Origin of the sequence: Tenacibaculum sp. Mcav3-52, from assembly GCF_022347665.1 — a bacterium.
Taxonomy (GTDB): Bacteria; Bacteroidota; Bacteroidia; order Flavobacteriales; family Flavobacteriaceae; genus Polaribacter; species Polaribacter mesophilus.
Map to the genome: position 1 here is coordinate 230,686 of NZ_JAKRGE010000003.1, position 115,343 is coordinate 346,028.

Here is a 115,343-nt window from a genome sequence, read left to right on the forward strand (position 1 = left end):
TTGCTTTCTTTTATTTTATTGGCAATATCTCTATACACATCAGGTTCTGTGTATTTTAAGCCAAGATCTTCAAGTTCAGTTTTAATATTATAAAGTCCTAAACGATGTGCAAGAGGAGCATAAATATATAAGGTTTCAGAGGCTATCTTTACCTGTTTATGAGGCGGCATAGAATCCATAGTTTGCATATTATGTAACCTATCAGCAATTTTAATAAGTATTACCCTAACGTCATCATGTAATGTGAGTAACATTTTTCTAAAATTCTCTGCTTGGATAGAGTAGTCTTGCTCTTGTTTTAAGTTTGATATTTTAGTTAATCCGCTTACAATACGAGCAATGTTTTCTCCAAATAAGCGCTCCATATCATCCAAAGTATAATGCGTGTCCTCAACAACATCATGTAGTAGAGCAGCAGCAATAGATGTTGCACCTAAACCAATTTCATCTGCAACTATTTTTGCTACAGCTATAGGGTGATAAATATAAGGTTCTCCTGATTTTCTACGTTGTTCAGAATGTGCTTCTACAGCAATATCAAAAGCTTTGCGTATCAGTTTTTTATCGTCTTCTGATAATGTTTGATATGTACCTTTTAACAAATTTTTATATCTACTGGCTATTTCTTTATTTTCTTCTTCTATCGTCACATTATAACTCATACAATAAAACTCTTTTACTTAACTGGATTAAAATAAAAATAATATAAAGAATTATATTGAGCAAGTTTTATATACAAATGTTTTATATAAGCTCGTTACTTTTATATAAATTATAAAAACGAAAGAAATAGTGATAATTCACTGGTTAAAAAAATAACGACTAACCAAGTAGTCATAGAGGTGTCTGATGGTTTTTCTAATAGCTTTCTTTTTCAAACCCTTATGATAATAATCTGGAAAGAGGCGGAGCAGATGTTAACATATAATAGACTGACATAGCCTAAAAATATTTAGGGTTTTTCCTGTAAAAACATATAGATTTATAACATAACTTTATACTTTATTTAAAATTAAGTAACTACATAACAAGTCCCCCCGAAATATCATTATAAGATGATATTTGACCTCCGGTTAATAAAGTTCGGAGGTTTTTTTATTCTTCGGGCAACCTTTTTTCAAATCAGGTAGTCTTTATATTTGTAAGGCTACAAAAAAGTAACTATTGATTTGAAAATTATTTCATTACATAACAAAGAAGCTTCGCTTATAAAACAAGCAAAAAAACAAAGCAGAGAAGCTCAACAACAAATATTTGAGCAGTATTCTCCAAAAATGTTAGGAGTTTGTAGACAGTATGTTAAAGATTTACATCATGCGGAAGATTTAATGCTACAAGGTTTTTTTAAAGTTTTTACAAATATTGAAAAATTTAAAGGAGAGGGAAGTTTTGAAGGTTGGATTCGTAGAATTATGGTAAATACTAGTATTAGTTATTTACGAAAAAAGAATCCAGTTCAAGTATCAGATGAAGACTTTGTTTTTAATGATGCTGCAACGGAAAGCCTTGAAAACACATCGGCAGAAGATATACAAAAGTTAATAGATGAGTTACCTGAAGGGTATAAGTTAGTTTTTAACTTATATGCTATTGAAGGATATAAGCATTCAGAAATAGCAGAAAAATTACAAATTTCTGAAAGTACCTCTAAGTCACAATTATTTAAAGCTCGTAAATATTTACAAGCTAGTTACGAGAAAATTAATCAAGTAAGAAATGTCAAGCAATAATATTGATAAACATATAGCAGAAAAGCTAAAGAACAGAGAGCTTAAGCCATCCAACTCAGCATGGGAAAGGTTAGAGACTCGTTTAGATAATCAGGAGGCAACAAAGAAAAGAAACTGGTTTTTATATATAGGTTATGCAGCTGGTTTAGCTTTATTAATAAGCTTTGTAGCTCTCTACTTTACAGGTTCAGATTCAAAAACGCTAATAGAAGAAGTTATAGTTAATACTTCAATAGATACACTAAAAATTAATAATAAAGGTATAGAGAAATTTATTAAGAACACAGATGAAGCTGTGGTGGAGTTAGAAGAAAAGAAGCAAGAGAAACAGATAAGAAAGAAGAAAAAGATTACAGTAATTAGGAGTTCTACCTTAAGAGAAGAAGAAAAAGTCTTTAAAAACATCCAAAATCAAGAATTACCAAGAGAAGAGGAGGTAGTAGCAAAGATGGATAAACCAATAGTAACAAAAAAGAAAGAATTTAATTCAAGAGTTAAAGTAAATAGTGATGATTTATTATTTTCAGTAACACATACTCCAAATGAAGTTAAAGAATATTATGCAAAGCATAAGTTGAAAAGAGAAGATGTGTTAAAAGCTATTGAAGATGAATTAAAAGAATCAAACTTAAAAATAGATCCTAGCATCATTTTAGCAGAAGTTGAAAGAACGATTGATGATGAAGAGTTTAAGGGAGACTTTATGCAAAAACTAAAATCAAGAATATCCGACATTGCGGTAGCGATTGTTGATAGAAATAAATAAAGCGCTTATTAATTATCGATAATTAACCATTCAAAATTATTATCAGTTTAATTTAAAATTACAGAAATGAAAAGAATACTATTATTAGTGTTGTTTGTAACGACTATTGCCCAATCTCAAGAAAAAGTATTTGAAAAAGAAGTAAAGAAAATATCAATGAGCATTGATAGTATTACTAAGCAGCAAAAAGACTCTTTAAAGATGAGAGTAAAAGAGATTAACACAAAATTAGAAAAGAATACAATATCGTTTGATGAAGCAACAGCATTAAAAAAAGAAGCAGCGGCTTATCACGCAGCTCAAATAGAGAAAAAAGTTAGTTTTGAAGAACAAAAACTACAACAACTTGTCCAAGACAAAATTGATGGTAAAATATTTAGTAGTGAAGAAAATTCAACCGAAAGTACTTTTAGTATAGCAGGAACTAAGTTTAAATTAGATTTTTCTAAAGAAGACATAGAAAAAGAAAAGAAAAGAAGAAAAAAAAGAACTACAACACAGTTTGTTTTTGCCTTAGGTGTAAATAATGCATTAACAAATAACAAGTTAAGTTCTTTAGACGATTCAGACTATAAATTTTGGCAATCACATTTTTACGAGTTAGGGTTTACTTGGAAAACACGTTTGTCAAAAGAACCTTCAAAAGCATATTTTAAATATGGTTTCTCTTTTCTATGGAATAATTTAAGAGCTAAAAGCAATCAATATCATATTGTAAATGGAAATGAAACAAACTTAAGTATTCATCCAGAGCAACTTTCAGAAAGTAGGTTACGACATGTACAAATGACATTTCCAATGCACTTAGAGTTTGATTTTTCAAAAAACAAAAAATATTCTGATGGAGAAATTGTAGATAGAACACATCAAAGCTTTCAGATAGGAGTAGGTGGTTTCTTGGGTTTTAAACTAGGAACTCGTCAATATTTAGAGTATAAAAATGCACAAGGAGTTACAGTTGAAGAAGTTCAGAAGAATAATTTTAATATGAATAAATATAACTATGGGTTAAGTGCTTATGTTGCTTACCAAGGAATTGGATTATATGCTAAATATGACTTAAATCCACTATTTAAAAATACTGACACTAGGAATATCTCATTAGGTCTTCGATTTGATATTAATTAATTTGATTAATAAAAAAGGAGAAGTTTAAACTTCTCTTTTTTTATTTTCTTCCCATTCTTTACGTAAATCCATTGAAAGTTTTCCAGTACCATCATGTTTCCAACCAGGAGGTTTAAAAAGATATAGAAACCTTTTACCAAATGTAGTTTTACTAGTAAAAACATCGGTAAACATATTATACCATTCAATAAAAGCTACTTTAATAGGATTGTAAGTGTTTATATTGCTAACCAAACCATATACTGGTTTTTCAACTTCAGGTTCAAAAGTGCCAAAAAGCTTATCCCAAATAATAAAAATCCCAGCATGGTTTCTATCTAGATATTGAGGGTTGGTTGCATGATGAACTCTATGATGACTTGGAGTGTTAAAAACAGCTTCAAACCACTTAGGCATTTTGTTAATAAGTTCGGTATGAATCCAGTATTGATATAACAAACTAATACTCATTTGGGTCACGATCATTAGTGGATGAAAACCTATAATTGCTAACGGTGCCCAAAATATAAACGTATAAAAGCTTCCTGACCAAGTTTGACGTAAAGCAGTACTTAAATTGTATTTTGTAGAAGAATGATGCACCACATGGCTAGCCCAAAATAATCTACTTTCGTGTGCAATCCTATGATTCCAGTAATAGGCAAAATCTTCAGCAAATAACAAAATCAACCAGGCCCACCAAGTAAAAGGAATAGTAAACAGGCGATATTGATATAGAAATAAAAAAACTCCGAATATTAACCCTTTTGTAAACAGCCCTATAAAAACATTACCTAATCCCATAGTAATAGATGTAGCTGCGTCTTTAAATTCATAGTCTTCTAATTTTACTTTAACAGTTAATATTACCTCTATAAAAACTGTTAAAACAAAAAAAGGAATAGCGTAATGGACTAGATTAGGTATTTCAGGGGTTTGCATAAAAAAGAGTGTTTAGTTACAAACTTACACAAAATCATTAAATTATTTAAGTAGTAAAATTTGTTTATGGCTTAAAAAGCAGTATATTTGCAGGCTTAAAATAAATTTTAAACAATTTAATTATGAATCATTACGAAACTGTTTTCATTTTGAATCCCGTTTTATCTGAAACTCAGATAAAGGAAACAGTAAAGAAGTTTGAGGACTATTTACTTTCTAAAGGTGCAGAAATGATTTCTAAAGAAGATTGGGGCTTAAAAAAATTAGCGTATCCAATCGAAAAGAAAAAAAGTGGATTTTACCACTTATTTGAGTACAAGGTAGCAGGTGAAGCAATTGCTCCGTTTGAATTAGAGTTTAGACGTGACGATAGCGTTATGCGTTATTTAACTGTAAAGTTAGACAAGCATGCTGCAGCTTGGGCTGAAAAGAGAAGAAACCGTGTTAAATCTGCAAAAAAGTAAGAAATGGCATCTATAGAACAACAAGCAAAAGGAAATAAGCAAGGGGAAGTACGTTATTTAACTCCGCTTGATATTGAAACTAAAAAAGAAGCTAAATACTGTCGTTTCAAGAAAAACGGTATCAAGTACATCGATTACAAAGATGCAGACTTCTTAATGTATTTAGTAAACGAGCAAGGTAAAATCTTACCAAGACGTTTAACAGGAACATCATTAAAATATCAACGTAAAGTGGCTCAAGCTATTAAAAGAGCTCGTCACTTAGCTTTAATGCCTTACGTTGGAGATATGTTAAAATAATAAAGAAGTAGAAACATGGAATTGATATTAAAACAAGACGTAGAAAACTTAGGTTTTAAAGACGATGTTGTAACCGTTAAGAATGGTTACGGACGTAACTACCTAATACCTCAAGGATATGCAATTTTAGCTACTTCTTCAGCTAAAAAAGTATTAGCAGAAAACTTAAAGCAACGTGCTTTTAAAGAGGCTAAATTAATAGAAGATGCTAATAAAGTAGCAGAAACTATTAAAGGTTATGAAATCAAAATAGCTTCTAAAGTAGGTTCGGGAGATAAATTATTTGGTTCGGTAAACAACATCGATGTTGCTGCAGCTTTAGCTAAAGCTGGTACTGAAGTAGATAAGAAATTTATCAAAGTTACTGGAGGTAACGTAAAAAGATTAGGAAAATACAACGCTGCTGTACGTTTACACAGAACTGTTGTAGCTGACATCGTATTTGAAGTAGTTGCTGAATAGTAACTAAATTGTTAAATACATGTTAATAAAGTATAAATCCGCTCTGTCGAGCGGATTTTTTTTATGCTTAAATTTGGGTTATAACATAAACAAAATCAGAACTATTATGAAGAAATTAATAATTTTTTCTTTTGTTTTTTTGAGTTTATCCATCTATTCCCAGGTAACCACATCAAAAATAAAAGGAACTGTAACAGACAACCAGGGTGAACCTTTGTTTGGTGCTAATATTGTTGTTTTACACGAGCCAACAGGTACCATATCTGGAGCCGTAGCTCAAGACAACGGAAGATATACCATACCTAACTTAAGAGTAGGAGGACCTTATAAAGTAACATTTAGTTATATTGGGTTTCAATCACAAGAAGTAACCAATATCTACTTAACTTTAGGAAAGACAACCAATATTGATGGTGTTTTGTCTGAGGATGGTGAACAATTAGAAGAAGTAGTTATATCAACAACCAGAAGTAAAGTTTTTAATAATGACAGAACAGGAGCACAAACTAGTGTAAGTGCTGTTCAGCTAAAAACCTTACCAACCATTTCACGTTCCGCTGCAGATTTTACTCGTTTAGAACCAACTGCAAGTGGAAACTCTTTTGGAGGGAGAAATGACCAGTTCAACAATTTTTCTTTAGACGGATCTATTTTCAATAACCCTTTTGGTTTAGATTCACCAACACCAGGAGGTCAAACAGGTTCGCAGCCAATTTCGTTAGATGCAATTGAACAAATTTCGGTTTCTACTGCACCATACGATGTAACTTTGTCTGGGTTTACAGGAGCTTCGGTTGATGCCGTAACCAAAAGTGGTACAAACGAATTTACAGGTACAGTTTATGGGTTTTATCGAAACCAAGACATGACTGGAGGCAAAATTAAAGGTCAAGAAGTTGTAAAACCTAAGTTAAGTCAAAGCCAATACGGAGCAAGCTTAGGAGGTCCAATTATTAAGGATAAATTATTCTTTTTTGCAAATTTTGAAAAAGATGATAGAGAAGATTTAGGAACAGCAGGTTGGATACCAAACACAGGTAGTGGAGCTGTTAATGAATCAAGAGTACTAGAATCGGATATGATAGCTGTTCGTGATGCTTTAGCAGCCTTAGGGTATGATACAGGAGCTTATGAGGGGTTCACTTATGGTTCGGAATCTACTAAAGGAATTTTTAAATTAGATTGGAATATTAATGATAAAAATAGATTAGCGTTAATTTATAATTTCTTAAGAGCTTCCAAAGAAACACCAGCACATCCAACAGCTCTAGGTATTAGAGGACCAAGTTTTTCTACATTACAGTTTGAAAATTCTGGGTATGAAATTAATAATAACTTAAATTCATTTCAGTTAGAATTAAACTCTAATTTATCAGAAACAACTACTAACAAGTTACAAATAGGTTATACACATTTTGATGATTTTAGAAATCCGTTATCTGCACCAGCACCGGTAATTACCATACAAGATGGTAATGGTAGTAATTATATTATAGCAGGTCATGAACCGTTTTCTATCAATAACAAGCTAGATCAACGAGTTTTTCAGTTAACAAATAATATGAACTTTTATAAGGGAGATCATACGTATACCGTTGGTTTTTCATTTGAACAATTTGAGTTTGAAAACTCATTTAATTTAACAAATTATGAATCTTTCAATTTTGGAATTTTCCCTTATTACGGATTATTTAACCCATACCCAGATGTAGCAACTTTTTTATCAGCAGCACAACCAGGTGGAGTAGTGGAGCAGTATTTAGCAGCTACTCAAAATGCTTACAATTCATTTAATGCTAATGGAGATGGTAATGATGGTGGTTGGAAACTATCTGAGTTAAATGTAGGTCAGCTGGCTTTTTATGTCCAAGATGAGTGGGAAATGAATGACAATTTTAAGTTAACTTATGGAGTTCGTTTTGATAAGCCGCTGTATTTCAATACATCCAGTTTAATTCAGAAGTTTATAGATACTGATAATGGAGCAACCAGAGATAACTCAGTACTGTACTACAACCCAAATACAGGAGAAGAACAACAGTTACTTTCAACTAAAATGCCTACAAACCAATGGTTAATTTCACCAAGAGTAGGTTTTAACTGGGATGTAAAAGGAAATAATACAATGCAACTTCGTGGAGGTTCAGGGGTTTTTACTGGACGTTTACCTTTTGTATGGATTGGAAACCAAGTAAGTGGAGCTGATGATGGTTTCTTCCAATTGGTTGATCCAGATTTTAAGTTTCCTCAAGTATGGAGAACAAACTTAGGTTTAGACTGGAAATTTGAAAATGGAATTATAGCTACTACAGATATTTCTTATACAAAAGATATTAATGGTGCCCATGTACAAAACTGGGGGCTAAGAGAGCCTACTGCTACTTTAAATACACCATTTGATAATAGAGAAATATACAACGGAAATGATAAAGGAAATAATGCTTATGTGTTTACCAATTCTGACAAAGGTCGTGTATGGAATGCTTCTTTAAAGCTTCAAAAAACTTTTGATAACGGATTATATACAAGTGTTGCATATAATTACTTAAATGCTAAAGATGTAAACTCTATTGAGGCAGAAATTACTGGAGATGCTTTTGCTTTTAATCCAGTGGTAGGAAATGCTAATAATGATGTTTTATCATATTCTAAATATGGAGATACACATAGAATTATTGGTGTAGCGTCTAAGAAGTTTACTTATGGAGGAGATAAGTTTGCTACTACTATTTCTACATTTTTTGAGTATGCCCAAGGAGGAAGGTTTAATTATACTTATGGAGGAGACATTAATAATGATGGGTCTGCTGTAAATGATTTATTATATGTTCCGACTAGTTCAGAGCTTAATCAAATGCAATTTAGTGATCCAGCTCATGCAACAGCCTTTGAAAGTTATATACAACAAGATGATTATTTAAATGAAAGAAGAGGGCAGTATGTAGAGCGTTATGGAGCTTTAGCACCATGGAGAGGCAAATGGGATTTAAAAATATTACAAGATTTTAATTTTAACGTTTCTGAAGAAAAACAAAATACAATACAATTAAGTCTTGATATCTTAAATGTAGGAAATTTACTAAATTCTGACTGGGGAGTAGTGCAACAACCAAATAACGTACAACCTTTAGGTGTAAGGTTTCCTGATGTAAATCCAGCTAACACCAATCCATCTAATTATGTGCCAGATTATTCTAAAGAACCTACTTATACATTTAGTACCAATCAGGAACAGACATTTGGATTCGATTCTAGTTTACTTTCTCGTTGGCAAATGCAAATAGGTTTACGTTATATATTTTAATAAAAAATAACATAAAAAAATAATAATACCACTCATTTTTTGAGTGGTATTTGTTTTTTAGTTAAAATTATTTGTAATAAAGGGTGCTTTTCCTGTGAAAAATTTGAAATAAATAAGTGATATTTGTAGATGTAAATAAAGATAGGGGACTTTAATTACAACGTTTTAAAATATAGTCTTTGAGGGGTTGATTATATTTTAAAAAAACTCTGGCCTTATTAAGACCAGAGTTTTTAAGTGTTTATTTATAATGTAATGTTTTCTTGATTTTTAATAATATCTTCCATAGTTTCCCGCTTCCTAATCAAATAATCTTTTCCTTTGTAAATCATAACTTCTGCAGGTCTAAATCTTGAATTATAATTAGAAGCCATAGAGAAACAATAAGCACCTGCATTATGGAAACATAATATATCGTCTTCAGATATTTCATTGATTCTTCTATTAGATCCAAAGGTGTCATTTTCACAAATATATCCAACAATACTATAAAAACGCTCTCTTCCTTTAGGATTAGATAAGTTTTCTATATAGTGATAAGAGTTGTAAAACATAGGACGAATTAAGTGATTTAAACCACTATCAATACCTGCAAAAACAGTTGAAGTTGTTTGTTTAATAACATTTACTTTTGCTAAAAAATATCCAGCTTCACTAACTAAAAACTTTCCAGGCTCAAACATTAAGGTAACTTCCTTTCCGTAGTTTTTACAAAATTCATTAAATCGGTTAGATAGCTTTTTACCTAGTTCATTTATATCAGTTGAAATATCGTCTTTTTTGTAAGGAACCTTAAATCCACTACCAAAATCAATAAAATCAATATCTTTAAATTGTTTTGCCGTATCAAATAAAATTTCGGTAGCTCTTAAAAAAGTATCAATATCTAAAATATCAGAACCAGTATGCATATGTATTCCATTAATGTGCATTCCAGTATTTTCAACAACTCTTTTTATATGAGGTACTTGATGAATTGAAATTCCAAACTTAGAATCAATATGTCCTACTGATATTTTGCTATTACCACCAGCCATTACATGCGGATTGATACGAATACAAACCGGGATTTTAGGATGCTTTTGCCCAAATAATTCTAATATTGATAAGTTATCAATATTAATTTGAACACCTAATTTAGCAACTTCTTCTATTTCCTGTAAAGAAACTCCGTTAGGTGTATATATAATTTCATGAGGCTCAAAACCTGCTAATAAACCAAGTTTTACCTCTTGAATAGAAACCGTATCCAAACCACTGTTAAGCTTATTAAAAACCTTTAAAATATTAATGTTTGATAATGCTTTAACAGCGTAATTAATTTTTACATTTTTAACTTTAGAAAAAGCAGATGTTATTTTTTTATACTGAGATATAATTTTTTCAGTGTCGTAAACATACAAAGGTGACTGATATTTGTCAGCTAGCTTTAAAAGGTCTTGTCTATTCATTTACTTTAATATTTACAGGCAAAAGTATAGAGGTGAATGATTACAAAAAATAAAATGAAAGAAATTCACAAATTTGTGTTTTTTTGTGAAATTAGGGGTTTTACGTCTAGGCAAAAGGGTATTTTCCTATAATATAATCTTTTAAAAAGAATCATATTTGCCATGAAATAAAATTAAGGGGATTTATTTCAAACAGAATGATATTTTTTAAGGGGTAAAAATATCATAAAAAAACTCTAGCTTTTGCTAGAGTTTTTGATTTTATAAAAGATAGTATAAGATTACTTAAATTTTACCGCAACTTTTTGTGCAATTCCAACAATTACTTCACTAGCTTTTACTATACTTTCAGCAGGAACATATTCATAACGTCCATGGAAGTTATGTCCGCCAGCAAAAATGTTAGGACATGGTAATCCTTTATATGATAATTGAGAACCATCAGTACCACCACGAATAGGCTTAATTAATGGAGTAATTCCCATATCTTTCATCACCTCTTCAGCAATATCAACAATGTGCATTACAGGAGTAACTTTTTCTTTCATGTTAAAATATTGATCTTTAATTTCAACAGAAACTAATTTTTGTCCACGCTTAGCGTTTAAAACTTCAGCTAAATCAAGCATTGCTTTTTTACGGTTGTTGAATTGATCCATATCATGATCTCTAATAATATAGCTCAATGTTGTTTGCTCAACTTTACCTTCCATATGATGTAGGTGGAAGAAACCTTCATAACCTGTTGTTTTTTCAGGAACTTCATCTTCAGGCAATGCATTGATAAATTCACTAGCAATAAGCATTGAGTTAATCATTTTACCTTTTGCATACCCAGGATGTACAATTTTACCTTGAATAGTAACTGTAGCGCTAGCAGCATTAAAGTTTTCGTATTCTAACTCACCAATTTGACTTCCATCCATGGTGTAAGCCCACTCAGCTCCAAATTTCTCAACATCAAACATATGAGCACCTTTACCAACCTCTTCATCAGGAGTAAAGCAAATACGAATTTTACCATGTTTAATTTCTGGGTGTTGAATTAAGTATTCCATTGCAGAAACAATTTCAGTAACCCCAGCTTTATCATCAGCACCTAATAATGTAGTACCGTCAGTAGTAATAATAGTTTGACCTTTATATTGTAATAAATCTTCAAAATAATCAGGAGATAAAACGATATTCTCTTCTTTGTTTAATAAGATATCTTTTCCGTCGTAATTCTCATGAATTTGAGGTTTTACATTAGCTCCAGTAAAATCTGGACTTGTATCAATATGAGCAACAAACCCAATAGTAGGTACTTCATAATCTAAATTACTAGGTAAAGTTGCCATTAAATAACAATTCTCATCTAATTCAACATCTGCCATTCCTATTTCCTTTAGTTCTTTTTCAAGAACTTTAGCTAAATTCCATTGTTTTTCAGTACTAGGAAATGCTGGGTTATTAGGATCACTTTCAGTATCAATAGTTACATACTTTACAAATCGGTCGATTATATGTTGTTTGTTCATCGTAGTATTTTTAAAGCATCAAAAATAGCCATTTCAAATGTATTTTGTCAATTGAAATAGGATGAAATTTTTAAGAACTTTTCTTTTTAAAATAGGCAATCAATAAATCGACAACATAACTATATGATTGAATCCCTTTTGATTGATTATTAGCTTTGAGGTAAGAGCTGTATCCCTTCTTTAAATAAGGTTCAATAGGGTTTTTAAACTGTTTCCAATGTAAATAAGTAGCCTTGTAGTCTTTATAAACACCTTTGTTTACTGTCTTAGCAATTTCTTTACCTAATGCTTTATCTCTTTTGTAAACTTGACCAATACAATAGTTATAAGCCATACGGTATCCAGAGTACTTAAAATACAAGTCTTTATTAGCTATGGAGGCTAAAAAACTCACAAAATTGGCATCATTTTCAGCTGCCCAACCAATTTGATGTGCCATTTCATGACAGGTAGTTGCTGGATAACCCGTTTTAGGAATCATATTATTTACTTGTGCTTCTCCTGTTATTGGATTTAAGTACCCTGATGTTCCATTGTATGATTGAAATAAACTAACTAATGAGCTTTTAATTGAGGAAGTTTGATAAGTAAGTTGGGGATATGTTTTCGAAAGTTCCTGAAACCCGTTAGGAGCTAACTTATAAATTTCTCTTTGAGAATATGGAACTATTACAGGGACTGAATCATTTTTTGTTATTTGTAAATGGATTTTGTTTAGCTCTGTTACAATCTGTTTAGTTGTTGAAATTAGTTCTTCAGTAGTGTAGGAGGATTGTTTTAGCTCAAGATTTTTAGCTAACGGCTCTCTAAAATAATTTAATCCCCAAAAAGCATAAAAACAAAAATAAATAATAGATAAAATTGCAATAAATTTTACTAACTTAGGAAGGAAGTTTTGAAACCTTTTTTTAATTAAAAAATAGATAGATTTTAATAAAAGATACAATAAAACAAAACCAATTATATCCCCAACAGAAAAAGGAATCCAACCTAGAATAATTCGAAAGAATTGTGAAATATACGGGTAAATTCCATTACTATAATAAAATTCAATCCATTGTGGTTTTTGGCTTATAAAAAGCACAAAAATTACTTGAATAGGCAGAAATAAAGCAACAAAAAAATATTTTTTTAGGTTATGCATGCCACCAAAAATAAGAAAGTTGTAACGTTATCAACAAGTTAATAACAGTTTATTTACAAAAAATGTGCATAAAGAAAATTGAATAATGTCTCTACTAATATCATCTTAAAAATTTACTTTTGCTATTATGGAAAGAACCCAATCTCTCAAAGGAACAAAAATAGATAAAGCTAGAATTATAAGCTTAGAAAAAGGAAAGTTACCACCGCAGGCTTTAGAGTTAGAAGAGGCTGTTTTGGGGGCTATGATGATTGATAAAAAAGGGATTGATGAAGTAATTGATATTTTACATCCTGATGCTTTTTATGATAAAAGGCACCAAGAAATTTATGCCGCTATTTACGAGCTTTTCCAAAACTCAGAGCCAATTGATTTACTTTCTGTATCAAATCAATTAAAGAAAAATGGAAAGTTAGATTTAGCAGGGGGAGATTTTTACTTAATTGGGTTAACTCAAAAAGTAGCCTCATCTGCACATATTGAATTTCACTCTAGAATTATTCTAGAAAAATTCATTCAACGTAAACTAATTACCATTTCTTCTGAAATTATTGAAAACGCATACGATGAAACTGTTGATGTTTTTGATTTACTAGATGATGCCGAAGGAAAATTATTTGAAGTAACACAAGGAAACCTTAAAAAGGGAGCGGAAAGAGCTGACTCTTTAGTTCAGCAATCGATTAATAAGATTCAAGAAATTTCAACCAAAGAAGGGATGAGTGGTTTGGCAACCGGATTTACCAAACTAGATGCATTAACCTCAGGTTGGCAACCTACCGATTTAATAATTATTGCAGCACGTCCTGGTATGGGTAAAACGGCTTTCGTAATATCGATGGCGAAAAATATGGCAATCGATTTCGGACACCCAGTAGCATTATTCTCGCTGGAGATGTCATCAGTACAGTTAATTACTCGTATGATTTCTTCAGAAACAGGGTTGACTTCTGAAAAATTACGTAAAGGAAACTTAGAACCTCATGAATGGGAGCAATTGAATGTAAAAGTAAAAAAGCTTTCAGATGCCCCTATTTTTATTGATGATACACCAGCACTATCTATTTTTGATTTACGTGCAAAAGCACGTCGTTTAGTGTCACAACACGGAGTTAAAATATTAATTATTGATTACTTACAGTTAATGACAGCCGGAGGAGCAGGAGGTAACCGTGAACAAGAAATTTCGACAATTTCGCGTAACTTAAAAGCACTAGGTAAAGAATTGAATGTACCTGTAATTGCACTTTCACAGTTATCGCGTGCGGTTGAAACCCGTGGAGGAAGTAAACGTCCGTTACTATCCGATCTTCGTGAATCTGGAGCGATTGAGCAGGATGCCGATATTGTATCATTTATTTATCGTCCTGAATATTATGGTATGACAGAATGGGATGACGACGATCATTCGCCATGTGAAGGACAAGGAGAGTTTATTGTAGCAAAACACCGTAATGGTGGATTAGATAATATTCGCTTGAAGTTTACAGGACACTTAGCAAAATTCTCAGATTTAGAAGAAGGGTTTAGTAGTGAATTCCAATCGAGTATGAATTCAGGATTTAACGATGAAGTAGCATCAAGTAATTTTGCTTCACCAGAAGATGCTTTTGGACCGAGTGATGATGATGTTCCGTTTTAATCTTTAAATAAAACTTAAAATATTATAGAATACACAATTGCTAAAAAGTAATTGTGTATTTTAGTTTTTGATATGAAACAATTTCTCTACATACTAACATTTTTCCTTTTTTCAAACTCACTATGGGCATCCTTTATTTATGTACCTATGAGTAACGAAAATCAAAAGAATCATTTAAAAGCATATGGTATTGTGTATTATGCTTTGCAAAATGGTTTGAAAGCTAAATGGTTATTAAATTATGATGGAGGTGCTTTTTTAATTGAAAATAATGAAGCGGTAGAAAAAGAATGTAAAATACGAGGTGTTTCCTATCAAATAATTTCAGATGCTAAATCAGCATTAATCTTAGAAGAAATTTCTTCGCCTTCTAAAAATCAAGAAGCAGTTACGTTAGAAAAAGCACCTAAAATAGCAGTATATTCTCCAAAAGATAAAATGCCTTGGGATGATGCAGTAACCATGGTACTGACATATGCTGAAATTCCGTTTGATGTAGTATATGATGAAGAAGTATTAAATGATAAACTATTGTTGTACGAATGGTTACACTTACACCATGAAGATTTTACAGGACAATATGGACGTTTTTATGGAGCTTTTAGAACAGCGCCTTGGTACATTCAACAAAAGAAAGATGCAGAAGCTTTAGCCAAGAAACTAGGATACAATAAAGTGTCAGAAGAAAAAGGAGCTGTAGCCAAGAAAATACGTGATTATGTAGTTGGTGGTGGATTTATGTTTGCGATGTGTTCTGCGACCGATAGTTTTGATATTGCGCTGGCTGCTGATGGCGTAGATATTTGTGAAGGAATGTTTGATGGAGATGCCTCAGAACCTAATTATCAATCAAAAATAAACTTTAATAAAACCTTTGCTTTTAAAGATTTTGAATTGATTCGTAACCCTACTACGTATGAGTTTTCTTCAATAGATATGACTCGTAAACGAAGAATAAGAAAAGAAGTAGATTACTTTGTTTTAAAAGAGTTTTCTGCAAAATGGGATCAAGTACCGACCATGTTAACCCAAAATCATACCATGTTAGTGAAAGGTTTTATGGGACAAACAACATCGTTTGATCCTAATACTATAAAATCTACAGTTATTGTTTTAGGAGGAAATAAAACCAATGGAGAAGGACGCTATATTCACGGAACTAAAGGAAAAGGAATGTTTACCTTTTACGGAGGCCACGATCCTGAAGATTATCAGCATAGAGTAGGAGATCCTAAAACAGAATTAGATTTACACCCAACCTCACCAGGATATCGTTTAATATTAAACAATGTACTGTTTCCTGCAGCTAAGAAGAAAAAGCAAAAAACGTAAGCATTATTTAGAGATGAAATTCTAAATTAGGTAGAATCTTTAGTTAATATCAATACTTAGATTACATTTCAGGTAATGTGAAATTTTTCCAAAAATTAGTATTTATTTCGGTATCATTTAAAACAGTGTTTATTTTTTCATTTTCATAATTCTCGTAAGAAATTTCTTTAACATCATTTAATTCAAAATCAAATAAATAACTTTTAGAATTAAAGCTAGAGTTTATTGTTTTTTTACTGTTAAAAGTGACTTCACTATAATTTTTATAATCAAAATTACTAACATAGTACTTATTCTCAATTTTTTTATTGAAAACAGCTATGCTTTGTTCTTTTAATTTTATATCAATAATGTTCCTATGTTTAGTCTTATTAAGATAATAATCTAAATCATTATTTTTAAGAATACCTTCCCATTTTTCAATAATTTTGGCTATCGAAAAATCATTTTTTCTTATGTAAATTGATCCAAAATAGGCTGTAGGATAAGATTTATTAGTGAAATTCCAGTCATCTTTTTCGGTTTTAAATGAAATAATATAATATTGTTCCTCTTCTTTTTTGTTGGTTGTAGCAAAATTTAAAGTAAATTTTTTATGCTTTCTTTTATGCAAAATGTTGGCATATTGTATTGGATTTTCTCTATAGGCAAAAAGTTGAGAAGTATATTTTAAGGTATTGGTTGTGTCTTTTGTTATCCAATTAACACGTTCTAACCCTAAAGTAGTTATGTATTCTTGTCTATACCCAAAACTAAACTCTTTGGCTACAAGTTCTAACTCAAAAATATTAATATCATTTTTATTAGAAAGTATTTTGCTGTAGCGTTTATAATTATGTGGATGCGTAGGGTGGTTTTCTTCTAGTTTTGAAATTACTTCTTTCAGTATAGATTCGGGCGATCTTTTAGTTGTTATAATAACTTCATTTAAAATATCAAAAGAGTTTTCTAACAAAACTTTAGGGGCAATATTCTTTAAAACAATTTTCTTTGTTTCAATACCAATTCCACTAAAAACAATTGTATCATTTAAGTGACTGGTTAGATACGGAAATTCTATTTCACCATTTTCATTAGAAATTCTGTAAATCTGTCTTTTAACATTAGAAATATTTACAAAGGGTATAATTTCTTTATTCTTTTCATCTATCGTAATAGTTGATACGTATTGGTAATCTTCTGTTTTAGTGGTGTTTTGAGCATTTACATTTATAAAATGCAAGAGTAAAAGGAGTAATAATTTTTTCATAGTAAAATGTTTCGTTGTTAATTAAAACAATAGTATAATTTTGAAAATGTGTTTTTGTTAATAAAAACCAAATTAACAATACTTTATAAACTTCAAGTTTTTTTCAAATCTCTAAGTTGATTTTGTACATTTGTGGGTATAAAACAAAACAATAATGCCAACAACACAACAATTACAAGATTTTACACAACAAGTTCGTAGAGATATTGTACGAATGGTACATGCTGTAAATTCAGGTCATCCAGGAGGTTCTTTAGGGTGTGCTGAATTTTTAACCTGTTTGTATCAGGAAATTATGGATTATTCTACCGATTTTTCTATGGACGGTAAAAATGAAGATTTATTTTTCTTGTCAAACGGACATATTTCACCAGTATATTACAGTGTACTAGCTCACAGTGGGTTTTTCCCTGTAGCTGAGTTGGCAACCTTTAGAAAGTTAGACTCTCGTTTGCAAGGTCACCCAACTACGCATGAAAATTTACCAGGTATTCGTATTGCTTCAGGTTCTTTAGGACAAGGTATGAGTGTTGCTATTGGTACTGCTGAAGCAAAAAAGTTAAATGGAGATGATAAAATTGTATATTCATTACATGGTGATGGAGAGTTACAAGAAGGTCAGATTTGGGAAGCAGCTATGTATGCTTCTGCTAAAAAGATTGATAACTTAATTTCTACCGTAGATGTAAATGAAAAGCAAATTGATGGATCTACTGATGAAGTTTTAGCCATGGGAAGCTTAAAAGCTAAATTTGAAGCTTTTGGTTGGGATGTTGTAGAAATTGCAGAAGGAAATAATGTAGAAGCTATTTTAGCAGGAATGGCAGAAGCAAAATCACGTACAGGAAACGGAAAGCCAGTTTGTGTATTATTACGTACTGAAATGGGGAATGGAGTTGATTTTATGATGCATACCCACGCGTGGCATGGTAAAGCACCTAATGATGAACAGTTAGAAGTTGCTTTAGCTCAAAACCCAGAAACTTTAGGAGATTACTAAAATAAAGAGTAGTTAAATATTTTAAGCGCCATTACAACTTTGTAATGGCGTTTTTATTTTATGAAAAACTTTACAAAAAGAAGTAAGTAAAACCGTAAATTTACGTCTGTAATCATATAAAATAACCAAATAGATACAGATGAAAATAGGAATTGTATGTTATCCTACCTTTGGAGGAAGTGGAGTAGTAGCAACCGAATTAGGAATGGCATTAGCAGATAAGGGGCACGAGGTACATTTTATAACGTACAATCAGCCTGTTCGATTAGATTTCTTTTCTCATCGTTTGCATTTCCACGAAGTTGTTTTAGAAGAGTACCCTTTATTTCAATATCAACCTTATGAATTAGCTTTATCAAGTAAAATGGTGGAAGTAGTTCAAAAATATGAACTTGAAGTGTTACACGTACATTATGCTATTCCGCATGCCTATGCTGCTTACATGGCAAAAAAAATGCTTGAAGATAAAGGAATTGACATAAAAGTAGTAACAACATTGCATGGTACAGATATTACTTTGGTAGGAAGCCATCCAACCTACAAAACCGCAGTAGAATTTAGTATAAATAAATCAGATGAAGTTACCGCAGTGTCTAAAAGTTTAAAGGAAGATACTCTTAGGTTATTTAATATTGATAAAGATATTAAAGTGGTGTACAATTTTATTGATGGAGAAAAATATGATAGAGCTCATGAGGGAGAGTGTAAAAGAGAAGCGCTAGCTAAACCGGAGGAAAAAATCCTAACACATATAAGTAACTTTAGGCCTGTAAAGCGTACTGATGATGTAATTCGAATTTTTAATAGGGTTCAAGAAGAAGTTCCATCAAAATTATTAATGGTTGGTGATGGCCCTGAGCGTTTAAAAGCTGAGAACTTAGCTAAAGAGTTAGAAATCGAAGACAAAGTGCTTTTTATGGGGAATAGTACAGAAGTAGCAAAAATATTATGTTATACCGATGTGTTTTTATTACCATCTGAAACGGAAAGCTTCGGGTTAGCAGCTTTAGAAGCCATGGCTGCAAGCACAGTAGTTATATCCACAAATACAGGAGGTTTGCCAGAAGTTAATATTCATGGTGTAACAGGCTTTTTAAGTAAATTAGGTGATATTGAAGGTATGGCTAATAATGCTATTAATATTTTAAAAGAAGATAAAGTTTTGAATGAGTTTAAAGAAAATGCAAAAGAACATATTAAGCTATTTTCACTAAATAATATTCTCCCAGCTTATGAGAGACTTTATAAAAAATGTTCAGTAGAAGCATAAAAAAAGGAGAGTTATCAACTCTCCTTTTTTTAATTAAAAACTATCACTATTTAATTTTTTCTAGTTCTTTTACTAATATAGCATCATTTAATATAATGTCTCTTTGAGATTTTAATAAATTAGTTGTAGAGTTTGGTAAATGTTCTTCAGAGTTAATTACTTCATTATATTCTTCAAGTGAAGCTTTTTCACCTCTTAAAGCCTCTTCTAATATAGCTTCTTCACTTTCATTTGAGAAAAAAGCTTTGGTATTCATCCAAGCCCTGTGTGCTGTTCCCGTTAAACTACCTCCTTTTTCAGGAGACTGACCAAAAGATTTTATTTCTGATTTTAACTGTTTACCAAACATTTCACGTTCATTGGCTTTACGAACAAAAAGATTTGTTAATGTTTCACTATTTACATTTTCTGCAGCTGTTTTATACCCTTTTGCAGCATCATAATTTTTTTCTAATAATCCGTTTAACTTATTTGATACTTCTTCTGTGTAACTATACATATATTTTAAGTTTTTTAAATTAATGAGTAATTTTTTATTGATGTTTACCCAAATACCATCAAGTTAGAACACCGCCCTCTTTTTTGAGAAAAAGAACCAATTAAAATAATGGTACTAATTCCTAAGCTTACATAAGTATTGTTATTATTTTGAGAGTTAAACTCAAAAATGTTAAATAATATGTAATCTAAAGTGTTAAGATTTTTTATAAAAATCCTAGCTTATTAATATGATATCAGTAAGAATAAACAGTGTTTATCATTATTTTATTCATAATATTTTAAGTCATAAATGTGTAAATAAAAACGCTTAATATTTTTATGACTAATTAATTACATTATAAAATTAATATTTACTTGAAATGCTGTTTAGCTCATATCTTTTCTTTTTTTGCTCATATACAAAACTCTTGTTAAAATCAAATGTTTGTAGAAAAGATAGAATACATTAAGCAAAAAAATGTAATTTTATATCATTAAAAGAATGTGTTATTGGTATAGCGTCTTAAACATATTAGAAATAGTTTAGCAAGAACAAAAAGATTATAGATATTATGATTAACTCGATGAAAAGAAGTAAAAAATAAGTTTTAAGTATTGATAGCAGTTTTGTAGAAAAAATTAAAATTATCCAAAATAAAATTTTAAAAAAATAGATAAGTAAAACTAAAAAAGAGCTAAAAAAATGATTAAAGAAAAATATAAATGTTCTTTTGAAAAAATAAAAAACCTGGACACAAAAGTGCCTATAAATTTAGTATTAAGTGGAGGAGCCGAAAAAGGTGTAGCTCATATTGCTTTATTAGAAAAGTTAGAAGAGTTAAATATTAAAATTAATTCAATTTCAGCTTGTAGCGCTGGTTCATTGGTAGGAGCAATGTATACTTCTGGAATGAAACCAAAAGAAATATTAAACTTTTTTAAAAATACTGAAATATTTCAGTTTTCTTGGATAACAATTGCTAAACCAGGAATTTTTAATTCATCCAATTATGCAAGATTAATTGACGATAAAATAAAACCAACCTTTGAAGATCTAGAAATACCTTTAATAGTTTCTACAACTAATTTAAATAAAGGAACTACAGAGTACTTTAATGAAGGAAGTTTACTAAAACCTGTTTTAGCATCATGTGCATTACCAGGTTTATTCAATCCTGTAAAAATTGGAGATGCACTTTATTCTGATGGTGGAATTATAGATAACTTTCCTACAACTCCCTTTAAACAGTCAGAATATCCAATAGTGGGAAGTTATGTAGTATATCCTTCTGAAAAAACAAGTGAGGAACTAAATACCACTTTGAAAGTTTTAGCACATACATCTAAACTTTTAATGCTATCATCTGAAGAATATAAGTTTTTTGAAACTTATGCTACTATTTGTTTTCCTTTAGGTGAGTTTAGCGGTTTTAGCACTAAAGAAGTAGATTCAATATATGAAACAGCAAAAAAGTACATAAATAAAAAACTAGAAGAAAGAATAAATTAATTTCAAACATTTTCTTTTTTAGAAGCTATTCTCTGTACCTTTAAATTTGTAATGTAAGGTGTACTCATAAGGTAATTTATATCTATAATTTCTGATTTTTTATTTAACCACATATTTTTAAAAATTTCAGGAATTTGTATGGGCATTACCTGATAAAGATTATTAAAGTCATTAAGTTTTCCAATTAGTTTGGTGTTAATAACTGAACATGTATAAAAGCCATCGTTGGTAATGTTATATAAACCCGCTAAATAAAAGGGTTCTTGATTGTCTTTTTCTACTAAATAATTCTCTACAACTCCATTAATAACTTTATGGATATAAAAACCAGTTACGATAAATAAACACCTTCGTAAATAAAGAGCTTCTTTAAAAAGTATATTATTTTTAATACCTTCCTTATTTATATGTAGTGTTTGTTTTATATGTTGAAACTTATTCCAATTATCTCCATAATTTTGAGGAAGTAGCCCCCAAATGGCTTGCATAATTTGATTAGGATTTTCCATATTAATTATACAAACTGTTTGTTCTTTTAAACCATTAATTTTTCTTTTAGGTTTATGTAAATAAGGATACTTAAAAGGGAGTTTTGTAAAGGTTTCAATACGTTCTATACTTGCTATGTTTGATAGCTTATAAATCATAAAGCTACTGTTGGTTATTAAAAATAAAAATGAGAGTAATACCTATTAATAAACAAGAAAGTATAATATAAAAGGCTATTCTAGTTATTTTATTGTTTTGAAAAATATAATTTTTATGCTTAGAGTCAGGATTCTCTTTAATTATTTTAAAATCTTCATTACTTTTTTTCATACTTATTATTTATATTTTGTTTGTTGCAAAACTATATTGTTAAAAGAGTCAATCTTTGTTCTTTAGAAATAGATATTGACTCATTTCATATTAAGTTAAGTGTAACAATTAACAAGAGATTATATTTTAGTTTGTTAACTAATAAAGTTAGTTTGAAGTCTGTTAAATTTAATGAGTATATTTTTATATGAGTTAAGAACAAAACTAAATGAGTAAATATAAAACAAGCTATCTAGTTAATTTTGTAACTGTACAAAAGATGTACTTTATAAACACTAATTTAAAATTTTAATAATATGTTACGTTGGACAGTCACTTTTATAATAATAGCAATCATAGCCGGTATTTTAGGATTTGGAGGAATAGCAGGAGCAGCCGCAGGGTTTGCTAAAATAGCATTCTTTATTTTTATAATTTTATTTATTATATCCTTATTTACAGGTAAAAGAAAAGTTTAAAAAAATAAAGAATAGAGTATTAAAAAGCGTGAGTTTTCACGCTTTTTTTTTATTTATAAATAAGTTTTATTTATTAAGTGAGCAAAAAACAAAATTAAATGAGCAAAACACGTAAGTAAACCTACGTTAATTTTGTAATAGATATTACAAATCGTTGTTTCATAGCGAAAATGTATAGGAATATATAAAATATATTTCAGGTGTTAAAAAGTACACATCTCAAATAAAGTTACTTGTAATTTTAAAATAGATTAAAATGAAAAAAATAATAATGGGATTATTGCTTACAGGAAGTATTACCTCTTTAAACGCGCAAACGGAAGTAATAAAAACGACTGAAGTAAAAAAAGCAAAAAAGATTAATGAAAAAGGTTTGATTTATGATACAAAAGTAAAAGTAGTAACAAAAAAAGAAAAACAAACTAAGTTTAATCCCAATCAAAAGAATAAACTTAATCAAGATGTAGTAGAGTCTCCAATCACAGTAGATAAAACCATTATGGTAGATAATGATTCTGATATTTTTTATGACTCAAAAGCAAAAGTAAAATATTTTAAGTATAAAGGTAATAAGTATGACTTTTTAATTGATCAAAATAATTTACTAATCACATATGAGCTTAATAATGAGGATATAACATCAGCAAGAGCTATAAAATCTATTAATAATAACTTTTATGTAGTAGAAGGTAAGGATTTTAATGGCGTAGGTTATTTTAATAAATATGGTGATTTTATTATTGAATATAAAAATCAAGAATCTAATAACTTGGAACAAGCCATTTTTGAAACCTTTAAAATGTAATTTATAAAACTAATAAGTGATAATTTCATCCTTTTTTTATTACTAAAAGGTTAAAATTAAATGAGCAAAGATTCGTATTAAATAAGCAAACTTAGGCTTAAGTTCTTAAGTAGTTTTGTAACATAATTAATTATTAACAAAAAACACACACAGTAAAATGAATTATTTAAACATACAAACAGAAAAAGTATTACCAGTAGCAAAAGAATTAAACCAATTATTGGCTGAATATCACATATACTATCAAAAGTTAAGAAATTTTCATTGGAATATTGTGGGGAAAAACTTTTTTGAACTACATGAAAAATTTGAAGAAATGTATAGTGATGCTAGAGTTAAAATAGATGAGATCGCAGAACGTATTTTAACTTTACAATATCATCCAATTAGTAGATATAGTAAGTATTTAAAAATAGCAAATATATCAGAAGAAAGTCCTTTTCAAACAGATAGTGATATGATTTATATTTTATTAGATGATCATAAAACATTATTAAAGCAAATGGCAAATGTGATAAAAAAAGCGGAAGAAGCAGAAGATGAGGGAACGATAGATTTAATGGGAGGATATATTGCTTCTTTAGAAAAAACAAGTTGGATGTTGAACGCTTGGAGCAAAAGTACCGTAGAGCAATTAAATGAAGATATTGTATTGTCATAAAATTATTGTTGAATTTATCTAATAACTAAAAACAAAAACTACTTTCTCCTACATGAATTTTAGCAGCACCATAGCCAAATTAAAAGAATCTGTTCAATTATACTGGAATGAGTTTATAAACCAAATTCCAAAAATAATTATAGCTATTCTTATAGTGGCTGTAGGTATTATTATTGCTAATCTTATATCAAATTTTTTTAGAAAAACAATTTCTAAGAAAACAAATGATCCTTTAATGACTAATTTTTTAGCCAAAACAATAAAAATTAGTTTTAGTATTTTGGTAATCATGCTTGCTTTAAAGATAGCAGGTTTAGGAGGCATTGCTGCTGGATTGTTAACTGCAGCTGGAGCCTCAGCTATAATTTTTGGATTTGCTTTTAAAGATGTAGGAGAGAATTTTATCTCAGGAGTAATACTATCCTTTAATCGCCCTTTCGATGTTAATGATACAGTAATGATTGGAGATATTTTTGGTAAAGTAAAAATGATGGAATTTAGATTTACCAAATTAAAAACATTCGATGGAAGAGATGTATACATTCCCAATAGTGACATTGTAAAGAAAGCTGTATATAACTATACTGAAGATGGTTTTTACCGTTCAGACTTTGTGGTTGGGATTGATTATGATGATGACATAGATACAGCAAAAAAAGTAATCATAAATGCGGTAGTTAATACTTTAGGAGTTATTGATACAGATAAACATCAATGTTTTGTTACGGTAGACGGTTTAGGAGTAAGTACTGTAAATTTAAAAGTTATTTTTTGGACCAAAACTAAAGAATACAAACGAGGCGCACTCGAAGTTAAAAGTGATGTAATTAAAAACGTAAAAAACGTGATAATAAAAAACGGGCTAAACATGCCTGCAGATATTACAGAAATAAAACTATACGGTTCACAAGACAGTATTCCAATTACAGTAACAAAATAAAAAAAGCAACCCACGGGGTTGCTTTTTTTTTATGAGTTATAATAACTAAGACTCTCCCTAATTAAATCATCAGAAGCTTTACTGTTTATTTTAAAATCTTCATAATCGTTAAGAAGCACAAAGTTAATTTCTCCTCCTATATTCTTTTTATCATGTTTCATCAATTTAAGAATAGGCTGAAAGTCTTCTTCTACCAATGCTACTTTACCATAAATTTTAATAATAGCATCTTTTATTTCAGAGACTTTATCTTCAGGAAAATCTAATACTTTTGATGATAAGTAAGCTTCACAAACCATTCCAATGGCAATAGCTTCACCATGTGTTAGAGCTTCCTTTTTCGGGTTCTCTAAAAAATAAGACTCTACACCATGCCCAATAGTATGTCCCCAGTTTAAAACCTTACGAACACCTTGTTCTTTAGGGTCTTCTAAAACAACTTCATTCTTAATTTCTATAGAACGATGAATCAAATCAACAATATTAAGTTTATCGTTATCTTTAATTTCATTAAATAACTTGATGTCGTGGGTCATTCCATACTTAATAATTTCCGCAGTACCAGAACGAATTTCTCTGGGAGTTACGGTGTGTAAGTATTCAGGATCAATAATAATTAACTCTGGATTAGCAAATACACCAATCTGGTTTTTTAATACACCTAAATCAACACCTGTTTTTCCGCCAACAGAAGCATCTACCATGCTTAATAAGGTTGTAGGAATATTCACAAAATCAATTCCACGTTTAAATGTAGATGCAACAAAACCACCTAAATCAGTAATCACACCACCACCTAAGGTAATTAATAAGCTTTTTCTATCAGCTCCTAATTCAGTCATTACATTCCAAACTCCCATACAAGTTTCTATGTTTTTATGAACTTCACCAGCATCAATTTGAATGACTTCAATAGGTTTATCTGTAGCAAATAACTGAATAAATCGAGGATAGCAACAATCTAAAGTGTTGTCATCCACTAAAATAAAAACTGAAGAATAGTTTCTTTCAGAAACTAAATAGGTTAATTCATTATAGCCTTTTTCTTCAAAATGAATAGGGTATGTTGCTGCATTAATTGTGGTCATAATAACAAAAAAATATAAGGCGAAATTAAATAGAAAAAATTAAAATATATCAGTCTACTCAATTATATTTGTCTCAATAAATAAAGAAATAATATTACCTCGATAATGAGACTTTTTGATAATACAGAAACTGCTTTTAAATTAAAATCTGACTCAGAGTTAGAACGTGCATATTTTTTGTTTAAAATGATTCAGAGCCAACCGATGGTTCGAATAGGTACAGCGGTAACAAACTTTGCTTTAAAAGCACACTTACCAGTTGAAGGATTAATCCGTTCAACAGTTTTTGATCATTTTTGTGGAGGAGTAAGTGAAGATGATTGCTTACCTAATATCGAAAAAATGTACGAACAAGGTAATGTACACAGTGTTTTAGATTATTCAGTAGAAGGGAAGGAAGATGAAGCCCAGTTTGATGATGCTTTAAAAATGACGTTGAAAACAATCAATTTTGCTGAAGAAAAGCAATCTATTCCTTATGCAGTTTTTAAACCTACAGGTTTCGGACGTTTCGCTTTATATCAAAAATTAACTGAAGGAAAAGAGTTTACTTCAGAAGAAAAAGTAGAGTGGGATAGAGTTGTAGAGCGTTTTCATACCGTGTGTAAGGCTGCAAAAGAAAAAGATGTTCCATTACTAATTGATGCAGAAGAAAGCTGGATGCAAGATGCTGCAGATGATTTAATTGAGGAGTTAATGGAAATTTACAATAAAGAAAAAGCCATTGTTTTCAATACACTACAAATGTATCGTCATGATCGTATGGAATATCTACGAAAGCTACACCAAAGAGCTCACCAAAAGGGATATCATATTGGAATGAAAGTTGTTCGTGGAGCTTATATGGAAAAAGAGCGTGAAAGAGCTAAAGAAAATGGTTACGAGTCTCCTATCTGTGTGGACAAACAAGCAACAGATGACAATTATAATGAAGCAGTTCGTTATATGATGGACCATAAAAATATGGCAATTTTTGCAGGAACTCACAATGAAGAAAGTTCATATTTATTAATGGATTTAGCTAAAGAACATAATATTGCTAAAGATGATAAACGCATGTGGTTTGGTCAATTATATGGTATGAGTGATCATATTAGTTTCAATTTAGCCAAAGAAGGATATAATGTAGCGAAGTATGTTCCATTCGGACCTGTTCGTGATGTGATGCCATACCTAATTCGAAGAGCAGAAGAAAACACTTCAGTAGCTGGGCAAACTTCCAGAGAATTGAATTTACTTAAAACTGAAAAAGCACGTAGAAAGCTTTAATGAATACAGTTGATGAAATAAAAGAAGCTATCTATAAAAATAAAAAAAGATTAGCAAAAGAGTTTCAAGAAAGTAGAGAGCTTATATTTCTTGTTAGAAAATCACTAACAACTTCATTAACAGACGAAGAAAAGGCAAAAGTAAAAGAACAAACACTTGATATTTGTAAAGCAATTCCTGCCTTTACAGTGTTTATGCTACCAGGAGGAGCATTACTTTTGCCTTTACTTATAAAATTAATTCCTGATATTTTACCTAGTGCTTTTAGAGAAGATGATGAAGAGCTAGAAAATAGAAAGTTAAAATAGTACAAAAATTATCTATTATTCCCTTTTTAGGCATTAATTAAAGCTACAAAATTCCTTTAAATGAAAGTAGAAATAGTAGTATATTGTTATAAAAAAGTACTTTTTGTAAAGCTTTAAATAAAATATTACGAATTCATAAATAAAATTTCGTAAATCGTAAGCAATAAAACACTACTTTTGCAGCTTCAAAATAAGCACGAATGCAATCAATAAGAAACATTGCTATTATAGCACACGTTGACCACGGAAAGACAACCTTGGTAGACAAAATTATAGATCAAGCTAAAATTTTAGATGAACGTAAAGAGCGTACTGATTTATTATTAGATAATAACGACTTAGAACGTGAACGTGGTATTACCATTTTATCTAAAAATGTATCCGTAAACTACAAAGGGGTGAAGATTAATGTAATTGATACTCCTGGTCACGCTGATTTTGGTGGAGAAGTAGAACGTGTACTAAAAATGGCAGACGGAGTTTTATTATTGGTTGATGCTTTTGAAGGACCAATGCCTCAAACACGTTTCGTATTAGGAAAAGCTATTGAATTAGGGTTAACTCCTATTGTAGTAGTAAACAAAGTAGATAAAGAAAACTGTACACCAGACTTAGTACACGAAAAAGTATTTGATTTAATGTTTGCTTTAGAAGCAAATGAAGATCAATTAGACTTTACAACTATTTACGGTTCAGCTAAAAATGGTTGGATGAGTACAGATTGGCAAAAACCAACTGAAGATATTGTTCCTTTGTTAGATGCTGTTTTAGAAACAATTCCAGAAGCACCATATCGTGAAGGATCTCCTCAAATGCAAATTACATCGTTAGATTATTCTTCATTTAAAGGAAGAATAGCTATTGGACGTGTTTACCGTGGAGATTTAGAAAAGAACAAAGACTACATGCTTTGTAAAGCAGATGGAAGTACGAAAAAAGTCCGTATTAAAGAATTACACGTTTTTGAAGGAATGGGTAAGGCTGAAGCAGAAAAAGTTCGTAGTGGAGATATTTGTGCAGTAACAGGTTTAGATGATTTTGAAATTGGAGATACTATTGCTGATGTAGATAATCCAGAAGCTTTACCAAGAATTGAAGTAGATCAACCTACTATGAGTATGTTATTTACTATTAATAACTCTCCATTCTTTGGTAAAGAAGGTAAGTTTGTAACGTCTCGTCACTTACGTGATCGCTTATTTAAAGAGATGGAGAAAAACTTAGCGTTACGTGTTGATGAAACAGATACAGAGGATAAGTTTAACGTTTTCGGACGTGGAGTATTACACTTATCAGTATTAATTGAAACGATGCGTCGTGAAGGATACGAATTACAAGTAGGTCGTCCTCAAGTAATTTTAAAAGAGATTGACGGAGTTAAGTGTGAACCATACGAAACATTATCAATTGATGTTCCTGAAGATGTAGCTTCTAAAGCAATTAACTTAGTTTCTTTACGTAAAGGAGACTTATTAGTAATGGAGCCAAAAGGAGATTTACAACATTTAGAATTTACCATTCCATCAAGAGGATTAATTGGTTTACGTAATAAAATATTAACAGCAACAGCTGGTCAAGCAATTATAAACCACCGATTCAGCGAATATGGACCTTATAAAGGAGAGTTTGCAGAAGAGTTAAAAGGTGCTATTGTTTCTTCTGAAACAGGAAAAGCAACTGCTTATGCAATTGACCGTTTACAAGATAGAGGACGTTTCTTTATTGATCCAAACCAAGAGATTTACAAAGGTCAGGTGGTAGGTGAAAATGCCAAGGCAGATGATATGGCAGTTAACTTAATTAAAGGAAAGAAGTTAACTAACGTACGTGCTTCAGGTTCAGATGACGGCGTGAAAATTGCTCCAAAAATTGATTTCTCATTAGAAGAATGTATGGAGTATATTAGACCAGATGAGTATTTAGAAGTTACCCCAGAAAGTTTACGTATGCGTAAAATTAATTTTAGATAAAAGTTATTTTAGACTAAAATAAATAAAGAGTCACCTATAGGTGGCTCTTTATTTTTTACGCTATTCTACTGTATAAAAGTAAGATTTTTGAAGTAGAATAAAATCAGGGGAAGAACAGAAGTTCTTTAACACTAAATTAAAAGCTATCAAAACGAAAAAAATATAATACTTTAAGAGGAAACATTATGTTTTGATAGCTTAAAATTAAATCTATTTAAAATAGCAAACAACAAATTTACTTCAACAAAAATAGTAGTTAGACAACTGTTAAATCCTGATGTAGTAGCATTGTAGTGCTTTTCTTTTTAGAAAAATAAATTAATTATGAATAAAGAGAGTTAAAAATAAACATGTAGTATAATTGAAGGATAATATGATGCTTTTGATAATATTAAAAAACTACTTTGAAATATTCATTAAACTATCTTTTGTTATTATTGCAATTAATAATTTTATAAAGCATATTATTATGATGAATAAAATATTAATTTACAGTTTGTTTTTATGTTTAGGGGGTAATGTTACACCAATACTTACATTAAAGTATCATACTTATCATCATGATGATAAAAACTATAAAGAAAAAATTACTCAGGCATTTTATTTATATCAAAACAAAGAAAGTGCACGATTACTTGATAGCACTTTACAACTGATAAAATTAAATAAAAAAAATATAGAAGAAGAATCTATAAATAGTAAAGTCCTCTACTTTAAAGGGATTAATAATTTTTATTTACATAGATATAAAAAAGCAGAAAAATATTTTTTAGAATCATTTGAGTTAGCAGAAAAAACTAATGATTATTTTCTAAAAGCAGTTTTATATAATCTAAGAGGAATTATGTATTCTCAAGAGAAAAAATATTTAGAAGCTCATCAATTTTATAAGAAAGCAATTGATATATATTCTAAAATAAAAGAATCAAAGAATAAGACTTTTTCATGTAAAAACCAATTAATCCATTCATATTATAACCTTGTAGTTAATGCTAGAAAAATGAAGAAATGGAAAGAATCTTCAAAGTATGCTAATATTTGTTTGGAATTATTAAAAAATAATAAGAAAAAAGGAATTGGGCGTTTATACTATTTTATCGCAGATAATAGTCTAGAACTTAAAGACAATAAAACAGCTCTTTTTAATTTAAAAAAAGCTAGTAATAGCTTTTTAAAAAATGATTTTTACGCCAACGCTTTAATTAATAAAGCCTATGGTAAACTTTATGAGTCAAAAAAAAAGTATGTTAAAGCAATAAATAGTTATAAAAAGGCTAATACAAGTTTACAAAAAGATAATGTAATTAGAGAAAAAAAATTAGAAAAATCTTTTATTAAAGAATTAAATTTAGAAAATAAATTAAAACAAGAAAAAGATATTGTGATTGTAGAACAAAACGAAAAGATTTTTCTAAGTTTTTTAATTATTGTATTGATGTTAATTTTAACATTCTTTTTTTATAATTCATGGATAATAAATAAAAAAAAGAATATTGAAATTAAGAAGCTCAATGAAGAATTAAAGATTTTAGTATCTAACCTTAAAACAAAAAATAAAGATCTTTTAGTTTCAAAAAAAGAAATAGAAAGTTTATTAAAATTAAATGAACAATCTTTATTTTCCAGAGTTTTAAAAATATCAACCTATAATGATGCTATAAATAAAATTATTAATGAGATTGATATTTATATGGATAATAATTCTAAGGCATCAAAATATTTAATGACTATTAGGAGGAAATTAAAAACATTAATTTCTGAAGAAGAATTATGGGAAGATTTTAAAATACAGTTTGAGAAAATTAGACCTGAATTTTTTAATAAGTTAAAAAAAGTAGCACCAATACTTTCTGTTAATGATCTTAAACACTGTACTTATATTGTTTTAAATTTAAAGAATAAGGAAGTAGCACAACTTATAAATGTATCTCCAAGAAGTGTTGAAACAGCAAGGTATAGAATAAAGAAAAAAATGGGGTTAGAGAAGGAAGAAAATTTGTATGATTTACTAAGTAGTTTGTAAAAAGTTAATTAATAAAACTATTCTATGTTACTTTTTTATTTAAAAGTTTAAAAATAACTTGCATAATTCAATTTTTATTTCAAATATTTGTAACAACAAAAACGAAGAAATGAATTTTATTCAATTACATCATCATCATTTTCATACTTGCACTCAGGCGAGCTGAAAATGTATTGAATAAAATCAAGATATATTTTAAACCCGTTTGAGTAAATCAAACGGGTTTTTATTTTCAACAAGGCGCCACGAAAATACTTCTCAAAAGATTTGCTCAAACCCATTCAAAACTAAAATGAGTAAATTAAAAATAGCCATACAAAAATCAGGAAGACTCAACCAAGATTCCTTACAAATTTTAAAAGATTGTGGAGTTTCTATTGATAACGGTAAAGATCAATTAAAAGCTTCTGCAAACAATTTTCCTTTAGAGGTTTTTTATCTAAGAAATGGTGATATTCCGCAATATTTAAAAGATGGAGTTGTAGATATAGCCATCATTGGCGAGAATTTATTAATAGAAAAAGGAGAGGAGATTCAATTTATAGAAAAATTAGGTTTTTCAAAATGTAAAGTATCCTTAGCAATTCCTAAAAATGAGAAATATACAGGAATAAACTATTTTCAGAATAAAAAAATAGCAACCTCATACCCGAATACAGTTTTAAAATTTCTAGAAAAAGAGAACATAAAATCACAATTACATATTATTAATGGTTCAGTAGAAATAGCTCCAAATATTGGATTAGCCGATGGTATTTGTGATATTGTTTCTAGTGGTTCAACTTTATTTAAAAACAATTTAAAGGAGGTAGAAGTTTTATTAAAATCAGAAGCAGTATTAGCAGTTTCTCCTCAAATAAAAGAGCAACAACAAGTAATACTTAACAAATTACAGTTTAGAATTCAATCAGTATTAAAAGCAAGACAATCAAGGTATGTGCTATTAAACGCTCCGAACGAAAAACTAGAAACAATTATTAATATTTTACCAGGAATGCGTAGTCCAACGGTACTTCCTTTGGCTGAAGAAGGATGGAGTTCTGTGCACTCTGTATTGAATAAAAATCAATTTTGGGAAATTATAGACGAATTAAAAAGTAATGGAGCAGAAGGTATTTTGGTGTGTCCAATAGAAAAAATGGTTGTTTAATAACAGAAAAGTAGCCAATAATTATAGCTAAAAACAATAAAAATAAACAGATGAAAATTATAAAAAATCCAGGAAAAAAAACTTGGGAGTTACTGTGTAAAAGAGTTACTTTAAGTGAAAACAGTTTACAGGAAACAGTACAAACAATATTAAATGATGTAAAGCTTAATAAAGATAGAGCTTTAAAAAAATATACACAGTTATTTGATGGAGTATTATTAACCGAGTTAGAAGTTTCTAAAAAAGAGTTAAAAGAAGCACAAAACTTAGTTTCAGAAGAATTAAAATTAGCTATACAATTAGCAAAAAATAATATTGAAGCTTTTCACAACAGCCAAAAAGAAACACCTAAAAAAATAACAACAACAAAAGGAGTAACTTGTTGGAGAAAAAGTGTAGCAGTAGAAAAAGTAGGCTTGTATATTCCTGGAGGTTCTGCACCATTATTTTCTACGATTTTAATGTTAGGAGTTCCAGCAAAAATAGCAGGTTGTAAAGAAATAGTATTGTGTACTCCAACGAATAAAGAAGGTAAGATTAACCCAGCTATTCTATACACTGCTTATTTGGTAGGAGTAACTAAAATTTTTAAAGTTGGAGGAGCTCAGGCTATTGGAGCGATGGCGTACGGAACAGAAACCGTTCCTCAAGTATATAAAATATTAGGACCAGGGAATCAGTTTGTGACTAAAGCCAAAGAATTGGTACAACAACAAGGGGTAGCTATTGATATGCCTGCAGGCCCTAGTGAAGTACTTGTAATTGCAGATGAAACTAGCAATCCTGTGTTTGTAGCAGCAGATTTGTTGTCGCAAGCAGAACATGGAGCAGATAGTCAAGCTATTTTAGCCACTACTTCTGAAAAAATTGCTCAAAATGTTATAACAGAACTAAACAAACAAATAGAAGAATTACCTAGAAAAGAATTAGCTAAAAAAGCAATAGGGAATAGTTTTGCAGTTGTTTTAAATTCTTCTGAAGAATGTATTCAGTTTAGTAATGAATATGCTCCAGAGCACTTAATTATAGCATCAGAAAAAGCTTCTGAATATATCGAAGGAATTGTAAATGCTGGTTCAGTATTCTTAGGAAATTACAGTTGTGAAAGTGCAGGTGATTATGCTAGTGGCACCAATCACACCTTGCCAACTAACGGTTATGCAAAAAACTATAGCGGAGTTTCGTTAGACGGTTTTGTAAAGAAAATTACTTTTCAAGAAGTAACTAAAGAAGGAATTGAAAATATTGGTGAAGCCATAGAATTAATGGCAGAAGCAGAAGGCTTACAAGCGCACAAAAATGCCATTACAGTTAGATTAAAAGAGTTAAATGGCTAAGCGTCATTTCGAATGAATATGGAGAAATCTTAACCTTATTGAGTAACACCTCAAAATAGTTAACAATGAAAAAAATAAACTTAAACAAGATAGTACGCACAAACATTCAGCAATTAAAAGCTTATTCTTCTGCTAGAGATGAATTTAAAGGCGTTGCTGAAGTGTATTTAGACGCTAATGAGAATCCGTTTGGTACTTTGAATCGCTATCCAGATCCGCAACAAATAGCAATTAAAAAACGATTGTCTGAGATTAAAGATGTAAATGAGAATCAAATTTTTATAGGAAATGGAAGTGATGAAGTAATCGATTTAGCATTTAGAATATTTTGTAATCCGGGGAAAGACAAAGCCTTAACTTTTACACCCTCTTATGGAATGTATAATGTTTCCGCAGCTATTAATGATGTTGAATTGATTGAATTAGCTTTAAATCAAGAATTTCAGATAAATACAGATGTTTTAGAATGTTATTTAGAAGATGAAAATTTAAAAATAATATTCATTTGTTCACCAAATAACCCAACAGGTAACTGTTTTGAAGATGAAACAATTGAGTTTATTCTTAGTAAATTTAAAGGAATTGTAATTATTGATGAAGCTTATATTGATTTTAGTTCTAAAGAATCTTTTATAAATCAATTAAAAAATTACCCTAATTTAATTATAAGTCAAACCTTTAGTAAAGCATGGGGATTGGCAGGTGTTAGAGTAGGAGCAGCCTATGCTAGTAAAGAAATCATTGATATATACAACAAGGTGAAGCCTCCTTATAATATCAGTGCTTTAAATCAAGAAGCTGTACTTAATAAGTTAGATAACTTAGCACAGTTTGAGATTGAGAAAAATATCATTCTCAATGAAAAGGAAAAACTAGAAAAACAGCTACAAGAAATTGAATTGGTAAAAAAGATATATCTTTCTGAAGCTAATTTTATACTAATTGAAGTTACAAACGCTAATGAATTGTATAACTCATTAGTAGCTCAAAAAATTATAACTAGAAACAGGAATAGTTTAGTAAATAATTGCATACGAATTACGGTAGGAAGCGAGAAAGAAAACAAGAAATTAATGACTGCATTAAAGGAATTGAGTGTTACACCTGATGAAGTTGAAAATTCATTTTAAATTTTAAAAAAACGATGAAAAAAATATTATTTATAGATAGAGATGGTACCTTAATTAAAGAACCAGCAGATGAACAAACAGATTCGTTTGAGAAATTACAATTCTATCCAAAGGTTTTTCAAGGATTGAGTAAAATAGCCAAAGAGCTTGACTTTGAATTAGTGTTAGTTACTAATCAAGACGGATTAGGAACAGAAGCATATCCAGAAAATACGTTTTGGCCAGTACATAACTTTGTGATGAACACCTTAAAAGAAGAAGGTATTGAGTTCGTAGAAGAAATCATTGACAGAACCTTTGCTAAAGACAACCAACCTACAAGAAAACCAAACACAGGCTTATTAACAAAATATTTCTCTAAAGAATATGATTTGAAAAACTCTTTTGTGATTGGTGACCGTTTAACCGATATAGAACTTGCTAAAAACTTGGGAGCTCAAGGAATTTACATAAATGATGAAACAAATTTAGGAACTGATGAAATTACTGTAAAAAGAGAGGAACTAGATGATTTTATAGCTTTAGAGAGTAACGATTGGAACACTATTTATGAGTTTTTAAAATTAGAAGAACGTTCAGCAACTATTGAACGTAATACAAATGAAACTCAAATTAAAATTGATTTGAATTTAGATGGAACGGGAAAAAGTACAATAAATACTGGTATTGCTTTTTTCGATCATATGTTAGATCAAATAGCGCGTCACGGTCAAATGGATTTGAACATCCAAGTAACAGGTGATTTAGACGTAGATGAACACCACACCATTGAAGATACTGCAATTGCTTTAGGAGAAGTATTTTATAAAGCATTGGGAAATAAACTAGGGATTGAACGTTACGGATTTTGTTTACCAATGGATGATTGCTTAGCTCAAGTAGCCATTGACTTTGGTGGAAGAAACTGGTTGGTTTGGGAAGCAGACTTTAAACGAGAAATGATAGGAAAAATGCCTACGGAAATGTTTTATCACTTCTTTAAGTCGTTTACCGATGGTGCTAAGTGTAATTTGAACATCAAAGCAGAAGGAACGAACGAACATCATAAAATAGAAGCCATTTTTAAAGCTTTTGCTAAGGCTATAAAAGTAGCAGTAAAAAGAGATGTAGATAAGATGATTTTACCATCAACAAAAGGAGTTTTATAACAATGAACAATAATCAATTATCGGTAGACAATGGTTAAAGATAATAATAGGTAACTGATGATTGATAAATGATAATTGAAAAATATGATAGCTATTATAAAATATAATGCTGGAAATATACGATCGGTACAAAATGCGCTAACTCGCTTGGGGCACGAAAGTATTATAACTGATAATCCAGAAGAAATACAATTAGCAGATAAAGTAATATTTCCTGGGGTTGGAGAAGCAAGTTCAGCAATGCAATACTTAAAAGAAAGAAATCTTGATGAGTTAATTGTTTCTCTAAAACAACCTGTACTAGGAATTTGTCTAGGATTACAGTTAATGTGCACATACTCAGAAGAAGGGGATACCAAATGTTTGGGCATTTTTGATGCGTGCACAAAACAGTTTCCACCAAAAGAAAAAGTCCCACATATGGGGTGGAATAACTTTTCTGAATTAAAATCATCTAAACTGCTTACAAACATAGCTTTAGAAGACGATGTATACTATGTTCATGGGTATTATGCAGAAGTATCTAAAAACACACTGGCAATCTGCGATTATATTCTTCCGTTCAGTACCGTTATGCAGCAAGATAATTTTTATGCGATGCAGTTTCATCCAGAAAAATCAGCTGATGTTGGAGAGCAGTTGTTGAAGAATTTTTTAGAGTTATAAAAAGAAATTAAAATGAGAATTATACCCGCAATAGATATTATAGAAGGAAAATGTGTCCGCTTGACTAAGGGCGATTATGATACCAAAAAAATATATAATGAAAGTCCGTTAGAAGTAGCAAAAGAATTTGAGGCAAACGGAATAGAATACTTACATGTTGTTGATTTAGATGGCGCAAAATCTAGTCGAATTATAAACCACAAAGTATTAGAGCAAATAGCAACGAAAACGAATTTAAAAATTGATTTTGGAGGAGGTCTAAAGTCAGATGAAGATGCTCGAACTGCATTTGAAAGTGGTGCAAACCAAATAACAGGAGGAAGCATAGCGGTAAAAAATCCAGATACATTTATTGGATGGCTTACTAAATACGGAAAGGATAAAATAATTTTGGGAGCTGATTGTAAAGATAGAAAAATTGCGACTAATGGTTGGTTACAAACCTCAGAAGTTGATGTTGTTGAATTTATAAGTGAATATCAAGAAATAGGTGTTGTAAACACAATTTGTACCGATGTAGCTAAAGACGGAATGTTACAAGGAGCTTCTTTAGATTTATATTTAGAAATTTTGAGTAAAACCTCAGTCAACTTAATAGCGAGTGGAGGAGTAGCCAATATCAATGACTTACATCGATTAAAAGAAATTGGTTGTGAAGGAGCCATTGTAGGAAAAGCCATTTATGAAGGAAATATAAGTTTAAAAGAATTACAAGAATTTATAAGCTAATTATGTTAAAAAAAAGAATTATTCCATGTTTGGATATAAAAAATGGAAGAACGGTTAAAGGGGTCAATTTTATAGATATCAAAGATGCTGGAGATCCAGTAGAATTAGCAAAACAATATGTAAAACAAGGAGCGGATGAATTAGTATTTTTAGATATTACAGCTACTTTAGAAAATAGAAAAACCTTAGTTACATTAGTAAAAACAATTGCACGAGAGATTAATATTCCTTTTACTGTTGGTGGAGGTATTAGTACTGTTGAAGATGCAGTGGCGTTAATACAAGCTGGAGCAGATAAAGTGAGCATCAATTCTTCCGCAGTAAAAAATCCACAATTAATTACGGATTTAAAAAATCGGTTTGGGAGTCAGTTTGTAGCTGTAGCTATTGATACGAAAAATGTAAATGGGGAATGGAAAGTGTTCACCAAAGGAGGTACTTTTGAAACCGAATTAGAAACTTTGAGTTGGGCTACAAGGGTTGAAAAATTAGGCGCTGGTGAAATTCTATTAACTTCTATGAATAGTGATGGTACTAAAAACGGATTTGACATTGAAGTAACCAATGCAGTGAGTAAAGCTGTTAATATTCCTGTGATTGCTTCTGGTGGTGCTGGAAAAGTAGAGCACTTTACTGAAGTCTTTACCAAAACCCAAGCTAGTGCAGGATTAGCTGCTAGTATCTTTCACTTTGGTGAAATACCAGTACCCGTACTAAAAAACGAATTAAAAAAACAAAACATAGCTATACGATGAATATAGATTTTTCAAAAGGAAACGGGTTAGTTCCTGTTGTTATTCAAAACAATACTACTTTGCAGGTGTTAATGCTAGGTTATATGAACAAAGAAGCCTTTACCAAAACACAAAAAGAAGGAAAAGTTACTTTTTATAGCCGAAGTAAAAATAGACTTTGGACAAAAGGTGAAGAATCAGGAAACTTTTTATGGGTAAAAGACATTCAATTAGACTGTGACAATGACACTTTGTTAATTAAAGTAACTCCAAAAGGACCTACATGCCACAAAGGAACTACTTCTTGCTTTGCAGAAGAGACCTCTAAAGGTTTTTTATACTCGTTAGAGAGCATTATTGCTGATCGAATAGATAATGATGTAGAAACCTCTTACACTAATAAACTTTTTAAAAGAGGTATTAATAAAGTAGCTCAAAAAGTAGGAGAGGAGGCTGTAGAAGTAGTCATCGAAGCAAAAGATAATAACGATGAACTATTTAAAAATGAGGCTGCTGATTTACTATACCACTATTTGATTTTACTAAAAGCCAAAGGTTTTACGATTACTGATATAGAAGAAGTTTTAAAAAACAGAAATTAACAAGTAGTTAATTATGTAACAATCCAAATAGAAAGTTTATAAAGCTTTCTATTTGGTCTGTAATACTATATATCGTTAATTATAGAGTTATAAATTCTTTCTATTTTTCCATTGATATTTTTCTTTATGAGCATCATTCCATTTGGCTACTTTTAGAAGCATAGTATCAATTTTAGTTTTATCAAGCCATTTTCCGTTGACAAAAACTCCTGAAATTGAACGTGTGTTTCCAATTTTTTCTAAAGGATTTTTATCTAACAAAATTAAATCAGCAAATTTCCCTGTTTCAATAGTCCCTATTTTATCGTCGATTTCTAGCCATTCAGCAGGTAACCTAGTTGCAGAAGCTAAAACTTCTTCAGTTGTTAATCCAGCTTCAACCAATAACTCCAATTCATCGTGAAGAGAAAATCCCCAAACAATTCCAGAAATACCAGCATCTGTTCCTGCGAGCATAGGCACACCTTCTTCTTTAAAAGCTTTTACAATCTGTGTATGAAAATCTTTTTGTTTATTATAGAATTCAATTAATTTGGGAGAAGCTCCATAATAACGATTCGAGTTTAACCACTTACTTTTCATAAGAGGATGCACATACTTTAAACTTGATAAGTTTTGAATACTTTCTAATGATTCAGCCTGTTTTGAAATCCAGTCCATGTTTGATAAATTAGGAATTAACCAAGTATTATTTTCTTTGGCTAAGCGAGCAAATTCTTGCGCTTTTTCATAACTATAATCATTCGTCTGTTTCGATAATTCTTCGGCATGTGCTATGAGGCCAAAATGTGGTACAAATAAATCTTCAGTAGGTTTTCCTTCAAAAGTTGTAGGAATGTGTCCAACAACTTTCATATTTTGTTTCTCAGCTTCATCAATAACAGCTTTAAAGGTTTCTTCGTTTAACCAAGTGTAAACCTTTATAAATCTATATCTTAAACCTTTAGCATTTCTGACTGATTGTCGTCCTTCTAAAGCAGTCGTAGCTTTTATTTCATTGCCTTTACCATCAATTACAGCAGCTATTGCCATACGTGGACCAATGACACTTTTTTCCATTATTTTATCTCTTTGTGAAAAGTGTCCAAGTCTTCCACTTAACTCAAATACTGTAGTAACTCCATTTGCAATATATGGAGTCATTAAGTTTTGAGTGTTAAAATTTACTGTAGAACCTCTAGTTGCATATCCTCGAGAGAAACTACCACTACTTAGTGTATGTACATGCATGTCAATAAGCCCAGGAATAAGCCACTTACCTTTACCGTCGATAATTGTTGCTTCAGAAGGAACGGAATCATTTATGGATTTTATATTGTTATTATGAATTACCACAGTGGCATTTTCAATGACATTGTTATTCTTTGTCATTGGTATTACATTGACGTTTTTTATAACATAGGTATTGCTTTCTTTTTCAATTTTAGTTTTGTTATTTTTTATACAATTAATTAGGAAAAAAGATACTGTTAGGAGTAATAATAAATTTCTGATTTTTAGATGTTTCATGCAGTTTAGTTTTCTTAAAGACGTTTTAGAATAAAAAATGTTACAGAAAACCAATTTTTAAAAGAAATGACTGAATTTCCACCACGAAATTTAGTCATTATTCTTTTTACATGTTTATTGTTTGCTTTTCAACTCAGCTATTTTATTTTTCATTTGTTCATTGTAATTCCATTGATTGTCTTTATTTAATAGAATTGCTTTATTATAGTTTTCAATAGCTTTAAGGCTGTCTTTCTTCATTTCATAAACTTCAGCTAAACTCGCTTTTGAAATCCACCAATTTGAATTTACTTCTGCATTAAACTTAAATACATCTAGAGCATTTTCAATGTTGTTTTTACTGTATGCATAAGAATTACCGATACTATTAATATTCCATTTTAAATTATCAAAGCTAGAATTAGGGTTTTCTTTTTTTAATTTCTTAAAAGATTGATTTGCTTTATTAAATTTACGGTAAGTAATAAAACGCATAATATCCTCTTCTTTTGTTAGCTTTTGTGCCTTTAATTTAGGGATTGATATTCGTGCTATATCATTAATAATAATGTCATAAGCAGGTATTTCATACCCATTTGATAATAAAATTATTGTAGTGTTGCTATCGACGAATTTTCTGAAAGCAGCTAAATTTCCACCAGAAAACCCATAAGAATTTAATCCGTTTACTTTTATACTGCTCCAACCATGTAAAAAAACATCTTTTTGATTGGTGAAATTGAAGGGTTTCCACATCTCTGATTTTATTTTGTTACTCAATAAAATGTTATCATCTAGTTTTTTATTCCATTCAATAAACTTTTTGAGAGTGATGTTCAATCCGTTACCAGAATGCCCTCTTTTACCATTATTATTAGTGTCTTTTTCAAACTCTTTTTTATTTTCATTGTAAAAATATCTAGTAGCACGATTTGGAATAACTTCTTGTGAGTTCGAAGAAAATAGAACTTCATTAAAAGGTGTGTCAAATTGATTTTTAAGAATATAATCTTCAAATGATCTTCCTGTAATTTTTTCTATAATTTGAGTGAGTAACCAATAGTTTGTTTGATTATATCGAAATTGATTCCCAGTGATAAAATCCATTTTGTCATTGAATAGTTTTTTCATTAACTCTCCATCAGTTAATGTACTTTTATATCTGATAATATCGGGTAACCCTGAAGAATGACTTAGTAAATTTTTAACCTTAATTTCTTGCCATTGTTGTGGTAAATCATCTATGTATTTTGATATTTTGTCTTCTAAAGACAGTTTTTCATTTTGTATAAGTTGAAATATTGCTGTAGAAGTTATAAGTTTTGTAGCTGAAAAAATTCTGAATAATGTATTCTCATCAACAGGGTTATTTTTATCCAATGAAGATTTACCAAAATAATTTTCATAAACTATTTCATTATCCTTAATTACAGCTAAAGCTAATCCAGGAATATTATGTAGGATCATTGCTTTTTTTACGTAGATGTCAATTTCATCTTTAGTAAAAGGAATGTTATTTTGTTTCTTTTTATCAGAACAAGAAAAACTAAATAATAATAAAATAAAAGGAAATAGAATCCATTTTTTCATAGTGTTTCGTATTTGTTAAAATAGAGACGATAACTTTTTGTTGGTGTTGCAATTTTTTAATAAAAAGGTAAGTCTTTTTAATTGTTATTAAACAAATTCGATTGACTATTTTTGTAGTATGAAAGAAGACTTACACCAACTATTTACTGAGTTCCAAAATAGCATACAAAAAAACGATTTTGTAAAATTGACTTTAAGTAAACCAATTCGTAAAAGTGATGACTTGTCGAATGTATACGTTCGTCAAATAACGCTAAAAGGAGACGTGTGTTTTCAGTTTTTATATCGATATAAAACAAACGACCAAGCAAAAAATTATTCATTTGAAGAGAGTATAGAAGAATTAACTCTTTTACTTTCAGAAAAGTTTAGAGCGGCGACATTATTTACGTTGGAAAATGATTTATTAGTCTTTCTTTCTAAGAAGAAGAAAGTAAGCTATAAAACTACACAACCTAGTTTTAAAAATAAGTTACCAGAAACACATGACAAACCCAAAGAGAAAAGAGCCAAAAACAGCGAGTATTTATATCATTTAGGAGTAACGGATAAAGGAGGGAAAGTAATTCCTAAAATGGCGGATAAATACCGTCAGATAAATAAGTATTTAGAGATTATTGAAGCCCAAATACAATCAGTTAAATTACCTAATCATATCAATATTGTTGACATGGGGTCAGGAAAGGGGTATTTAACCTTTGCTTTATATGATTATTTGGTCAATCAAAAAGGGTATACAGCTAGTGTTACAGGTATTGAATTACGTGAAAATTTGGTAAATTATTGTAATGATATTGCTAAAAAATGTGGGTTCAAAGGTTTATTATTTGTAGCACAACCTATTCAGGAGTATGATAATGATAAAATAGATATTTTAATTGCTTTACATGCTTGTGATACAGCTACAGATGATGCTATATACAAAGGATTGGTTTCTAAAGCAGAATTAATCATTTGTGCACCGTGCTGTCATAAACAAATCCGTCAACAAGTAAAAGGAAAAGAGCAGGAGAGCCCTTTATTAAAATATGGTATTTTTAAAGAACGTCAGTTTGAAATGGTTACTGATACTATTAGAGCGTTGATTTTAGAAAAACACCAATACAATACTAAAGTTTTTGAATTCATAAGTAATGAGCACACACGTAAGAATGTAATGTTGATTGGTGCTAAATCTTCAAAAAAAGTAGATTCAGAACGTATTGGTGCAAAAATATCAGAATTAAAAAGCGCTTATCAAATAGATCAACATTATTTAGAAAGCTTGCTATAATGTTTTACAATGAGCACATTTGTTAGTAATATATTTAAAGAACTTCAGCTAGAAAATAAAGAATTAAATGTAGTTGAGGATATTTTTTCGGAAGTTACTTATAAAAAAGGGGATACTATATTGCATGCTAAAGAGAAAGTCTATTATCAATATTATGTAGTAAAAGGTTGTTTACGAACTTTTTTCATGGATGCTAAAGGAAAAGAGCATACCATACAATTTGCAATTCACGATTGGTGGATTAGTGATTATATAGGTTACTTTTCTGAATCAGAATCGATACTTGCCATTGAATGTATTACCGATGCTGTTGTGTTAAAAGTAGCTAAGAGTAATTTGGATAGTATTTATGAAAAAGTTCCTAAAATAGAACATTTTTTTAGAAAAAAGTTAGAGCGTTCAACAGTGCGATTTCAAAAAAGAATCTTAAATAATTTGGTGTTATCAGCTAAAGAGAGGTATCATTTGTTTTTACAAACCTATCCAAACATAGAGCAACAAATTAAAAACTATCATTTAGCATCTTATTTAGGAATAACAACCGAAAGTTTAAGTAGAATACGAAAAGATACATTATAAGCCTCTTTATTACCATACATCAATTTTTTTTTAACTTTCATGTTCTAATTTTGGAGTAACTTAAAAATATAAATAACATGAAAAAAGTAGTATTTGTACTAACTAGTCATGAAGAGCTAGGAAATACAGGAGAAAAAACAGGTTTTTGGATTGAAGAATTTGCAGCGCCTTATTATCTATTAAAAGATAAAGGAGTGGAAGTGATTCTAGCATCTCCAAAAGGAGGACAACCACCAATTGATCCTAAAAGTAATGAACCAGATTTTCAAACACCAGCAACACTTCGTTTTAATAAAGATGAAGAACTTCAAAATGTCATAGCGAACACTACAAAGTTAAGTGATATTAGTGAGGCTGATTATGATGCTATTTTTTATCCAGGAGGACATGGACCTTTATGGGATTTAGCTGAAGATAAACATTCTATAGCTTTAATAGAAGCTTTTTATACAAACGATAAGCCAGTTGGTGCTGTTTGTCATGCGCCTATAGTATTAAAAGATGCACAAGTACATGGAGAGCCTTTAGTTAAAAATAAAAAAGTAACTGGTTTTTCTAATACAGAAGAAGAGATAATGCAATTAACTTCAATTGTGCCATTTTTAGTGGAAGATGAGCTAAAAAACAAAGGCGGAATTTATAGTAAAGCAGGAGATTGGCAAGAATATGTTATTGAAGACGGAAATTTAATTACAGGACAAAACCCAGCTTCATCAGAGTTAGTAGCTGAAAAATTACTGGCAAAATTATAGTTATTCTAAGGGAGAATATTAAAATAAAAATCGGTTAAAAATATTTTTAGCCGATTTTTATTTTTTAGGTATAAGTAAAAAGGTTTTATTGTACATTTAACGCCTAAGAATAAAAAAATGAAAGAATCTAAACCACTAATTATAGCGGCTTTTATTGCTATTTATGTCATTTGGGGATCCACTTATTTATTGAATAAAATTGTTGTTACAGAAGTATCTCCGTTATTATTAGCGGCCATTCGTTTTTCTATATCGGGAGCATTAATTATGTTAATAGCTAAGTTTTTAAAAGTACCTATTACAGTAACCAAAAAGCAACTTTTAAACTCTGCGATAGCAGGCTTCCTTTTTTTAGTATATGGAAATGGAATGTTTGTTTGGGCATTAAAGTTTGTTGATAGCGGTTTTGGAGCATTATTAGCGGCAACACAGCCATTATTTGTATTATTACTACTACGTTTAATTGATGGAAAAAAGATGCAACGACAATCAATTATAGGAGTAGTTTTAGGGATTATAGGAATGTATTTATTGGTTAGTCAAAATGAAATAACAACTTCAAAAGATATGCTAATAGGAATTTTTATGATTTTTTCTTGTGTTTTAAGTTGGAGTTATGGTAGTGTATTTGTTTCTAAAGCCAAACTTCCTAAAAACTTTTTTGTAAGTACAGGTTACCAAATGCTTTTTGCAGGTGGCTTACTTTTTACTGCATCTTTATTATTAGGTGAAAACTGGTCTTCTCCCTTGGATTGGTCTTTTAAAGCGCAAGGAGCTATGTTTTTATTAATAGTTTTTGGAAGTATTGTAGCTTTTACATCTTTTAACTACTTGTTAAAAATTGTTCCTACAGAAAAAGTATCAACATCAGCGTATGTAAATCCTGTCGTAGCCTTGTTTTTAGGATGGTATTTTTTAGATGAAACCTTAACAACACAATCGGTAATAGCGTCTATTGTATTATTATCAGGAGTTTATTTTATTACATCAAGAAAACGAATATCAAAACTTAAAGTAACTTCTAAACCACAAAAAGTATAAACTTCCATTAACAGGAGTATTTTAGTAGTGTTTTAAGCATAGTAATTATATTCCTTTACCTGATAAATACATAACTAGTTCTCCTGTATCATGTCTTATTATTACGATAGTTTTTCTTGTGCCAACTTTAGTTGGTGTAAATACTAGATTGAAATAAGTACCTTTTCTGCTAATACTTGTTCCTATGGACAATCCTTCAACCCTAAAATCTTTAGGATTATCTCCTTTAAGAAGTATTTCAGTTATCCTTGTATCTACATCACATACATTTGAAAGTTTAAATTCTGACTTTTTACTTGTGTGTATTTTAGATTCTAGTTGAAAATAGTCGAGAGAAACTTCATTAGCTTCAACACAAGTAATGGGCTCATCACCCTTAAAACAAGAAGAAAAAAAAGTTATGATGAAAAGTAGTAAGAGAAATATATTTGAATTTTTCATGATTTTTTAGCAGCAAATTTAATAAGTAATTTGAAATACACTAATTATTCCACCAAACTATAAAAAACTTAAAAAGTTCGCCGTTTGGTTTCTTTAGCCAACAAAGAGGAGTATTTTCTTCATTTAAAAATTGTTGAAGTTTATTTTGAAAGGTTTCAAAAGTTAACCAGTCAATATTTGAATGTGGATTTACTAACCAGTTATGTTTATTAGGAATATAGAATTTACAATCTGAGAATTGTGGTAATTCTTTCGGGTAAATATAAAAACCATAGATACACTCATTATTTAGCTGTTTGATTTTTTTTCCGAAATCCTTTAGAGGAACAAACAATTGTGCTTTAAAATATACTTGTTGTATTATTTCATCTATAACCAACTTTAATTTATCTAAATAAGTTTTAGTATGATTAGAATAGAGTAGTGGTAATTGTTTTTCTTGAAGTTTTGTTAGCTTTTGAATAAGAGAATCGCGTCGATTTGGGCCAATCCAATGTTCAATTTCAGAGTTTCCAACAGAAACATCATATAAGTAGAACTTATATATAATTTCTAAATGAATTGATTCTTTATCCTTTAACAATAAACAATCTAACTCTCCTACAGTAATTTTTTTATTTTGAATTTGAATGTTCTCAGCAAGGATTGATACAGAACTATTTTGATTTAATTCAAATGAAACAAAACGTTCAACCAATTTACCCAAACGTAGTTTTTGTTTGATTTCTTCATTAAACGAGATTGTTTTAATTTTTAATATGGAGAATTGTTCTAAATTAAAAACACCTTTTCCATGCCATAGAAAAGGTGTTTTTAAAAATCCTTCATATTGTAATTGTAAGTCTTTTTGTTTTAGGGACATAAAAGATTTACTCTTTAATTCCTAGTTTATCTAATACCAATTTAGTGATATCAAAACGTTCATCGATATAACCAAATTCGTTTCCAGTAGTAGTTAAAATTTGTGTATAACCATTAGCTTTTGCTACTTCAGCTATTACTTCGCTTAGTTTTTTATATAGTGGTCTTAAACTCTGCTCTCTTTGCACTTGCATCATAGCTGATCCATTCTGACGAAATTTACCCATTTCTTGTTCAAGAGTTCTTAATTCTTGAATTCTAGTTTTCTTATCATCATCGGTCATTAGTTTTTCTTCTGCTTTAAAAGAATCAACTTTTGTCTTATATTCTTTAGCTTTTATTTGAAAACTAGAATCTAGTTTTTTACCATAATTTTCTACTCGTTGTAAGACCCCTTTCATTTGAGGCATTTTACTAATGACTAATTCGCTATCTACCGTTCCTACTTTGGTTTGCGCATTTGAAAATCCTATAAAAAATAAAGTTAGTATAAAAGTGATTTTTAGTTTCATGTATTTCTGTTTTTTGACAAATATAAAAAAGTGATTTTTTTAGTGCTCTTAAAAAGCGTTAAAGTTTATTTTCAATAGTTTTTATGATATTTTGAAGATCTTCTTGGAAATCAAACCATAAAATGTTTGAATCTTTACGAAACCATGTTCCTTGTCGTTTGGCAAACCTTCTTGAGTTCTTCTTAATTTCCTCAATAGCAAATTCTTTAGTAAAGTTACCTTCAAAATATTCGAATAACTCTCTGTACCCTACTGTTTGCAATGCGTTTAGGTTTTTATAAGGATGTAGTTTTTTAGCTTCTTCTATCAAACCTTTTTCAATCATAATAGCTACACGACGATTAATACGATCATACATAATTTCTCTATCGGCTGTCAATCCAATTTTTATAGATTGAAAATTACGAGGTGCTTTAGGTTTATTTTTAAAAGAACTGTATGTTTCTCCAGTTCCTATACAAATCTCTAAAGAACGGATTAATCGATGTGGATTGTCAATAGCAATCGTATTGTAAGCTTCAATATCAAGTTTTTTTAATATTTTTTGAAGATGTTCTATACCTTTGTTTTCTAACTCAGTAGTTAAATCTATTCTTATTTGTGAGTCTACATCAGGAAAATAATCTAATCCTTTTAAAACAGCATCTACATACAAACCACTTCCACCTACCATTATTTGAATAGGGTTTTTAGTAAATAGTTCGTTTAGAGTTTTTAATGCATCTTTTTCAAACTGTCCTACTGAATAATTTTCAAAAACACTTCTGTTTTGAATAAAATGATGTGGAGCAGCATCCAGTTCTTCGGGGTCAGGAACCGCTGTTCCTATAGTCATTTCTTTATAAAACTGACGAGAGTCACACGAAATAATTTCACAATTAAAGTGCTGAGCTAGTTTAATGCTTAGTGCTGTTTTACCAATAGCAGTTGCACCAACAATCGTAATTAATGTGTTTTTTTGAGACATTTAGTTCAGTTTTGTTCCGCAATGATAACAAAATTCTGCATCATCTTTATGTCCTTCATAGGAGCAATTTGGGCAAGATTGAGTGTTTAGGTGTACCTTTTTTTTAGTCATTTCGGAACTTACAATTCCTGTAGGTATAGCAATAATAGCATAACCAATAATTACTGTAATACTTGCAATAAATTGTCCTAAAGCGGTTTGCGGAGCAATATCTCCATAACCAACGGTTGTAAGTGTTACTATTGACCAATAAATGCTTCTAGGAATACTTGTAAAGCCGTTTTCAGCCCCTTCAATAAAATACATTACGGAACCTAAAATGATACAGATAATCAACACAAAATAAAGAAAGACTCCAATTTTAGCTTTACTAGCATTTAAAGCTTTTATTAATTGATTTGACTCTCCAATATACCTAGAGACTTTTAAAATCCTAAAAACTCTTAATAGGCGTAATGCTCTCAAAGCTATTAAACTACTATGTGTACCTACAAAAAAGAACGTTAGGTACATAGGAATAGTAGAAAGTAAATCTATAATACCATAAAAGCTAAAAATGTATTTTGTTGGCTTGTTTATTGAAATAATTCTTAGGATATACTCAATGGAAAAAAAAATAGTAATAATCCATTCTGAAATATATAGGAAATTATGATGTTTGTTATCAAAACTTTCAATACTTTCAAGCATAACCAGTACAATACTTGCTAAGATTGCAAATAACAAGATGATGTCAAATAATCGTCCTACAGGAGTATCTGCTTCATAGATTACTTCATGTAATTTTTCTCTCCAATTAAGTTTTTTACTATCCAAAAGATTAGGTTTTTGAATGCTTTATAGCATATTATAAATTATTTTCAACTTGTAATCGTACTATTTTAGAGACTTTATTTTTTAGTAAGTAGTTTTTAATGATAGTTTTTGCTAACTCTTTGTATTCAATAGGAGTAAGCATTGATTTTAGAATAGATAACTGGTTTTCCTGAAAAGCAAGATTGGTATATGTATATCCTATAACTTCGTTTTTTTCGATTAAAATTACGGCGTGTTCTTCAGGAATTCTGCCTTTATCAACAATAAGCATATTATCGTGATTAAAGTTTTTATCTGTAATTTTTCTTTTTCTAATGATATTATACTTAGGTTTTAGCTTTTCAAGTTCTAAATGATATTTTAAACGGGTAAAAAGCATATTCCCAGTTTCTTCATAAGAAACTTTACTAACTCTTTTTATTACTTTTAATGCTTTTCTAGTTTCTTTTAAAAAGAGTTTATTAGTTTCTTGCTTTATATTTTTACCTCTCCCTACAAAAATGATTGTTCCTTCGTGGTTATGAACATAAAAAAGACCTTCTTTTTCAGGTAAACTATCTAATATTCTTTGAATATGAAACTTTTCATGTCTGTTGTCAAAATACTTTATAGATTGTTGAATAATACCTTTCTCAACATCTTTATCTATTAATAGTTTAAATAATTGTACCGTAGCTAATGCGTCACCTGTTGCTCTGTGACGATCAGACATAGGAATTCCTAAAAACTTACAGAGTTTTCCTAGACTATGAGATGGTGACTCTGGAATTAGTTTTTTGCTTAAACTAACTGTACATAGTGTATTTCGTTTGTATTTATAACCTAACCTGTCAAATTCGGTACGAAGAATACGATAATCAAAGTTAGCATTATGAGCCACAATAAAACAATCTTGAGTTATTTCAACAATTCTTTTCGCTATTTCATAAAACTTGGGCGCATTTCGTAGCATTTTATTATTAATACCAGTAAGTTTTACAACAAATTCCTGAATTTCCCTTTCTGGATTAACTAAACTAATGAATTGATCTACAATTTGATGTCCATCATATTTATAGATGGCAATTTCTGTAATCCCTTCTTCGTTATATTTCCCTCCAGTAGTTTCAATGTCTAAAATAGCGTACAAATCTCTCCCTTTTTTAAGCTAGTTTATGTAAATCTAAGCAATATAATTTCTAACTCCAAAAATTGAGCTTCCTATTCGTACCATTGTACTACCATTTTTTATGGCTAATTCATAATCTCCACTCATTCCCATAGATAATGTTTGTAAATTAGGATAGTTTTCTTTATTTCCATTAAAGAAATTAGCTAATGAAGAAAATTCTTCTTGTAATTGTTTTTGGTTATCTGTAAACGTAGCCATTCCCATTAAACCAACAATTTTTATATTTTCAAGTTCTTCTAACTCATCTGACGCTAAAATAGCTTCAATATCTTCAAAAGGTAACCCAAATTTAGTATCTTCTTTAGCAATTCGTGCTTGTAACAAACAATTAATAACTCTATTATGTTTTTTAGCCTGTTTGTTTATTTCTTTCAGTGTTTTAAAACTATCTACACCATGAATTAAATCAACAAAATGAGCCATATACTTTACCTTATTACGTTGTAAATGACCAATCATATGCCATTTTATGTCCTTAGGCAATTCATCATACTTAGCTACCATTTCTTGTATTTTATTCTCACCAAATATTCGCTGACCAGCATCGTAAGCTTCTTTTAAATCTGCAATAGGTTTGGTTTTAGAAACAGCAACTAACGTTACTTTTTCTGGTAGTGTTGATTTTATTTTTTGAAGATTTTCTTTAATTCCTGTAATCATAATAATTGTTTATCAGACTTTATACTAAAACTCGTAAATAGTTAAAGCACTTCTTAACTTAGGTTCTATGTAGGTTGTTTTCGGTGGCATCATTAAGCCAGTATCAACAATAGTTTTTAGTTCTTGAATATTGGTAGGTAACATTCCAAAAGAAACTTTAAACTCACCACTGTCAACCTTTGTTTTTAATTCTAACCCGTCAGATTTGTCTTGAGAATATACAATTTTAGAAGCGTTTCTAATATCCTCAATTCCTAAAATAGGTTCTAATACGGTTGTATATAAAATATAAGCATCTAATTCACTTAAACAATCAGTAAATTCATAAGCTGATTTACGTAAATACAAAGCATAAAATTCACCATTTAAATACATGCTAAAATGGTGTTTTTCTTTAGGTTTATATAATTCCTGTCCACGATTCTCAATTCTAAAATGAGTATCTAATTCTATTAAAAGCTCCTCTGGAGTTAACCCGTTTAAATCTCTTATAAATCTATTGAATTCATAAATTTTTACCTGACTTTCAGGTAATAGGTAACTCATGAAAAAATTATAGTCTTCTTTACCTGTATGTTTTGGATTATTCTCTGCTAAATTTTGTGCCAATAAACATGAAGATGTTGAACGATGATGTCCATCAGCAATATATAGGGTGTTAACTTCTTTAAAAGCTTTGGCTATTTGCTCTACATCTTTCTCTTCGTTTATTACCCATAAAAAATGTAAATCCCTATCAGATGTAGAAAACTCGTATTCGGCTCTTTCTTCCTGATATTTTTTTATAATAACATTAATTACATCATTGTCAGGGTAGGTGAGTAGTACTGGTTCTGCATTGAAACCTGTATTTTTTAAGTAGTTTTCAAATAGTAACTCACGTTCTTTTAAAGTGTCTTCGTGCTTTTTTATTACTTCATTATGATAATCTTCTACAGAGGTTGCTGCGATTATTCCACAGAAATTATCATTTGGAGTTATTTTTTGATATATGTAATAAGCAGGAGTTTCATCTTGCTTAAAAACTTCATTTTCTTTGAATTCTAAGTAACGATTGTGTACCAATTTAAAGCGTTGTTCTCCAGTTACATCTTGTTTATGGTATTTATATCCAGGATTAATTACATGCAAAAAAGTATATGGATTAAAATCGAGTTTAGCTCCAATTTCCGCAGGAGTATAAATTTCATACGATTTAGAAGATACTAAAGCAACTTTATCTCTGGTGGCTCTAACAGCTTTAAATGGTTTTACAATTGCCATAGATTATTCGCTTAGTAATTCGATGATTTTGTTAGCAAGTTCAATTCCAGCTCTATCTTCTGCTTCAACAGTTGAAGCACCAATATGAGGTGTCATCGATATTTCAGGGTTCATTAATAGTTGAATTTCAGGTCTTGGTTGGCTTTCAAAAACGTCTAATCCTGCATATTTAACCTTTCCACTATCAATAGCATTAACTAAATCAACTTCATTTAGAATACCTCCATGAGAAGTGTTTATAATTCCTACACCATTTTTCATTTTGTCAAACAAAGATGTTTCTATAACATATCCCTCTTGAGCAGGAAGATGTAGTGTAATAAAGTCTGATTTTGATAATAGGTTATCTATACTTTCCGTTTCAATAAAGAAGTCTACTGATTGACCATCGAAAAAAGGAATTGTGATAGTTGCATTATCTATTTCTACATCAGTTGCTATCACTTCCATACCTAAAGCTAGTGCAGTTTTTGCAACTTCTTGTCCTACAGTATCAAACCCAATAATACCTAATGTTTTACCTCTTAGCTCAGTTCCTTGCGAGTATTGCTTTTTTAAGGCGTTAAAGCGCATATCTCCTTCTAAAGGCATTTCACGGTTTGACTGGTGTAAAAAACGAACCATTCCAAATAAATGCGCAAATACTAGTTCTGCAATTGAAGTAGCTGAAGCATCTTCACTATTCACAATATGAACTCCATTATCAATAGCATAATCAACATCAATGTTGTCCATTTCGGTTCCTAAACAAGCAATAAGTTTAATGCTTGGGCAAGCATCAATTAACTCTTGTCGCACTTGTGTAGTATTACTTACTGTAATAGCATCAATAGCATGATCGTTTATGTAATTTTCTAATTGCTCTTGTGCAACTTTAGTGTTTATAACTTCAAAACCTTTGTTTTCTAAAGCTTGTATTCCACTAGTGGAAATTCCATCATTCACTAATATCTTCATCGTTCTTTATATTAAAATGTCATTGTGAAAAATGACGTTGTATCTAACTTATTCTTTCTAGTTCTTGCATTACATCTACTAAAGCCTGTACACTGTATAAAGGTAAAGCGTTGTACATACTTGCACGATAACCACCAACACTTCTATGGCCGCTTAATCCATTAATATTGGCTTCTTGCCACATTTTATCAAACTTAGTTTGTAAATTTTTATCAGCTAAGGTAAAAGTAGCGTTCATATGGCTGCGATCTTCTATGGCAGCGACTCCTTTAAATAAAGGGTTTCTATCTATTTCATTATACAACAGTGCTGATTTTTTCTCATTCACTTTTTCAATGAATTCGATACCTCCTAAGTTTTTTAACCACTCTAAGGTTAACATAGAGGTATATACTGCAAATACAGGTGGTGTATTAAACATACTTTCTTTGTTAAGAAACACTTGGTAATTTAACATTGAAGGAATTTGACGTTCAACTTTACCTAATATATCTTCTTTTACAACCACTAAAGTTGTACCTGCTGGTCCCATATTTTTTTGAGCTCCTGCGTAAATCAAATCAAATTTTGAAAAATCCAGTTGACGAGAAAAAATATCAGAACTCATATCACATATCATTGGAACAGAAGTCTTAGGAAAACTCTTCATTTGTGTTCCATAAATGGTATTATTACTTGTGCAATGAAAATAGTCTACATCTGTAGGAATTTCATATGTTTTGGGAATATAACTGAAGTTCTTATCTTTTGAGGAAGCTACTTCTACTAATTCGCCAAATAATTTAGCTTCTTTAATTGCTTTATCACTCCAAGTCCCTGTATTTAAGTAAGCTGCTTTTTTATTTAGTAAGTTATAAGCAACCATTAAAAACTGCATACTGGCTCCACCTTGCAAAAACAATGCTTTGTAGCCTTTATTTTCAAGACCTAATAATTCTAGTGCTAAGCTTCTTGCTTTTTCAATTACATCTACAAAGGGTTGACTTCTGTGTGAAATTTCGATTAAAGATAAATTGTCATTATTAAAGTCAATGACTGCTTCTGATGCTTTTTTTAGCACTTCTTCAGGTAAAATACAAGGCCCTGCACTAAAGTTATGTTTTTTCATTTGTGTTGTTGTGTTTTGCTACACAAAGGTGCAAATTTATATAGAGACTCTTTTAAATTTTAGCTAAAAATTCTAGTGTGTTTACACCGTCAGCATAGTCCCATAACTTTGGGTGTTGTGTCTGTCCGAATGCTATTTCATTTTCAATAAAATTATTAGCTACAACACATTGAATTTGCTCTCTGTCTTCCCACAGTTTAATCTTTAAATCATCAGTATTGTTATAATATTCATAAAAAACAGAAGCGATAGGTGAGGCGTAGCTTTCATCTTCTTTAATCATTAAAAACCCATTTTCTAAAATATCAAACTCACTCATTAAATACACTGCCTTATTGTAATCGTAATTATTAGCGTATTTAACATTGTTAATGATTTCATGTTGTTGATACATTCCATTGAAAAAAGCGTCGAAATTATAGTCTTTAGGAACAAATACTTTTGAAACAGAACGACAACCTAATCCGAAATAACGAAAAACATCTTTGCTTAAATTTTGCAGTTGTTCTTTCGATTCATTTCCTGTTAAAACCGCAACAGAGTTTCTGTTTTTTCTTATAATGCTAGGTTTATCTTTAAAGTAATATTCAAAATAACGTGCTGTATTATTACTACCAGTAGCTATTACCGCATCAAACCCTGTTAGTTTTTCTTCAGTAAACGTGATTTTTCTTTTTAATTCAGGATCAATATATTCTAAATATTTTGCTAAAAAAGGCAATAAATGTTTATCGTTAGAAGATTGTTTAACTAATACCGAGTGCCCAGAAATTAGAACTGATAAAAAGTCATGAAAGCCTACTAACGGAATGTTTCCTGCCATGATAACAGCGACTAATTTAGGTTTGTTGTCACCTAAGTTTTCGTTAGCAATCCATTGAGTTAAGTTTTCTGAAGTAAGTGCTTTTGCCCAATTTTCTATAGAGAATAATATGTTTTCTCTGGTAAACCAGGTGTTATTTTCTCCTGCTATTTTTAATTGATGCTTAAATCCATCAAAAAACAATTCGTTATGTTCTATATGTTCTTTTTTCTCTATTTTTTCTTGAGAAAATTGACTTAAAAATTCTCCTAGTTTATGAAAAGCGTTAATTCTACTTTTTATACTATCCATTTATTTTGGTTCTAAATTAAATTGGAACTATTTTTGCAAATGCAAAGTTACAAAACTGAAAGAGATTAATTATGGCAATTATAATAACTGATGAATGTATAAACTGTGGGGCTTGCGAACCTGAATGTCCTAATACAGCAATTTACGAAGGTGCAGATGACTGGAAATATGCTGACGGTACTGATTTAACAGGAAATATTGTTTTACCAAACGGTAAATCTGCCAATGCGGATGAAGATCAAGAGCCAATTTCGGATGAAATTTATTACATTGTTGTAGATAAATGTACAGAATGTAAAGGTTTTCATGAGGAGCCACAATGTGCTGCTGTTTGCCCTGTTGATTGTTGTGTTCCTGATGAAGATAATGTAGAAACAGAAGAAGAGTTATTAGCTAAACAACGTTTTATGCATAACGATTAATAAACTCCAAATTTTTGGAGATATGAAATAAAAAAATCCTGAGAATATTCTCAGGATTTTTTGTTTTATGAAAAACCTATTAAAGTTTAAATCCTAGTCTAGTAAAAAAGTAAGCACCGTCTGATCCCATTTGAACAGAATCTGCTAACCCACCTTGATCAGTCCATCCATCAAACTGTGGAGTAGGATATACATTGAAAATATTGTTTCCTCCAATCGTAAAGGTAATTTTATCTGTAAAAGCATAGCTTAGACTTAAATCGGTAGTAATTTTACTTTTATAAACATCAGTAGCCACAGGATATAAGGCATCAGCTTCTGCTTGGGTTGTTGCTGGTGTATCTACCCATTGAAAATCTTGCAACTGAACTTCGCTAAATTTAGTGAAGTTTAAAGCAACATCTAGTTTTTTATATCCATATCCAAGGTTTAAACCGAATTTGTGATCTGGAGCTGCCGCTTTTAAATAAGCTTCAGAAAAAGGACTAAAGAAAGTAAATCTGTTTAAGTTTCCGTTCTTTATCTTTTCAATTTTAGTATCGTTAAAGTTTCCTACCAATCCTACATCTATTCTATGATCTTCAAAAGACTTTTTATAGTTTAAAACAATATCTAATCCTTGCGTTTTTGTATCAACACCGTTAGCAAAGAACTGTGCTGCATCAACGCCTAAATTCAATCCAGAAGCATCAAAGTTATCTGTTAAAATAATGCGATCATCAACAGTAATAGAATATGCATCAATGGTAGCTGTAAATCCACCAATTTTATAAGTAAACCCTAAACTAGCATTGAATGCTGTCTCTTCTTTTAATTGTTCTATTCCGAAAGCTCTAGTTACAGTACTGTTATTTGCAGATAATAATGATGGTAAAGATTCCCCATTAACAATATTGGTAAATTTTAAATTATAATATAATTGAGCTAAAGATGGTGCTCTGAAACCTGAGGAAATAGAGCCTCTCAAGGTTAAGTTATCACTTGCTTTAAATCTTGAAGCTAACTTAAAGTTAAATGTACTACCAAAATCACTGTAATCTTCATAACGAACAGCTGCGCCTACTAAGAATTTTTCTGTAAAGTTAAATTCAGAATCAAAATAGATACCTACATTACTTCTTGAACGATTTACTTCATTATCAGGTCCATAGCCTGGAAAACCTTGAGAACCACCAGGTAGTTCATCTCCATTACTGTCAACAGCTACTGGTTGAACAGCAGGATTTGTCATTAATACTCCGTTATCATCATATAATCCATAAGAAGCTTCTTCACCAGCAAAAATGATAAAGTTTTCTGTTCTATACTCTAAACCGAAAGCAAGGTTAACTCCACTCATTAAATCTTCTAAGTACTTACTAAAATCTAATCCAGTAGTATTTTGTGATAAACTATGACCTCCTGCATTAAAATCGGTAGGTGAAGCATCTTTTAAAGAAGCGTTGTTTGAGTCTTTGATGAAATAATGAAACTTGTTTTCTCCATACGTATTATTAAAGTCAATTTCCCAACCATTTTCTAATTTATGTTTAATTCCTGCCGATACAGATATATCAGTGATGTTTGAAGTAATTCTAGGGGTAAATCCATTAGGGTGTATGCTAGGAACACTTCTATTATCGCCTTCATCAAAACTATCTCTTGAAAAAGCATACGCATCAGTATCTCTATAATTTCTGCCTCCAAAAGCATATACTTCGGTATTGTCATTTACAGGTAAACTAGCATTTACCATAAAATTGAATCCATCTATAGCAGCGCTACCATATCCTTTTCGCCAAGAAAAACCAGGTCTCAACGTCCTTTCTTTTGACAACAATTCGGTAGTAAAGTTTACAAAACCTCCTTTATCATTCAATTTAGCTCCGTAGTTTAAATCTAGTTTAAAAGTTCCACCATCAAAACTTTTGTCTTCTCCATCTAATCTGTTTTTTCCTTCAACATTGTATAAAGTTTCTCCTGTAGCTTCAGCCCATCCACTTCCTATAGCTGTGCTATAAACTCCATAGCCAATACTTCCTGAAACGCCGTCGGTATTATCTTTTAAAACAATATTAATAACTCCTGCAATAGCGTCAGAACCATACTGAGCAGATGCTCCATCTCTTAGAACTTCAATTCTTTTAATCGCAGCAGCAGGAATTGCATTTAAATCAGTTCCTGAATTTCCGCGTCCACGTGTTCCAAAAATATTAACCAGTGATGATTGATGGCGTCTTTTACCGTTGATAAGTACCAAAGTTTGGTCTGGACCTAAACCTCTTAAGGAAGCAGGTACGATATGGTCGGCACCATCTGACCCTGATTGCTTAGTAGCATTAAATGACGGAGCTGCATACTGTAATATATCATTTACTTCTACTTTACCATTTTTAGTTGCTAAATCTCCTACATCAATTATATCAACAGGTACAGGTGTGTCAATAGCTGTTCTTTTAGGATTTCTAGATCCTACGATAACAACTTCATCTAATTCTAAACCTTCTTTTAAAACAATATTAAAATTAGTTTTTCCATTAATAGGAATTTCTTGTGTTTCAAAACCTGAAAAACTAACTATTAAAGTTCCATCTGTATTAACATTAAGTGAAAACTCGCCGTTAAAATCTGTAGATGTACCATTAGAGGTTCCTTTTTCTACAATGTTAGCTCCTGGCAAAGGTTCGTTATTTATATCTTTTACTGTTCCTCTAATTAATGTTTGAGCATTTAACAAGTAAAGTCCACCAAAAAATAGGTAAATAATAAGAAGGGTACGTTTTTTCATGTGAAAATATTTTTTAAGTTAATTTCTTAAAAATAGTAAAAAATCAACCTAAGTCTTAAAAAAATGTTAAAACCATAAATTAAAGAGCTATAAACTAACTTAAATGAATCTTAAATAATTAGAAAATTTAGAAAGCAAAGCACTATATTTGCACTCGCAAAATTTCAATAAAACAATAGAATGAAAGCTGGAATTGTAGGATTACCAAACGTAGGGAAATCAACCTTATTTAACTGTTTATCTAACGCAAAAGCGCAGAGTGCAAACTTTCCGTTTTGTACCATTGAACCTAATTTAGGAGTAGTAAACGTGCCAGATACTCGTTTAGAAAAGCTAGAAGAATTAGTAAACCCTGAAAGAGTTTTACCTGCAACTGTAGAAATTGTAGATATTGCTGGTTTAGTAAAAGGAGCTAGTAAAGGAGAAGGTTTAGGTAACCAGTTCTTGGCAAACATTCGTGAAACAGATGCTATTTTACACGTATTGCGTTGTTTTGATAACGATAATATAGTACACGTAGATGGTTCTGTTGATCCTATAAGAGATAAGGAAACTATCGATATTGAACTTCAGTTAAAAGATTTAGAGACCGTTCAAAAACGTTTGGAGCGTGTAAAAAGAACAGCTAAAACAGGCAATAAGGAGGCGCAAGTAGAATTAGAAATTCTATTAAAGGTTGAAGAAACATTATTAGAAGGAAAATCTGTTCGCTCTATTGAATTTACAGAAAAAGAAGAGGAATTTGTAAAACCATTACAGTTCATTACTGCAAAACCAGTTTTATATGTGTGTAATGTTGATGAAGGTTCTGCTGTTTCAGGAAATGCTTATGTTGATAAGGTAAAAGAAGCGGTAGCACACGAAAATGCTGAAGTTATTGTATTGGCTGTAGGTACGGAAGCAGATATTACAGAGTTGGATGATTACGAAGAGCGTCAGATGTTCTTAGCTGATATAGGATTAGAAGAAGCGGGAGTTTCTCGTTTAGTTCGTTCGGCTTATAAGTTATTAAACTTACAAACTTATTTCACTGCAGGTGTAAAAGAGGTAAGAGCTTGGACAATTCCTGTAGGTGCTACTGCACCTCAAGCGGCAGGAGTTATTCACACTGATTTTGAAAAGGGGTTTATCCGCGCTGAGACTATTAGTTATGATGATTATGTATCATTTGGTAGTGAAGCTAAAGTGAAAGAAGCAGGAAAAATGAGAGTAGAAGGAAAGGAGTATATCGTTAAAGATGGTGATATTATGCACTTTAGATTTAACGTATAATCTTTTTGAAGAATAAAGTCTAAACTCCACTAAAATCTAGTGGAGTTTTTTTGTACCTTAGAAATTCTAAATCGCTTATTTACTATGCAAATAGAAAAACAAACATTTCAATTTTTAAAAGACTTAAAAGAAAACAACAATCGCGAATGGTTTACAGAACACAAACCTCGATTCACAGAAGCTCAAAATAACGCAAAAGCTGTATACAAAACCATTCAAGATAATTTAAACAAGCATGATGAGATAGATAAGTTTAAGTTATTTAGAATTTACAGAGATGTGCGTTTTTCAAAAGATAAAACACCATATAAAACACATTTTGGAGGTTCTTTTCATAGAAAGAAACCAGCATTAAGGGGAGGGTATTATTTACATATTTCCCCAGGCGATAGTTTTGTTGCTGGCGGATTCTGGGAGCCTAATAAAGAAGATCTTTTACGTATTCGAAAGGAATTTGAAGTAGATGCTTCTGAAATTAGAGAAATTTTAAAAGAAAAGAATTACGTACAACATTTTGGAGGTAAATTAGAAGGAGATGAGCTTAAAACAGCTCCTAAAGGATTTGATAAGCAACATCCAGATATCGATTTGATTCGCAAAAAAGGATATATAGCTATTCAACGTTTTACAGACAAAGAAGTATTAGCTCCCGATTTTCTAACAAAAGTAGATGACTCTTTTAAAGCACTTCGTCCTTTTTTTAATTATATGAGTGATGTGCTAACTACAAATTTAAACGGAGAGAGTATTTTAGATTAATTTAGGTGTAATCTCACTTCTCTTTTCAAATAAGCATAGGTAAGTGCAGTAGATAAAACATCTGCTATAGGAAAAGATATCCAAACACCATTTACGCCATAAAATTTAGGAAGTATATACACTAAAGGAATTAAAAAGAACCCTTGTTTTAAGAGTGTTAATAGTAGTGCAGGCAACGCTTTGCCTGCTGCTTGAAAGTAGGCAGATCCAATTAGTTGAGTGGTTATTACAGGTGTTGCCAAAAAAGCTACTATTAATGCATCTGGAGTAAGTTTTAATAGTTTTTCGTCTTCTGTAAAAACACCAACTAATTCAGTTGGAAATAGCATTATCAGAATAAAAATTAAAACAGCTATTCCCGTACCAAAAAGGATAGATTTATTTATAGTTTCCTTTACTCTTTCTGTATTATTGGCTCCATAATTATATCCTGCAATAGGTAAAAAACCTTGCGTAACTCCTAAAACAGGAAATAAAGCAAATAACATAACCCTATTAATAATACCATAGACTGCAATTGAAATTTCACCTCCATACTTAAAAAGAGAGTAGTTTAAAATAATAGTTAAAATACTTATGGTTCCTTGCCTTACTATAGTTACTCCTCCTAAAGACACAACCTCTTTTACAATAGAAAAATTCAATTTAAAATACTTCGGAATAATTTTTAATTCAGTCTTTTTTGAAATAAAAAACCAAAGAATAAATACTCCACTAACAGCATACGAAATAGAGGTAGCCAAACCTGCGCCGTACATTCCTAAATTCATAAACTTAATGAAAATAATATCTAAAAAAATATTAGCAATTGCAGGGAAGAGCATGGTAAGCATCGCATAATTAGGTTTCCCTACAGCTCTAACAACGGGGTTTCCCATCATAGCAAAAGCCAAAAACGGAACACCCCAAACAATTACATCAAAATATTCAGTAGCAGGAGTTATAATATCTCCATTAGCCCCAAAAAGTTGTAAAATAGGAATACTAAAAAATGTTCCTAAAAGAACAAATAAAACAGATAATACAATAGTTAATGAAATTTGATTTCCAAAAACTTCAAAGGCTTTATCCTCTTTATTAGCTCCTAAGGCTCTAGAAATTATAGAACTTCCTCCAATTCCAACTCCCATACCAATAGAAGAAATTAAAAAAGCAATAGGTAATACCACGGTAATTGCAGCAATAGCGAGTACGCCAATCCATCTTCCTACAAAAATGGTATCAACAATCATATTAATCGACATTACTAAAATTCCAATAGAAGCAGGGATAGCTTGTTTTAAAATGAGTTGACTAATACTTTTTGTACCTAAGTCGTTGGCGATTGTATTCATGCTGACTAAATTAACGCGAATTATCCATCGAAAATAAAAACAAGGTTAGATTTAAGTAATAATTAACATCAATCCTGTAAGTTTGTCTTATGAATTTATTTGAACAAAAACATATTGTAACTCCAGAAGAAATAGATGAATACAACCATGTAAACAATGTGGTGTATGTACAATGGATGCAAAACATTTCAGATGCTCATTGGAAAGAACTTTCTAAAAACGTTCAAAACATCGATTATGTGTGGTTTGTTATTAGACATGAAGTTGATTATAAAAATCAAGCCGTATTAGGAGATGAAGTTACGCTTAGAACATGGGTTGGAAAAACAGAAGGGATAAGATCCATACGTCATTTTGAAATGTATAAGGGAGAAACTTTATTAGTAAAATCTCAAACTACTTTTTGTTTGTTAGACGCTAACACAAAAAAGCCTAAAAGAATTATGAAAGAAGTAACAAACTTATTGTTACCGTAAAAGAAACAATATCTTTGCACTTATAAATTTATAGAATGACAACATTTACCGCATTAGGAGTACGAAAAGAATATGTTAAGGGATTGAAAGAGTTAGGAATAACAACTCCTACTGAAGTACAACAAGAAACTATACCTTATTTACTTGAAAATAATTCAGATTTTATAGGATTAGCACAAACAGGTACAGGGAAAACTGCTGCTTATGGTCTACCTATTTTACATAAAATAGATGCTTCAAAAGACAATGTACAAGCATTAATTTTATCGCCAACAAGAGAATTGGTACAACAGATAAAGAAACAACTATTTAAGTTTACAAAATATGTTGATGATAAAATTTTTGTAGAAGCAGTGTATGGTGGAGAAAAAATAGAGCGCCAAATCAACAATTTAAAAAGAACCACGCATATTATTGTAGCAACTCCAGGACGTTTGATTGATTTAATAGAAAGAGGTGATGTAGATTTAAAAAATATCAAAACCTTAGTACTTGATGAGGCAGATGAAATGCTTAGTATGGGGTTTAAATTAGAGTTAAATCGTATTTTAAAATATACTTCTGGTACTCGTAAAACATGGTTGTTTTCGGCAACAATGCCAGATGAAATTAGAAGTATTATAAAAAAATACATGAATGCTTCAGCAAAACAAGTTGAAGTAAACAAAAATGTATTGGTGAATGCCAACATTACGCATCAGTTTGTAACAACTACGATTCCTGAAAAAACCGATGTTATTGTTAAGTTTTTAGAAAAAAGACATGCTGAAAGAGGAATCATTTTCTCAAGAACCAAAGCAGGAGCTCAAAAACTAACGAAAGAATTACAAGAAGATGGGTTTTCGGTAGAAGCTCTTGAAGGGGACATGCAACAAAAAGAACGTGATAAGGTAATGCGTGCTTTTAAAAATGGAAACCTACAAGTATTGGTGTCAACAGATGTTTCAGCCAGAGGAATTGATGTTCAAAACTTAGCTTTTGTTATTCATCATCAATTACCAGAGCAGTTAGAATATTATACACACAGAAGCGGAAGAACAGCAAGAGCAGGAAAAAGAGGAGTTTCATTAGCATTAATTCTTCAAAATGAAAGAAATCGTTTAGCCGAAGTTGAAAGAACATTACAAATAAAATTCTCTGAAATATCAATATAAATGGATGTAATTTACGCCATAGACATTGCTGGAACTTTTGCCTTTGCTATTAGTGGAGCATTAGTTGCTATTAGAAAAAAGTTTGATGTTTTTGGAGTCATTATCATAGCTTTTGTGACTGCCGTTGGAGGTGGAATGACTAGAGATGTACTTATTAATGCACATCCTATAAACTGGATTGGAGATATTAACTATATCTGGACAATATTAATAGCTGTTGCTGCAACTTTTTTATTTCGAAGTAAAATAGCACCGTTAAGAAGAACAATGTTTTTGTTTGATACTATTGGTATAAGTGTGTTTACGTTATTAGGTGTTCAAAAAGGAATAAACTTTAATTTACATCCATTTGTAGCTTTAGTAATGGGGATGTCTTCCGCAGTAATGGGAGGAGTGATTAGAGATGTACTTACAAATGAAATTCCGTTAATTTTTCATAGAGAAATATATGCGTCAGCCTGTTTAGCAGGAGGAATTGTATACCTACTTTTATATCCTTTAAACATCAATGAAGATGTACTTTTTGTTATTTCAGCTGGAATAATTATTCTTGTAAGAACAATTGCTGTACAGTATAAATTGGAGCTTCCTCGAATAAAAAAAGATGTATTTGGTAAATAAAGGATATGAAAAAATTAGTTTTTTGAAAATTTAAAAGAATTTTCTAATATAGAAGGAAAACAGTTACCGGTAGGAGAGTGGTATACTGTAACTCAACAAATGATTAATGATTTTGCCAATGCTACATTAGATAAACAGTGGATTCACATCGATGAAGAAAAAGCTGCTAAATATTCTCCAACAAAAACAACAATTGCACACGGATTTATGTCTGTTTCTATGTTGTCGGAGTTAATTTCTAAACAATTTGAAGTAAAAAGTGTAACTATGGGGTTAAACTACGGATTGAATAAAGTTCGTTTTCCTAATCCTGTGCCTGTAAATAGCGAATTACGTTTAATCAGTGCTGTTAAACTAATAGAAGATTTTCAGAATGGTAAAAAACTAACCTTTGATTGCACAATAGAAATAAAAGGACAAGAAAAACCTGCTTGTGTTGCCGAATTTATTTTTGTTCTTTTTGAATAAAAAAAGCTGCCTTATGAAAGACAGCTTTTAAAGTTTTATATTGTCTTAGTATTATGACAACCAACCTTTCGCTATTGTTTTTTTAGAATACATCAATAAAAACACACCTATAACAATTACCATTATAGGCATTACAATACTTCCTGGTCCATATACTTCAGCCGCTCTACTCATAAATAAGTTATACGACATTTGAACTACGATAGCTATTAGTGAAAGTAAAAACATTGGTCTTGCTAACTTTTTTCTCATTAATAAAAAAGCACTACCAATTAATCCACCAAAAACGGCAATTGCAAAAGCAGCAGTAACCCAAGTAGGAATATTTTCGTATAAAGCCCTTTCCGCCTCAGGTAAAGCGGCTCTGACTTCATCGGTCATATATGCTTGACCAATGTAAGACATAACACCTAGTCCATTCCAAACTAAGGCTGCAACACCAATAATCCAAAAAAGTGTAGTGGGTTTGTTTGAATCTGTCATAAAATATAGTTTTTAGTTAGTTATTGTTAAATGTAGTTATAAATAACTCAAAATCCAAAACAGACTGTAAATCAAAGAGTAGTGCATAAGTAAAAAAAGAAAGTGATTAGCTTGTAAGTAGAAGGCTTTCATAAAATAATGTTAAAGACTAGTAATTAGTGTAACAACACTAGAAAATAGTCGTCACATAAACATATAATTACTTAACAAGTAATGTTTAGTGATTAGTTAGTTTTTAATAGTTGATTGAAAGGAAAGGCTCGAGATATTATCCCGAGCCTTTTTTAATATATTCTATTTATACAGCTTACTTTCTTTCTAGTAAGGCCATATAAAATCCGTCGTAACCAGATTTATGCGATAGTACTTTTTCGTCTTTTATAAATTTAAAATCTTTTCCTGCATCAGAAGCTAAAAAGAACTCAACTTGTTGTTGATTTTCTGAAGGTAATACTGAGCAAGTGGCATATACCATTTTCCCACCTGGCTTTACCATTTTAGAGTATTGTTGTAATACTTCTTGTTGTGTACCACGAATTTTATCTAAAAACTCAGGTTGTAATTTCCACTTACTATCAGGGTTTCTTCTAATTACTCCCAAACCAGAACATGGAGCATCAATTAATACCCTATCAGCTTTTCCTTGTAATTTTTTAATTACTTTGGTTGAATCAATAACACGAGTATCAATATTGTGAACCCCGTTTCTTCTAGCACGTACTTTTAGTTTTTTCAATTTACTCTCGTAAATATCCATTGCTATAACTTGTCCTTTATTTTTCATTAAAGAAGCTAAGTGTAACGTTTTACCACCAGCACCAGCACAAGTGTCAACAACCTTCATGCCTGGTTCTACATCTAAATAAGCAGCTACTAATTGTGAAGAAGCGTCTTGCACTTCAAAAAAGCCTTTTTTAAAGGCCTCTGTTTTAAAAACATTAGCTCTTTCTACTAATTTTAAAGCATCATCATATCCTTTAATAAATTCAGTGTCAATTCCTTCAGAAGCTAACTGTTTTTGTAAATGAGCTTTGGTTGTATTTAAAGTGTTTGTACGTAAAATAACCTCTGCTTGTTTGTTTAAAGCAGCTATTTCTTTGGTCCAAACCTCTTCACCTAATTCTTGTACACCAATTTCATCAATCCAGTCAGGAATAGACTCTCTAAACTTTCTTATTTTCAATAATTCATCAAATTTTCCTTTAATACGTCTAGTAGGAGTAGGTTCAATTTGATTCCAATCTGGTAACTGAATTCCTTTTAGTACACACCAAACAGCGAATAATCGCCATAAATCAGGACGAGAATACGGTGCTTTTACATTTGCTATTTCTGCATATAATCGTTTCCAACGAACCACATCATAAATAGTTTCAGCAACAAACTTTCTATCACGTGCTCCCCAGCGTTTATCTCTCTTTAAAGCTTTTTCAACAGCTTTGTCTGCATACACATCTTCATTAAAAATATCGCGTAAGCTATCAATAACCGCGAAAACTAAATTTCTATGTAATCTCATTTGATGAATTTAAGAGTGCAAAGATAGTTGATTTTAATGGCTTTTTGTATTTTCGTTCTTAATGAATTTAAACAACCCCGTAACATATATAAAAGGAATTAGTGTTGCCAGAGCAGAGTTACTATTTACCGAGTTAGGTATTAAAACTTGTAATGATTTATTACATCTTTTTCCGTTTAGATATATTGATAAAACACAGTTTTATACGATTAATCAGTTGCAACAAAACTCTGCTGAAGTACAAATAGTAGGTAAGATTACGGGCGTAAAAACCGTAAAGCAAAAAAGAGGAAGTAGGTTAGTGGCTACTTTTTCAGATGCTACAGGTACTATGGAGTTAGTTTGGTTTAAAGGTGTAAAATGGATTAAAGATAGTTTAAAAGTAAACGTTCCGTACGTTATTTATGGGAAATTAAACTGGTATAATGGTATTCCTAATATGCCACACCCAGAAATGGAGACAGTAAAAGAATACAAAAGCAAGCTACAAATGGCTATGCAACCGGTATATCCTTCTACTGAAAAATTAAGCACGAAAGGAATAAGTAACAAGGTTATGCGTACCATGATTCAAAACTTGTTTCAACAAGCATATAATGAAATTGAAGAAACTTTTCCAGCTTATTTTATTGAAGAACATCAGTTTTTAGGTAAAAAAGAATCACTATTAAATATTCATTTTCCTAAGAATCAAGAATTATTAACAAAGGCTCAATATCGATTGAAGTTTGAAGAGTTATTCTTTATTCAATTGCAATTATTACAAAAAAAACTCATCCGAAAATCAAAGTTAAAAGGCTTCGTTTTTGAGTATGTAGGAGAAGAGTTTACCAATTTTTACAACAATCATTTACCTTTTGATTTAACGGGAGCTCAAAAACGAGTACTGAAAGAAATTCGTAAAGATGCAGGGTCTGGAGCGCACATGAATCGATTATTACAAGGTGATGTAGGTTCTGGGAAAACGATTGTAGCATTATTAACTATGTTGTTAGCCATTGATAATGGCTATCAAGCCACAATTATGGCACCGACAGAGATACTTGCAACACAGCACTATAATGGGATAATAGAATTATTAGAGAAAACCGATATTAAAGTTGAATTATTAACAGGATCTACCAAAACAAAAAAACGTAGAGAAATTCATGAAAGCTTACTAGATGGTTCTTTGCATATTTTGATTGGCACTCACGCTATTTTAGAAGAAAAAGTACAGTTTAAAAATCTAGGAATTGCTATTATTGATGAGCAACATCGTTTTGGAGTAGCACAGAGAAGAAAGTTGTGGGAAAAAAGTTCATCTGATGGAAGAGCCATTCCTCCTCATATTTTGGTGATGACTGCGACACCTATACCAAGAACATTGGCTATGTCTGTGTATGGTGATTTAGATATTTCCGTAATTGATGAATTGCCTCCTGGACGTAAAGAAATTAAAACTGTACACCGTTATGATAGTAATCGTTTGGGTGTTTTTAAGTTCTTGAAAGATGAAATTGCTAAAGGGAGACAAGCTTATGTGGTATATCCTTTAATCCAAGAATCTGAAGCGATGGATTACAAAGACTTAATGGATGGATATGAAAGTATTTCTAGAGAATTTCCTTCTCCTAAATATCAAATTAGTATTGTTCATGGTCAAATGAAACCTGCTGATAAAGACTATGAAATGGAACGTTTCGCAAAAGGAGATACGCAAATTATGGTAGCAACTACGGTTATTGAAGTAGGAGTGAACGTACCAAATGCTTCAGTAATGGTTATAGAGAGTGCTGAACGTTTTGGATTAAGTCAGTTACATCAATTGCGAGGAAGAGTAGGACGTGGAGCTGAACAGAGTTACTGTATTTTATTATCGAGTTACAAATTATCTTCTGACGGAAAAACTCGATTACAAACTATGGTAGAAACTACAGATGGATTTAAAATTGCTGAAGTAGATTTAAAACTTCGTGGTCCGGGAAATATTATGGGAACACAGCAAAGTGGAGTGTTAAACCTTAAAATAGCAGATGTTGTTAAAGATAGTCCAATATTACATGTAGCACGTAAAGCTGCCATAAATTTACTTCATGAAGATCCTAATTTATCAGAAATAAAAAATTCCAGCTTGCTGAAAGCTTATGAAAAGCTTAGAAAAACAAGTGGAATTTGGAGTAATATAAGTTAGAATTAAGCACTATTAACTAGTACTTAATTCTTCTTTTTTGTTTTGATCGTTTTTATCAACATCACTTTCACTTTTATTGTATCTTAATATTAGGTATCCTATTATAGCAGATACAAGAGAACCTAGTAATACACCAATTTTAGCAGACCCTAGGAACTCTGGACTTTTAGCAAAAGCCAAACTAGCAATAAATATAGCCATAGTGAACCCAATTCCTGCTAAAAACGATACACCTATAATATGTCTATTATTTATATCTTTAGGAACCTCAATTATTTTAAGTTTTTTAACGGTAGTAATTATTGTAGTAATTCCAATACTATTTCCAAGAACTAAACATAGAGCGATGTTTATTATTAAGGAGGTGTCTAAGTTAGCATCACCATCTATTAAAACTCCTGCATTAGCTAAAGCAAAAATAGGGATAACTGCATATGCAACTATATCATGTAGTTTATGCTCTAACAATTGTAAAGGTGACTGATAATCTTCTATCCAATGATCTAAACTATCTATTTCTGCAACTTGTTCTTTCGATAATATAGGTTTAGAAGAAACTTTAGCCCCTTTGATATTATCCATTATTTGTGATAAGTGTGCTATAAACTCAGGAGTATGTACTTTTTGTCTAATAGGCACAGCAAAAGCCATTAATATACCTGCAACTGTTGGGTGTATACCTGCCTTAAGGAATAAAACCCAAATTACAGTACCAAACAAGAAAGTTATATATTTTGAGTAAAAACCTCTGTAAGCTATAAAATATAAAAAGGCTAACAAAGCTAACGCTATAGATATTAAAGTTATATTTATACTAGCACTATAAAATAAGGCAATAACTAAAACAGCTCCTATATCATCTACAATGGCAAAAGCTGTTAGGAATACTTTTAAACTAAGAGGTACTCTTTTACCTAGAGTATTTAATACCGCTAAAGAAAAAGCTATGTCTGTTGCCATAGGTACCCCCCAACCATGTGCTGTATCAGCACTTTTATTTAAGAAAACAAAAAATAAAATAGGAAACAACATTCCACCAAGAGCACCGAAGAGAGGAAAAGCTAATTTTTTGGTAGAATTTAACTCTCCAATTAAAAACTCTCGTTTAATTTCTAACCCTATTAAAAAGAAAAATACAGCCATTAATCCGTCATTAATCCAAAGAATTAAAGGTTTATACAATTCAAAATGTTCTGATTTAAAACCAATTTTGTATTCCCATAAAGCATTGTAACTATCTTTAAAAGGAGAATTTGCTAAAATAAGAGCAAGTAAGGTAGCTCCTAAGAGTAAAATACCACTTGCACTTTCAGTTTTCATGAAATTTTGGAGTGGAGATATAATTCTTTTTTTTATCATGTTTATGTATATAGATTGTTACTTACTTTTTTAGTAAAAAGTAAGGTTATTAATTTTTTTGTTTCAGAAAGCGAAGATAATTCATCAAACTTTAACGAAAAGTTAAATTTTAAAACTTTTTAACACTTAAGAAGGAGAAATTATATGAAATACCTAAATTTAGTTGGGTGCTACTTAAACTTCCACCTTTAGATTTTACATAACCTGCTCCTAATCTTAAATTTAACTTATTGGTAAGTTTTTGATTAACTCCAATACTAGGTTTAATAATTAACCCTTGTCCTGTGCTTATACCACCACCACCAGCTGCACCTCCTAGAATCTGTGCAAAAAATGTTGTTCTTTCTTTAAAAAAGCTATTAGTTTGCACTCCTAACCCTACTATACCTTCTGCATAAGCGCCAGCATTACCAAAATTAGCAAAAGAAGTTTGACCAGCAGCATATAAATATTTATTTAAGAAAAAATTTAACTGTAATGATATTTGATGCATGTTTTCATTATGTCCTTCATCTCTTGCTGCATTAACATATAAGTCTTGTTTAATAATAGCATCAAAACCTTTAAATTTTCCTCTTGAAAATTCTCTTTCGTCTGATAAAATTCCATCTCTATCTACATAGTATTTTAATCCTAGACCAAAAGTAGAAGAAACAAAATGAGAGTCGGGACTCATCATATATCCTTTATTGATTGAGGCATATACATTATCGAATAGTTTTTGTTCTAAAGAGATATCTGGATAAATTAAAAAACCGCCTTTAGTATCTACTCCACCACCACCACCGGCTCCTAATCCTAATTTAGCTAAAATATTTGTACGGTTTCTATTCATTGATAAATGATATCCGCCACCCAAAAATACATCCATATACCCAGCTTTTATTCCATGATATGCGCCATCAGCTTTAACAAAAAAGAAAAAATTATCTGTAAAATAAGAGTTTAATTCAAATCCTGCTAAACGTATTGTATTTCCTTCATAAGAACCTTTGGTTACCTTAGCGTTATTTAGGTGAACTAATAATGAAATTCGATTACTAAAGATATTCCAAGAACTTTGTCTTAAATTTTCTATAGAAAAATTACTTTCTCTATTTTTAAAACTTGTTGTTTCAAAAGAAAGAGGTACTTGTATTGCTACATTAAACTGGCTACTATTTATGGTGCCACCATCAAAAAAGTCAACATAACTGTATCCTGCAGTTGCAGAAAAGTGTTTAAAATCATATCCTAAATTAAGATGAGGAAGTATAAAAGCTCCTCCACCATCAGGGGCAGATGCACCACCACCACCACCAAAGTGAATTCCAGCATCAATAAAAAAGTTATCGGTTATTTTTTGTTGGATTCCAGCATTTACACCTAAAGTAAAAAAGCCTCCTCTAATACCTCCAATAGCACCATATAAACCAACTCCAGCATAACTCCAATCATTTAGTTTTAGATTGTAGTGAAGCCCTGTATAGTCCATATTTTGTTCTCCTTCAGGCATTTTAATTGATAAGAAATCAATTTGACCAAAACCAAACTGTGTTTTTCTTTCAGGAATGGTATTTGTTTGCGCGTAAAAAAAATGAACACTCATTAGTAAACTTACTACGAGTGCTCTTTTAAAAATAATGTTAAGCATTAAATTTTATTTAATTATGTATTTTTTGACGTTCACCGTTTATGTATGAAGCTACAAAAGCATCATTAAATCCTATTTTAATTAATTCTTTTTGTAAATCTTTAGCTTCATCTAAGGTAGTATATAAACCTAAAGAGTATTTAAAATAGCCATCATTAGTTGTAACTGTTGAAGGAATAACTTCTGAAGACAATAAAGGGTATTTGTTTTCAGAAAGTACTCCTATTTGTACAGAATAAATAGTTTTTCCATTTATGTTTTCTGTCACTTCGTTTGTAATAGTTTCAGTGTTTATATTTGATGATATGTCATTAATGTTATCTGAAGACTCTTCATTATTTCTAGCAGCTCTAGCTTGCGCTCTATTTATGCTGTCTAAAACTCTATAAGCTTCTTTCTTTTTTATAGACTCAACGTCTAAGTTGTTAATAGCGCTATCACCACCATTTACATAAAAATAATATGCTGCCCCTAAAGCAAGACCTAAAAGCAAACCTAAAAAAATAGGCAGAGTTTTAGAACTCTTTTTTAAAGCAGCCAATTCTTCTTGTGTAGTGCTTAATTCACTTTCTGCTTCTTCTCTTTTTAATTTAGCATTATCTAAGTCTTCTTGTATTAACTTAAACTTTTCTTCTTCTATAAAAGGCATAATATGGGTTGATTAATAATTATTAAAAGCACTAAAATACAAATCTTTTTTCATTCATAAGTTTTAAAGAGTATAATAGAGCTTCTAATTGATAACTTCTATAACTCGTGAGGGGTAGAATAAACAGTCATTTTATTATTTCTACTAAAACCAATAAGGAAAATTCCAAATTCTTTTGCAAAATCTACAGCTAAAGAAGAACAAGCAGAAACTGCTATTATTATTGGTATTTTAGCTAAAAAAGCTTTAGAAACTATTTCATAAGAAACTCTTCCGCTAACTAACATATAATTAGCTTCTTTTAGCTTGTTTTTATTGATTAAATCACCAACACATTTATCTACGGCATTATGGCGACCAATATCTTCTTTTATAGTTAATAATTTTTTATTGGTGTTAAAAATAGCACAAGCATGACTACCTCCTGTAGACCTGAATAAAAATTGCTTTTTATTCATTTCCAGAAACATAAAATATATTTCTTCAACTAAATCTTTAATATTTTTGGTAGAGTTTCTTTTTAAAGACTTTCCTTTAATTTTTAAATCTTTTAATTCCTTTTTTCCACAAATTCCGCATGAAGAAACTGATAAAAGAGTACGTTTATTTAAATATCCTTTTCCTAATTTATTTTTTAAAATTTCCAAGTTTATAACTGTAGAAAAGTCCTTCTCTGTTTTTATTATGTTTATTTTAACTCCATCTTTATTTTTGTAGATGTCTTCAGCATATAATAAGCCTCTTACTAATTCTTCATCGTTTCCAGGAGTTCTCATCACTACTGTGTATGGCTCTTTGTTAATGTTTATTTGTAATGGAGCTTCTATTACAAGAGTGTCATCAAATTTTTCTAAAGAATCAATAGAAAGTTTAATAGATTGGTAGCTTTGTGTCTGTTTCATGATGATAGCAAATGTATGTAAAAAAGTAAGTAAAAAGAAAAGCCCTGACATTAAGAATCAAGGCTTTTGGTATGTTTTATCGCCCCTAAACAATAAAACATACCTTTTGATAGGGGCTTTCTATCAATTAAATAAACGATAAATTACGAATAATAGTATTGGATACTAACCATTTTTCGTGCAGTCAATAACTATAAGTTCATTGTTTAGGTTTGTGGTAAAAAATAAATAAGTATTTCCACCGTCTTTTAATTTTGTTTCTTTTCTAATTTGAGCTACAGTTTTTGGGAAATTACGTGTTGTAATGTTTGCCTTAGATTCTGTTATTTGTTTCTTTATTCTTTTTTTATTGTAAGTAAATACATTGTTGATGTTAAAGATTCTTCCGGGGAAATCTTCAACTAAATTTTCTGAAGTATAAAGATGAGAATGTTGATGTAGTTTACCTATTTTTTGTTGATTTGCTACTTCGTTAAATCCTCCTGATTTTAAAATAGCGGCATTAGGTTCGTAAAGATATTTTAACGGTAGAGAATATTCAGGTTTTATTTTGTTTTTTAAACTGAAATTAAAAATTTGATAATTGTTTTTCAGTATATTACATGTTTTTATATCAACAGGTACTTTAATATCTTTTTTTAATAAAAAAAGTAACTCTTTTACCTCATTATTAACTGCTATAACATGAATTTCTTTTACAAATTTCAATTCATTTATAGTTGATGTAATGTCTAAAATTGGTGAGTTTTTAATAAGAATTGTGTTCGACTTTTCAAATAAAAAATCTAAATTTTCAGGTATATTTGGTATACAATCACTCAATAAAAAAACTTTTCCTTTTTTTTCGTTTCTTCGAGAAGGATCAATGTAAATACAATCGAATTTTTCAGAAGTATTTTCTAGATATTTTAATCCGTTTGTAGCTATAGTTTCAATGTTAGACACTTTCATTTGCTTATAATTGTATGAAACAATTTTTGAAAGTTTTTCATTTAGCTCGCAATGTATAACATTTTTAAATTGTTTTGAAAAAGCATAACAATCAACACCAAAGCCTCCAGTAATATCTATTATTGACTCTCCGTTAATTAATTTAGACTTGTAATGAGCAGTTATTTCAGAAGAAGTTTGTTCAATACTTAGTTTAGGAGGATAATAGATGTTTTTTGTTTGAAACCAAGTAGGTAGTTTTTTTTCAGATTTTTGTTTCGCAATGATTTGGTTGGCTAATTCTTGAATAGAGATTTTTTCAAAAGGGCTTCCTTTAAAAATTAATTGCTCTATATTGGATGTTAGGTTATGGTTAATATAATCCTGAACCTCAGTATTTAAAATGTTTTTATTCAAAAAAGAAGTGTTTTTTTAAATGCTTTTTACTACAATAATACTAATAATTTAACAGTTATAAAGTTTTGTTAATCCTATATTTTCATTAGGTTTGTTTACTTAATTATCAATTTAAAGTTAACAAATAATTTATTATGAAAAAAAGTATTTTAATGCTTGCTATGATTTTAGCAACAATGAGTGTAAGTGCTCAGTTTTATGTTTCTGCAGCAGGAGGGTATTCAATTTCTAGTGCTGGTGTACGTTTTGGTACTGAAACTACTGCAGCTGGAGTAGAGAACACTTACGGTAGTTATGGTGAAGGACTACATACTCAATTAAGAGGAGGGTATTTTTTTAACGACACTTTTGGTGTTGAAGTTGGTGTTGGATACTTAAATGGAGCAGATCAAACTTCTCTTTTAGTTGATTTACCTACACAAGCTCAATATATAAACATTGAAGCTAGAGGTAAAGCTTATGGGGCATCTGCTTCGTTAGTTTATAAATTTACTAATAATATCTATGGACGTTTTGGGGCCTTGATTAAGGTAGGAGGAAAAACTGAATCTGATGGGAAAATAAGAATGGCATTGTCTCAAACAGAAATGCTTAATGTAGATTATACTCAAGATTACAAGGGCCGTTTGCCATTAGGTTTTATAGGTGCTGTTGGATATAAGTATGACTTAAGTGATAAAGTATCTCTTTTTGCAGAATTAGAATACATGGGAATTAGTGTTACTAGAGATACTTCAGAAATTACTGAATTTTCAGCAAATGTTAATGGAGAAGCAAGATCTATAGAGCAAGTAAAAGCTATTTTTGCTAATCACCCTAATGCTCAGTACAATCCTTTAGCTGCTGTATTTAACAAAAATATAGAGTATGTTGATGAGTTACCTTTTGGTGCAAATCCAGCTGGAGAAAAGCAATTATCTCAAAAAGTTCCTTATTCTTCTTTTGGGATTAATATTGGTGCTACTTTCTATTTCGGAAAATAATTCCTGTATTATATAAAATAAAAAGAGCAGCAAAATTGCTGCTCTTTTTATTGTTTGTAAGTTTCAATAATGTTAATTATATGCTTTTACATCTCCCATATCTAGAGTACCAACTGGCATTTCATGTTTTGTTGGTAGTATTGCTCCAGATTCAGTTGTGACCCAATCACTCCATGTGGCTTCCATTCCGCCTGTTGGGATTATAGAAACCCACATTTTATAACTGGTAGGCCTGCTGTTTTCGTCTAAAATCCATAGATAAGAATCTCCCGGAGTTGATCCTCCCGTGGTATAAGTAATCAATAAAGCGTCTTTACCTTCATATTGTACAATTCTTCGCTCAATTCCGTTTTCAAATACTTTATAAGGAGCTACTAACCAAAAACTATCATTGTTAAAGTAGTCTATTGCTTTTTGAAGTATTTCATTGTTCTTAACTTCTTTTTCATTTACTAAAACAACACTTTTTTCGGGGCTTTTTGTATGCAAGATTACTTTATTGGTATCCCACGATACTTCGACAATATTTTCTTGTTTGTCCCATTTATAAAAATGCTTTCCTCTAAAACTCCACTCAATAAAACGAGTATCTTTATAAGCTTCATAACTCAATGCTTCAAGCATTTTAGTGGCTAAAGCATCTGCTTTAGGTCCTTGTTTGCCTGTAGGAAGGCTTTCGTTGTTTTTAAAGTAAAAAACAGCTAGTATAATAGCTCCAATTAGCAATAATATACCTAATGTTTTAAATAATTTCTTCATTTCTGTTTGTTAATGTTAATTGTTTAATTCCTTTAGCTAATTCATCTGCTGCTGCAGGGTTATTTCTAAACCAAAGTTCAGGCTCAATTAGCTCTAATTCAGCAATAGCTAATTTACCATTATTATCAGTAAAAACATCAACACGTGCATAAATAGGAGGTTCTATACAAGCTTTAACAGCATTTTCAGCAAATATAATTTCTTCTTTAGTAGGAGTGTAGTTATGAACTGAACCTCCGAAATCGTCTTGTACCCTGAAATCTCCTGGTTTTGCTATTTTTAAAATAGCATGTGTAAATTTACCGTTCATGACCATTAATGAAATTTCTCCTTTTTCAATTATGTTATACTGAAAAGGCTGAATAATCATAGCTTCTTCTATAATTAACGAAGAGAAAATCTTTTCATATTCGTTTATATTTTCTGAATTGATTTTGTAAGTGTGTCTTGCAGCACCAGAAATACAAGGTTTTAAAACAAAATCTTTTAAATCATACTTTAGAGAAAGTTTTTTTAATGTAGACTGTGTTCCTTTTTCAATGAAATAGGACTCACAAATATGAACTCCGTTTTGTTGTAAGTCTTGTAAATAATGTTTATCAATATTCCAACGAATAATTTTCTCTGAGTTTAACAATGTTGTTTGTTTACTTACAGTATTTAACCATTTTGAAAATTCAGAAAATCTATCAAAGTAATCCCAAGTGGTTCTAAATAAAACATATTTTGTTGTAGACCAATCAAAAGTAGTGTCATCCCATGAGAGACGAGCTACTTTTAAACCTTGATTTTCAAGGGCTATTTTGACATAATTGTCTTCGTCTAATACATTTTGTGTATAGCTGTCAAGATTTTTAGGGTTTACATATCTCTTATCAGTGAGAATAATAACATCGTATTTTTTCATAGATGCAATGTAGTGGTATTTTTAAAGTTGTAAAATGCTTATTTATACATTTTATAATATTTTATTACGTTATTTGGTGCTTTTACATCTTAATTCATAAGATAAAAAAGTTGTTTTTTTTGTAGAGATACTTATAGAGAGTAGCTTTAGAAGAGAGGGGATGTAGTATTTACTATACTTATTAAATCTAGGTACTTGGTGAGTATATTAACAGAGGTAAATAGTTTAGAAGTTATAATAATAGAGATAATCTTGTTATTATTAATGTTTAAAAACAAAAAAAGCGCTTTAAGCGCTTTTTAAAACATATCTTTTACTAAATCGTTCATACTATCATATTCTTTGAATAAAAATCCAAAAAAGTCACTGCCTTTTTTCTTGTCATATTTTAACTCTCCTTCAGAAAACCTATATTTTCTAAATTCTTTTATTTTTTTGTTAAGCTGTTTTTTTAAAGACTTATCAATAAGTAAATGATTTACGTTTTTCATAACTTTTTATAAAGCGTTATTTAGGTCTACTTTGTATTTATTTAATAAAGCTTTAGTTATTCCTAAGTTAGCGTCTTTAGAGTCTACAGCCAAATAAACAAAATAAGCACCACTAGGAGCAATGTTAATAATATGTATTTGACTAGATAAGGTTATGGTAATATCTTGAATTTCTTCATTTAAACCTAAAGCTTCAATAGCTTTTAATTTAGCTTTTACTACTTCTAAATTATAAGCTGAAGCTAAATTTGGGTCAAAGCTCTCATCTTTTGTAAATGAATCATAAGCTTCACCAGAACTAACATCGGTAACAGATACAGCAACAAACCCAGGAACATTACTTTTTAGGTTTTCGATAAAATCATTTAAAATTTCTTTCATTGTAAAAATGGTTGTTATAATAATTAATTAAAAAGTATTTATTGAAGGGCTATTTTTTTTAAGGTCAATTTAATCATAGCTAGTTTAGAAACATCATTAGTCAAAAGGCAAATAGTATGATTATCATATTTGTTGATAATAATAAGTCCGTCGTTTGATGTTAAAACTAATTGATTGAGACTTTTAGAGTTAAGAGTGTCTTGGAAAAATTCATCAGCCATGGTAAGAATAACATTAGCCATAGCTGCAATATTGTTTTCTTTAGAGATATTATAAAAATCAACCACGTGTCCTTCAGAGTCAAAAACAATTCCTTTATCTGCCTCTGATTCTTTTATTAACGTTTGTAAGTTTGCTTTCCCCATTTAAGTTTTTATAACTATTTTTTTGTTTTCCGTGTCTCTTCACTATACCTAAGACACTAATATTTTAAAAGGGTCACAAAAATAACATGTTATTTTCGTTTTTTTTTTTTTTAATTTTTTTTATGATTTTTTTAACAATTTTATAAGCGTAGAAAACAATTAGTTAACCAAAAACAAGTGTTAAGAGATGAATTGCTTTTTTTTAATAAAAAAATAATAAAATAATAACACTATAAAATAATAACACTTTTTAAAGTATGATATTTATCATATTTATAAAAAAAGATGCTTTTTATGTTTGTATCAAGCTGTGTTAAGGTTATCTGTGAAATTATTAAGATTACTTCTTTTCATAGTTGTGTATTTTTTTGATGCTCCCCCGCAATCTGTATAGTATTAAAACTTAAAAACAACGATTTATACCTTACAAACTCAAAAATCAATTAATAATATGACAACTAATAATTATCAAAAAAAATGGGATTCTCAAACAGGGGAGGATCAAAAAAGAAAACCAAAATTACCAAAACCAGTACCTATTGATACTGAAATTAAATTAAATGATAATGCTATACTTTTAAGTATAACTGATACTAGAGGTGTTATTGAATATTGTAATGAAGATTTTGTAAATTCATGCGGATACGAAGTTCATGAGTTAGCAGGATCGGGACATAACATTGTTAGACACCCAGATATGCCAAAAATTATATTTAAGCTAATGTGGCAAAGGCTAAAAGAAAAAAAGAATATGGTAGCCTTTGTTAAGAATTTAGCTAAATCAGGAAGGTATTATTGGGTTATGACAGACTTTATTGTTAAAGAAAATGAAAAAGGAGAAGTAACTCATTATAAAGGTATAAGAAAGGCTGCACCTAAAAAGGCTATAAATGAAATAACCCCCTTATACAAAAAGCTTTTAGAAATAGAAGGATTGAAAGATGTTGAGGCTTCTGAAAAGTTCTTAACTGGTTTTTTGGATGCAAAAAATACAGATTATGATACGTATGTAGAATATTTAATATCTGATTATAACGATTTAAATATGTTTATAAAAGATAATACAAAAAAAGGTTCGTTTTTTAAAAGATTTTTTGGTGTAAGTTAAACTCAATGAATAAGGGAAGTTATAAACTAGCTTTAATCATTCTATTATTACCAAATAAATCTTTTCTAAGTTCAACTTTAGTAAAACCTTTATCTTTTAACATTTCAACAGTCTCTTTACTTAGATATTGATTAATTTCAAAAAAAAGTAGTCCGGTTTTAGTTAAATTATTTTTAGCTAAATCGGCTATTTTTTTATAGAAAAGCAATGGATTGTCATTTTCTACAAACAAGGCTAAGTGTGGTTCGTTTTCTAGTACATTTTTTTTTATTTCATTTTTTTCTAATTCACGTACATAAGGAGGATTAGAAATAATAATATCAAACTTATTACTCAATTTCTTAGTTTTTAAAATGTCTTGATGTATGAATGATACTTCAACTTTATTTAAGATTGCATTTTTCTCTGCTACTTTTAAAGCTTCTTCAGAAATATCAATAGCGCTTACACTTGTTTTAGATACGTGCTTTTTTAAACTGATAGGAATACAGCCTGTTCCTGTTCCAATATCAAGAATAGACAAGAGTTCTTGTTTTTTATTTATTTCTTGAATAACCCATTCAACTAACTCTTCGGTTTCAGGACGTGGAATTAACGTGTTTTCATTCACCATAAAAGGAAATCCATAAAACTCTGTTTTACCTAATATATATTGAATAGGTTCTTCTTTTTTTAGTCGAAGTAGGGCTTCATTTAATAATGTTTTCTTGTTTGAAGGAATTTCAAAATTAGGTCGTAACGTGAGATCTATACGTTGTAAGTTTAAATATTCATCTATTAAAAAAAAGAAAAAAGTATCAATCTCCGTTTGTGGATAAACTGAAATCAATTGCTCAGAAAAGTATGTTTTATATTGTTTTAGTAGCATTTTATAAATCTTTTAGCATCCAAATATTACAAGAATAATGGCCTGTTTTTCCTAGTGGTTCTTCTAAATCTATAAAGCCATTTTTTCTATATAGTAATGTTGCAGTTTTCATATATGGCAAAGTTTCTAAATAACACTGTTTAAAACCTGCTTTTTTAGCTTTATTCAAACAGAAACCTATTAATTTTCTACCAATACCTTTTCCTCTCGCTATTGGTAAGAAATACATTTTTTGAAACTCACAAATACTCCCCTCAAAATTATCTAATTGAGCAAAACCAGCTCCTCCTACAACAACACCATTATGTTCTACAACAAAATATCCAGCCTTTTCTTTTTGGTAGGTCTCATACATTTCATCAGTAGCCTTATCTTCATAAGCGGTTCCTACTTTTGGAGCTCCAAGCTCGATTAATACATCACGAATAACTTTAGCTATTTGGGCATTATCTTGTGGTTTAATTTCTCTAATAATAAAATCAGATGGTGTCATAGGAATATAGTACTTTTGCAAGAGCAAAGTACCCAAAAAAACACGAGTTTTCATGAAGAAATTCATTTATTTTTTACCTTTTTTATTGCTAATTATTAGTTGTTCGGTAAAACAAAAACCGATTTTTTTAAAAGTTGATGATATAAAACTTTTATCCGTTTCTACAGACACGATTAGAGTTGGTGCCAATGCTTATTTTGAAAACCCTAACGATATAAGTGGTAAAATAGCTACTGATGAAATTAAAGTATTAATTGATGAAGTAGAAGTAGCACAGGTTTCTTCTGAAGAGTTTAAAGTTCCAGCTCGTAAAGAATTTTATATTCCACTAAAAGTGGTAATTCCTTCAAAACGAGTGTTTGAAAATAATAAAAACGGAATTTTAGGGGGTGTTTTAAACTCTTTAATAAACCAGCGTTTGAAAATTCATTTTAAAGGAGATTTAAAATATAAAGTTTTAGGTTTTTCACATGTATACCCTATTGATAAAGTAGAAAATATAGAAATTAAGTTCTAGCATTATGAATCATGAAGTCTACATATTACGCTGCTTAGAATTAGCTAAAAAAGGGATAGGAACTACAAGACCAAATCCATCCGTTGGAGCTGTAATCGTGCATAATAACAAAATAATAGGAGAGGGGTTTACATCTCCTTATGGAGGTCCTCATGCAGAAGTAAATGCTATAAACGCTGTTCAAAATCAAGAGTTACTCAAAGAAGCCACCATTTATGTTACGTTAGAACCATGTTCTCATCATGGAAAAACACCTCCTTGTGCAGATTTAATAATAGAGAAAGGAATACCTAACATTGTTATAGGATGTGTAGATACAAATAGTTTAGTAGCGGGTAAAGGCATAGAAAGACTTAAAAAAGCTGGTAGAAATGTAATTGTAGGTGTTTGTCAGAAAGATTGCATAGAACATCACAGACGTTTTTTTACCGTTCAAAATAAAAAACGTCCTTACATTATTTTAAAATGGGCTGAAACGAAAGACGGATTCATAGCTCCATTAAAAAAAGATGAGCAAAAACCAGTATGGATTTCCAACCAATATTCTCAACAGTTAGTCCATAAATGGCGTAGTGAAGAGCATGCTATTTTAGTTGGAACGAATACGGTAGTTGCAGACAATCCGTCACTGACAGCTCGTAATTGGAAAGGAAACAACCCTATAAGAATTGTTATTGATAAAAACTTACGAATTCCGTCAGAAGTAACTGTTTTTGATGGAAACGTACAAACAATAATTATAACAGAAGAAAAGAAAGAGGAAAATCAACATGTCATTTACGAACAAATCGATTTTTCTTTTCAAGTGGCGGAACAAATTTGTGAAGTGTTGCACAAACACCAAATACAGTCAGTGATAATTGAAGGTGGTGCTAAAACATTACAAACATTTATCGATGCAAATTTATGGGATGAAGCTAGAGTTTTTATTGGAGATGTAGTTTTTGGAGAAGGGGTGAAGCACCCAGTTTTTAGCACTAAGCTATCTTCTGAAGAAAAAATAGATAACGATATTTTAAGAATATATAGGAATGATTAAAAACATCATTTTTGATTTTGGTGATGTATTCATCAATTTAGACAAAGAAGCAACATATAAAGAATTAGCAAAATTAGGAGTTACTGAAATTTCTGACGAAATGATGCAACAATATTATCAGTATGAAATGGGATTGATATCCACTGATGAATTTGTTTCCTTTTTTCATGATAAATTCAATATTTCAAAAGAAGATTTAATCCGTTCGTGGAATGCTATTTTACGAGATTTTCCTAAACATCGTTTAGATTTCATAAAAGAACTTGCAGCAAGCAAACAATACCGGTTGTTCCTACTAAGTAATACAAATGACTTGCACATTTCTTGGATTCAAAAAGATTGGGGAGAAGAGTTGTATAACGAGTTTAAAAGTTGTTTTGAACAGTTTTACTTATCACACGAAGTTAATTTCAGAAAACCAAATACGGATATTTTTGAGTTTGTGTTACAAGAGAATAATCTACAAGCTTCTGAAACCTTTTTTATAGATGATACCAAAGAAAACACTAACACTGCGCAACAATTAGGAATTCATGTATGGAATAATTGTCCAAAAACAGAAGATGTGGTTGATTTATTAAAAAGAAAAGAATTTATAGCGTGATATACTTAATTTTTAGCATTCTTATCTCTAGTTTATTATTTGTAATTTTTAAACTCTTTGATGTTTATAAAATAAATACATTACAAGCTATTGTTTTAAATTATGCTGTAGCACTATCTTTTGGTTTTATACATACAAAAGTTTCCATACCTATTATGGATATACCAAATCAACCCTGGTTTTTTGGTGCTTTTATTTTAGGTTTTTTATTTATAGCTGTATTTAATGTAATGGGAGTTACGGCACAGAAAAATGGACTCTCAGTAGCTTCAGTTGCAGGTAAAATGTCGGTAGTAATCCCTGTAATAATTGGAATCTTTTTATACAATGAGAGTATCGGATTAGTTAAAGCTATAGGGATAGTTTTGGCATTGATAGCAGTATATTTATCTTCGGCAAAAAGTGATACTTCTTCAGTAAAATTTAAAAACTTGTTATTTCCTTTATTACTTTTTTTAGGGTCAGGGAGTATTGATACATTATTAAAGTATACTGAAACTACTTACGTACCTAAAGAAGCATTACCAATGTTCTTATCAACTATTTTTGGATGCGCTTTATTTTTTGGTTTTTTTATTTTAACAGCTCAGTTACTAAATAAAAAAGGAGTATTTGAATGGAAAACGTTCCTTGGAGGGATTGCTTTAGGAGTCCCCAACTATTATTCTATGGAATTTTTATTAAAAGCATTACAAACAAAGGGGCTTGAAAGTTCTACAATTTTTACCATAAATAATGTGTCTATAGTTATATTAACCACCGTATTTGCTCTTACATTTTTTAAAGAAAAATTGATTAAAAAAAATTGGCTTGGTATTGGGCTTGCCATAATTAGTATTTTATTAGTAGTTTCGGCATAATGAATGAAGAAATAAAAGACACTTACAAAACAATTACAAAACCCTCTGAGGAAACCTTATTTAAAGACCGAAACAGTAAGTTTTTTGGGTATGCTTTTCCTGTTTTTACTGAGGAAGATATTAAAGAACGTTTAGAAGAACTCCGTAAACAACATCATACTGCACGTCATCATTGTTATGCGTGGCAATTGGGAACAGAAAAGATTCGTTTTCGTGCTAATGATGATGGGGAGCCGAGTAATTCAGCAGGGCAACCAATTTATGGACAAATACAATCTTTTGATGTAACCAATATTTTAATTGTTTCTGTACGTTATTTTGGAGGAACCAAACTTGGAGTAGGAGGATTAATTAACGCCTATCGAACTTCAGCGCAATTAGCTTTAGAAGCCTCTGAAATTATTGAGAAAACCATAGATATTCATTATAAGTTAAAGTTCGGGTACGATATGATGAATAAAGTACAACGTATTATCAAAGAACGAAACCTAGATATTATTAATCAAAAATTAGAATTAGACTGCGAGTATACCATTTCAGTACGTAAAAAAGAAGCTGAAAGTATTTTTGAAGTTTTTAATAATTTATTTAAGGTGGAGATTAAATTAGTAGATTAAACACTAATAGAGGCTTTGAAAAAAATGAAGTTAATGAGAAAAAATATTATCATCCTCTTTTTAATGGTTTTACCCATTAAGAGCATAAAAGCTCAAAACTTTTTGTATAATACTGAACAGTTTGGTATACGAGGATCTATGTTAGGAGGTGCTATAGCTGCTGGAGCAGATGATGAAAGTATGACTTTTTATAACCCTGCAGGAATACACAAAGTTCCTTCTCAAGTAAGTATATCTCTATTTCAGCCTGTAATTCGTAGCTTTGGTTTTAATAGCTTTTGGGGAGCAAGGGAAAGCAGCGAAATAAATACTAATTATGGGCTAAAACCTTCTCTTATATCTTTTAAATTTAATTTAAAAAATATTGAATTAGCATTTATTAAAATAAGTAAAAGCGAGTTAACAGATTTTTTTAATGCAAAAAGAGAAACCACAAACAGTAACCTTTTAAATACACAGTACTTTGAATATGAATATAAAGGCGAAGATGATTGGTTTGGAGTTGGAACAAGTTTTAAATTAACACCAAATATTTACCTAGGTATTAGTCAGTTTCTAAGTATTTCTAACTTTGAATATAGAAATAAAGTATTTTTAGAAGAACTAAATACAGCTAATAACACTTCTAATAGCTACTTTAACTCTGAACAAACTAGCAGTTATGATAACACAGGTTTTATAACTAAAATAGGTTTTTTATACGATACTAATAAACACGACTTTGGTTTTACAATAACTACTCCAAAGTATTTGAGAATTTTAAAAGATGGATATTATACAGGAGAATTAACCAGAATAGATAGTGACCATAGTTTAGGCAGGCAAATTGTAGATAATGATATATCTCCAGAGATACGAACTCCTTGGGAGTTTTCTATCGGATATAGTTTTCTAGTAAATAAAAATAGTAAATTATGGTTAAGTACCAGTTATCACACTGGAATATCTGATTATAAAGTCGCAAATATAAAATCCGGAAACTCTGCTTTTTCCTGGGTCAATGGTAATAAATCAGTTATTAACTTTGGAGTAGGGTATTCACATCAAATAAGTCCAACATTAGAATTATCAGGAGGTTTTAGAACAAATAATTTAGCCTACGAAAACAAAAAGGTTTCATTAACAAAATTGAGAAACACTATTTTAGATGGAAATCAGATACACTTTGTAATTGGAACTAAATTTAAATTCAAAAGACACGACGTGCTTTTAGGGTTAGACTGGGGAACTATTTATGATACTCCAAACAAAACTAGCTTTGAATATTTACAAGATATTGCTGAATTATCTCCAAACTTGAATGGGCTGACCAAACAAAATATAACTATTCTATTAACATATAGGTTTATTATAGATGAATTAATAAAGCTATAATATATCTTAACTTACTTAAGTTCAAAACATTTTAGGTTACTTTAATAATTATTCGTAAATTTGCAGGCCTTTTTACGAGTACAGATTTAAAAAGGGTAGAAAATAACATTTATTAAGTTTAATTTCTCTTGGCGTTAGTATCGTTAAAAATCTGGTTAACAAAAAGATACAAATATTTATTTCAGACATGTCTGAAGAAACAAAAAACACAGCAGAAGCTGTAAATCCAGCAGAATTTTTAGCAACCTTTAACTGGCACAAATACGAAGAAGGTATTGATGAAGTTGATGAGTCTAAATTAAAAGAATTTGAAAAAGCTTTAGAAGGTACTGTAGGGTTCGTAAACGAGCGCGATGTTATCGAAGGTGAAGTAGTACGTATTACTGATCGTGATGCTATTATCGACATTAACTCTAAATCTGAAGGTGTAATTTCGTTAAACGAATTCCGTTACAACCCAAATTTAGCTGTTGGAGACAAAGTAGAAGTATTAGTTGACAAAAGAGAAGACTCTTCAGGTCAATTAGTATTATCTCACAAAAAAGCACGTGTAATCAAAGCTTGGGATCGTGTTAACAATGCACACGAAACTGGTGAAATCGTTAACGGTTTTGTTAAGTGTAGAACTCGTGGAGGTATGATCGTTGATGTATTTGGTATTGAAGCATTCTTACCAGGTTCTCAAATTGATGTGAAGCCTATCCGTGACTACGATCAATATGTAGAAAAAACTATGGAATTCAAAGTTGTGAAAATCAACCACGAATTTAAAAACGTAGTAGTATCTCATAAAGCATTAATCGAAGCTGATTTAGAAGATCAAAAACGTGAAATTATCGGTCAATTAGAAAAAGGACAAGTACTAGAAGGTGTTGTTAAAAACATTACTTCTTATGGTGTATTTGTTGACTTAGGAGGTGTTGACGGATTAATTCATATTACTGATTTATCTTGGTCTCGTATCAACCACCCGAACGAAGTTGTTGAGTTAGATCAAAAATTAAACGTTGTAATCTTAGACTTCGATGATAACAAGTCAAGAATCCAATTAGGATTAAAACAATTATCTGCTCACCCATGGGAAGCTTTAAATGCTGACTTAAAAGTTGGTGATAAAGTAAAAGGTAAAGTAGTTGTTTTAGCTGATTATGGTGCATTTGTAGAGGTTGAAGAAGGAGTAGAAGGATTAATCCACGTATCTGAAATGTCATGGTCAACTCACTTACGTTCTGCACAAGATTTCGTAAAAGTTGGTGATGAAGTAGAAGCTCAAATCTTAACATTAGACCGCGAAGAGCGAAAAATGTCTTTAGGTATGAAGCAATTACACCCAGATCCATGGACAGATATTACTACTAAATACCCAGTAGGTTCTAAACACACTGGTACTGTACGTAACTACACTAACTTTGGTGTATTCGTAGAGTTAGAAGAAGGTATTGATGGATTAGTATATATCTCTGATTTATCTTGGACTAAGAAAATTAAGCACCCATCAGATTTCGTAACTGTAGGTGATCAATTAGAAGTTCAAGTATTAGAATTAGACGTAGAGAACCGTAAATTAAACTTAGGTCACAAGCAAACTCAAGATAACCCTTGGGATGCTCATGAATCTACTTATACAATCGGATCTATCCACGAAGGTACTATCAAAGAGAAAAATGATAAAGGTGCAACTGTAGTATTTGCTGATGGTGTTGAAGCTTTCGCTCCAACTCGTTTCTTAGAAAAAGAAGACGGAGGTAAATTAGCTAAAGGTGATGAAACTAAGTTCCAAGTAACTGAGTTTAGTAAAGAATACCGTAGAATTGTTGTTTCTCATACTTCTATCTTTAGAGAAGAAGAACAAAAGAACATCAAAGCTGCTGCTGCTAAAGCTCAAGAAGTAGAAAAAACTACTTTAGGAGATATCGGTGGATTAGCTGAATTAAAGAAGAAAATGGAAGGAAAATAATCCGAACAATTTCTTAAAATGTATAAACCGTTAAGCTGTAAAGTTTAACGGTTTTTTTAGTTCCTTATGTAACAAATGTTACAGTTAAAGCTTACTCTTTTTAAAGGATACTTTCTTAAATAGCTTTATATTTGCTCATCAATTAAAATTAATATGACACTTATTAAATCGATATCAGGTATTAGAGGTACCATAGGCGGAAATACAGGTGACAACTTAACACCTATAGATGCTGTAAAATTTGCAGCAGCTTACGGTACGTTTATAAAAAAGAAAAACTCCGAAAAAGAAAAAATTACCATTGTAATAGGTAGAGATGCCCGTATTTCGGGTAAAATGATAAGTAACTTAGTCGCAAATACACTAGTCGGTTTAGGAATTGATGTAATCGATTTAGGTTTATCTACAACACCAACTGTTGAAGTTGCTGTCCCTTTAGAAAAGGCAGATGGAGGTATTATCTTAACTGCTTCACACAATCCAAAACAATGGAATGCTTTAAAATTATTGAATGAAAAAGGAGAGTTTTTAAATGGTGAAGATGGAGCAGACATTTTAAAGATTGCTGAAAATGATACAACAATTGAGTTTGCTGAAGTTGGCGATTTAGGAGCGTATAGAAAAAAGAAGAACTACATAAAGAAGCATATTAAAGAAGTTTTAAAACTAGATTTAGTAGATAAGAAAGCCATCAAAAAAGCGAAATTTAAAGTTGTTGTTGATGGTGTAAACTCTACTGGAGGTATTGCTATTCCTGCTTTACTAAAAGAATTAGGAGTAAAATGTGTAGAATTATATTGTGAACCCAACGGACACTTTCCACACAATCCAGAACCTTTGAAAGAACACTTAACGGATATTTCTGAATTAGTAGTCAAGGAAAAAGCAGATTTAGGTATTGTAGTAGATCCTGATGTAGACCGTTTAGCGCTAATTTCTGAAGATGGTTCTATGTTTGGAGAAGAATACACTTTAGTAGCTTGTGCCGATTATATTTTAGGTCAATTAGGAGGTGGTAACACTGTTTCTAACCTATCATCCTCAAGAGCTTTACGAGATGTTACTGAAAAACATGGAGGAACATACACGGCAAGCGCAGTAGGAGAGGTGAACGTAGTACAAATGATGAAGGATACCAATACTGTAATTGGAGGAGAAGGAAATGGAGGAATTATCTATCCAGAATCTCATTATGGACGTGATTCGTTGGTAGGAGTTGCGTTATTCTTATCACATTTGGCTCATAAAAAAATATCTTGTAAAGCCTTAAGAGATTCATATCCTAGCTACTTTATGAGCAAAAATAAAATCCAGTTAACACCACAAATTGATGTTGATAAGATTTTAGAAACAATGGCTAATAACTATAAAAATGAAGATGTAAACACTATTGATGGTGTAAAAATTGATTTTGCTAACGAGTGGGTACACTTACGTAAATCGAATACCGAGCCAATCATCAGAATTTATACAGAAAGTACTAGCCAAGACAATGCAGATGCTTTAGCTAAAAGATTTATAACTGAAATACAACAAATAATACAATAGTTCATTGAAATTAAAAATAGTAAGTTTATTAATGCTGATGGTTTCAGCATCAATAATAGCGCAGAAGAAAAACGAAGAAATCATTCAAAAGAAAAAAGTAACTAACAAAGGAAAATTCTTCGTTTATTGGGGATGGAACTGGGCTAGTTATTCTAATTCAGATATTCGTTTTAAAGGAGCTAATTACGATTTTACATTACAAAATGTAAAAGCTCAAGATAGACAGACTAAGTTTTCATTTAATGATTATTTTAATCCAGGGAGAGTAACGATCCCTCAAACAAATTATAGAATAGGATATTTCTTTAAAGAAAACTATACTATTTCTATTGGAGTAGATCATATGAAATATGTAATGATAGCTGATCAAGATGTAAAAATTAATGGAAATATTAATATAGGAAACGCGAAGTATGATGGAACATATAATAACGAAACTATCAGTTTAGCAGCAGATTTTTTACGTTTTGAACACACTGACGGTTTAAATTATGTAAATGTAGAAGTAAAACGTTTTGATGATGTGAGTCACTGGTTTGGTTTAAACTTAGAAAACTTACAAATTAATTTAACAGAAGGAGTGGGGCTTGGTATTTTATACCCAAGAACCAACACAACCCTTTTAGGCATGGAGCGTCACGATGATTTTCATTTATCAGGATACGGAGCTTCTATTGGAGGTGGTTTAAATATAACATTCTTAAAACACTTTTTTGTACAGGCTGATTTAAAAGGAGGTTATATTTATATGCCAGATGTTAGAACAACTAAAAGCCCTATAGATACAGCATCACAAAGTTTTTACTTTTTTGAAAATACCATTTTAATAGGAGGTAAATTTAGACTTTAATAACAAAGTATTATAAATACGTTAATATTATAACTATTTTAGGCAAACAAATAATATACTGCTAATTTTACGCTACCTAACAAACAACTAGAGATTTCAACTATGGATTTAGAACAGTATTTTGATAAGTTTAGAAAAAATATTGTAGGTATAGATCAGACTTTTCAAACACCTTACGGTGAAAAGAAAATGATTTATACGGATTGGACTGCAAGTGGAAGATTATATCGACCTATAGAAGAACAACTTTTAAATAAATTTGGACCTTTTGTAGCCAATACTCATACAGAAACTTCTACATCAGGAGCTGCTATGACTTTAGCCTATCACGAAGCACGAAATATTATTAAACGCCACGTAAACGCTTCTTCCAATGATGTTTTAATTACGGAAGGTTCTGGTATGACGGGAGTAGTGAATAAATTTCAACGTATTTTAGGACTAAAAATAAATGAAAATTTAAAAGAAAACACACAGGTTCCAGATGAAAAAAGACCTATTGTCTTTGTAAGTCATATGGAGCATCACTCGAACCAAACATCTTGGATTGAAACTATAGCAGATGTTGAGGTTGTTCCTTGTAATGATGAAGGTTTAGTGTGTTTAGATAAGTTTGAAGAAACTATAAAAAAATACTTAGATAGACCTATTAAAATAGCTTCTATAGTAGCAGGATCAAATGTAACAGGAATAAAGACAGACTACCATAAAGTAGCCTCTTTAATTCATCGTTACGGTGGTTTATGCTTTGTCGATTTTGCCTGTTCTGCACCTTATGTAGATATAAATATGCATCCAGAAAAAGAAGATGAATATTTAGATGCTATTTTCTTTTCTCCACATAAGTTTTTAGGAGGTCCAGGAAGTTCTGGGGTGTTGATTTTTAATAAAAAACTGTATAAAAATATGGTTCCTGATAATCCTGGAGGAGGAACGGTTAGTTATACAAATCCTTGGGGGCAACATGATTATTTTGATGATGTAGAAACGCGTGAAGATGGAGGGACACCAGCTTTTTTACAAACTATAAAAATAGCTTTATGTATTCAAGTAAAAGATCAAATGGGTACTGATAAAATAAAGGAACGTGAAGATGAAATCAATCCAATTATTTTTAACTGTTTAGAAAATTTGGAAGGAGTTAAAATATTAGCTCCAGATCATAAAGATCGTTTGAGTATTTTTTCTTTCTACTTTGAAAAATATCACTTTAACCTTGTTGTAAAATTACTAAACGACCGATTTGGAATTCAAACTAGAGGTGGATGTTCGTGTGCAGGAACTTATGGACATTTCTTATTAAATGTAGACCAAATAAGATCAAATGAAATAAAAGGTCAAATATTAGAAGGTTGTAATACAGAAAAACCAGGTTGGGTACGTTTATCAGTACATCCAACAATTACAAATGAAGAAGTACAATTTATTTGTGAATCGTTACAAACGTTAGCCGAAAATATTGAAGAATGGTCTAAAGACTATGAGTACGACATTGCTAAAAATGATTATGTACATAAAACCATTGAACCAATTGAAAAACAACTGGTAACTGATTGGTTTTCGTTATAATTATGATATGACACACTTAAAAAGCTCTTTTTTAGAAGATAATTATTCAAAAATTAAAGAAGACTCTATATCTGGAAGGTGGATAACACTAACAGATATAGAGCCTTTATATTTAGGCTTACAAAACTCAGAAATTCAAACAAAAATTATTGGAGAGTCTGAAGAAGGAAGGGCCATTTATAAATTAAAATTGGGAAAAGGCAAAAAAAGAATTCTTATTTGGAGTCAAATGCACGGTAACGAAAGTACTGGAACCAAAGCTGTATTCGATTTTTTAAACTTCTTACAACGCTTTCCTACTCACCAAATAACAAAATCTATTATAGATAATTGTAGTATTACCATTGTTCCTATGCTAAATCCAGATGGAGCACAAGCATATACACGTGTTAATGCTAACAATGTAGACTTAAACAGAGATGCTGTTGAGTTAGAAGCCAAAGAAAGTAAACTTTTACGTAGTGTTTTAGAAGAGGTAAATCCTCAATTTTGCTTCAATTTACATGATCAAAGAACTATTTTTGGTGTTGAAGGAACTAAAAACCCAGCAACAATATCGTTTTTAGCCCCTTCAGAAGAAGAAAAAAGAACAATTACAGAAGGGAGAAAAGAAACAATGAATGTAATTGTTGCTATGAATGATTTGTTACAAGAAATCATACCCAATCATGTTGGTCGTTATACGGATGAATTTTACCCTACAGCAACAGGAGACAATTTTCAAAAGTTAGGACATAATACAATACTAATTGAAGCAGGACATTTTGCAGGTGATTACGAAAGGGAAGAGGTTAGAAAATTCAATTTTTATGCGCTTTTACAGGGGATTTATCATATTTCTTTAACAAATAATTTTAAAGAGTTTAAAAAATATTTAGCTATCCCTAACAATATCAAGAACTTCTACGATGTGATTTATCGATCAAAAAATAATGAAAAAGATGTTGCATATCAGTATGTAGAAACTATAGAAAATGATAAATTTGCACTCGTTTTAACAAAGGAAAAAGAAGGTAACTTATCTATGTATTTAGCTCACAAAGAATTCATAAAAAACAGTTAAAAATTCTACTTTCTTTAAATAAAACTTATTTTTTTTAGAAAAAAACCATATTTTAGCAATATTACTTGAAGAAAACAAAAAAATGAAGAAGTTCATACTAGATGAAATCGATCATCAAATTTTAGACATTTTAATTGAAAATGCTCGTACACCATTTACAGACATTGCAAAAAAGCTGTTAGTATCTGCAGGTACTATACATGTACGCGTAAAAAAAATGGAAGACGAAGGAATTATTCAAGGATCTACTTTAACCTTGAATTATGAAAAAATGGGGTATTCATTTATTGCTCACGTTGGAATTTTTTTAGAGAAGACATCTATGACACAACATGTTTTAGACAATTTAAGATTGATTCCTAATGTAACTGTAGCCTACGTAACTGCAGGAAAATATAATATTTTCTGTAAAGTACGTGCTAAAAACACTAACGATGCAAAAGACATTATTTACAGAATAGATGATATTCATGGAGTTAATAGAACAGAAACAATGATTGCTCTTGAAGAAAGCATCAATGATAAAAAGCGTTTAATGCACGCAATTTTTAAAGATATTTAAAAAACTATTTTTAAAAAAGTTAAAAGGGTAGCATAATTATGCTACCCTTTTTTATTGTTTTCAATAAATTAGCTATTTCTATTCAAATAAAAACAGTATTTAATTTATAAAAAAGAGTAGAGTATAAGGAGACTATTATTATAAACTCCAATTAAACTTTTCATAAACTACATACCAATCTTTAGGGAAATCAGCTTTAATTAATAATTTTTTATTCGAATATGGATGAATGAACTCTAAAGAATAAGCGTGTAAAAAAAGGTTTTCACAATCAAAATTATCAATAAACATTGTATTGTGATTTTTATCACCGTATTTAGGATCTCCAATTAAAGGATGACTAATTTTGTTCATATGGATTCGTAACTGGTGTAATCTACCTGTTTTAGGGGCTAACTTTACCAAACTATACCTAGATGTGTCATAAGGTTTTACAGGAATATTTACTGTAACCGTTTTTATAGTACTTAAATGTGTTTCTGCATCTTTATGTACGTTGGCATCTCTTCCTTTTACAGGAGAATCTATAATTTTAGTTTCAGGAGCATGACCTCTAACAACTCCATAATACGTTTTTTGTATTTCATTATTAGTAAACAGTTCTTGAAACTTAGCTACAAACTTTGTTTCCTTAGAAAGTAATATAATTCCAGACGTTTTTCTATCAAGACGATGAATTGGATACATTTTTTGATTGCATTGCTGTTGAATTATTTGTAACAAAGAATATTCATCAGCAACATTTCTAGAATGATGCGCATGATGTACAACTACATTATTAGGTTTTGATACGCATAACACATATTCATCTTCATAAATAACATCTAGCTTCATTATACTATTCGTTTACTGGTTTTAATTTGGTGAAGTTTAAAAGGAGTAAAGATAACGCACCACATATAAAAAAACCTATAAAAAGTGGGAGAGTAGTGGTTTCAACATATTTTCCTATAAATGTAGCAATTGGTACTGCCATAATGGTAGATACAAATCCGTTAATTGCAGCTCCAATTCCAGCAATATGTCCAACAGGCTGCATTGCTAATGCTCGAAGATTTCCAAATAAAAATCCGATAGAGAAAAACTGTAGTGCAAAGAAGATTAATAATACTACAATACTTGGATTTTCCTTTTGATAAAATAATATTATATAAATAATAGGAACAATTGAAAATATAATTAAAAAGAATGAAACGAGTTTATGCATTCCAAACTTCATAACAAACGAACCATTTAAAAAAGTAGCAAAACCAACAGAAATAGCTAAACCAGCAAAAATATATGGAAATTCGTCTACCAATAAATATTGCTCTTGAAAAATTTGCTGTGAAGCACTTAAATATACCATAAATGACCCTGTAATAAAACCAGATATAAGTGTAAAAATTACAGCTTGTTTATATTTTATAAATTCTTTTGACCCATCTAAAAATAAACGAAATGCAAACTTAATTCTATTTTCTTTTTGAAGAGTTTCTGGTTGGCGCTTCCATAACCAAAACATTACTAAAACACCAAATATTAGTTGACTATAAAATATAGATTTCCATCCGTAAGCATCCAACATTAACTTACCAATAGCAGGAGCTACAACAGGAACTAAAATAAAAATCACCACAATAAACGACATAATTTTAGCCATGTAGTTTCCACTAAAACTATCTCTAACCATGGCAATACTAATTGTTCTAGGAGCAGAGAGTCCTATTCCTTGTAAGACTCTTCCTAAAACCATCATTTCTATGTTTGTAGCACTAACACAAATAAAACTTGCAATAACAAAAAGTATAAAACCACCATAAATAACAGGCTTTCTTCCTAAACTATCAGAAATTGGCCCAGAAATTAATTGCCCAAAGCCTAGTCCTAAAAAAATCATTGTTACTAATAATTGACTATCGTGTGATCCTTGTTGAACTCGAATACTAATACCTATTTGTTCTAAAGCTGGGAGTAATGCATCTATTGATAAAGCTACTAATGACATTAGAGAAGCCATTAAAGCAATGAATTCTAATTTCGATTGATTATTTTTTTGCATTATGCAAAAATACTGCCTTTATTTTAGTTAGAAGTATGGATAAAAGTTAAAAAAAGGCTGCTTTTTTAACAGCCTTAAACAAACAATACTATAAACTATATATGTCTAATAAAAAAGACGCTGCCAAGAATAAAATGTAGTGAAACAAAAAAATGTAATAAAGTGAAGGGGCTTTTTATTCAGAACAGCGTCATATACTATATACATCTTACAATTTATGAAACAGTTATAAATAAAATAACCCTACTTTTTTTGTTAAAAAATATTATAGATATTATTAATAATTAAATAAAAAAATAAAGAGTAAACAAGGGTGAGTTATATTTACCCTTGTTTATAAAAAAAACTAAGCCATAACATCGAAAGATGCTTATACAACTTCAGACTTATAATAAAAATCTACATGACTAAATTCATCAAATGCTAATGTTATGTTATTATTGGTAAATTTTGCTATAAATTGGGTAGAGCAAGGGGTAGTAGATGCATTTGTACTATATATTACTAAACTTGGTTGTACAATTTTATCTGCATAAGCCTTTCCAATAATTAAAATCTAATTCAAAGAAGAATACTTTTTTATGTATTCTTTTGGGCTCATTCCTACCTTTTTTTTAAAAACTCTAGTGAAATATTGAGGATATTCAAACCCCAGTTTATATGCCGTTTCAGATATTGAAAAATTTGGATTCAACAATAAACTTTTAGCTTCATCAACTAAAAATAAATTGATTTGGTCTACAGCTGTCTTTCCTGTCTCAGCTTTTATAGTGTCACTCATATAACGATGACTTACATTTAATTGTGTAGCCATCCAATCTAAAGTAGGGATTCCCTCTTCAGCAAATAAGTTTTGTTCAAAATAGGTGTTTAATATATCTTTAAATTTGGTAATTAAAATCTTGTTATCATCAGTTCTATTTAAAAACTGTCTTTTGTAAAACCTATCAGCATACTTTAATAAAGTTTCTAATTGAGAAATAATGATTTCTTTGCTAAACTCATCATGATTATTATAATATTCGGCTTTAATACTCTTGAAAATATTTTTTACTATCTCTTCTTCTTTAGGTGATAGATGAAGTGCTTCGTTTACATTGTAATTAAAGAAATTATAGGTCTTGATTTTTTCATAAATATCAAGGCTTTGTATATAATTTTTATGAAATGCTATATGATAACTCTCTGAACTAAACACCAAATCTTTAAATATTAAAGTTTGGTTTGGCGCTGTAAACAACATTGTTCCTTTAGTACAATCATATTTAGTACGTCCATAAGAGAGTTCCCCTGAAATAATGTTCTTTAGGCTGATACCATAAAACTGGCAATTTATTTCTACAGGTTCGTCAAAAGCATAAGCTTCACAACTCTCATATTCATCTTCTTCTAATTCAGTATGGATAATACTAAATAAAGGATTTTCAGGCATTTTTAAACTAAAATGGTCGTGGAATTCTGTTATGGAATTGAAGTTAAGACTTGACATTTTCATGATTTCTGTACTTTGTAAATCTACGATTTATTATTAATATTCATTCCACCAGCTGGAATCACTGTTTTCGATATTATTTATGGTAAATGTTTGGCCAATTCTTGGTGCTACCAAAGGTATGTTTAGTTCATTTGCTTTTTTAGTAACACGTTCAATTGGGTCTGTCCAAGAGTGTAATGCCAGTTTAAAACCGGCCCAATGAATTGGCATTATTTTTTTTGCTTGTAAATCTACGCCTGCTTGCGCAGTTTGCTCTGGAAGCATATGTATGTCTTGCCATTGCTCATCGTACTGTCCGCATTCTAGCATTGCAAAATCGAATGGTCCATATTTGTTGCCGATTTCTGTAAAGTGTTCACCATAACCACTATCTCCACTAAAAAAGATGTTATCAGTTGGTGTTTTGATTATCCATGAACTCCATAAAGTACTCTGATGATTATTCATTTTTCTACCAGAGAAATGTTGAGATGGTGTACAGATAAACTGCAAACCTTTATATGTTGTTTCTCCCCACCAATCAAGTTCCGTAATTTTTTCTTCGGAAATTCCCCAAGCTTTTAAATGCACTCCAACGGCTAGTGGAACAAAATAGTGTTCTACTTTTGATTTTAGCTTTTCAATACTTTCATAATCTAAATGATCGTAATGGTCGTGGGAAATGACTACAGCATCTATTTTAGGTAATTTCTCAATTTCTAGAGGTATCTCTTTATTAAAACGATTTTCACCTAAAAAGTTCATTGGTGCAGCTACTTTACCAAACATTGGGTCAATTAGAATGTTTTTTCCTTGTGTTTGCATTAAGAAAGCCGAATGCCCATACCAAATGAAGCGTGTGTCACCTTTATAATCAGCAACATTTATCGAATCTATTTTTTGAACGTGTAAGTCTTGCTTTGGTCTTCCGTTTTTAACTTTGGTAGTAAAGAATTTCCAGGATAATTTTACCATATCATTAAACCCTAAATTTTGCGGAACGTTTGCATCCTTATTACGGAATTTGCCATTTTCGTATTGTTTAGAACTAGTATAAGATTGGTAATCTTTTTTTGTGACGTCGCCACCAAAAGAAGGATAAAATTTGACAATCAAAACGTAAGCAACTATCAAAATACCAATAAGTGATAAGAGGGTAATCAACATTTTTTTTATAATTTTTTGTATACTATTTTTCATAGACTTTTGGGAATAAGCTCTAAAGTAGACGCTTCATGTTTTTTTTGTGTCAAATGTCAATCGCATTACTGGATAAATCAATCCTAATAATTTTAGATATGCTTTATTTACTTTAGGGTTTATTTCTTCTAAATCCGTGGGAATAACACCATCAATATCTACAACTGTGTTACCAGTTTTCATAGCACCTTCAGGATGCTTTAAAAAAGCATGATGCCAGCTTCGTTTTCCGAACTTATACTGACGTACAAAAAAACGTCCTTCAATTGCGACGATAGTGATATCAATAAAACGATGATTACCACATTTAATTTGATGTACTTTCTGCCCTTTCACTAGTGTTTCTAGTTCTTGTATTTTCATATAGAAAAGCTTAAGACGTTATTAATCGATTAGGAGTTTAATACTTGTAAAAATTCTATCTAAATTATTTATTAAAAAATTCTGCTACAGCATCTGTTGATGCTTTTACAGCTTCAGGCTTATAATAAAAATCTACATGAGTAAAATCATCAAATGCTAATGTTGTGTTATCATTAGTAAGTTTTGCTATAAATTGGGTAGAGCAGGGGGCAGTAGATGCATTGGTACTATATATTACTAAACTTGGTTGTACAATTTTATCTGCATAAGCCTCTCCAATAGAAATTAAAGACTGCATGGCTTGGTCTGCAATATGTATGTTTGAAGCATTTTTAACAGTTCCAGGGCCTTTTTCACCGTTTTTTCCATAGTAATTATACGTTTCTTCTGCCATTACTGGGTAAGCGGCAGTAGTAACAAACTCTTCTTTAGTCATTTCATCATCTAATCCAAATGGAGCATAATAATCAGGTTCTCCAGTTTCGTACTGTTTTTGCATAGAATCATTAGCAGCTGCAATCATAGGATCTGTAACTTCTCTACCTAACCATTGAAAACCATCTGCTGCCATCATACCAAAAACCATTGCTATTTTCTTAATTCTATGGTCTGTAACTGCTGCTGATGCAATGATAGAACCACCCTGACAAACACCTAGTCCTTCAATCTCTTCTATAAAAGGAAGTGTACCGAGATAAGATACTGCATCCCAAGTATTTTCTATTAATCTAAACATGTATCTAGATTTTTTATGTTCTCCTGGTAATGCTGGAGAATCTCCCATTCCTAAATAATCAAATCCCAAAAAAACAAACCCTCTTTTTGCCATTTCTGGTCCATAGGTTGCCATAATCTGTCCTTTAACTTGTGGAAACGGACTAGCACTTACTATGGCTTTGTACTTCTTGTTTGAATCAAATCCTTTAGGTAGGTAAAGATCTCCTGCTAATTCTACTCCAAATGACGTGAATGTCACACTATTTTTTCCTGCTTTTAAATTGTTCATCTTTTTTATAGCCGTATTATCCTACAATACTTATACATTTTGGTATCAGACTTACACATTTTGGTTAAAACAATTTATTGCAAGAAGAAATTTCTCAAAGTATTAATGGTTAAATAATTTAGTCTTTATTTTACATAATATTAATTATAGTACAAAATAAATTGTAAGCTATAATTCCATATTATGTAAAATATCCCAGAAAGTCTTTAACACACAATAAACTTTGGTACTTGGGTCATTAAAATTTCAAATACGAGATTCTTACGGGTTAAGATTTTAGATTTATAAGGAAAACCATTTGTAACTATAATTTGCCATTATGTAAAATTGCCGCTACCAAACGCTCGATTGCTTTTATAAAATCAAATTGCTTAATGCAATTTATTTATAACACAATTATCCATCGCTTGCCAACGCCAAAAAAAGCAAAAGAGTGTTCCATTAACTGTAGTGAAAGAAGCTTTGGAGAAGAAAACTTTTAAAAGAAAAATCAGCAAATGAAACTATTGCTTTTACTAAAGCAAAGTTACATAACGCGGTACATTATAATACATTTTAAATTGTGTAAATAGAATGACGAAGTGTTTTTTATTTAATTGTAGATATGTTTTATGGTATCTACAAATTTGTTACAGTCATTTTACGACACTGTAATTTTATTCATATCCACATGTAGATAACCTGTAACAATCTTTTTTATAAGTGTTTAATATTCGTTGAAGTTTCTGAATTATATTTTTAAATATTATGTTAAATATAATTCTTATATCTCCGTCTGAAAACTATTTAAAAGTAAAAGAATTTAGAAGTTAGGTTTTAGATATAAACAAATTATATATTTTTTATACCTAACTTCTAAAATTCTAATTTTGCCAATGTAATTATTTATTAGCTACAAATATTTCTTTTAACTGTTTAATTACATTTCCGTTTCCAGTAACTGTAATTTCTCCAATCTTATCAGCAATTTTTTCTACATACTCCATTTCTTTTAACTTAAACAACATTTCGTTGTCTTCCATTAATTTAGCAGTATTTAATAAGCTTCTCGTTGAGGCTGTTTCTTCTCTTCTGGTAATAATATTAGCTTGGGCTTTCTTTTGTGCTACCAATACCTGATTCATGATTTCTTTCATTTCTCCTGGTAAAATAACATCTCTAATTCCGCAACCTTGAATTACTACACCTAATTTTTCAGCATTCGCTTTTGTTTCTTCAAAAACTGCTGTAGAAACATCCTCTTTATTGGCTAATAATTCATCTAATGTGTAGTGCCCTACATATTTTCTCAATGCTAACTGCATGTTTACATATAATTGTTTTTCATAGTCTTTGTTAGCCAATAACGCTTTTTCAATATCAGTTACTTTGTACTGCGTATAAAAGTTAATTCTAACATTTGCTTTGTCTTTAGTTAACAATTCCTGACCTGCAATTTCTAATTGTAATTGTCTGGTGTCTACTTTCGCTATTTTAATAGTTGTTTCATTTTTCCAAAACCTATACGTCCCTCCTACCAATGTTTTTTGGTAGGTATCATTCACTAACAACACCGCTTTTTCGTAGGCAGCAACTTCAAAAGTTCTAACATATTTGTTTACCTCATAATTATTGAATAAAGAGGCATCAACTTTTTCAGTAATCTCAATCTTGCTTATATCTATTCTTTGAAAGGTTCTAGTAATAAACCCTTTCCAGAAAACATGTCTTCCAGCATTTAAAACTCTTTTAAAGTTATTATTTTCGTACATGAAAACTAACTCATTGTCTTGTGCTTCAACAATCTCTAACATTGCTGCTAAAGTTGCGTCTTGTAACAACACTTCTAAAGCTACTGATGTATAAAAATCTTTTGTTAAATCGTATACTGCCATTGTTTGATTAAACCCTAACCAATGTGTACCCGCTTTAATTACCTTTATGTAATCTCCTTTTTTAAATACTAATCCTACTTTTCCTTGATTAATTGTTATTCTTTTCATAATCTTTTTGTTTTTAATTGTTTATACGTTGTTTTTCTCACCATAGAGAAATTTGTTTGTTTTTGTAAAAAGTACTGAATGTTAATGCTTATAAGCCCACGGAAATAATAAGATTACATAGCTTTTGTATTGTTGTTTACTACATGGGTTATACTAATTGATACTATAACTGACATACTAAATTTCAATACATTGTTTATGTAATGGTTATTATTTCAAAGTACGTTTATAAGTGTTTATTTAAAAACTCATTAAACATTCAACACTTTAGGTTCATCAGTTTTACAAGATGATGAGCTTCCTGATGACTTTTCTCAAGTCGTGAGGTCGGACTCGAACCGACATGCCGTAAGGCTTACCATAATTACTAGAACCGAAATCCAGTGCGTTTGACCGCTCCGCCATATCCTTTCGGATAGTGGGATTCGAACCCACACGAATTTTCTCTATTGCTTTAACCGGACTTAGCTACATAACTTTCGTTATGGCAGGATTTGAACCTGCGTACATAGAGTGCGATTATTTTTTGGTGAATAATCAAAACCTTCAAGACCAGTTGCATATACAATTCTAATACATATACTGTAAGAATGTATACAATGGTGCTATACAGAAACACGCAACAAGACTTGCTTGATATTTTTATTATACGATGTAAATGAACTTTTATGGCTACCTCATTTTACTCTTTGGTGTAATGAGGTTTTTCATAGCAATTTTTATCTCACAGCAAACATCTTTTTCATAAGTACACTGCAAATATTACACAGTATTGCGCAATGTTTTTGCGTACTAAAAATTATTCTTGCTTTTTCTTACTTTTTTTCTTCTTTTTCTTAGGAAGTTTATCCTCTACACGTTCTATATGTTCTCTTACAGTCCGCATATAGTCACTATTATACGTGTACTTTTTAGCAAGTTTTAAAGTTTGTAATGATTTTTTATACGCTTCTTTCTGTTCATATAATTGGGCTTTACCTGTATATAAAATTGCTTTATCGGAACCTTTTATGGTCAATGCGAAATCGATGAATCGTTCAGCTTCTTCATAGTCTTCATTCCATAATAACACATTAATATAATGCGGATATACGTTAAAAGCATACATGTTTTCTGCTAACGCCTCTGTATAATACAGTTTTGCTTTTTCAAAATCACCTAAGTGCTCTGCATAAATGCGTCCCATTAAGCACAACGCTACTACATTTTTTTCTTCATAGACCAAAGCATATGTTAATGCCTCCATGGTTTCTTCTAATTCATAAGGAAAAGCATCTAATGCTTTAAATATGTAATTGTTTGCTAATGTTTTCATCTTATTCTAATTGTTTACGCAAATCATTTTTTAATTGATTACGTGTTGTTTTAAATCTTTTTTTGTTGTTCTTAACTTTAAAATCAGTTCCAACAAATACTTGTACTGGATTTCCTCTTTCTAAATCTAAATGGTTTTCCCATTCTTGTTTTATGGTGCTTTGTAATTGATGTACATTATGATTTCCTATCAAGGTTTTTAAACGTTGTACAGCTATTTTTTTATTCTGATGCTGTGAACGACTTTCTGAAACCAATACTTGAATTCCTGTTGTGCTATGTTTTGCTCGTACAGCAGAACTTACTTTATTTACATGTTGTCCACCAGGTCCAGAACTTCTAATTGCCTGAAACTCGATGTCTTTTTCTTGTATGGTTAACTCATTATTATATTCCAATTCAAAACAACCTATAAACCAGTTTTTGCGTTTATGGTATTTTCTAAAGGTTGATTTTCCTGTCCATTGAATAGTGCCCAACCAATCTTTTAAAAATAAAGACAGGTTATTTCCTTTTAATTGAACACTTACTGATTGTATGGTGCCATTCTCTATTCCATTTTCTTTATGAAGAATGTCATACGTTATCTTATGTTCTACTACAGCTTTTATAAATGCTTTTAGCACTTTTGCTACTACCCAGCAGCATTCCGAAGGTCCACGACCCGCTGTAAATTGTATTATTTTTATGTTCATTTTAATTTCCTATTCCTGTCATTACGAGTGAAACAAAGCAATCTGTTAATCGGTAAGCAGATTGCTTCAGTTGTTATCTCTTTCAGAATGACGATTCTTTTTACTTATCCATTCGTACGATTTTCGGTGTAAAAGTGCCTAATACTTCAACTAACTCTTGTTGATTAGCCATTACCTTTTTGATATTTTTATACGCCATAGGAGCTTCATCTACTCCACCTCCAATGAGCGTAACTTCATTCATTTTTAACTGATGCTTAATATCACTTTTGGTAAATTTCTCTTTACACTTCCTTCTTGAATGTTTTCTTCCTGCTCCGTGTGATGCCGATTGTAAACTCTCCTGGTTCCCTAAACCTCTAACAATGTATCCTGGTGCGGTCATAGACCCCGGAATTATACCCAATGCTCCTTTATTAGCAGGTGTTGCTCCTTTTCTATGTACAATACATTCAACTCCATTTAGCTGTTCTTTCCAAGCAAAATTGTGATGATTCTCAATCATTGCTAAAGGTTTTATTCCTAATAACTTTGCAATTCGTTTATGAATATTATCATGACATGCCTTGGCATAATCACCTGCTAAATTCATTGCTAGCCAATATTCTTGTCCGTCATGCGTATCTAAATCTAACCATGCTAAATGTTGTACATTTTTAGGTAACGGACATTGTTTACTCGCTAAATAGGTATAGTGTTTTGCAATGTTTGCTCCCAATCCACGTGATCCGCTATGCGTTAACAATCCCACATACTCTCCTACAGGCACATTAAATTCATTGTGTTCATCTGTTATAGTTACCATTCCGAACTCCACAAAGTGATTTCCACCTCCAGAAGTTCCTAATTGATTATATGCTTTTACTTTTAACCGTTTTAGTAAGGGGATGTCTTGGAACTCATTCCGTTCAAAAATTTCATGGTCTTGTTTTTTATCATGTGTTTCATACATTCCAAACTTGGTATGTTCCTTCAAGATATTTTCTAATTGATGTTGCTTTCCTTTTAAATAAGAAGCTTTCATCGGAAAAATACTCAATGCCATTCTACAGCCAATATCTACTCCTACCCCATACGGAATTACTGCATTTTCAGTAGCAAGCACGCCACCTATGGGTAATCCGTACCCTGAATGTGCATCAGGCATTAAAGCTCCTTGTACCGCAATTGGTAATTTTAAAGCATCGTACAACTGAAACTTAGCTTGCTCATCAATTTCATTTTCTCCATAAATAGAAAACGGAGCTCTTGTATTTCGTAATTCATGCATTTTAATTTCAACAGGCTTGGTTAAACCTTCAGCAACTTTACCCCAAATAGCATTTCCTTGATATTTTTCTGGATAAAGCAATACATTTTTTGCTTCTTCTAAAATGCGTTCTTTCTTTTCTTTTTTTCTATATCGGTTAATTTGCCCTAAGGCAATATTTATACTATTGTTTTTTGGAAAGCCTAATTTGATTAGATCTTTTCCTTTTAGTTTATTTCCCATGTTGAGACATTATAAGGTTGGGCACCAATTTTCTAATTAGTGCTTTGTATCAATATTTTTCTCTTTGCTTCGGAAATTGAAAACTATACGGAAATGTGTAGCATAAAAAAATCCGAAACGTTATTGAGGCTTCGGATTTTTCATATATAAGTTGTTGTTATTTCTATGTATGAAGAAAATCGCGAAGCGTGTGTACAAAAGAACCTGGTTCTTTTACTGTACTTATGTTTAATTGATATTTGAACATGGTTACTTCGTTTTTAAAAATTATTATTTTGTTGTTGAGTATGTTTATACTTGAACTGCGCTCTGTATAAAAATTACTGGTGCAAAGATGTGAGTCTTTTTTGAATTACACAAGTTTAAAATGACTTTATTTTACTAAAAATCAAACACTTATACTAAAATAAAGATATAAGTATCCTATCCGAATTTCTTCAGACTAGTAACCTGTTGGTTGTAAGCTATGTAGCATTTTACATGTAACTTTCAAAGACTTGAAGTTTTTTATAAAAAAAAGCGTCCAAATTATATAATTTGGACGCTTTTAGTGATTTTATACTACAATAACCTTATTGATAACTCCATAAAAATCGCTTTTGAGCGTCCGATATGTGTATAAATTGCATTGGCATAGGTTAAATTTCGTTTAATTAATTTATAAAATATGGAGAACCTTCATTCTCTTTTTTTTCTTTCTTAAAATGCCTATGGCATTGGTAATATCTCTACTACTATTCCATATACATTCTTAGTCCACCCGTTTATTCTTCCATGATTGTTTCCTATTTGCAAACCTCTTTTATTGTTTTTTCCTTTTACAAGGTGTGTAAAACAGTTTCCACGAACTTTGCAATACACAATATCGCCAACCTTACAATTTTCCCAGTTTATTGGTTTTAGTTTTACAGGTTGTTTAGATTTTAAAATAGGCAACATAGAGTTACCTGGCTCTTTTGAAATAATGGTTTCTCCATTATTTAATTTTTGAATTTTCCAATTCATTAGTATCATATTTTATAAATTATGTAAAACACTATTGTCTTACATATCTCATAAAATTACCAAGCCATTTCAATGAACTGCTGCAAATATGATATTTTTAGTTGGTTTTACCTATTAGATTGATTTTAAATTAAGTATTACTAGTTTAATCTACTCCTAAAGCTTGTTTAAATAAATCGATACTCTTTCTTATTAAACTTTTGTTTTCATCTAGTTTTACTTCTTTTATAATATTATTTTGTTTTAATACCTTATCATCACTTTTTACTTCTATTTCGCAATTTAAAAATCCATACCAATCTTCATTTTCTTTGAATGAATTAAATTTTGAAATGACTTTTTCTGAAAATAATTTTGCTCTATCTATTGCCTGCTCATTTGTTAATGAATAATAATAGAAACCATCCCCTAAAATATTGTCATTTAACATATAAAATTCAAATAATATATCATATTGATATTCAGTTTGTGAATTTAAACCTGATAATGAATTAATTGCACTTAAAACAACCTGTTTTCATTAGACCTTGATAGTGTCAAACATAAAGAATACACTTCTAAACTTAATAGTTCTTTCTCAGAGCTGTTATCTTTTATAAGGTTTAATAACCTTCTTCTATAATCATTAGATTTATAATTAATATTTATAAAGTCAAATAGTAAATCTTTACTATTGAATTCGTTATTTTCTACCAGTTTGTATAAAAAGCTTTCAAAAACTTCTATGTCAATTCTATCTACCAAAAGCTGATATGCCTTTTGTTTTAACTTTTGAGTTATTTTTCTTTCCATTATTTTTAATCAATTGTTCTTGATTTTTAAAAATCACCATAAAATACTTGTAAACAAGGGAGTTTTAATTCTTTTCTCCATAAATCAACCACCTGATTCCTATCATCTAAAACAAACTCAATAAAGTACTTATGCTCTATTTTTCTTTTAAATACCTCTTCTTTAATAATCGCATCTTTCCTATTATCTTTTGATTTACGCATCCATAGTGCGTCATAAGCTATTTCATGCTTTTTTAACCAAGATACTGTTTCTGGTTGATATTTAGCTTCTCTACCTGATAAAAGAAGTATTTTATATCCTAATTGTTGGTAATTCTTTACTAAATTAACGATAGGCACATTAGGTAAATCTTGTTCACACCTACTACCATCAAAAGGACTTCTGTTATGTATTAAAGATAAAGTTCCGTCTAAATCACAAATAATAGCTTTTGGTAAAGCTTCATCTTGATTTCTATATTCATTTTTTAGTTTTTTCATTTTTCTGTATTTTAAATATTTTTTATGTTCATGGCAACTTCCCCACTTAAACGATCTCTTTTTCTTAATCACACTGCAAATATTTAGCTGTATTACGCAATCTTTTTGCGTACTAAAAAAGAATTTATCATTTTTACTAAAAAATTATAAAATGGCTTCTAACAAAAATGCACTAATTCGATATAAAACAATTGATCAATGCCTCAGAAACACCATGCGTACTTGGACTTTGAATGATTTAATTGATGCTTGTTCGGATGCTTTGTATGAATACGAAGGAAAAGATATTTATGTAAGTAAAAGAACGATTCAGTTAGATATTCAAATGATGCGTAGTGATAAATTAGGGTATAATGCTCCAATTGAAGTCTATCAACGTAAATATTACCGTTATGCTGAAGAAGGGTATTCCATTATGAATATTCCTGTGACTGAAAACGATGTAAAGGTGATGAATGATGCCATTCAAGTATTACGTCAGTTTAAAGACTTTTCTTTATTCAAAGAAATGGACGGAGTGCTACAACGTTTAGAAGATTCGGTATATTCTTCTCAAAAACACAATAGAGCTATTATTCATTTAGATAAAAACGAACAACTAAAAGGCTTGTCATTTATAGATCCTTTATACAATGCCATACAGCAAAAAAAAGTATTAAAAGTAAATTATCAGTCGTTTAAAGCAGAAAAAGCCAGTATAATAACCTTGCACCCACAATTATTAAAGGAGTTTAATAATAGATGGTTTTTATTAGCACTCGTAAAGGGTAAAGAAACAACCTTAGCTTTGGATCGTATAAATTCTGTAATGGAAGTTGAAAACACAACATATATAGATAAAGCAATTAATGGTGATGTTTATTATAAAGATGTTGTTGGTGTCACAGTTTCAAATACGAGACCACAACGTATTGCTTTTTGGGTAGATAAAGCAAATACTCCTTATGTACTCACGAAACCTTTTCATAAATCTCAACGATTGATAAAATATACAGATGACGGGGCTATCTTTAATATTTTAGTTATTCCTAATTATGAATTGGAACGTTTAATTTTGGGCTTTGGTGATAGTATAGAAGTGTTAAAACCTGAAAAACTTAGAAAAAGAATGATTCAGAAACTAGAAAACTCTCTAAACAGATACGCTATTAAAAAGCAGACACACCTGTAGCTTTATTCTTTTGTACAAAAAAGCGAACTTTTAATCCGAATATATTATTTAGCTTTTTAATTGTCAGAAGGACAACCATTTGGCAAATGGCAGCACCAATCGGTAATAGGGTCTGTATTAAATTTAGATTTGGTAAATACATATATTGCCGCAGAGAAAAACTTAACAATTTTATTCCCTTTTCCTGAGGAATTATTACCAATTAAAAAAGTCTAAGTAATACTACGGTTAATTAATAAAAAAACTTAAGTGTTAGACCCTATTAAATTAGAGATAAGAACTTATATTTGTGAAAAACAAAATTAATTGCTTATCTATTTTATTCAAATACTTGTTTTTTCTTCATTAATACTACTTTCTTTTATCATGCTTTCAAACCCATTGAGAGTAAATAAAAAAGCTAATATTTGGTTTGGGATAACTTTATTTTTATGGTCAAGTTTTTGGTTAGAAGAAATTGTTTTGCTAACAAAGGCAGAACCTTTTGGTCTTTTTCTAAACTTAGTAATTTCATTTATACAATTTTTCACCCCTATACTACTATATATCAGTGTTTTGTTTTTTTCTAATCCTAATTATAGTTTTACGTTTAAAGACAGCACGGTATTTATTATACCAATAGTTTATTTAATTGCAATTATTTATGATTACATCTCGATTATTAATTATCAGTTTTTATTAGTAACATTAATACTTGTTAATGCGATTATATTTACTACAAAATCGTTTTTAAGACTTCGTATTCATCAGCGAAAAATAACTTTGTTTTCATCTAATACTGATGAAATTAATTTGAAATGGTTAGAAAATATTATTCTTGTAATTATGGTTCTAGTTTTAATTATAAGTGTTTTTAACCTTGTTTATATTGGACTACCCTTAAACCTATACCTAAACATTATTACGTTAGGTGTTGTCTTGTTTATGACTTACAACTCCTTAAAACAAAAAGAAATTTTTCCGACTAACCAAAAACACCGTGAAGATATTATTGCTATTGAGAATGATGATGATGAAATTGATACTAATAAACGAAAAATTATTAAAGACAAAGAGCTTGTTATATTAAAAGCTAAATTAAATGCTTTGATGAAAACTAAGCATTTGTATTTAGATAACAACATTAATTTGGCTTCTTTAGCGGAAGAAATGCAAATAACATCGCACCAATTATCATATGTTATTAATAATGGATTTAATCAAAATTTCTATCAGTTTATCAATAGTTATCGTATAGAAAAAGCTAAAAAATTATTAATGGATAAATCTTCTGAAAAACTATCTATATTAGGTATTGCATTTGAGTCTGGTTTTAGTTCTAAAACTGCTTTTAATACTACATTTAAAAAGCTTACAAATCAAACACCTTCGGAATTTAAAAAACAAAGTTCTAGTTTATAACACAGAACAATACAAGTGTTTAAGTAATTGATTGACAATAGTTTGAATTCTTGTTCTCATTTATAAACAAGGGCATTTTAAATCATCTCTTGTTCTAATTTTGTTTACATATTTAAAAAAAGACAAATGAAAGAATATACAGATAATACGTTTGCAGTTATTACAGGAGCAAGTCAAGGGTTAGGAAAAGCTTTTGCATTAGAATTGGCCAAAAGAAAACACAATCTCATTTTAATTAGTCTTCCTAAACAAAATTTAAATAAACTGGCTAACCTAATTGAAACATACTACAATGTTAAAGTAGCCTATTATGAAACTGATTTTTCTTCAGATGCTAACCTTAAATCATTAACTAGTTATTTAAAGGAAAAATACGCTATTAATATTCTAATTAATAATGCTGGTACTGGTGGAACAAAAAAAATAGAAGACGTTTCTCTTAATTATATTAATAATATAATTCAAGTCAATATAAAAGCAATAACAATACTTACACATCAATTACTTCCTAATTTAAAAGAGCAAAAAAAATCATATATTTTAAATGTATCAAGCATTGCTGCTTTTTCCCCTCTAGGTTATAAAACAGTTTATCCTGCTTCAAAAGCTTTTGTTCACTCATTTTCATTAGGTCTTTCAGAAGAGCTAAAAAACACTAATATTTCTGTTAGTGTTATAAACCCTGGAGCTATGAAAACAAATCCAGAAATTACTGCAAGAATAAAAAAACAAGGCTTTTTAGGTAAATTAACCTTGTTAGATCCAAAAAAGGTTGCTAAGTATTCAATAAAAAAAATGTTTAAACGAAAAGCTTTTATAGTTATAAACCCAATGAGTTGGTTTATTTCTATTCTTTTACCTAATTGGATAAAAATACCTATGATGACAAGTATAATAAAAAGAGAAGCTTAAAAATGAAACGAATTTTTATTACTGGAGTTAATGGTTTATTAGGTACTAATTTATGTCATGAACTTTTACAACAAGGTTATTTTGTTATTGGTCTTACCAGAAAAAAACAAAACTATAAAGGAAAAGAACATAAACACTTAAAATTAATTGAAGGTGATTTATTTATAGACTTTACTTCTTTATTAAATAATGTAGATGTAGTAATACATGCTGCTGCTACAACTAGTCAAAATTTATTGAGGTATTCTGATTATAAGAAAATAAACTGTAATACTACTATACAACTATACAATGCTGCTATAATATGTAATGTTAAACGTTTTATTTTTGTTAGTACTGCCAATACTTTAGGGTATGGTTCTTTTCAAAAACCGGGAGCTGAAAATAATAAAATGAGTAAACTTTTTAAACAATCATATTATGCGAAAAGTAAATTTGAAGCTGAGAAGTACTTGTTAAAAAATAACCATAAGATAAAAACAGCTATCGTAAATCCTACTTTTATGTTAGGAGCTTACGATACTAAACCTAGTTCGGGGAAAATAATATACATGGGATGGAAAAAGAAAGTAATATTTTATCCTCCAGGAGGAAAAAACTTTGTACATGTAAAAGATGTTGCTAATGGCATTATAAAAGTACTAACTACAAATTCTTTTGGAGAGAAGTATTTACTAGCAAACGAGAACCTTAGTTATAAAGATTTTTTTAATAAACTTAACAAAGTAACTAATCAATTACCTTTGATGGTTCAAATCCCTAAGTTTATACTTATTATGATAGGTTATTTTGGAGATGTTCTCCGAAGTATGGGTATAAAAACTTCTTTAAGTTTAACGAATATGCGTACTTTATGTATAAACAACTTTTTTTCTAATACTAAGTCAGTAAGAGATTTAAAGATTGAATATCTACCTATTAATAAGGCTATAGATGATGCTATTCTCTATTTTTCCAAAATCAAAAACAATTAACAAAAAAGGCTTTAGTTTATAAACTAAAGCCTTTTTCTTATATCCTATATTAAACAATTTTTAACAAATATAGTCCATAGTGGTAGGTCTGTAACAACATACCTTTACTCCATCTTGATAAATAAAAGAACCATCTCCTCCACATTCTTTAGGAAAAGGAAAAGGAAAAGGTACTGCATTTCCTCCTTTAATGTTCTTTAAGGTTGTTTTTGTTAACTCTTGTGATCCTTTTACGTTTAAAATTACTTTTTTCATTATAAAGTATTTTGGGGGTTATAAATATTATTCTGTTTTCCGAAAATAACCTTTAAAAAAGAGTTTACTATAAAAAAAACCATATTTTTAGTAAGGAAAAACCATATTTTTTTGAATTACTTTTCCATAAGAACTTCTAACTTATATAAATACGGGAGCTAATAGTCCTTTAAATGTAGTATCTTCTGGAGCTTTAATTTCTACTGACATAATGGTAATTAGAATAGCTAAAACACCATTGTTAAATGCTTCTTAATCTACCTGTTTTCATATGTTTTTTGTTTATTACACTATTAACTCCTCCCAAAACGTCTTTGTTCTGGTAAGAGGATTCGTTCAGTCTCGTTTTGTACAGAAGGAAACTTATTATTTTTCCAGTTTTCTTTAGCTTGCTCTATCAATTCTTTATTAGAAGCCACAAAATTCCACTCTATAAAGCGTTCTTCTGGAAATGGCTCTCCTCCAAAAATATAAACAGTAGAATTTGCTGTAATTTCAAAAGAACACAAGGTACTGTCTTTTGCTACTAATAATTTTTTGGACTCATAAGTATGTCCATCACTAATAATACTTCCTTCTAAAATATATAAGGCACTTTCACCAAACAAATGTTCTCCTATAGTAATTGTTTTCTTCTCACTCGATTTAATTTCTATAAAAAACAGTGGACTATATACTGGAACAGGAGATTGCTTTCCAAACGCTTTTCCTGCGATGAGCTTAAACTGAACTCCTTCATCTTCCCAATTAGGAATTTCATTTTCGGAAACATGTGTAAAAGAAGGTTCACATTGCTCTTCACTTAAAGGTAAAGCTACCCATATTTGTAACCCATGAAGCTTCTTAGTTGAATTCCTTAATCTTTTAGGAGTTCTTTCTGTATGTACTACTCCTTTTCCTGCTGTCATCCAATTTACAGCTCCTGGAGTTATTTCAATTTCAGTTCCTATACTATCACGGTGTACTATAGCTCCTTCAAACAAAAAAGTAAGAGTTGATATACCTATGTGAGGATGCATATCAACATCTAAATTATCATTTTCGGTAAGTTTTACTGGTCCCATATGGTCGATAAAAATAAAAGGACCTACCATTCGTTTTTGCCGAAATGGCAACAAGCGACCTACTAGAAAATTACCAATATTTGCTGCTCGCTCTTCAATTATTAGTTTCGTGTTAGACATTTTTATACCTATTAAGGATTTAATCAAAAAAAGCAACTCTAAACCGAAGAGTTGCCTTTTAAAGTTATTGTTAATCTTCTAAATAACCAAACTTTCCAGTATTGAAGTCTTGAAATGCTTCTATTAACTCTTGTTTAGTATTCATTACAAACGGACCGTGTGCCGCAATAGGTTCGTTTAAAGGCTCTCCGCTTAATACTAAAATTATAGCATCTTCTAAAGCCTCTAAAGTAAAAGTATCTCCGTCATTTTTGAATAATGCAAAGTAATCCTCTAAAATATTGTTTGATTCATTCACTTTAACACTACCTTCAACTGATAAAATAGCAGTAGTATAGTTTTTAGGAAAGGTTAACTGTGTTTTTATTCCTTTCTTCAACTTTACATTAAACATATTTACAGGCGAAAATGTAAATGCAGGTCCTTTATTTCCTTTATACTCTCCTGCAATTACCTCTATTTCTCCTCCTCCATCTGCTAAAGGTATTTTAGCCATTTCTGCATTAGCAATTGCTTGATATTTTGGCGAACTCATTTTATCCTTAGCCGGTAAATTTACCCATAATTGTACCATTTGAAACTCTCCTCCTGTTTTACTCCATTCGGTTTCATGAAACTCTTTGTGTAAAACTCCTGAAGCCGCTGTCATCCATTGTACGTCTCCTTCACCTATAATTCCACCTCCACCTGCACTATCACCATGCTCAACACGTCCTTTATAGGCAATCGTTACGGTTTCAAAACCTCTGTGCGGATGTACTCCCACTCCTTTTGGTTTATCAGTTGGAGGAAAATTATATTTTGAATTATAATCTAACATAATAAATGGATCCATACGTTGCATCGTTGAGCTTCCTGGTATAAAATTATGAACTCTAAATCCATCTCCTACAAAATGTGGAGTTCCTGGTTTTACTATCTTTTCTATACTTCTTGTTTTCATTTTAACTTCCTTTCTTTAATTAATTTAAACTAGCGGCTAATTCCATTTCAAATGAATTATCAAAATAATTACGTTGTATTTCTGGTTTATTTTTAGACCAATACCCTTGTTTAACGCTTTCTGAAAGCGCTGTTTCATCTTTGTATTCAACAATAATTGCTTCAGGAAATAATACTGTAATAATCTTTTGCAGTTTGGTTTTTTCTATCTCTTTAGTGTCTTTAGAAATAGCTAAAACCTTATATGTTTGTTGGTGTAATTTTTCAATGGCTGTTTCGACATCAGGAACAGTTGAAACTTG

The 115,343-nt window shown here is 30.4% G+C and carries 115 protein-coding genes and 1 pseudogene (2 of these 116 only partly in view); 59 read left to right on the top strand and 57 right to left on the bottom strand.

What is annotated here, in order from left to right; genetic code table 11:
- Positions 1–662, bottom strand: partial view of a RelA/SpoT family protein gene (locus tag MHM83_RS10165; protein ID WP_239179605.1) — the 5' portion only. The gene continues 1,555 nt to the left of window position 1, outside the view; only the first 662 of its 2,217 coding nucleotides appear in the window; its start codon is at positions 660–662; its stop codon lies beyond the left edge, outside the window.
- 507 nt (positions 663–1,169) lie between these two features.
- On the opposite strand from MHM83_RS10165, the gene MHM83_RS10170 reads away from it, so the two are divergent.
- From MHM83_RS10170 to MHM83_RS10180, 3 genes are all read left to right on the top strand, one after another.
- On the top strand, positions 1,170–1,730 hold the full coding sequence (locus MHM83_RS10170) for an RNA polymerase sigma factor (protein ID WP_047788904.1): 561 nt from the start codon (positions 1,170–1,172) through the stop codon (positions 1,728–1,730).
- Positions 1,717–2,496, top strand: coding sequence for a hypothetical protein (locus tag MHM83_RS10175; RefSeq protein WP_173360875.1), 780 nt, complete (start codon positions 1,717–1,719; stop codon positions 2,494–2,496). The genes MHM83_RS10170 and MHM83_RS10175 overlap by 14 nt, the downstream gene beginning before the upstream one ends.
- Before the next feature lie 66 nt (positions 2,497–2,562).
- Entirely contained in the window at positions 2,563–3,624 is a 1,062-nt protein-coding gene (locus MHM83_RS10180) for a hypothetical protein (protein WP_172644839.1), read from the top strand.
- 24 nt (positions 3,625–3,648) lie between these two features.
- On the opposite strand, the gene MHM83_RS10185 is transcribed toward MHM83_RS10180, so the two are convergent.
- Entirely contained in the window at positions 3,649–4,545 is an 897-nt protein-coding gene (locus MHM83_RS10185) for a sterol desaturase family protein (RefSeq protein WP_173360873.1), read from the bottom strand.
- Between the two features lie 122 nt (positions 4,546–4,667).
- On the opposite strand from MHM83_RS10185, the gene rpsF reads away from it, so the two are divergent.
- The 4 genes from rpsF to MHM83_RS10205 all read left to right on the top strand — a co-directional run bounded on the left by rpsF (position 4,668) and on the right by MHM83_RS10205 (position 9,075).
- Positions 4,668–5,009 carry a 30S ribosomal protein S6 gene (gene rpsF / locus MHM83_RS10190; RefSeq protein ID WP_047788888.1) on the top strand — a complete coding sequence of 114 codons (342 nt, stop codon included), beginning with the start codon at positions 4,668–4,670 and terminating at the stop codon, positions 5,007–5,009.
- 3 nt (positions 5,010–5,012) lie between these two features.
- Positions 5,013–5,309 (top strand): 30S ribosomal protein S18, encoded by a 297-nt coding sequence (gene rpsR / locus MHM83_RS10195; RefSeq protein ID WP_028892048.1) that lies wholly within the window; start codon positions 5,013–5,015, stop codon positions 5,307–5,309.
- 15 nt (positions 5,310–5,324) lie between these two features.
- Entirely contained in the window at positions 5,325–5,771 is a 447-nt protein-coding gene (rplI, locus tag MHM83_RS10200; protein WP_047788887.1) for a 50S ribosomal protein L9, read from the top strand.
- 106 nt (positions 5,772–5,877) lie between these two features.
- Positions 5,878–9,075 (top strand): TonB-dependent receptor, encoded by a 3,198-nt coding sequence (locus MHM83_RS10205; protein ID WP_239179607.1) that lies wholly within the window; start codon positions 5,878–5,880, stop codon positions 9,073–9,075.
- A 245-nt stretch (positions 9,076–9,320) separates the two neighbouring features.
- On the opposite strand, the gene lysA is transcribed toward MHM83_RS10205, so the two are convergent.
- From lysA to MHM83_RS10220, 3 genes are all read right to left on the bottom strand, one after another.
- Positions 9,321–10,526 (bottom strand): diaminopimelate decarboxylase, encoded by a 1,206-nt coding sequence (gene lysA / locus MHM83_RS10210; protein ID WP_047788886.1) that lies wholly within the window; start codon positions 10,524–10,526, stop codon positions 9,321–9,323.
- Positions 10,527–10,807: 281 nt separating this feature from the next.
- The gene (pepT, locus tag MHM83_RS10215; protein ID WP_073184133.1) at positions 10,808–12,046 is read right to left on the bottom strand and encodes a peptidase T; all 1,239 of its coding nucleotides are present in this window, start codon (positions 12,044–12,046) and stop codon (positions 10,808–10,810) included.
- Positions 12,047–12,116: 70 nt separating this feature from the next.
- A complete protein-coding gene (locus MHM83_RS10220; RefSeq protein WP_239179609.1) occupies positions 12,117–13,190 on the bottom strand; it encodes a DUF3810 domain-containing protein in 1,074 nt (357 codons plus the stop codon).
- A 127-nt stretch (positions 13,191–13,317) separates the two neighbouring features.
- Here MHM83_RS10220 and dnaB point away from each other — a divergent pair, with 127 nt between their 5' ends.
- Both dnaB and MHM83_RS10230 read left to right on the top strand, forming a co-directional pair.
- Positions 13,318–14,832 (top strand): replicative DNA helicase, encoded by a 1,515-nt coding sequence (gene dnaB / locus MHM83_RS10225; protein WP_047788883.1) that lies wholly within the window; start codon positions 13,318–13,320, stop codon positions 14,830–14,832.
- Between the two features lie 147 nt (positions 14,833–14,979).
- Positions 14,980–16,164, top strand: coding sequence for a hypothetical protein (locus MHM83_RS10230; protein ID WP_047788881.1), 1,185 nt, complete (start codon positions 14,980–14,982; stop codon positions 16,162–16,164).
- Between the two features lie 61 nt (positions 16,165–16,225).
- Here the strand turns inward: MHM83_RS10230 and MHM83_RS10235 are convergent, their stop codons facing one another.
- Positions 16,226–17,413 carry a hypothetical protein gene (locus MHM83_RS10235; protein WP_173360868.1) on the bottom strand — a complete coding sequence of 396 codons (1,188 nt, stop codon included), beginning with the start codon at positions 17,411–17,413 and terminating at the stop codon, positions 16,226–16,228.
- Between the two features lie 154 nt (positions 17,414–17,567).
- Between MHM83_RS10235 and MHM83_RS10240 the strand changes: the two genes are divergently transcribed.
- Together MHM83_RS10240 and bshA are read left to right on the top strand one after the other, a co-directional pair.
- Positions 17,568–18,413, top strand: a complete 846-nt coding sequence (locus MHM83_RS10240; protein WP_239179610.1) for a transketolase — start codon at positions 17,568–17,570, stop codon at positions 18,411–18,413.
- A gap of 139 nt (positions 18,414–18,552) precedes the next feature.
- Positions 18,553–19,683 (top strand): N-acetyl-alpha-D-glucosaminyl L-malate synthase BshA, encoded by a 1,131-nt coding sequence (gene bshA, locus MHM83_RS10245; RefSeq protein WP_239179611.1) that lies wholly within the window; start codon positions 18,553–18,555, stop codon positions 19,681–19,683.
- 46 nt (positions 19,684–19,729) lie between these two features.
- Here bshA and MHM83_RS10250 read toward each other — a convergent pair whose 3' ends face one another.
- Positions 19,730–20,182: a ferritin-like domain-containing protein gene (locus MHM83_RS10250; RefSeq protein ID WP_047788877.1), complete on the bottom strand. Its 453-nt coding sequence runs from the start codon at positions 20,180–20,182 to the stop codon at positions 19,730–19,732.
- A 684-nt stretch (positions 20,183–20,866) separates the two neighbouring features.
- Between MHM83_RS10250 and MHM83_RS10255 the strand changes: the two genes are divergently transcribed.
- A complete protein-coding gene (locus tag MHM83_RS10255; RefSeq protein ID WP_239179612.1) occupies positions 20,867–21,673 on the top strand; it encodes a patatin-like phospholipase family protein in 807 nt (268 codons plus the stop codon).
- Positions 21,674–21,675: 2 nt separating this feature from the next.
- Here the strand turns inward: MHM83_RS10255 and MHM83_RS10260 are convergent, their stop codons facing one another.
- Positions 21,676–22,320, bottom strand: coding sequence for an SOS response-associated peptidase family protein (locus MHM83_RS10260; protein WP_159616188.1), 645 nt, complete (start codon positions 22,318–22,320; stop codon positions 21,676–21,678).
- A 468-nt stretch (positions 22,321–22,788) separates the two neighbouring features.
- Between MHM83_RS10260 and MHM83_RS10265 the strand changes: the two genes are divergently transcribed.
- The 4 genes from MHM83_RS10265 (at position 22,789) to MHM83_RS10280 (ending at position 25,356) form a co-directional block, all read left to right on the top strand.
- The gene (locus tag MHM83_RS10265; RefSeq protein WP_047788875.1) at positions 22,789–22,950 is read left to right on the top strand and encodes a DUF1328 family protein; all 162 of its coding nucleotides are present in this window, start codon (positions 22,789–22,791) and stop codon (positions 22,948–22,950) included.
- A 256-nt stretch (positions 22,951–23,206) separates the two neighbouring features.
- The gene (locus tag MHM83_RS10270; protein ID WP_239179613.1) at positions 23,207–23,755 is read left to right on the top strand and encodes a hypothetical protein; all 549 of its coding nucleotides are present in this window, start codon (positions 23,207–23,209) and stop codon (positions 23,753–23,755) included.
- Positions 23,756–23,912: 157 nt separating this feature from the next.
- Positions 23,913–24,416, top strand: coding sequence for a Dps family protein (locus tag MHM83_RS10275; RefSeq protein WP_047788873.1), 504 nt, complete (start codon positions 23,913–23,915; stop codon positions 24,414–24,416).
- Positions 24,417–24,468: 52 nt separating this feature from the next.
- Positions 24,469–25,356, top strand: coding sequence for a mechanosensitive ion channel family protein (locus MHM83_RS10280; RefSeq protein ID WP_239179614.1), 888 nt, complete (start codon positions 24,469–24,471; stop codon positions 25,354–25,356).
- A gap of 29 nt (positions 25,357–25,385) precedes the next feature.
- On the opposite strand, the gene aroB is transcribed toward MHM83_RS10280, so the two are convergent.
- Positions 25,386–26,444, bottom strand: coding sequence for a 3-dehydroquinate synthase (gene aroB / locus MHM83_RS10285; RefSeq protein WP_159615600.1), 1,059 nt, complete (start codon positions 26,442–26,444; stop codon positions 25,386–25,388).
- Between the two features lie 102 nt (positions 26,445–26,546).
- On the opposite strand from aroB, the gene MHM83_RS10290 reads away from it, so the two are divergent.
- The 12 genes from MHM83_RS10290 to hisIE all read left to right on the top strand — a co-directional run bounded on the left by MHM83_RS10290 (position 26,547) and on the right by hisIE (position 39,510).
- Complete coding sequence (locus MHM83_RS10290; protein ID WP_047788870.1) at positions 26,547–27,713, top strand: proline dehydrogenase family protein; 1,167 nt, start codon at positions 26,547–26,549, stop codon at positions 27,711–27,713.
- Complete coding sequence (locus tag MHM83_RS10295) at positions 27,713–28,021, top strand: LETM1 domain-containing protein (protein WP_159615598.1); 309 nt, start codon at positions 27,713–27,715, stop codon at positions 28,019–28,021. The genes MHM83_RS10290 and MHM83_RS10295 overlap by 1 nt, the downstream gene beginning before the upstream one ends.
- Positions 28,022–28,221: 200 nt before the next feature.
- The gene (typA, locus tag MHM83_RS10300; RefSeq protein WP_239179615.1) at positions 28,222–29,991 is read left to right on the top strand and encodes a translational GTPase TypA; all 1,770 of its coding nucleotides are present in this window, start codon (positions 28,222–28,224) and stop codon (positions 29,989–29,991) included.
- Between the two features lie 469 nt (positions 29,992–30,460).
- Positions 30,461–32,014, top strand: coding sequence for a tetratricopeptide repeat protein (locus MHM83_RS10305; protein ID WP_239179616.1), 1,554 nt, complete (start codon positions 30,461–30,463; stop codon positions 32,012–32,014).
- A 292-nt stretch (positions 32,015–32,306) separates the two neighbouring features.
- Positions 32,307–33,164, top strand: coding sequence for an ATP phosphoribosyltransferase (hisG, locus tag MHM83_RS10310; protein ID WP_159491203.1), 858 nt, complete (start codon positions 32,307–32,309; stop codon positions 33,162–33,164).
- A 50-nt stretch (positions 33,165–33,214) separates the two neighbouring features.
- Entirely contained in the window at positions 33,215–34,501 is a 1,287-nt protein-coding gene (hisD, locus tag MHM83_RS10315; protein ID WP_239179617.1) for a histidinol dehydrogenase, read from the top strand.
- A 65-nt stretch (positions 34,502–34,566) separates the two neighbouring features.
- Positions 34,567–35,631, top strand: coding sequence for a histidinol-phosphate transaminase (hisC, locus tag MHM83_RS10320; protein WP_239179618.1), 1,065 nt, complete (start codon positions 34,567–34,569; stop codon positions 35,629–35,631).
- A 14-nt stretch (positions 35,632–35,645) separates the two neighbouring features.
- Positions 35,646–36,779: a bifunctional histidinol-phosphatase/imidazoleglycerol-phosphate dehydratase HisB gene (gene hisB, locus MHM83_RS10325; protein WP_167713871.1), complete on the top strand. Its 1,134-nt coding sequence runs from the start codon at positions 35,646–35,648 to the stop codon at positions 36,777–36,779.
- 84 nt (positions 36,780–36,863) lie between these two features.
- The gene (gene hisH, locus MHM83_RS10330; protein WP_167713870.1) at positions 36,864–37,445 is read left to right on the top strand and encodes an imidazole glycerol phosphate synthase subunit HisH; all 582 of its coding nucleotides are present in this window, start codon (positions 36,864–36,866) and stop codon (positions 37,443–37,445) included.
- 12 nt (positions 37,446–37,457) lie between these two features.
- Positions 37,458–38,174 carry a 1-(5-phosphoribosyl)-5-[(5-phosphoribosylamino)methylideneamino]imidazole-4-carboxamide isomerase gene (hisA, locus tag MHM83_RS10335; protein WP_167713869.1) on the top strand — a complete coding sequence of 239 codons (717 nt, stop codon included), beginning with the start codon at positions 37,458–37,460 and terminating at the stop codon, positions 38,172–38,174.
- A 2-nt stretch (positions 38,175–38,176) separates the two neighbouring features.
- Positions 38,177–38,929 carry an imidazole glycerol phosphate synthase subunit HisF gene (gene hisF / locus MHM83_RS10340; RefSeq protein ID WP_167713868.1) on the top strand — a complete coding sequence of 251 codons (753 nt, stop codon included), beginning with the start codon at positions 38,177–38,179 and terminating at the stop codon, positions 38,927–38,929.
- On the top strand, positions 38,926–39,510 hold the full coding sequence (gene hisIE, locus MHM83_RS10345) for a bifunctional phosphoribosyl-AMP cyclohydrolase/phosphoribosyl-ATP diphosphatase HisIE (RefSeq protein WP_159615594.1): 585 nt from the start codon (positions 38,926–38,928) through the stop codon (positions 39,508–39,510). Before hisF ends, hisIE begins: the two co-directional genes overlap by 4 nt.
- An 87-nt stretch (positions 39,511–39,597) precedes the next feature.
- Here the strand turns inward: hisIE and MHM83_RS10350 are convergent, their stop codons facing one another.
- Both MHM83_RS10350 and MHM83_RS10355 read right to left on the bottom strand, forming a co-directional pair.
- Positions 39,598–40,881, bottom strand: coding sequence for an amidohydrolase family protein (locus MHM83_RS10350; RefSeq protein WP_239179620.1), 1,284 nt, complete (start codon positions 40,879–40,881; stop codon positions 39,598–39,600).
- Between the two features lie 252 nt (positions 40,882–41,133).
- A complete protein-coding gene (locus tag MHM83_RS10355) occupies positions 41,134–42,588 on the bottom strand; it encodes a serine hydrolase domain-containing protein (RefSeq protein ID WP_159615590.1) in 1,455 nt (484 codons plus the stop codon).
- A 118-nt stretch (positions 42,589–42,706) separates the two neighbouring features.
- On the opposite strand from MHM83_RS10355, the gene MHM83_RS10360 reads away from it, so the two are divergent.
- From MHM83_RS10360 to MHM83_RS10375, 4 genes are all read left to right on the top strand, one after another.
- Positions 42,707–43,861, top strand: coding sequence for a class I SAM-dependent methyltransferase (locus MHM83_RS10360; RefSeq protein ID WP_239179622.1), 1,155 nt, complete (start codon positions 42,707–42,709; stop codon positions 43,859–43,861).
- A gap of 9 nt (positions 43,862–43,870) precedes the next feature.
- Positions 43,871–44,440 carry a Crp/Fnr family transcriptional regulator gene (locus tag MHM83_RS10365; RefSeq protein ID WP_239179624.1) on the top strand — a complete coding sequence of 190 codons (570 nt, stop codon included), beginning with the start codon at positions 43,871–43,873 and terminating at the stop codon, positions 44,438–44,440.
- Between the two features lie 77 nt (positions 44,441–44,517).
- Positions 44,518–45,192: a type 1 glutamine amidotransferase domain-containing protein gene (locus MHM83_RS10370; RefSeq protein WP_239179625.1), complete on the top strand. Its 675-nt coding sequence runs from the start codon at positions 44,518–44,520 to the stop codon at positions 45,190–45,192.
- Between the two features lie 117 nt (positions 45,193–45,309).
- Positions 45,310–46,233: an EamA family transporter gene (locus MHM83_RS10375; protein ID WP_047788890.1), complete on the top strand. Its 924-nt coding sequence runs from the start codon at positions 45,310–45,312 to the stop codon at positions 46,231–46,233.
- 45 nt (positions 46,234–46,278) lie between these two features.
- On the opposite strand, the gene MHM83_RS10380 is transcribed toward MHM83_RS10375, so the two are convergent.
- Genes MHM83_RS10380 through MHM83_RS10430 form a run of 11 tightly spaced genes read right to left on the bottom strand, consistent with a single transcriptional unit; the run spans position 46,279 to position 56,103 of the window.
- On the bottom strand, positions 46,279–46,674 hold the full coding sequence (locus tag MHM83_RS10380; RefSeq protein ID WP_159615584.1) for a hypothetical protein: 396 nt from the start codon (positions 46,672–46,674) through the stop codon (positions 46,279–46,281).
- A 40-nt stretch (positions 46,675–46,714) separates the two neighbouring features.
- Positions 46,715–47,536, bottom strand: coding sequence for a DUF1853 family protein (locus MHM83_RS10385; RefSeq protein ID WP_239179626.1), 822 nt, complete (start codon positions 47,534–47,536; stop codon positions 46,715–46,717).
- A 7-nt stretch (positions 47,537–47,543) separates the two neighbouring features.
- Complete coding sequence (locus tag MHM83_RS10390; RefSeq protein ID WP_239179627.1) at positions 47,544–48,047, bottom strand: OmpH family outer membrane protein; 504 nt, start codon at positions 48,045–48,047, stop codon at positions 47,544–47,546.
- Between the two features lie 58 nt (positions 48,048–48,105).
- Complete coding sequence (miaA, locus tag MHM83_RS10395) at positions 48,106–49,014, bottom strand: tRNA (adenosine(37)-N6)-dimethylallyltransferase MiaA (protein ID WP_239179628.1); 909 nt, start codon at positions 49,012–49,014, stop codon at positions 48,106–48,108.
- The gene (locus MHM83_RS10400; protein WP_239179629.1) at positions 49,015–49,830 is read right to left on the bottom strand and encodes an ion transporter; all 816 of its coding nucleotides are present in this window, start codon (positions 49,828–49,830) and stop codon (positions 49,015–49,017) included.
- 31 nt (positions 49,831–49,861) lie between these two features.
- Positions 49,862–50,959 (bottom strand): exonuclease domain-containing protein, encoded by a 1,098-nt coding sequence (locus MHM83_RS10405; protein ID WP_073184103.1) that lies wholly within the window; start codon positions 50,957–50,959, stop codon positions 49,862–49,864.
- Between the two features lie 33 nt (positions 50,960–50,992).
- Positions 50,993–51,661 carry a YggS family pyridoxal phosphate-dependent enzyme gene (locus MHM83_RS10410; RefSeq protein ID WP_239179630.1) on the bottom strand — a complete coding sequence of 223 codons (669 nt, stop codon included), beginning with the start codon at positions 51,659–51,661 and terminating at the stop codon, positions 50,993–50,995.
- Between the two features lie 24 nt (positions 51,662–51,685).
- Positions 51,686–52,924, bottom strand: a complete 1,239-nt coding sequence (locus MHM83_RS10415; RefSeq protein ID WP_239179631.1) for a DUF1015 domain-containing protein — start codon at positions 52,922–52,924, stop codon at positions 51,686–51,688.
- A gap of 3 nt (positions 52,925–52,927) precedes the next feature.
- Positions 52,928–53,881: an NAD(P)-dependent oxidoreductase gene (locus MHM83_RS10420; protein WP_159491153.1), complete on the bottom strand. Its 954-nt coding sequence runs from the start codon at positions 53,879–53,881 to the stop codon at positions 52,928–52,930.
- Between the two features lie 43 nt (positions 53,882–53,924).
- On the bottom strand, positions 53,925–54,989 hold the full coding sequence (gene serC / locus MHM83_RS10425) for a 3-phosphoserine/phosphohydroxythreonine transaminase (RefSeq protein ID WP_047788859.1): 1,065 nt from the start codon (positions 54,987–54,989) through the stop codon (positions 53,925–53,927).
- Between the two features lie 52 nt (positions 54,990–55,041).
- Positions 55,042–56,103, bottom strand: a complete 1,062-nt coding sequence (locus MHM83_RS10430; protein ID WP_239179632.1) for an acyl-CoA reductase — start codon at positions 56,101–56,103, stop codon at positions 55,042–55,044.
- Between the two features lie 71 nt (positions 56,104–56,174).
- Between MHM83_RS10430 and MHM83_RS10435 the strand changes: the two genes are divergently transcribed.
- Entirely contained in the window at positions 56,175–56,525 is a 351-nt protein-coding gene (locus tag MHM83_RS10435) for a 4Fe-4S dicluster domain-containing protein (RefSeq protein ID WP_047788857.1), read from the top strand.
- Between the two features lie 79 nt (positions 56,526–56,604).
- On the opposite strand, the gene MHM83_RS10440 is transcribed toward MHM83_RS10435, so the two are convergent.
- Positions 56,605–59,292, bottom strand: a complete 2,688-nt coding sequence (locus MHM83_RS10440) for a TonB-dependent receptor (RefSeq protein ID WP_239179634.1) — start codon at positions 59,290–59,292, stop codon at positions 56,605–56,607.
- Between the two features lie 180 nt (positions 59,293–59,472).
- Here MHM83_RS10440 and ychF point away from each other — a divergent pair, with 180 nt between their 5' ends.
- The gene (gene ychF / locus MHM83_RS10445) at positions 59,473–60,564 is read left to right on the top strand and encodes a redox-regulated ATPase YchF (RefSeq protein WP_073184091.1); all 1,092 of its coding nucleotides are present in this window, start codon (positions 59,473–59,475) and stop codon (positions 60,562–60,564) included.
- Between the two features lie 84 nt (positions 60,565–60,648).
- Entirely contained in the window at positions 60,649–61,323 is a 675-nt protein-coding gene (locus tag MHM83_RS10450) for a DUF2461 domain-containing protein (protein ID WP_047788854.1), read from the top strand.
- Here MHM83_RS10450 and MHM83_RS10455 read toward each other — a convergent pair.
- Positions 61,320–62,657, bottom strand: a complete 1,338-nt coding sequence (locus MHM83_RS10455; protein ID WP_239179636.1) for an MATE family efflux transporter — start codon at positions 62,655–62,657, stop codon at positions 61,320–61,322. The genes MHM83_RS10450 and MHM83_RS10455 overlap by 4 nt on opposite strands.
- A gap of 89 nt (positions 62,658–62,746) precedes the next feature.
- Between MHM83_RS10455 and MHM83_RS10460 the strand changes: the two genes are divergently transcribed.
- The 4 genes from MHM83_RS10460 to MHM83_RS10475 are packed head-to-tail and all read left to right on the top strand — an operon-like array spanning position 62,747 to position 65,376.
- Entirely contained in the window at positions 62,747–63,133 is a 387-nt protein-coding gene (locus tag MHM83_RS10460; protein ID WP_239179638.1) for an acyl-CoA thioesterase, read from the top strand.
- A 35-nt stretch (positions 63,134–63,168) separates the two neighbouring features.
- Positions 63,169–64,287 (top strand): DEAD/DEAH box helicase, encoded by a 1,119-nt coding sequence (locus MHM83_RS10465; RefSeq protein WP_239179640.1) that lies wholly within the window; start codon positions 63,169–63,171, stop codon positions 64,285–64,287.
- A complete protein-coding gene (locus tag MHM83_RS10470; protein WP_047788850.1) occupies positions 64,288–64,908 on the top strand; it encodes a trimeric intracellular cation channel family protein in 621 nt (206 codons plus the stop codon). It abuts the gene before it with no gap.
- A gap of 48 nt (positions 64,909–64,956) precedes the next feature.
- The gene (locus MHM83_RS10475) at positions 64,957–65,376 is read left to right on the top strand and encodes a MaoC family dehydratase (RefSeq protein WP_370641987.1); all 420 of its coding nucleotides are present in this window, start codon (positions 64,957–64,959) and stop codon (positions 65,374–65,376) included.
- A 51-nt stretch (positions 65,377–65,427) separates the two neighbouring features.
- Here the strand turns inward: MHM83_RS10475 and MHM83_RS10480 are convergent, their stop codons facing one another.
- Both MHM83_RS10480 and MHM83_RS10485 read right to left on the bottom strand, forming a co-directional pair.
- Entirely contained in the window at positions 65,428–65,859 is a 432-nt protein-coding gene (locus MHM83_RS10480) for a hypothetical protein (RefSeq protein ID WP_239179644.1), read from the bottom strand.
- Positions 65,860–66,166: 307 nt separating this feature from the next.
- Complete coding sequence (locus MHM83_RS10485; RefSeq protein ID WP_173360928.1) at positions 66,167–67,378, bottom strand: RsmB/NOP family class I SAM-dependent RNA methyltransferase; 1,212 nt, start codon at positions 67,376–67,378, stop codon at positions 66,167–66,169.
- A gap of 61 nt (positions 67,379–67,439) precedes the next feature.
- Between MHM83_RS10485 and recG the strand changes: the two genes are divergently transcribed.
- A complete protein-coding gene (gene recG / locus MHM83_RS10490; protein ID WP_239179646.1) occupies positions 67,440–69,551 on the top strand; it encodes an ATP-dependent DNA helicase RecG in 2,112 nt (703 codons plus the stop codon).
- A gap of 12 nt (positions 69,552–69,563) precedes the next feature.
- On the opposite strand, the gene nhaA is transcribed toward recG, so the two are convergent.
- The 5 genes from nhaA to MHM83_RS10515 form a co-directional block, all read right to left on the bottom strand.
- The gene (nhaA, locus tag MHM83_RS10495) at positions 69,564–70,871 is read right to left on the bottom strand and encodes a Na+/H+ antiporter NhaA (protein WP_239179648.1); all 1,308 of its coding nucleotides are present in this window, start codon (positions 70,869–70,871) and stop codon (positions 69,564–69,566) included.
- A 148-nt stretch (positions 70,872–71,019) separates the two neighbouring features.
- Complete coding sequence (locus tag MHM83_RS10500; protein WP_239179650.1) at positions 71,020–72,543, bottom strand: hypothetical protein; 1,524 nt, start codon at positions 72,541–72,543, stop codon at positions 71,020–71,022.
- 10 nt (positions 72,544–72,553) lie between these two features.
- Entirely contained in the window at positions 72,554–73,192 is a 639-nt protein-coding gene (locus tag MHM83_RS10505; RefSeq protein ID WP_239179652.1) for an SPOR domain-containing protein, read from the bottom strand.
- Between the two features lie 98 nt (positions 73,193–73,290).
- Positions 73,291–74,094: a formate dehydrogenase accessory sulfurtransferase FdhD gene (gene fdhD, locus MHM83_RS10510; protein ID WP_239179654.1), complete on the bottom strand. Its 804-nt coding sequence runs from the start codon at positions 74,092–74,094 to the stop codon at positions 73,291–73,293.
- A 165-nt stretch (positions 74,095–74,259) separates the two neighbouring features.
- Positions 74,260–75,441 carry a THUMP-like domain-containing protein gene (locus tag MHM83_RS10515; RefSeq protein ID WP_159491127.1) on the bottom strand — a complete coding sequence of 394 codons (1,182 nt, stop codon included), beginning with the start codon at positions 75,439–75,441 and terminating at the stop codon, positions 74,260–74,262.
- Positions 75,442–75,575: 134 nt separating this feature from the next.
- On the opposite strand from MHM83_RS10515, the gene MHM83_RS10520 reads away from it, so the two are divergent.
- A complete protein-coding gene (locus MHM83_RS10520) occupies positions 75,576–76,424 on the top strand; it encodes an outer membrane beta-barrel protein (protein ID WP_047788841.1) in 849 nt (282 codons plus the stop codon).
- A gap of 72 nt (positions 76,425–76,496) precedes the next feature.
- Here MHM83_RS10520 and MHM83_RS10525 read toward each other — a convergent pair whose 3' ends face one another.
- The 5 genes from MHM83_RS10525 to MHM83_RS10545 form a co-directional block, all read right to left on the bottom strand.
- On the bottom strand, positions 76,497–77,183 hold the full coding sequence (locus MHM83_RS10525) for a hypothetical protein (RefSeq protein ID WP_239179656.1): 687 nt from the start codon (positions 77,181–77,183) through the stop codon (positions 76,497–76,499).
- Positions 77,167–78,090 carry an ATP-grasp domain-containing protein gene (locus MHM83_RS10530; protein WP_239179658.1) on the bottom strand — a complete coding sequence of 308 codons (924 nt, stop codon included), beginning with the start codon at positions 78,088–78,090 and terminating at the stop codon, positions 77,167–77,169. Before MHM83_RS10530 ends, MHM83_RS10525 begins: the two co-directional genes overlap by 17 nt.
- Positions 78,091–78,389: 299 nt before the next feature.
- Complete coding sequence (locus tag MHM83_RS10535) at positions 78,390–78,581, bottom strand: hypothetical protein (RefSeq protein WP_239179660.1); 192 nt, start codon at positions 78,579–78,581, stop codon at positions 78,390–78,392.
- A 6-nt stretch (positions 78,582–78,587) separates the two neighbouring features.
- Positions 78,588–78,962, bottom strand: a complete 375-nt coding sequence (locus tag MHM83_RS10540; protein WP_047788837.1) for a hypothetical protein — start codon at positions 78,960–78,962, stop codon at positions 78,588–78,590.
- Between the two features lie 38 nt (positions 78,963–79,000).
- Entirely contained in the window at positions 79,001–79,327 is a 327-nt protein-coding gene (locus MHM83_RS10545; protein ID WP_047788836.1) for a roadblock/LC7 domain-containing protein, read from the bottom strand.
- A 451-nt stretch (positions 79,328–79,778) separates the two neighbouring features.
- Between MHM83_RS10545 and MHM83_RS10550 the strand changes: the two genes are divergently transcribed.
- The gene (locus MHM83_RS10550) at positions 79,779–80,435 is read left to right on the top strand and encodes a PAS domain-containing protein (protein WP_159491124.1); all 657 of its coding nucleotides are present in this window, start codon (positions 79,779–79,781) and stop codon (positions 80,433–80,435) included.
- Between the two features lie 19 nt (positions 80,436–80,454).
- On the opposite strand, the gene prmC is transcribed toward MHM83_RS10550, so the two are convergent.
- Both prmC and MHM83_RS10560 read right to left on the bottom strand, forming a co-directional pair.
- Complete coding sequence (prmC, locus tag MHM83_RS10555) at positions 80,455–81,303, bottom strand: peptide chain release factor N(5)-glutamine methyltransferase (RefSeq protein ID WP_073184062.1); 849 nt, start codon at positions 81,301–81,303, stop codon at positions 80,455–80,457.
- A gap of 1 nt (position 81,304) precedes the next feature.
- On the bottom strand, positions 81,305–81,796 hold the full coding sequence (locus MHM83_RS10560) for a GNAT family N-acetyltransferase (RefSeq protein WP_047788928.1): 492 nt from the start codon (positions 81,794–81,796) through the stop codon (positions 81,305–81,307).
- A gap of 52 nt (positions 81,797–81,848) precedes the next feature.
- Between MHM83_RS10560 and MHM83_RS10565 the strand changes: the two genes are divergently transcribed.
- The 12 genes from MHM83_RS10565 to MHM83_RS10620 all read left to right on the top strand — a co-directional run bounded on the left by MHM83_RS10565 (position 81,849) and on the right by MHM83_RS10620 (position 94,356).
- A complete protein-coding gene (locus tag MHM83_RS10565; RefSeq protein WP_239179662.1) occupies positions 81,849–82,313 on the top strand; it encodes an LEA type 2 family protein in 465 nt (154 codons plus the stop codon).
- 1 nt (position 82,314) lies between these two features.
- On the top strand, positions 82,315–83,352 hold the full coding sequence (gene ribD / locus MHM83_RS10570; protein ID WP_239179928.1) for a bifunctional diaminohydroxyphosphoribosylaminopyrimidine deaminase/5-amino-6-(5-phosphoribosylamino)uracil reductase RibD: 1,038 nt from the start codon (positions 82,315–82,317) through the stop codon (positions 83,350–83,352).
- Entirely contained in the window at positions 83,345–83,956 is a 612-nt protein-coding gene (locus MHM83_RS10575; protein ID WP_047788832.1) for an HAD-IA family hydrolase, read from the top strand. Before ribD ends, MHM83_RS10575 begins: the two co-directional genes overlap by 8 nt.
- A complete protein-coding gene (locus tag MHM83_RS10580) occupies positions 83,953–84,816 on the top strand; it encodes an EamA family transporter (RefSeq protein ID WP_239179664.1) in 864 nt (287 codons plus the stop codon). Before MHM83_RS10575 ends, MHM83_RS10580 begins: the two co-directional genes overlap by 4 nt.
- Positions 84,816–85,433 carry an IMPACT family protein gene (locus MHM83_RS10585; RefSeq protein ID WP_206337267.1) on the top strand — a complete coding sequence of 206 codons (618 nt, stop codon included), beginning with the start codon at positions 84,816–84,818 and terminating at the stop codon, positions 85,431–85,433. Before MHM83_RS10580 ends, MHM83_RS10585 begins: the two co-directional genes overlap by 1 nt.
- A gap of 33 nt (positions 85,434–85,466) precedes the next feature.
- Positions 85,467–86,807: a hypothetical protein gene (locus tag MHM83_RS10590; protein WP_239179666.1), complete on the top strand. Its 1,341-nt coding sequence runs from the start codon at positions 85,467–85,469 to the stop codon at positions 86,805–86,807.
- Positions 86,808–86,994: 187 nt separating this feature from the next.
- Entirely contained in the window at positions 86,995–88,764 is a 1,770-nt protein-coding gene (rpsA, locus tag MHM83_RS10595) for a 30S ribosomal protein S1 (RefSeq protein WP_047788829.1), read from the top strand.
- A 153-nt stretch (positions 88,765–88,917) separates the two neighbouring features.
- Entirely contained in the window at positions 88,918–90,312 is a 1,395-nt protein-coding gene (glmM, locus tag MHM83_RS10600) for a phosphoglucosamine mutase (protein WP_239179668.1), read from the top strand.
- 31 nt (positions 90,313–90,343) lie between these two features.
- The gene (locus MHM83_RS10605) at positions 90,344–91,162 is read left to right on the top strand and encodes a hypothetical protein (protein WP_370641988.1); all 819 of its coding nucleotides are present in this window, start codon (positions 90,344–90,346) and stop codon (positions 91,160–91,162) included.
- 102 nt (positions 91,163–91,264) lie between these two features.
- The gene (locus tag MHM83_RS10610; protein ID WP_167713839.1) at positions 91,265–92,731 is read left to right on the top strand and encodes an aminotransferase class V-fold PLP-dependent enzyme; all 1,467 of its coding nucleotides are present in this window, start codon (positions 91,265–91,267) and stop codon (positions 92,729–92,731) included.
- 7 nt (positions 92,732–92,738) lie between these two features.
- Entirely contained in the window at positions 92,739–93,794 is a 1,056-nt protein-coding gene (locus tag MHM83_RS10615; protein WP_073184187.1) for a M14 family zinc carboxypeptidase, read from the top strand.
- A gap of 82 nt (positions 93,795–93,876) precedes the next feature.
- The gene (locus tag MHM83_RS10620; RefSeq protein ID WP_047788824.1) at positions 93,877–94,356 is read left to right on the top strand and encodes an Lrp/AsnC family transcriptional regulator; all 480 of its coding nucleotides are present in this window, start codon (positions 93,877–93,879) and stop codon (positions 94,354–94,356) included.
- A 138-nt stretch (positions 94,357–94,494) separates the two neighbouring features.
- On the opposite strand, the gene MHM83_RS10625 is transcribed toward MHM83_RS10620, so the two are convergent.
- From MHM83_RS10625 to MHM83_RS10690, 14 genes are all read right to left on the bottom strand, one after another.
- Positions 94,495–95,190 carry a pseudouridine synthase gene (locus MHM83_RS10625; RefSeq protein WP_047788823.1) on the bottom strand — a complete coding sequence of 232 codons (696 nt, stop codon included), beginning with the start codon at positions 95,188–95,190 and terminating at the stop codon, positions 94,495–94,497.
- A 4-nt stretch (positions 95,191–95,194) separates the two neighbouring features.
- A complete protein-coding gene (locus MHM83_RS10630; protein ID WP_239179670.1) occupies positions 95,195–96,397 on the bottom strand; it encodes a multidrug effflux MFS transporter in 1,203 nt (400 codons plus the stop codon).
- A 556-nt stretch (positions 96,398–96,953) separates the two neighbouring features.
- Entirely contained in the window at positions 96,954–97,886 is a 933-nt protein-coding gene (locus tag MHM83_RS10635) for a helix-turn-helix domain-containing protein (protein WP_239179672.1), read from the bottom strand.
- A gap of 39 nt (positions 97,887–97,925) precedes the next feature.
- A complete protein-coding gene (locus tag MHM83_RS10640) occupies positions 97,926–99,071 on the bottom strand; it encodes an MBL fold metallo-hydrolase (protein WP_231128411.1) in 1,146 nt (381 codons plus the stop codon).
- Positions 99,072–99,104: 33 nt separating this feature from the next.
- Positions 99,105–99,434 (bottom strand): hypothetical protein, encoded by a 330-nt coding sequence (locus MHM83_RS10645; protein ID WP_239179674.1) that lies wholly within the window; start codon positions 99,432–99,434, stop codon positions 99,105–99,107.
- 64 nt (positions 99,435–99,498) lie between these two features.
- The gene (locus MHM83_RS10650) at positions 99,499–100,440 is read right to left on the bottom strand and encodes an alpha/beta hydrolase (RefSeq protein ID WP_239179676.1); all 942 of its coding nucleotides are present in this window, start codon (positions 100,438–100,440) and stop codon (positions 99,499–99,501) included.
- An 881-nt stretch (positions 100,441–101,321) separates the two neighbouring features.
- Positions 101,322–102,422, bottom strand: coding sequence for a slipin family protein (locus tag MHM83_RS10655; RefSeq protein WP_239179677.1), 1,101 nt, complete (start codon positions 102,420–102,422; stop codon positions 101,322–101,324).
- A 799-nt stretch (positions 102,423–103,221) separates the two neighbouring features.
- Positions 103,222–103,737, bottom strand: a complete 516-nt coding sequence (locus MHM83_RS10660) for a tetratricopeptide repeat protein (protein ID WP_239179679.1) — start codon at positions 103,735–103,737, stop codon at positions 103,222–103,224.
- Position 103,738: 1 nt separating this feature from the next.
- Positions 103,739–104,431: a peptide chain release factor H gene (gene prfH, locus MHM83_RS10665; RefSeq protein WP_239179681.1), complete on the bottom strand. Its 693-nt coding sequence runs from the start codon at positions 104,429–104,431 to the stop codon at positions 103,739–103,741.
- A 100-nt stretch (positions 104,432–104,531) separates the two neighbouring features.
- On the bottom strand, positions 104,532–105,923 hold the full coding sequence (locus MHM83_RS10670) for an RtcB family protein (RefSeq protein ID WP_073184000.1): 1,392 nt from the start codon (positions 105,921–105,923) through the stop codon (positions 104,532–104,534).
- Positions 105,924–106,631: 708 nt separating this feature from the next.
- The gene (locus MHM83_RS10675; RefSeq protein WP_231128412.1) at positions 106,632–106,928 is read right to left on the bottom strand and encodes a S26 family signal peptidase; all 297 of its coding nucleotides are present in this window, start codon (positions 106,926–106,928) and stop codon (positions 106,632–106,634) included.
- A 145-nt stretch (positions 106,929–107,073) separates the two neighbouring features.
- Positions 107,074–107,358, bottom strand: a complete 285-nt coding sequence (locus tag MHM83_RS10680; protein WP_159616982.1) for a hypothetical protein — start codon at positions 107,356–107,358, stop codon at positions 107,074–107,076.
- A 71-nt stretch (positions 107,359–107,429) separates the two neighbouring features.
- The gene (locus MHM83_RS10685; protein ID WP_239179683.1) at positions 107,430–107,720 is read right to left on the bottom strand and encodes a hypothetical protein; all 291 of its coding nucleotides are present in this window, start codon (positions 107,718–107,720) and stop codon (positions 107,430–107,432) included.
- Positions 107,721–107,746: 26 nt separating this feature from the next.
- Positions 107,747–108,202, bottom strand: coding sequence for a phosphatase domain-containing protein (locus tag MHM83_RS10690; protein WP_159616986.1), 456 nt, complete (start codon positions 108,200–108,202; stop codon positions 107,747–107,749).
- A gap of 151 nt (positions 108,203–108,353) precedes the next feature.
- Between MHM83_RS10690 and MHM83_RS10695 the strand changes: the two genes are divergently transcribed.
- From MHM83_RS10695 to MHM83_RS10715, 5 genes are all read left to right on the top strand, one after another.
- Positions 108,354–109,373, top strand: coding sequence for a helix-turn-helix transcriptional regulator (locus MHM83_RS10695; protein ID WP_239179684.1), 1,020 nt, complete (start codon positions 108,354–108,356; stop codon positions 109,371–109,373).
- Positions 109,374–109,433: 60 nt separating this feature from the next.
- Entirely contained in the window at positions 109,434–109,589 is a 156-nt protein-coding gene (locus tag MHM83_RS10700; RefSeq protein WP_239179686.1) for a hypothetical protein, read from the top strand.
- Positions 109,590–109,754: 165 nt separating this feature from the next.
- On the top strand, positions 109,755–110,774 hold the full coding sequence (locus tag MHM83_RS10705; RefSeq protein WP_239179688.1) for a helix-turn-helix domain-containing protein: 1,020 nt from the start codon (positions 109,755–109,757) through the stop codon (positions 110,772–110,774).
- 126 nt (positions 110,775–110,900) lie between these two features.
- Positions 110,901–111,686 carry an SDR family NAD(P)-dependent oxidoreductase gene (locus MHM83_RS10710; protein ID WP_159617113.1) on the top strand — a complete coding sequence of 262 codons (786 nt, stop codon included), beginning with the start codon at positions 110,901–110,903 and terminating at the stop codon, positions 111,684–111,686.
- A gap of 2 nt (positions 111,687–111,688) precedes the next feature.
- Positions 111,689–112,660 (top strand): NAD-dependent epimerase/dehydratase family protein, encoded by a 972-nt coding sequence (locus MHM83_RS10715; RefSeq protein WP_239179690.1) that lies wholly within the window; start codon positions 111,689–111,691, stop codon positions 112,658–112,660.
- A gap of 60 nt (positions 112,661–112,720) precedes the next feature.
- Here the strand turns inward: MHM83_RS10715 and MHM83_RS10720 are convergent, their stop codons facing one another.
- The 5 genes and pseudogenes from MHM83_RS10720 to MHM83_RS10735 all read right to left on the bottom strand — a co-directional run.
- A complete protein-coding gene (locus MHM83_RS10720) occupies positions 112,721–112,915 on the bottom strand; it encodes a hypothetical protein (RefSeq protein WP_239179692.1) in 195 nt (64 codons plus the stop codon).
- Positions 112,916–113,056: 141 nt separating this feature from the next.
- A pseudogene (locus MHM83_RS16260) lies at positions 113,057–113,155 on the bottom strand (hypothetical protein); the annotation flags it as partial.
- A gap of 53 nt (positions 113,156–113,208) precedes the next feature.
- Entirely contained in the window at positions 113,209–114,099 is an 891-nt protein-coding gene (locus MHM83_RS10725) for a pirin family protein (RefSeq protein WP_073184013.1), read from the bottom strand.
- Between the two features lie 70 nt (positions 114,100–114,169).
- Complete coding sequence (locus MHM83_RS10730; RefSeq protein ID WP_159614959.1) at positions 114,170–115,042, bottom strand: pirin family protein; 873 nt, start codon at positions 115,040–115,042, stop codon at positions 114,170–114,172.
- A 19-nt stretch (positions 115,043–115,061) separates the two neighbouring features.
- Positions 115,062–115,343, bottom strand: the 3' portion of a protein-coding gene (locus MHM83_RS10735) for a hypothetical protein (protein ID WP_239179694.1). The gene runs 63 nt beyond the window's last position; 282 of the gene's 345 nt are visible here — the last part of the coding sequence; its start codon lies off the right edge, out of view; it ends in the stop codon at positions 115,062–115,064.

Bases quoted from the DNA above. Each gene is read 5' to 3' on its own strand.
- MHM83_RS10175 (WP_173360875.1), top strand. From the start codon at position 1,717: ATGTCAAGCAATAATATTGATAAACATATAGCAGAAAAGCTAAAGAAC.
- MHM83_RS10180 (WP_172644839.1), top strand. From the start codon at position 2,563: ATGAAAAGAATACTATTATTAGTGTTGTTTGTAACGACTATTGCCCAA.
- MHM83_RS10185 (WP_173360873.1), bottom strand. From the start codon at position 4,545: ATGCAAACCCCTGAAATACCTAATCTAGTCCATTACGCTATTCCTTTT.
- rpsF (WP_047788888.1), top strand. From the start codon at position 4,668: ATGAATCATTACGAAACTGTTTTCATTTTGAATCCCGTTTTATCTGAA.
- rpsR (WP_028892048.1), top strand. From the start codon at position 5,013: ATGGCATCTATAGAACAACAAGCAAAAGGAAATAAGCAAGGGGAAGTA.
- rplI (WP_047788887.1), top strand. From the start codon at position 5,325: ATGGAATTGATATTAAAACAAGACGTAGAAAACTTAGGTTTTAAAGAC.
- MHM83_RS10205 (WP_239179607.1), top strand. From the start codon at position 5,878: ATGAAGAAATTAATAATTTTTTCTTTTGTTTTTTTGAGTTTATCCATC.
- lysA (WP_047788886.1), bottom strand. From the start codon at position 10,526: ATGAATAGACAAGACCTTTTAAAGCTAGCTGACAAATATCAGTCACCT.
- pepT (WP_073184133.1), bottom strand. From the start codon at position 12,046: ATGAACAAACAACATATAATCGACCGATTTGTAAAGTATGTAACTATT.
- MHM83_RS10220 (WP_239179609.1), bottom strand. From the start codon at position 13,190: ATGCATAACCTAAAAAAATATTTTTTTGTTGCTTTATTTCTGCCTATT.
- dnaB (WP_047788883.1), top strand. From the start codon at position 13,318: ATGGAAAGAACCCAATCTCTCAAAGGAACAAAAATAGATAAAGCTAGA.
- MHM83_RS10230 (WP_047788881.1), top strand. From the start codon at position 14,980: ATGAGTAACGAAAATCAAAAGAATCATTTAAAAGCATATGGTATTGTG.
- MHM83_RS10235 (WP_173360868.1), bottom strand. From the start codon at position 17,413: ATGAAAAAATTATTACTCCTTTTACTCTTGCATTTTATAAATGTAAAT.
- MHM83_RS10240 (WP_239179610.1), top strand. From the start codon at position 17,568: ATGCCAACAACACAACAATTACAAGATTTTACACAACAAGTTCGTAGA.
- bshA (WP_239179611.1), top strand. From the start codon at position 18,553: ATGAAAATAGGAATTGTATGTTATCCTACCTTTGGAGGAAGTGGAGTA.
- MHM83_RS10250 (WP_047788877.1), bottom strand. From the start codon at position 20,182: ATGTATAGTTACACAGAAGAAGTATCAAATAAGTTAAACGGATTATTA.
- MHM83_RS10255 (WP_239179612.1), top strand. From the start codon at position 20,867: ATGATTAAAGAAAAATATAAATGTTCTTTTGAAAAAATAAAAAACCTG.
- MHM83_RS10260 (WP_159616188.1), bottom strand. From the start codon at position 22,320: ATGATTTATAAGCTATCAAACATAGCAAGTATAGAACGTATTGAAACC.
- MHM83_RS10265 (WP_047788875.1), top strand. From the start codon at position 22,789: ATGTTACGTTGGACAGTCACTTTTATAATAATAGCAATCATAGCCGGT.
- MHM83_RS10270 (WP_239179613.1), top strand. From the start codon at position 23,207: ATGAAAAAAATAATAATGGGATTATTGCTTACAGGAAGTATTACCTCT.
- MHM83_RS10275 (WP_047788873.1), top strand. From the start codon at position 23,913: ATGAATTATTTAAACATACAAACAGAAAAAGTATTACCAGTAGCAAAA.
- MHM83_RS10280 (WP_239179614.1), top strand. From the start codon at position 24,469: ATGAATTTTAGCAGCACCATAGCCAAATTAAAAGAATCTGTTCAATTA.
- aroB (WP_159615600.1), bottom strand. From the start codon at position 26,444: ATGACCACAATTAATGCAGCAACATACCCTATTCATTTTGAAGAAAAA.
- MHM83_RS10295 (WP_159615598.1), top strand. From the start codon at position 27,713: ATGAATACAGTTGATGAAATAAAAGAAGCTATCTATAAAAATAAAAAA.
- typA (WP_239179615.1), top strand. From the start codon at position 28,222: ATGCAATCAATAAGAAACATTGCTATTATAGCACACGTTGACCACGGA.
- MHM83_RS10305 (WP_239179616.1), top strand. From the start codon at position 30,461: ATGATGAATAAAATATTAATTTACAGTTTGTTTTTATGTTTAGGGGGT.
- hisG (WP_159491203.1), top strand. From the start codon at position 32,307: ATGAGTAAATTAAAAATAGCCATACAAAAATCAGGAAGACTCAACCAA.
- hisD (WP_239179617.1), top strand. From the start codon at position 33,215: ATGAAAATTATAAAAAATCCAGGAAAAAAAACTTGGGAGTTACTGTGT.
- hisC (WP_239179618.1), top strand. From the start codon at position 34,567: ATGAAAAAAATAAACTTAAACAAGATAGTACGCACAAACATTCAGCAA.
- hisB (WP_167713871.1), top strand. From the start codon at position 35,646: ATGAAAAAAATATTATTTATAGATAGAGATGGTACCTTAATTAAAGAA.
- hisH (WP_167713870.1), top strand. From the start codon at position 36,864: ATGATAGCTATTATAAAATATAATGCTGGAAATATACGATCGGTACAA.
- hisA (WP_167713869.1), top strand. From the start codon at position 37,458: ATGAGAATTATACCCGCAATAGATATTATAGAAGGAAAATGTGTCCGC.
- hisF (WP_167713868.1), top strand. From the start codon at position 38,177: ATGTTAAAAAAAAGAATTATTCCATGTTTGGATATAAAAAATGGAAGA.
- hisIE (WP_159615594.1), top strand. From the start codon at position 38,926: ATGAATATAGATTTTTCAAAAGGAAACGGGTTAGTTCCTGTTGTTATT.
- MHM83_RS10350 (WP_239179620.1), bottom strand. From the start codon at position 40,881: ATGACAAAGAATAACAATGTCATTGAAAATGCCACTGTGGTAATTCAT.
- MHM83_RS10355 (WP_159615590.1), bottom strand. From the start codon at position 42,588: ATGAAAAAATGGATTCTATTTCCTTTTATTTTATTATTATTTAGTTTT.
- MHM83_RS10360 (WP_239179622.1), top strand. From the start codon at position 42,707: ATGAAAGAAGACTTACACCAACTATTTACTGAGTTCCAAAATAGCATA.
- MHM83_RS10365 (WP_239179624.1), top strand. From the start codon at position 43,871: ATGAGCACATTTGTTAGTAATATATTTAAAGAACTTCAGCTAGAAAAT.
- MHM83_RS10370 (WP_239179625.1), top strand. From the start codon at position 44,518: ATGAAAAAAGTAGTATTTGTACTAACTAGTCATGAAGAGCTAGGAAAT.
- MHM83_RS10375 (WP_047788890.1), top strand. From the start codon at position 45,310: ATGAAAGAATCTAAACCACTAATTATAGCGGCTTTTATTGCTATTTAT.
- MHM83_RS10380 (WP_159615584.1), bottom strand. From the start codon at position 46,674: ATGAAAAATTCAAATATATTTCTCTTACTACTTTTCATCATAACTTTT.
- MHM83_RS10385 (WP_239179626.1), bottom strand. From the start codon at position 47,536: ATGTCCCTAAAACAAAAAGACTTACAATTACAATATGAAGGATTTTTA.
- MHM83_RS10390 (WP_239179627.1), bottom strand. From the start codon at position 48,047: ATGAAACTAAAAATCACTTTTATACTAACTTTATTTTTTATAGGATTT.
- miaA (WP_239179628.1), bottom strand. From the start codon at position 49,014: ATGTCTCAAAAAAACACATTAATTACGATTGTTGGTGCAACTGCTATT.
- MHM83_RS10410 (WP_239179630.1), bottom strand. From the start codon at position 51,661: ATGATTACAGGAATTAAAGAAAATCTTCAAAAAATAAAATCAACACTA.
- MHM83_RS10415 (WP_239179631.1), bottom strand. From the start codon at position 52,924: ATGGCAATTGTAAAACCATTTAAAGCTGTTAGAGCCACCAGAGATAAA.
- MHM83_RS10420 (WP_159491153.1), bottom strand. From the start codon at position 53,881: ATGAAGATATTAGTGAATGATGGAATTTCCACTAGTGGAATACAAGCT.
- serC (WP_047788859.1), bottom strand. From the start codon at position 54,989: ATGAAAAAACATAACTTTAGTGCAGGGCCTTGTATTTTACCTGAAGAA.
- MHM83_RS10430 (WP_239179632.1), bottom strand. From the start codon at position 56,103: ATGGATAGTATAAAAAGTAGAATTAACGCTTTTCATAAACTAGGAGAA.
- MHM83_RS10435 (WP_047788857.1), top strand. From the start codon at position 56,175: ATGGCAATTATAATAACTGATGAATGTATAAACTGTGGGGCTTGCGAA.
- MHM83_RS10440 (WP_239179634.1), bottom strand. From the start codon at position 59,292: ATGAAAAAACGTACCCTTCTTATTATTTACCTATTTTTTGGTGGACTT.
- ychF (WP_073184091.1), top strand. From the start codon at position 59,473: ATGAAAGCTGGAATTGTAGGATTACCAAACGTAGGGAAATCAACCTTA.
- MHM83_RS10450 (WP_047788854.1), top strand. From the start codon at position 60,649: ATGCAAATAGAAAAACAAACATTTCAATTTTTAAAAGACTTAAAAGAA.
- MHM83_RS10455 (WP_239179636.1), bottom strand. From the start codon at position 62,657: ATGAATACAATCGCCAACGACTTAGGTACAAAAAGTATTAGTCAACTC.
- MHM83_RS10460 (WP_239179638.1), top strand. From the start codon at position 62,747: ATGAATTTATTTGAACAAAAACATATTGTAACTCCAGAAGAAATAGAT.
- MHM83_RS10465 (WP_239179640.1), top strand. From the start codon at position 63,169: ATGACAACATTTACCGCATTAGGAGTACGAAAAGAATATGTTAAGGGA.
- MHM83_RS10470 (WP_047788850.1), top strand. From the start codon at position 64,288: ATGGATGTAATTTACGCCATAGACATTGCTGGAACTTTTGCCTTTGCT.
- MHM83_RS10480 (WP_239179644.1), bottom strand. From the start codon at position 65,859: ATGACAGATTCAAACAAACCCACTACACTTTTTTGGATTATTGGTGTT.
- MHM83_RS10485 (WP_173360928.1), bottom strand. From the start codon at position 67,378: ATGAGATTACATAGAAATTTAGTTTTCGCGGTTATTGATAGCTTACGC.
- recG (WP_239179646.1), top strand. From the start codon at position 67,440: ATGAATTTAAACAACCCCGTAACATATATAAAAGGAATTAGTGTTGCC.
- nhaA (WP_239179648.1), bottom strand. From the start codon at position 70,871: ATGAAAACTGAAAGTGCAAGTGGTATTTTACTCTTAGGAGCTACCTTA.
- MHM83_RS10500 (WP_239179650.1), bottom strand. From the start codon at position 72,543: ATGCTTAACATTATTTTTAAAAGAGCACTCGTAGTAAGTTTACTAATG.
- MHM83_RS10505 (WP_239179652.1), bottom strand. From the start codon at position 73,192: ATGCCTTTTATAGAAGAAGAAAAGTTTAAGTTAATACAAGAAGACTTA.
- fdhD (WP_239179654.1), bottom strand. From the start codon at position 74,094: ATGAAACAGACACAAAGCTACCAATCTATTAAACTTTCTATTGATTCT.
- MHM83_RS10520 (WP_047788841.1), top strand. From the start codon at position 75,576: ATGAAAAAAAGTATTTTAATGCTTGCTATGATTTTAGCAACAATGAGT.
- MHM83_RS10525 (WP_239179656.1), bottom strand. From the start codon at position 77,183: ATGAAGAAATTATTTAAAACATTAGGTATATTATTGCTAATTGGAGCT.
- MHM83_RS10530 (WP_239179658.1), bottom strand. From the start codon at position 78,090: ATGAAAAAATACGATGTTATTATTCTCACTGATAAGAGATATGTAAAC.
- MHM83_RS10535 (WP_239179660.1), bottom strand. From the start codon at position 78,581: ATGAAAAACGTAAATCATTTACTTATTGATAAGTCTTTAAAAAAACAG.
- MHM83_RS10540 (WP_047788837.1), bottom strand. From the start codon at position 78,962: ATGAAAGAAATTTTAAATGATTTTATCGAAAACCTAAAAAGTAATGTT.
- MHM83_RS10545 (WP_047788836.1), bottom strand. From the start codon at position 79,327: ATGGGGAAAGCAAACTTACAAACGTTAATAAAAGAATCAGAGGCAGAT.
- MHM83_RS10550 (WP_159491124.1), top strand. From the start codon at position 79,779: ATGACAACTAATAATTATCAAAAAAAATGGGATTCTCAAACAGGGGAG.
- prmC (WP_073184062.1), bottom strand. From the start codon at position 81,303: ATGCTACTAAAACAATATAAAACATACTTTTCTGAGCAATTGATTTCA.
- MHM83_RS10560 (WP_047788928.1), bottom strand. From the start codon at position 81,796: ATGACACCATCTGATTTTATTATTAGAGAAATTAAACCACAAGATAAT.
- MHM83_RS10565 (WP_239179662.1), top strand. From the start codon at position 81,849: ATGAAGAAATTCATTTATTTTTTACCTTTTTTATTGCTAATTATTAGT.
- MHM83_RS10575 (WP_047788832.1), top strand. From the start codon at position 83,345: ATGATTAAAAACATCATTTTTGATTTTGGTGATGTATTCATCAATTTA.
- MHM83_RS10585 (WP_206337267.1), top strand. From the start codon at position 84,816: ATGAATGAAGAAATAAAAGACACTTACAAAACAATTACAAAACCCTCT.
- MHM83_RS10590 (WP_239179666.1), top strand. From the start codon at position 85,467: ATGAGAAAAAATATTATCATCCTCTTTTTAATGGTTTTACCCATTAAG.
- rpsA (WP_047788829.1), top strand. From the start codon at position 86,995: ATGTCTGAAGAAACAAAAAACACAGCAGAAGCTGTAAATCCAGCAGAA.
- glmM (WP_239179668.1), top strand. From the start codon at position 88,918: ATGACACTTATTAAATCGATATCAGGTATTAGAGGTACCATAGGCGGA.
- MHM83_RS10605 (WP_370641988.1), top strand. From the start codon at position 90,344: ATGCTGATGGTTTCAGCATCAATAATAGCGCAGAAGAAAAACGAAGAA.
- MHM83_RS10610 (WP_167713839.1), top strand. From the start codon at position 91,265: ATGGATTTAGAACAGTATTTTGATAAGTTTAGAAAAAATATTGTAGGT.
- MHM83_RS10615 (WP_073184187.1), top strand. From the start codon at position 92,739: ATGACACACTTAAAAAGCTCTTTTTTAGAAGATAATTATTCAAAAATT.
- MHM83_RS10620 (WP_047788824.1), top strand. From the start codon at position 93,877: ATGAAGAAGTTCATACTAGATGAAATCGATCATCAAATTTTAGACATT.
- MHM83_RS10625 (WP_047788823.1), bottom strand. From the start codon at position 95,190: ATGAAGCTAGATGTTATTTATGAAGATGAATATGTGTTATGCGTATCA.
- MHM83_RS10630 (WP_239179670.1), bottom strand. From the start codon at position 96,397: ATGCAAAAAAATAATCAATCGAAATTAGAATTCATTGCTTTAATGGCT.
- MHM83_RS10635 (WP_239179672.1), bottom strand. From the start codon at position 97,886: ATGTCAAGTCTTAACTTCAATTCCATAACAGAATTCCACGACCATTTT.
- MHM83_RS10640 (WP_231128411.1), bottom strand. From the start codon at position 99,071: ATGAAAAATAGTATACAAAAAATTATAAAAAAAATGTTGATTACCCTC.
- MHM83_RS10645 (WP_239179674.1), bottom strand. From the start codon at position 99,434: ATGAAAATACAAGAACTAGAAACACTAGTGAAAGGGCAGAAAGTACAT.
- MHM83_RS10650 (WP_239179676.1), bottom strand. From the start codon at position 100,440: ATGAACAATTTAAAAGCAGGAAAAAATAGTGTGACATTCACGTCATTT.
- MHM83_RS10655 (WP_239179677.1), bottom strand. From the start codon at position 102,422: ATGAAAAGAATAACAATTAATCAAGGAAAAGTAGGATTAGTATTTAAA.
- MHM83_RS10660 (WP_239179679.1), bottom strand. From the start codon at position 103,737: ATGAAAACATTAGCAAACAATTACATATTTAAAGCATTAGATGCTTTT.
- prfH (WP_239179681.1), bottom strand. From the start codon at position 104,431: ATGAACATAAAAATAATACAATTTACAGCGGGTCGTGGACCTTCGGAA.
- MHM83_RS10670 (WP_073184000.1), bottom strand. From the start codon at position 105,923: ATGGGAAATAAACTAAAAGGAAAAGATCTAATCAAATTAGGCTTTCCA.
- MHM83_RS10675 (WP_231128412.1), bottom strand. From the start codon at position 106,928: ATGAATTGGAAAATTCAAAAATTAAATAATGGAGAAACCATTATTTCA.
- MHM83_RS10680 (WP_159616982.1), bottom strand. From the start codon at position 107,358: ATGTTAAATGACAATATTTTAGGGGATGGTTTCTATTATTATTCATTA.
- MHM83_RS10685 (WP_239179683.1), bottom strand. From the start codon at position 107,720: ATGGAAAGAAAAATAACTCAAAAGTTAAAACAAAAGGCATATCAGCTT.
- MHM83_RS10690 (WP_159616986.1), bottom strand. From the start codon at position 108,202: ATGAAAAAACTAAAAAATGAATATAGAAATCAAGATGAAGCTTTACCA.
- MHM83_RS10695 (WP_239179684.1), top strand. From the start codon at position 108,354: ATGGCTTCTAACAAAAATGCACTAATTCGATATAAAACAATTGATCAA.
- MHM83_RS10710 (WP_159617113.1), top strand. From the start codon at position 110,901: ATGAAAGAATATACAGATAATACGTTTGCAGTTATTACAGGAGCAAGT.
- MHM83_RS10715 (WP_239179690.1), top strand. From the start codon at position 111,689: ATGAAACGAATTTTTATTACTGGAGTTAATGGTTTATTAGGTACTAAT.
- MHM83_RS10720 (WP_239179692.1), bottom strand. From the start codon at position 112,915: ATGAAAAAAGTAATTTTAAACGTAAAAGGATCACAAGAGTTAACAAAA.
- MHM83_RS10725 (WP_073184013.1), bottom strand. From the start codon at position 114,099: ATGTCTAACACGAAACTAATAATTGAAGAGCGAGCAGCAAATATTGGT.
- MHM83_RS10730 (WP_159614959.1), bottom strand. From the start codon at position 115,042: ATGAAAACAAGAAGTATAGAAAAGATAGTAAAACCAGGAACTCCACAT.